This is a genomic window from Rhodanobacter sp. B04 (assembly GCF_002001125.1).
Lineage (GTDB): Bacteria > Pseudomonadota > Gammaproteobacteria > Xanthomonadales > Rhodanobacteraceae > Rhodanobacter.
Window position 1 is genome coordinate 334,274 of record NZ_MUNV01000026.1, and the last position, 113,368, is coordinate 447,641.

Here is a 113,368-nt window from a genome sequence, read left to right on the forward strand (position 1 = left end):
CGTGCTGCGCGATACGCACTGGATCGGTGGCGATCCGGGGCGGCTGAATGTGTACGGCTGGGCCGCATGGTCGCCGGCCAAGGCGATCATCACGCTGCGCAATCCGGATGCGAAGCCGCAGCTGGCGGTGATCGACCTGCAGCGTCAGCTGGAGTTGCCGGCCGATGCGGCACGCCGGTTCAGCGCGCACAGCCCATGGCAGGCCGATGCCGGCAAGCCTGTGCTGGCGCTGGATGCGGACCATCCGCAGACGATCACGCTGGCGCCGTTCGAGGTGCTGACGCTGGAACTGACACCGGCGAAATCCGGTTTCTGAGTGCACTGGAGCTCGCGGCAGGCGGGGCGACTTCCGCCTGCCGCGAGCTTGTTGTTTGATCGACGAGAGTAGCCTCATGCTGCGACGGGATTTTCTGCGCCTGACGGCACTGGCACCGCTGGCTGCGCTGAGCACGCGCGGGCATGCCGTGCCGTTGTCATCCGGCATGCCGGTGGAGCAGTTCCCGGATGGTCGCGCGCACCGACTCGAGCTGAAGGCGCACGGCTTCATGCTGGACGGCAAGCCGCTGCAGATCCGCAGCGGCGAGATGCATCCGGCGCGCATGCCTGCCGAGTACTGGCTGCATCGCATCCGCATGGCGAAGGCGATGGGCCTCAACACGATTTCGATCTACCTGATGTGGAACCACCTGGAGCGCGAGCCTGGGGAGTTCGACCTGCATACGGGCAACCGGGACTTCGTCCAGTTCATCCGCCTGTGCCAGCGCGAAGGCATGTGGGTCTACCTGCGGCCCGGCCCGTATATCTGCGGCGAGTGGGATTACGGCGGCCTGCCGCCTTACCTGCTGCGCAAACCGGATATCCGCGTGCGCCGCAAGGACGATCCCGACTACATGGCCGCCGTGCGGCGCTACATCGACACGATCGCGCCGCTGATCCGCCCGCTGATGGCGTACAACGGCGGCCCCGTACTGATGCTGCAGGTGGAGAACGAGTACGCCTCGTTCGGCCATGATCTGGATTACCTCAAACAGTTGCAGGCGCTGTGGGAGGGGCACGGTATCCGCGGCCCGTTCACGATTTCCGATGACCTCGGGCAGCTCCAGGCGCAGAAGACGTATTTGCCCGGTGCCGCGCTCGGGCTCGACGGAGATGCCGATTTCGCCGCGGCGCAGGCGATCGCCGGCGAGGCGCCGGTGTGGGTGGGCGAAGGCTATCCGGGCTGGCTCACGCACTGGGGCGACCCGGACTTTCAGCGCGGCGATTACGCGGCGACGTTGCGCGAGCTGCTGCAACAGGGACGTTCGTTCAATCTGTATGTCGTGCACGGCGGCAGCAATTTCGGCTTCAGCGCCGGCGCCAACGCGACGGGCGACTATTCGCACTTCGAGCCGGTGATCACCAGCTACGACTACGGTGCGCCGATCAACGAACGCGGCGAAGCCACGCCCGACTATCACGCGTTCCGCGCGCTGCTTGCCGCGCATGCAACGCAACCGCTGCCCGAGGTGCCGGCGGCACCGCCCGCGATCCGCTTCGCGGCGATCGCACCGGTGGCGCATGCCTCGCTATGGGACAACCTGCCGGCACCCAGGGCCGTGAAAAAACCGCAGGCGAACGAGCTGCTGTTCGCGCAGGATCACGGCCTGGTGCTGTATCGCAGGAAGATCCACGCGGCAGCGGCCGCGCTGACGCTCGACAGCGTGCGCGATTACGCCACGGTGTTCCGCGATGGGCACTACGTCGATTGCGTTTCGCGCGTGCAGCACGCCAGGCTGCGCGCGGGCAACCGCGTCGAGCTGCCGGCCATCGTCGATGGCGAGGCTTCGCAGCTCGACATCCTCGTCGACAGTTTCGGTCACGTCGGTTACGGCCAGGCGATGGCGGATCGCAAGGGCATCGTCGGCAGCATCCGTCTCGACCATGACGAGCTCGAAGACTGGGACGCCTACAGCCTGCCGCTGGACGACGGTTATATCCGGCGACTGAAGCCGGTGATCACTGCACCGTCGCGCGCGGGCATCTTCTTCAAGGCGACCCTGCGACTCGACCGGCTCGGCGACAGCTACATCGACATGTCGGGCTGGGCCAAGGGCTATCTGTGGGTCAACGGCCAGCTGCTTGGCCGCTACTGGAACCTCGGCCCGCAGCAACGGCTGTACTGCCCCGCCGCATGGTTCCGCCATGGCCACAACGAGCTGCTGATTCTCGACCTGCACCAGACCGTCGCCGCGCCGATTCATGGCGCGACGACCTTGCATGCCTGACCGCGTCAGGCCTTGCCGTGGAACAGCTCGCGGCCAATCAGCATGCGGCGGATTTCATTGGTGCCGGCGCCGATCTCGTACAGCTTGGCGTCGCGCAGCAGGCGGCCGGCCGGGAACTCGTTGATGTAGCCGTTGCCGCCGAGCGTCTGGATCGCCTCCAGCGCCACCTGCACCGCATTGACCGAGGCATTCAGCAGGCATGCGGCCGGGTCGATGCGCGACTTCACGCCATTGTCGAACTGCTGCGCCACCATGTAGGCGAAGCCGCGCGAGCTCTGCAGCGCGGTATACATGTCGGCGATCTTCGCCTGCATCACGCCGAACGTGCCGATCGGCGCGTTGAACTGCTTGCGCTCGCGCACGTAGGGCAGGGCCAGATCGAGCGCCGCCTGCATCAGCCCGAGCGGGCCGCCGGACAGCACCAGCCGCTCGGTATCGAGGCCGCTCATCAGCACGCGCACGCCTTCGTTGACCTCGCCGACGATGTTCTCGTGCGGGATCTCGCAATCCTCGAACACCAGCTCGCAGGTGTTGGATCCGCGCATGCCGAGCTTGTCCAGCTTCTGTGCGGTCGAGAAACCCTTCATGCCCTTCTCGACGATGAAAGCCGTCATGCAGCGGCTGCCGGCGACGCGCGGCGCCGTGCGCATGTAGACCAGCAGCACGTCGGCGTCGGGGCCGTTGGTGATCCACATCTTCGAGCCGTTGGCGACCCACACGTCGCCATGTCTTTCTGCCTTGCAGGTCATCGAGCCGACCACGTCGGAGCCGGCGCCGGGCTCGCTCATCGCCAGCGCGCCGATGTACTCGCCCGTGCACATCTTCGGGATGTACTTGCGCCGCTGCGCCTCGTTGCCGTTGTGGAAGATGTTCTGCACGGCGAGGTTGGAGTGCGCGCCGTAGGACAGGCCGACCGAACCGGAGGCGCGCGAAATCTCCTCCATCGCCACCATGTGCGCGAGGAAGCCCATGCCGGTGCCGCCGTACTCGGTCGGTATCGTCATGCCGAGCAGGCCCATCTCGCCGAACTTGCGCCACAGGTCGGACGGAAACAGGTTGTCGTGGTCGATCTGGGTGGCGCGCGGGGCGATTTCCTTTTCCGCAAACGCATGCACGGTATCGCGCAGCAGGTCGATGTCTTCTCCGAGCGGAAACGGGCGCATCACGAACTCCTTGGTGTGCAGAGTGACGATTTTAGCCTACGCGCACAGGCCGTGCCGGCAGATGCCGCCGGCCAACAAAAAAGCCGCCAGGCAACTGGCGGCTTCTCTGTGACAGCGCGACTCGCTTACTGACCGCGCATGCGGCCCTGGAAGCGGGTGCCGTTGTTGCCCATGTGCGGCAGCTTGATCTTGCCGATCGCGTTGATGCGCTCCTCGGCCAGGCGGTCGGCGGCCAGGTAGGTCGGCACGTTCTGGGTCTTGCTGATCTCGAAGATGCGGCCCAGGTTGTAGTAGATCGTGCGCATCATGCGCATCGCGCGCTCGCGGTTGTAGCCGTCGATTTCCAGCGACACGTTCATCACGCCGCCGGCGTTGACCGCGTAGTCCGGCGCATACAGCACGCCGCGGCGCTGCAGCTCGTCGCCGATCTCGTCGGTGGCCAGCTGGTTGTTCGCCGCGCCGCAGATGATCTTCGCCTTGATGCGGTCGATCGTCTGCGCGTTGACGGTGCCGCCCAGCGCGCACGGCGAGTACACGTCGGCGTCGACGTCGTAGATCTCGTCCAGGCCCACCGCCTCGCAACCCAGCTCGTCCACGCAGCGCTGCACCGCATCCTTGTTGATGTCGGTGACGAACACCTTGGCGCCCTGTTCGCGCAGCAGCTTGATGAACTCGCTGCCGACGTGGCCGGCACCCTGCACGGCGAAGCTGTACTTGCCCACGTCCTCGTTGCCGTGCTTGAACTGCAACGCGGCCATCAGGCCCTGCAGCGTGCCGTAGGCGGTGAACGGCGACGGATCGCCCGAACCGCCATGCACCTGGTGCACGCCGGTCACGTATTCGGTTTCGCGGAACACGTATTCCATGTCGTTGACGTCGATGCCGACGTCCTCGGCGGTGATGTAGCGGCCGTTCAACGAGTTGACGAAGCGGCCGAACGCGCGGAACAGCGCCTCGGACTTGTCCTTGCTCGGATCGCCGATGATCACCGCCTTGCCGCCGCCCAGGTTCAGGCCGGCCACGGCGTTCTTGAAGGTCATGCCGCGCGACAGCCGCAGCACGTCGTTCACCGCCTCCTGCTCGGTCTTGTACGGCCACATGCGCAAACCGCCGAGCGCGGGGCCCAGCACCGTGTTGTGGATCGCGATGATGGCCTTCAGGCCGGCGTCCTTGTTGTGGCAGAACACGACTTCTTCGTGACCGGTCTTGGCGATGGTTTCAAAGATCATTGGAACGGTGACTCCATGATTTACGGTGCCGGAGGGCATCTACAGATGAGCGGCGGAGGGGATGCAGGGAACCCGCCGGGATATGGAAACAGCGAAAACTGATCGCCCCGACCGAAGCCGGGGCGATGAATCTAAAGCGTCAAGTTTAATACGTCGTGTCGCGAGCGGATGTCGCGACGCAGCAAGTCGGCGGCGTATGGAAAGCACGCATCCGCGAAAAGCTGCGCATGACGGGGTCGAATGAGCGGCGGCTCAGAGCTCCAGCCATCTGCCCGGACGGAAATGCCAGCCGTCGCGATGCTGTTCCCAGCGCGCATCCACATAGCGATAGCCAGGCTTCTCAGGTTCCCAGTGGCCAGGAACCGCGACAAAGTCATGACCGTCCCACCGATAAAAGCTGTGGATCCAGACGTAGCCGCGACGCAGTTGAACCGCCTCGATCACAAACGGTGGAGGTGCCCGCGGTGCCACCACGTCGTTCGCGTAAGTGCGGTACAGCAGGGGATGGTGGACGACGGGTTGTCCCTGCGCGGGCTGCTCGGCGCAGCCGGTGGCGCATGCAGTGACGCCAGCCAGCAAGGCAAGGGCTACGAAGCGGTAAAGCATGAATGCAGTTTCCTGTGCGAGGAATGATCAGGCCGGTGCCGCAAAGTCTAACGCGCAGGAATCGATCCTGGCGTCACGGCAAATCATTACGGCCAATATGGAAACGCCCCGTCAGACGGGGCGTTTCCTGCAGATCGAACGTGGGTATCAGCCGGCAACCCAGACGCCGACGCGCCAGTGCCAGCCATCACGGCGCTGTTCCCAATGCGGGTGCACGTAGTGGTAGCCGGGACGCACTGGTTCCCAATGGCCACGCTCGGCCACATAACGGCGGCCGTCCCAGCGCCAGTAGCCATGCGCCCAGATAAAGCCAGGGCGTCGTTCCACCACGTTTTCGACAAACATCGGCGGTGGTGGCTGCGGCGCCACTACCTCCACATAGGCTGGGGCAGGGCGTGGCCCGTAGACCACGGGGCGCGCCGGTTCCACCACGCAGCCGGCGGCCAGCGCGGTCACGGCAACAAGGGAGGCGAGAGCGACGAGACGAATGGACATGGCAGGTATGTTCCAGATTCGGATTGATGGGAAGTTGCGTCGTTAGTGTGGCTTGCGCGGAAGCTGCTGCGACAGCCGTCGATCATTCGCAGGTTGTTGCGCGTTCAGCGGCCCCAGTAGCCCTGGTGGAAACGCCAGCCGCCGCGGCCGTGCACCCAGTAAGCCGGGCGGTAGTGATAGCCGGGACGCGCACGCACCCAGTAGCCGCCGGCCCACACGTGGCGGTGGCCGTCCCAGCGCCAGTAGCCCGGCGCCCAGACGTAACCGACGCGCGGCGGCGGCACGCGTTCGAAGCGCGGTGCCGGCGGCGCGATGCCGATGCCGACGCCGATCGAAACCTGTGCCGCGGCCGGCGGCGCGTACAGGGCGCCGGCACAAGTCAGGCCGAGTCCGGCAAGCAGGGCCAATTTCAGGGGCAGGCTGTTCATGGTCGATCTCCGTGGTTACCGCTTCGCGCGGCTGTGGTGACGATAACGAGGTGGAGCGGTGCCTGTTGACCGTCTGCCGCGAGCCCGTTCAGGTTCCGGCCGGGAGCGGCGCGGAAGTCGGTGCGCAGGAGGCCGAGAGCCCGCCCCATGGCGGCAAGGCGGTGCCCTTGAAAAGAACGAACGATCGTGCTATTTATTCGCCATGACCACCACCCCGGCTACCGGCAAACGAGCATCCACCCGCGACCTGATCCTCGGTCACGCCTATGCGCTGGCCCGCAACGATGGCGTCGAGGGTTTGTCGATCGGCACGCTGGCGGCCGGCGTGGGCATGTCGAAAAGCGGCGTGTTCGCCCATTTCGGTTCACGCGAGGAGCTGCAATTGGCCGTGCTGGATGCTGCAGCGCAGCGTTTCGCGGCCAGGGTGCTGCTGCCGGCGTTGAAACAGCCGCGCGGCCTGCCGCGCCTGCGCAGCATCGTCGCCAACTGGTTTGCGTGGACGTGCGAACACCAGAGCGGCTGCGTGCTGTCGTCCGCCACCAGCGAATACGATGGACGAAATGGTGCGCTGCACGATAAAGTGGTCCAGCAAGCGGCGGGTTGGCGCGGTGAACTGCGCAAAGCGATCGCGCAGGCCATGGCGGCAGGCCATCTGCGGCCGGATACCGACACCACCCAGCTCGCGTTCGAGATCAACGCCCTGATGCTCGGCCTGCAGCACGATGCCGGGTTGTTCGGGTTCGACGAGGCCCGCCAGCGCGCCGCGCAGGCCTTCGAGCGGCTCTGGCGCAGCTGGCAAGTCTGAGGAACGCGCTGATGTCCTCCAAATCCTCCATCGCGGTCAATCGCCCCGGTTTGGCGGCCCGCTTCAAGCTGGGCACCGTGCGCGCCGGTTTTGCGCTCGGCGGCCACCTGGCCCCGCAGCACACCGTGAACCGTGCCGCGCGCCTGTTCGCCACGCCGTTCGCCAGCAGCCGCACCCGCGCGCAGGCGGTGCAGGGCGACGACGAGATGCAGCGCGGCCAGCTGCACGTCAACGGCGAAACCATCGCCACCTATGTCTGGGGCGATCCGGTGGCACAGCCTTACGCGCTGCTGGCGCACGGCTGGTCCAGCTTCGGCCTGCGTTTCCTGCCGTGGGTGGCGCAGCTGCGCGCGCTCGGCTACGCCGTGGTCACCTTCGACCAGCCCGGCCACGGCTACAGCAGCGGCAAGCTGTGCACCCTGCCGGAATTCACCGACACCGTGCACGCCGTCGGCCAGTACTACGGCGAAGCGGCGCTGGCGATTGGCCACTCGCTCGGCGGCGCCGCGGTCGCCCTGGCGCAGGACGAGGCCTGGCGTGCCCGCAAGCTGATCCTGGTGGCGCCGGCGATCGACATGGCCGCCGCGGCCGGCCGTTTCTTCCGCTTCGTGCATCTGGGCGAAAACCTGCGCGAGGCGTTCTACCTGTGGCTGCTGCGCCGCACCGGCGTCAGCGTCGAGCAGCTGCAGGTGCATCGCCATCTGCCCGCGCTGGGCTCGCCCGGCCTGATCGTGCACGACCTCGACGATGAAGACGTGCCGTGGGGCGAGGGTGAGCGTTACGCCCAGTACTGGCCGGGCGCGCGACTGTTCACCACGCAGGGGCTTGGCCACCGCCGCGTGCTCGATGCGCCCGAGGTGATCGATGCGGCGCTGGCGTTCGTTCGTGGCGAAGAAGTGGGCACGCGGGTGGTCGGCAGCCCGAACCTGTCGCTCTGCGTGTAGGTCTCCCGTCGCACCTTGCCCTATTGCCGTCATCCCGGCGCAGGCCGGAGGAGTTTTTCAACAGCGAAGCTGGTCATCGCTTTTCCTCCTCCACCGTTCAAATGCGATCCCGGCCTGCGCCGGGATGACCTGTCGGCAGGCCCAGAACGGCGCACTCCCCGGCGATCCACTAGAATCGTGCAGTTCAAGCACACGATGTCCGGAGTCGCCATGAGTTCCCCCGCCAAGCACGTCCCCGCCGGCGCCATGCAGGCTGAAGCCACGCCGCTGCGCTTCGTCACCGCCGCCAGCTTGTTCGATGGCCACGATGCGGCGATCAACATCATGCGCCGCATCATCCAGTCGCAGGGCGCGGAGGTGATCCACCTCGGTCACAACCGCTCGGTGGAAGACGTGGTGCGCGCCGCGCTGCAGGAAGATGCCGACGCGATCGCGCTGTCGTCCTACCAGGGTGGCCACGTCGAGTACTTCAAGTACATGGTCGACATGCTGCGCGAGCGCGGCGCCGGCCATATCCGCGTGTTCGGCGGCGGCGGCGGCACCATCACGCCGGAAGAGATCAAGGAGCTGCAGGCCTACGGCGTCGAGCGCATCTACCACCCGAACGACGGCATGAAGCTCGGCCTCACCGAGATGATCGAGGACGTGATGCAGCGCGCCGGTTCCGCCGCGACGAAGCGCGCCGAGTCCGAAACCAGCACCGTGCCGAAAGTCGACATCGACGACGAGATCTCGATTGGCCATATGCTCTCGGCGATCGAGGAAGGCAAGCTCAGCGCCGCCGAGCTCGAACACCAGCGCAAGCAGTGGAAGCTCGCCGGCAAGCACACGCCCGTGCTCGGCCTCACCGGCACCGGCGGCGCCGGCAAGTCGTCGGTGGTGGACGAGCTGCTGCTGCGCTTCCTGCACGCGTTCCCGCAGATGCGCATCGCCGTGCTCGCAGTCGATCCCACGCGTCGCCGTTCGGGTGGCGCGCTGCTCGGCGACCGCATCCGCATGAACTCGTTGCGCAGCCATCGCGTCTACATGCGCTCGATGGCCACGCGTCGCCAGCACGCCGCCACCAGCATCGTGCTGCACGACTGCATCGATTTCCTGAAGAGCCAGCCGTACGACCTCGTCATCGTCGAGACCGCTGGCATCGGCCAGAGCGATTCGGAGATCGTCGACCTGGTCGATTTCCCGGTCTACGTGATGACCAGCGAATACGGCGCGGCCAGCCAGCTCGAAAAGATCGACATGATCGACTTCGCCGAGCTCGTCGTGCTCAACAAGTTCGACAAGCGCGGCGCCGAAGACGCGCTGCGCGACGTGCGCAAGCAGTGGAAGCGCAACCGCACCGCCTTCTCGCTGAAAGACGAAGACGTGCCGGTGTATCCCACCATCGCCAGCCAGTTCAACGATCCGGGCGTCACCTGGATGTTCTCGAACCTGTGCCGCCTGATGCGCGACAAGCTCAAGCTGCCGGAAGAGAAATGGTCGCCGCAGCTCGACACCACGCTGAAGTCGCCGCGCGCCACCGTGCTGATCCCCGGCAGCCGCGTGCGCTACCTCGCCGAGATCGCCGAGCAGGGCCGCAGCATCAACAGCGGTATCGAGCACCAGGCTGAGTACGCCAGCAAGGCGCAGCACTACTACGAGGCGCTGAGGGAACTGGGCGACGACAAGCTGCCACGTCCGCTGGAGCTGTACAGCAGCGCGGATCTGCACGCTACCTCGCTCCACCCTGTGGGAGCGACTTCAGTCGCGACCGGGCAGGGCGAAAGCGTCGCGGCTGAAGCCGCTCCCACAGAAAAGCATATGGTCGATCGCTCCCTGCTGCTCCTCCGCCAACGCTACAACGCCGCCCTGAAAGAACTCAGCCACGAAGCCATCCACCAGCTACGCGAGTGGCCGGCGCTGTACAAGTCGGTTACCGCCGACGTCAACGAATACAAGGTGCGCGACAAGGTCATCCGCGTCGAGAACTACCGCGACTCGCTCAGCCACCAGAAGATTCCGAAGGTGGCGCCGCCGAAGTCGAAGGACTGGGGCGAGCTGGTCAGCTTCCTCGGTCGCGAGAACCTGCCGGGCCATTACCCGTACACCGGTGGCGTGTATCCGTACCGCCGCAGCGGTGAGGATCCCACGCGCATGTTCGCGGGTGAAGGCACGCCCGAGCGCACCAACCGCCGCTTCCATTACCTCAGCCAGGGCGGTGCCGCCACGCGCCTGTCCACCGCGTTCGACTCGGTCACGCTGTATGGCGAGGACCCCGCGCCGCGCCCGGACATCTTCGGCAAGATCGGCAACTCCGGCGTCAACATCGCCACCCTGGACGACATGAAGAAGCTGTACTCCGGCTTCGACCTCAGCGCGCCCAGCACCTCCGTCTCCATGACCATCAATGGCCCCGCGCCGATGATCCTGGCGATGTTCATGAACACCGCGATCGACCAGAACGTCGAGAAGTACCTGCGCGCAGACGAGACCCGCTGGGCCGCCGCCGAAAAGAAGATCGCGGCGATCTACAAAAACGTGCAGCGCCCGCAGTACCACGGCGAACTGCCCAAGGGTAACGAAGGGCTGGGCCTGGGCCTGCTTGGCGTCTCCGGCGACGAGCTGGTGGATGCGGAGACCTACGCGCGCATCAAGACGGAAACCCTGCAGGCGGTGCGCGGCACCGTACAGGCCGACATCTTCAAGGAAGACCAGGCGCAGAACACCTGCATCTTCAGCACCGAATTCGCGCTGCGCATGATGGGCGACATCCAGCAGTACTTCGTCGACAACAAGGTGCGCAACTTCTACTCGGTGTCGATCTCCGGTTATCACATCGCCGAAGCCGGCGCGAACCCGATCAGCCAGCTCGCCTTCACCCTCAGCAACGGCTTCACCATCGTCGAGTACTACCTCGCGCGCGGCATGAGCGTGGACGACTTCGCGCCCAACCTCAGCTTCTTCTTCTCCAACGGCATGGACCCGGAGTACACCGTCATCGGCCGCGTCGCCCGCCGCATCTGGGCGCGCGCCATGCGCGAGCGCTACGGCGCCAGCAGCCGCAGCCAGATGATGAAGTACCACATCCAGACCTCCGGCCGTTCGCTGCACGCGCAGGAGATCCAGTTCAACGACATCCGCACCACGCTGCAGGCGATGTACGCGCTGTTCGACAACTGCAATTCACTGCACACCAACGCTTACGATGAAGCGATCACCACGCCTACCGAGGAGAGCGTGCGCCGCGCGGTGGCGATCCAGATGATCATCAACAAGGAGCTTGGCCTCAACTTCAACGAGAACCCGTGGCAGGGGAGCTACGTGGTCGACACGCTGACTGACCTGGTCGAGGAGGCGGTGTACAAGGAGTTCGAGGCGATCAGTGAGCGGGGCGGGGTGCTTGGGGCGATGGATACGATGTATCAGCGTGGGAAGATTCAGGAAGAGTCGATGTATTACGAGCACAAGAAGCATGATGGGTCGTTGCCGCTGATCGGGGTCAACACGTTCCTGCCGAAGGATCATGGTGGGGAGATTGCTACCGAGATCGAGTTGATTCGCTCCACCGAAGAAGAGAAGGGGCAGCAGATCGCCAATGTGAAGCGCTATGGGGAGGCGCGGAATGCGCTGGCCTCAGACAGCCTCAAGGTGCTGCAGGTGACGGCGCGCGATCGGCGCAATGTGTTCGAGCAGCTGATCGAGGCGGTGAAGTACAACTCGCTGGGGCAGATTTCGCATGCGTTGTATGACGTGGGCGGCGAATACCGTCGCAATATGTAGCCAGGTCCCGCCTGGTCGAGCAGAGACATCCGCGCGCTGTTGCGCGCGCAGCGTGGCCGGCTCAACATGCAGGAAGTGCAGGGCTACTCCGCGCTGTTCGATCGCCAGGGGATGCTGGATGAACTGTTCGCCGAAATCGCCAACTTCAAAGCGTGAAGTTGGCCGCGAGCCGCTGGCCGGTAGCGATGTGCTGGACGCCGTGCAGGCGGGCAGAGGCGATCTGTCGGATTGGGTGGAGTTGATGGAGGCGGTGGAGGCGTTCTGCCCGGTGTGGCCGAAGGGGAAACACCCGATGGCGGAGCAGTTCGAGTTCAAGCTTTGAAGAACACAAAGGGCGGGATTTAACTTCCTCCGTCCCGTTTTTCGGAGTGGTGCGACCGCCCGCACTCGAGCATCTGCGAAAGGTGCGATGGCTTCGTGTTGGACGATATCGCTTAATTTGCCGGTTTATTTGCGGGAATCCAGGGAGAACAGGCATGCAGAGCTACAAAAGTCAGATCCGATCCAGCACCATTAATGGCTTGAAAGACAAGGTTTCCCGGAAAAACTACGGGAAATACCTTTTGAAAGTCAATCTAGCCAATCTCCGTGCACTCAAAGGCCAAATCGTAACTTTTGACTTTCCGGTTACGGCCATCATTGGGCCTAATGGTGGCGGCAAAACGACCATATTGGGGGGCTGCTGCGACCGCATACGCGTCGGTAAAGCCACGCCAGTTCTTCTCCAAGAGCGGCAAGTTTGACGAGAGCATGTCTGACTGGAGAATTGAGTACGAACTAATAGACCGAAACATCAGTCGAAGTGACACAGTTCGGCGCACTGCTGCTTTTCACAAGAGCAAATGGTCGCGCGACGCGGTGGAAAGGACGACAGTTGTACTGGGTGTGTCTCGAACTGTCCCTGCGAACGAGCGAAAGGAACTTCAGAAATGTGCATCCGGAACTTTCACGGTTTCAGCAGATAAAGTGGGTGCAATTCAACAGCCGGTCGCTGATGCGGTGCAAAAAATTCTCGGCAAGAGTATTGCCGAATACTCACAAATCAGGATTGATTTGACAGGTCGCGTATCCCTACTTACAGGGGCAACAGACGATGGAACAAAATACTCTGAATTTCATTTCGGCGCGGGCGAATCAAGCATCATTCGAATGGTGATGGAGATCGAAGTTGCGCCAGAGAACAGTCTTGTTTTGATCGAAGAAATCGAGAATGGTCTGCACCCGGTAGCTACAGTACGGCTCGTTGAGTATTTGATCGAGGTGGCGGATCGGAAAGCGATCCAAACAATTTTTACAACCCATTCTAATGACGCCCTGCTGCCGCTTCCTCCTGAGGCAATATGGGCGTCTATCAATGGCAACGTATTTCAAGGCAAGCTTGACATTTCATCTCTTCGAGCTATTACAGGCCAGATCGAGGCGCAATTAGCGGTGTTTTGTGAAGACGACTTCGCCGCAGCGTGGATCAGGTCGATGCTACGAGCCCGTGCCAACATCCAGATTGAGCAGATCGAAGTGCACGCAATGGCCGGTGACGGGACTGCCGTGACGATCAACCGGCATCACAACCTAAATCCTGCGACGCGCTTTCCTTCTGTCTGCATCATTGATGGTGACTCTCGGCAGGACGAAAGCGGGCCGAACAAGGTATATCGGTTGCCTGGCGAGTGCCCTGAAGCTTACGTCTTCGATCGCGTACTTGAGGCCGAAAGTACGAGCGCTCGACTCGCGATTCGGCTGAGCCAGCCCTTCGCGGAGGCTTCCCTGCTCATTGAACGACTGCGGGAAATCCGCAGGACCAACCGCGATCCGCATGTACTTTTCAGTCAGGTTGGAGAGGTGCTTGGCTTCATACCCATAGAATCTGTCCAAGAGGCTTTCTTTACAACGTGGGGCGAGGCTTATCCTGACGAAGCCAGCGAAGTAACGAACAATATTTGCGCTCTTCTACCAGCTGAGGTTGTCGATTTTCCGGGCGGATTAAAGGAGCACAAATGACTAGTGGACTGGTGCCTATGCCCAACGCCGATTTAGTTCAGGCATCGGATGTTCCTGCCCTTCTAACGCAAATTAGGCCGGCATGGAGAGCGAAGAACCTCATAAGTCGAGTGCATGTACTGCTAAGCGTTGATCCGAGTAGCGCTTGCCAGCGTCTCTTCAACGCCGCAATTCATGACTTGAGAGAGAAGGTCACCGTCATCGGTGTAGATCTAGCAAGCGAAGCAGCGAAGCAAGGCTCGCTACCGCCGATCAGCAAGCCTAATGACATAGAAAACTACTCGACTGCAAAGCTTATTGACTTAGCCTACGGTATTGGCCTTTTGTCGCGACCAGAGTGGCGTCGTCTCCATCGTTGTTACGAAATCCGACGCGATTTGGAGCATGAAGACAATGAATATGAAGCTGGCCTTGAGGACTGCGTATACATATTCAAGACCTGCATTGAGGCTGTCCTCTCACGGGATCCTATCCACGTGCTGCGTGTTACGGAGGTAAAGCAGATAGTTGAAAGCTCTACCGCTGTCGCACCTTCTAATGAGCTTCTTGATGACTACAGAATGGCCCCGCACCCGAGGCAGGAGGAGATTCTTAAGTTCCTCACGTCTGTGGCGCTTGATAGATCACAGTCGGACCTCGTGCAGCAGAATGCTTATGCCATGATCATGGCGTTTGAGGCAGCTACAGCTGATCCCGTTAAACTTAGCATCGCCGGATTTCTTCAATCACGTATTGGGCGCGGTGGCATCGACAAGCGCACCGCTAGAGTGGCTCATGCGCTCGGCGCCTTTCCCTACCTTCGGCAGGCACAGCGCGCTGACTTCTTTAATCTGCAGTTCGCTCAAATGGAGCAGATCGGATATCACTGGACAGAATTCAATCAGCATGGCGAGCTGCTTCGCAGCTTCAAGGAATACGGAGCATTCGCACACTGTCCGCCGGAGCCTAGACAACGTATCCTCAAATGGCTTGTCCTTCTCTATGTCGGGGAGGCTGGCGGAAGAACTAGCTACGGCAATGTGAGGAATGTGTTCTATAGCAACAGCGGGGCACCTATTGCCGCAGAAATCATTAGCGAGCATGCGGTTACCGTTCGCGATGATCTCGTAGCCCTTCGCTCAGATTCTGATGTGGCGCGCCGGCTAAATAACACGCACCTTGCGAGACGTTATGAGTCTTTAATTGATCTTCTCGTCGAGGATTGAACGCAACAAGTAGGTTTTCCGGTCCACCAGTGAGGATTTGTAGCGGCCTCCCCACAATGAAAAACAGAGACGAAACCGGGACGGAGGAAGTTAAATGCTTTCGGGCTTGTCTTGGGAATAAAGGGGACGTGGCTAATTAAGCCTCGTCCTTCGCGCGAGTCAGCCTTGGCCGCCCACGCGGGCGGCACGTGGCAGGGCGTCCCAGGGTAGTTTCCACCATTCGCTGGAAGCGCTCATCGCCGAGCGCACGCTCCTGACGGGCATATGCGCGGAGGTGTTGCAGGTCATCCGGCGCGATGCCTGCGTCCAGCCATTGTCTGTAGGCGTGTGCGCGTTCAGCTTGGTCGTGTCCCATCGCGAGGTAGAGCGGGTGAGGTGTGATGAGCGGATCGCGTGCGCGGGCCAGGTGCGTGTGTACGCTAGGCGGAAACCGGGACGGAGGACGTTAAATGACATGGTTTTCGCGCACCATGGACTTAACGTCCTCCGTGCCGGTTTCCATCCCGGTTTCAAAAATTTCTCTGACTGTTTCGCCGCGTTTCTACAAATTTAGTTGAAGGGGGAGCCATGAAGGGATTGATTAGGATATTTTTGAGACTCTTTCTAGTGCTCGGCTCTACGCAGTGTCTGGCTCAAAAAGCAGATTACGAATTGATGCCCAAGAAGGTGCTCCTTCAGATGACGACTGTTAACGTTCTCATTCCACAAGCGCGTAGCCAGCAAGCGGACTTTCAATCCGCGATTGGCGAAGCTATGGCCAGCCGGGTTGCTAGTTGCGAATTGCGTCATTTGGAGGGCACCACTACTGATAGCGAAGCGAGAGTTCTCTATTTCACTTGGGGTGCTGGTCAAAAGCGGGAGAAGGAAGAAGTGGTCGCCAAGTTTGGCAACGATGATTACACATCGGCAATAGCCAAATATGTCGATGCTGTGTCGGATTGTTTGGAGGAGACGATTCTTCTTAAGAAGAAACTGTTGGAGATTGCGCAAGCTAGTCCGTAACCAACCGAACGGTGTTAAAACCTCAGGGACGGAGGAAGTTAAGTGCTTTCGGGCTTGTCTTCGTCTCGCCTCGGTCGCCCCGGCCGTCGCACGTTCACCGGGCGGCCCAAGGTCTTTTCCGCCATGGTCTGAAAGCGTTTGCTTCCAAAGGCGCGCTCCTGCTGCAGGTGCTGGCGAATGGCGATCAGCTCGTCTTTGCTCACGCCTTGCTCGAGCCACGTTCGATACGCTTCGGCGCGTGCCTGTGGCGTCGTCCCCATCTCGATGAAACAGGGGTGAGGTGTCACCAGTGAGTCTTCGCAAAGTGCCAGGTTGGCGTGCACGCTAGACCAGTGGTGATGTTCGGGTCTCTCGACCATCGCGGCACGCACCGGATTGAGCTCGATATATCGATACGCGGTGAGCAGGTAGCGATCCGAGTCGACCAAGCAGGACTTGAAGCGTCCTTCCCACAGCGTTCCGCTGCGTCGATGGCGACGATTGAAGGCAGTGACGTAAGCCTGACCCAGTTGACGCATGGCCAGCGATACTTTGCCAGAGGTGTCGGAGCTGACGAGCAGATGCACATGATTGCCCATCAGCACATAGGTGTGGATGCACAGGCCGTGTCTTGCTGCACTCTCGCCCAGCAGACGCAGATAGTGGCGGCGATCTTCGTCATCCAGAAAAATGGCGCAGCGATTGACGCCGCGCTGCGTGATGTGGAGCGGTATGCCGGGGATCTCCAGGCGAGCTTGGCGAGGCATGGGCGAACCGAATCGTCGGGGGAACCCAGTGTCCGTGCGGTGAGTCGCGCGCGATATCGGGAATGCAGGGTGGGTCGCGTGGGCAATGGGCCGGTTTTCGTGTCGCTTAACTTCCTCCGTCCCGGGTTCGTAACGTCTTGCGTTATATGACGGTTAGCGTTATGGTTTCTTCGTGATCAGGAACTTTGCCGACAAGGAAGCGGAAAAGATCTGGGGCGGCGTACCTTCCCGGCGACTGCCTGCCGACATCCAGTCCGTGTCCCGTCGCAAGCTACGCATGCTCGGCAATGCTTTCACGCTTGAGGATCTGCGAGTTCCGCCGGCCAACCGTCTTGAAGCGCTCAAGGGCAGTCGAAAAGGCCAGTACAGCATCCGCATCAACGATCAATGGCGTATCTGCTTTCGCTGGGTCGACGGTGATGCTCACGACGTAGAGATCGTCGATTACCACTGACGCAAACGAGTCAACCATGAAGACGTTGCCCAACATCCATCCCGGTGAAATTTTGCTCGAGGAGTTCCTTACTCCCATGGGCATCAGCCAGAACGCGCTGGCGCGTGCCGCCGGCGTGCCGCCTCGTCGTATCAACGAGATCGTGCTCGGCAAGCGTGGCGTCACGGCGGATACAGCCGTGCGCCTCGCCGCTGCATTGGGCACCAGCGAGCGATTCTGGCTCGGCCTGCAGGCGGACTTCGATTTGGAAGAGGCGCATCGGGTGCTAGGCAAGACGGTCGAACAGATCGAGCGTATTGCGGCGTGAGGATTCTGCGAGACCTCTACGGTGAGCAAAACAGGGGTCAGACTCTGAGGTTTCCCCACGTTTTCATGCGGGCACACCCAGTTGATTGAGCAGTTTCGTACTGGGATATCGGAGTGGGTCAATGAGCTCACTCAATCGCGCACAACTCCATTGCCTAACGAGCGCTTCGCGCCCCAAGCGCATAACCGAGTAGAGCCGCCGTTTCGACCGGAACGGTGTCAACCATTGGTCGATGCCACTCGCTTCGCAGGCCATGCCGACCAGCCAAGTGGCAAACGCCGTCAAGGTGCTGAGCAGGAGCAATACCGCGATACGCTCGCCCTTGCGTGTAAGGCTGTCCTCGAAAGCGTGCCCGTATCGAACGTCGGTGGTTGTGGATGACGAAGCCATGAGTGCTTAATTAAGGCGATTATGCACTTCTTGACTTTAAGAAACGACCCCGAGTAGGCTCAAGGCAACAGGCCGGCATTTCTCAAGTTCTACGATTGTTCTTTTTGTTCGTCGTGCTCAGTAGTGTTTCCACCTTCACACATGGCCAAGTTCGAGAAACTATCCAAGGGGGTGACTCCATCATTGGTTCGCTTCAAACGAAATTTAGTGAAGCAGCGCCTGCCGAAAGTATCGGAATAGTCAATTCTTCCCCATATATAGATGGCTTTTTTACTCGCTGCGATCTCGTCGTAAACAGCTTGCGGAAGAACCCCGTTGCTACTAACGGGTACTTTAAAGTCAAATCCTGGGGGCAAAATTCCTCTAGCACTCGTCCCATCATGAATGAGGGTGGAAAGGTTAGGAGTAAGAGATATTTCTTGGGCGCAAATATCCACCCATATACGGACATCATATGCTGGGGTTTGCCCAAAATTTTTAATAGGTATCTGAGCAGTGACTTTTTTTTCAGCGTATATGGAGTTAATGCTTACGTCACTGATGTGTACATACGCTCTAAGCTGCCGTTGAGAAGTCGCTTGGGCATCCGTGGAAAGTTTTCCTGTAATTTTCCAGAGATTGAATGTGTAACGAGCAAGAAACCCTGTTCCTATAACGAGCGCGAGGGTAATGAAAGCCATGGCAAAAGTGGCCCACCCTACAAGACGTTCATAAAACGAGGACTTTTTTTTGTCCTGTCGCTCCTCTGTATGGGCATCTTCATCTGCCTTAGTGCGGACAATTTCTACAAGGGTCGGAACTTTAGCGGCAGCTTGTATCTCGCCGCTGGTGGCCTTATTGGCCTCGCCGGATTGTGTTTGCTTATGTTGAACGCCTTCAGCTGGAGCTGGGACTGGTGGCTGTGAAAACGCCATTTCACACCAGAACAACATCAGTACCGCAATCCATACGCGCATGTTCAGCACCCCTGAATGGCCGCTTGGAAAATATCAGGGTTCTTGCGGTTGTTGTAACGGAACTGGAACTCGGCGACGTACAGCGGAAGATATTTGGTGCTGACCTTGTGATAGGACCCCATGATGCCGCGCTTGAACAACGACCAGAAACCTTCAATGGTGTTGGTGTGAATGGCGCCCACCACGTACTGCCCTGCGGTGTGGTTAACGACGCCGTGCGGATAGTCCAGACCCAACGGCGCATAGCCCCCGTGGGTGTCAGTGCAGAGCAGGCTGACATCAGCCGACACCGTTTCCCGGACAAAGCGCGTCAGGGCTTCACCGTTGGCCTTCTGGATCACGCGAGCAACGACGTTACCTTTACGACGAACGGCGCCGATCACAATGGCTTTGCCTGTACCACCTGTGCCGCCAGCGGAACCCGTACCACCGGGACCGCCACGCTTGTCCTTGTGCCGGTTCTTGGCTTTGCCCCCCACGTAGGTCTCATCCACTTCGACGATGCCCATAAGCTTCTGGAAGTCTTCGTCGGCCATACCGGCGCGGATGCGATGGCACATGCTCCATGCGGTACGGTAGGAGCCAAAGCCGAGCAAGCGATGAATCTGCAAGGCGCTGACGCCTTTCTTGCTGATGAGCATCAGGTGGATGACCTGAAACCACTGGCGCAGACCTTTGTTCGTGTTCTCGAAGATCGTGCCGACCGTTACGGAAAAGCGATAGTTTGTGGCGTCGCCAGCGCAGTCATTGCAAAGCCAGTGATACAGCATCGTGCCGTGTGCCTTGACGCCGAGGCTTCCACACTTAGGGCAGCACACGCCAGTCGGCCAGCGCATCGCCACAAGGTACGCCTTGCAAGCGTCGTCATCGGGGAACATTTCCTCAAACTGGCGCAGCGTCAGCTGATGGATGGGCGGGTTCTTTTGCTTCGTGGCCATGATCTTTCCCCTGAGTGCGAGGCTAGTTTTTCATGAACCAGATCAAAAGTCAAGAAGTGCATAATCGCCTTAATTAACGTGTCCGAAAAATCCGGGCCACCTCAGAGTGCACTTTTTTCTAGGTCGACGCCTTGGAAAGTCGACTCTGATCGCCGGTTTTGGGCGCTCTCTCGGCGAGGCGAGCCGTCTCTCGCGTTGTTTGACCGGATGGCCGCGGCAATATGAAACCGTGGGAAAAGCTCAGCCTCCGTCCCGCTTTTCGAGACGCACCTACTCGGTGGTGGCAGGCAGGATGCCTTCCCGGTGCGCAAGGTGCTCGATGTCGATGTTTTCGAAAGCGCACAATTCCGCCATGGCTGTTTCCATCAATGCGCGAGCGTGCCCGGTCACGCGGGCAAGCATGGCATGGACTTTGGCATCGTCCGCGTTGCGGTTCTTGCAGTCATGGGAGTAGTTCTCGAAGGCGTTGAGGGCCAGCACAAGGTCAGCAACTTGATTGGGGCACTCGCAATCGACGGTGGAAATGATTTCCTGCAAATTGGCCAGTTGTACGTCGTCGAAACGGCGCTGCGGGGCCGGCCCAGCGGGCAGTTTCCCTGCAGGCACAGTGGGTTCGGGTGCTGGTTCCGGCTTGTCCAGCAGGCTGCGCACGATCAGGTGGACCAGGTTAGCGCGCAGGGCGCGCACACTGATTGGTGCCCGCAGCACGTGCCTTCCTTTTCCCCGGAGGGCCTCGATGAGATCCCATTTGGCGAAGGCATACACAATCATCGTCAACTCGGGCTTGACGGCGTCCTCAATCGCCTTCACCTCGCTCTCTGGGGAACTGCCAAGCAAGGCGAGGTCGAGTACCACCACGCGTGGACTTATGTTTTGAAGGCCTTTCCGAAAGGTCTCCAGATCCGATGCCTTGAGCACGACTTCCAGATGACGGCTTTCCTCGGGCGGATCCTGTTCCATGTAGATCGGCAATATCTGATGCAGTATCGCGAGCTTGACCACAAATAGATCCTCGAAGCGGAAGTGGAGCAACGTCGCCCGACCACAAGAAGCTGCAGGACGCCCAACGTGCACTGGAAATTGACCGGAAACTCACAGGAAGCAACCAGCGAGGAAGCCTTGAAAACGGCTTGCACCACAAGGTGCATGCAAATCACCGTCCCTTCATACGGAAAACGCCTCCGTCTGGATCTATCGAAATGGTAGAACTGGCTGTCCGTCGGACTTGGGCCAAAACCTGCAAAACCAGGGGTCACCATTTCGCCGCCGAGGTCAAGAGACACGCAGATGCTCTTCCCCGGCGTTGCCGAAGCGTAAGTGCCCGTCTTGCCGCTGACCACCCGCCGTGGTGTTTCATGCGGTGCCAAGATCGCACCAGTCATCCTTCGGGTTCGGGTCGCGTAGCGACCCGGTTGTTCCCAAACACTCATCGGTCATCGCGGAGCCCGTCCAGGTGCGCGTCGTGCGTCGCACAGAGTCTCGGGCTTGAAGCCCACCCCTGATGGCCCGGTCCAAAGCGGGGCCAGGTTCACTTACGGCGTGGCTTGGTTGCGAAGCCGGATTAGATTCGATTGCTGGCCATAGATAAGTGAACCTGACCCGTTCGATTGGGAAGGCAGGATCGAGCAAATCACCGTTGGATAAGCGGCAGAAGGATTGAACGCGTCCTCTCCCAACTCACTCCGCTGTCACGTGCCGTCGGAGCGCATCACTCCGGCGCGTGCCGCGCCATCTGCATGGCTTGCTCCACCGCTTTGACCACGGCCTCAGGCCGATCGATCTGAATGTCATGCGAGGTATCGGGCACACGCACCAGCCTGCTGTGGGAGGAGGTGGCGACGATCTGCGCCTGCGTATGGGCGCGGGCTTCTTCCAGCCCCTTGCGGTCGCGGGGCTGGGCGTCGGCATAGGTGTTGGCGGCAGACAGCACGATCAGGGGTGTGGGGCCGTGTGTCTCGCCTGCCGGCACCGGCTGCTTGAACACCCGGGCGTTGTCCTGGAGTACCGACAACACGGTGTGCCAGAACGCTGGTCTCGACAGGTGGGCCAGGTTCACCGCGTTGAGCCTGGGGCTGGCGAGCGGGTTCGCTTCGCCTAGGCAGTGGCTCAGTTGCGGATCGTTGGATGGCAGCTGGCGCTTTTCAGCGGCCGCCTCGCAGCGGTGCAGGAACGCGAACCGCTGTACAGAGAGGGTGTCCTCGTCCTTCTGCCAGGCGGGAGCGAACCGGCCGATGTCCTGTGCGGGTGGGTCGAGCAGGACCATCGCGCTCACGTCGATCGGGTACCGGCTCGCGTACCGGCGAACGATGTTGCTGCCCAGCGAATGCCCCACCATCACCAGCGGAGTCGTGAGGCCGGCGCGCTGGATCAGCGCGTGCAGATCCGCCACGTCGGCGTCGAGGTTTCGCGGCAACGGCCCTTCGCTACTGAAGCCGAAGCCGGCCCGGTCATATGCGCAGACTCGTGCGTGGGCGGCCAGCAGCGGCTGCACCTTGTACCAGGTGGAGGAGTCGGCGGTGGCCCCGGCCTCCAGCACCACGGTCTGCGATCCGCGGCCCGAGCAGCGCAGGTTGAGGTGACGGCCGTGGCCGAGGTCGACCAGCTTCGCCGGCTGCGCATAGGCGTCGGGCATGTGCGGCGACGTGGCGACAGCGTTCGTGTCTGCGGCGCGGGCCTGGCCGAGGGCCACGGTGAGCAGCAAGGCGCTGCCCGCTTTCAGGTACATCCTGTTCAAGGCATGTCTCCCGTCGATGGCCTGGACCGGGGTGCCGGGCAGGCCCTTCATTGACTGGAGGGGCACAAGGAAGTTCAAAGCAATAAAGGGGACGTGACCAAATCAAAGGCGGCTGCTGGTCGCCACAAAAAGCCGGCCGGCTTTCGAAGGCGTACGAAGGCCTGTCGGACGGGAGATCGCAGCTGCGGAGTACACTTTCCGCCGTGGCGGCATCGCTGCTCGTGCCGTATCCCGTCCTCCATCGCGTACGGAAATCTCGCCATGTGCAGCTACCTCCTGGACACTCCGGACGAGTCGAGAAAAGTCACCGAACTGCAGCTCGGTCCGTCGGACGTCGATACCTGGTTGAGCCTTATCGATGGCAACCGGCACGGCCAGGTGAACGTGTCGGCGGAGAGCCTGCGGATCGTCGACATGGATTACGGCGGAGAGGCGCCGTCGGGCTATTTGTCCACCTGGGGACAAACCGGTTGCACGGTCATCGTGGCGATCCAGAGGACAGGTTCGAATGGGCATTGGGCCTATTTCAACCACGTCAACAGCGGCATGATCGAGCAGGGTCTCGGACATGCCAGCGACGCCATCAGCAGGCTTGCCACGCAGGACAACATCACGTTCGTGATCATGGGTGGCATGGGCGGAACGCAAACCTACAAGAGTCTGCTGCGTAGCCTGTTCGCCCAGGGCGCCGGCTGGAACTTCATCGTGTTGACCAAGCCGGAAAACGGCATGGAGGAATCCGTGCTCGGCATCGAGAGCTGCATGCTGGCCCTCACCAAAAACCTGGTGAGTCGAGCCAGGCACGAAGGGCGACAGTTCATGGGCTTCCAACCGCAGCGCGTTCCGTACACGTCGCCGAAGCGGACGCCGCGGATCACCGGAAACCGCGCCTTCGACGCACTCCTCGTCGCCGAGTCGCAAACGATTGTCTGGATCAATCTGAGCATTGAATGCGACCGGCCGCCGAAAGGCATGCCGGACGATCACGAGGAGGGCGTGCGCTGGTTGAACAACGCAGGCAACCTGTTCGCCCTGCTCACGTCGCTGGCGACCCAGGAGGATTTCAGTGGATTGAACGTGACGGACGCTGTGGCGCTCGTGCGAGCTCACCTGCTTTCTCTTCCCCCTATCTGAAATGCCCAAGGCTGGTCAGGGGTTCTTGGCATCGAACGGGATGACCGATCCCATGTTGGGCGAGTCCAGTCGACCAAGCCAACAGGGCCAGATTCACTTGCGGGCGCGGCTTGGTTGCGGCATCGGATGGGATTCGGTTGCCGGCCATGGCTAAGTGAACCTGACCCTGTACGGTGGAGCGCGACAACCGTACCGTGCGCTACGCGTGGCTGGCCTGGACCTTATTTGACTCGATCGAACAGGTGCAGGACACGGCCACCCGCTGGCCATGGACTTACAACCATGTGCGCGCGGAGACGGCTCTCGGCGGCATCACCCCGATGCAGAAACTGGCGCCTGCCGCATAGCTCCACTTTTGGAATCAGTGAGAAGCGGAGGGATTGCCCAGCCAGCTCATGGCCTGGTCGCGCTCGTCGTCATCGAATTTGCGGACCTTGGCCAGCATCAACGGATCGAGTACGTGGTCGGCGAACGTACCCATGGGACTGTCGGTCACCAGCGCGATCTTGTCGATCTTGTCGTGCACCGCGTTGACGAATTTCAGGTGGGCGAACAGGGCGCCCACACTCTGCCAGCCGGGAAATTTCCGACTGTGAATCAAGACGCCACGAAGCCGGTCGTGGTCCTTGAGATAGTCGTCGATCACTTTGCCGACGGCTTCGAAATCGTCTTCGCTCAGCGCCTGGTCCGCGGCAGGCTCCAGCACCAGGACGCCGATGTCGGCATCCAGCGCGATGCCGATGCGAGAACGCTCGCGTTCGCAGACCCATGCGCTGGCAGCCGCGTAGTCGTTGCTGGCGAAGTGGCGCAGTTCACCGGGAGAAAACAGCCCGAACAGTTTGATGGCGTTCTCGATCCACTTGACGTCGCTGACGATCGCCATGCGTGCCCAGTGGCCGATCTTGCCCAGCCCCAGCCGCAGGTCCTGCCACACGGCGCCGGCCTCCATGCCCTTCCATTCGCCGTCGATACAACACAGCAAGTCCAGCTTGTGCTGCCTTTCCAGCTTGTCGTTGACCAGCGGGATGAGCTGTATCTCGTAGTCCTCCGCGCGCAGCTTGTCGTTGATCCGGATGCCGATCACGTGGTCTGGAAGCCCCTCGATCATGCTCAACATGTGGATATCTCCGTTGCCGCTCTGGATGGCGCGAACTGCCGGACGGCGAGTGTACTGCGCGAAATCGGAGGTACGCGTGAACTCGGCGGGGCCGGTTTGGGTTTGAGGGGCTTGCGCGGCAAAAGCGCGGTGCGGATTGAACTGATCCGCTTTGCGTGTGCGTGCATGGGATCGAGCGCCCGATCGACGATGACCTGTCAGCCGCCCAGTATGATCGGCGGCGGACCCCTGTCGACCGGTGGAGACCGACCCAAGGCGGACAGGTTGGCCGAGACCCGCCAAGAATGTTTCCAGCGCATTGTCGATTTCCGATGGTCAGCTTCGTCGTCAGTGCAATCCCACCCAAAGGATCTGCCATGAAATACCTGGGCCTGGCCTACTTCACTCCCAAGAAATTCGCCGCGATGGCGCCCGACGACGTCAAGGCATTGGTGAGCCAGTGCCCGGCCCTGGACGAAAAGATGCGTGCTACCGGCAAGGTGCTGGTTTCCGCGTCCCTGGGCGATCTGGACAACTGGAGGACGCTGCGCCCGCGCAGCGGCAAGACGCAGGTCACCGATGGACCTTACACCGAGTCGAAGGAAGTGGTGGGCGGCTTGTTCATCATCGAGGCGGACAGCCGTGACGAGGCGCTGCGCATCGCATCCATGCACCCGGCCGCCACGCTGGGCGAAGAGGGCGGATGGGCGGTCGAGCTGATCCCCATGGATTTCTACCAGGCCCGATGAGGGCTGGGATGCCACTCCCAGGAATGCCTTGGCGCCGCTTTCCGCCCGAATACCCTTGCGGCGTCGGCGACCCGGCCCGGTGGCCTCACGCTGATCAGGAGGCCATCGCGCCGATCATGATCGAGCGATCCCCCGCTTGGGGTGTTGGCCCATGCCGGTCGCGACGGTACACGGGCGCAGCGGGGACAACCGGGCTATCGTGCCGTCCCGATCACGAAGAAACGCCATGACCAAAAGCTACGACCCACCGCTGACCACGAACCCGCACGCTCCGCTCTACCGCGCCGACAAGGCGATCAAGGCAGCCCAGCAACGGCTGGATGCCGCGATCGACGCGAAGCGACATCACACCAGCCAGAATCTGGCCCACGAGGTGATCAAGGAGGCGCGCGAGGGACTCAAGAAGTCCGAACTGTTGCGTGTTCTCAGGATCAGGGAGCTCGCGCAGAACGCGGCGCAGGCCGGGGGAACGGGCTCCGACATGCTTTGATCAAACATGGCATCGACATCTGCAGCCGTCCGGCGGATGGCGGAACATCACATCGCCGAAGCCGCTTGGACAACGCACAGATGATACAGATGATGACGAGCAGGCCCGTGCCCTGTGCTGCATGAAAAGCCCGCCGACAGGCGGGCTTTTCATTGAGGCATCATCACCGTCGAGCTTTGCGTCATCGGCTCAGGTCATGGCCGGCATGGCAGCATCGCCGTCTGCTTGCCGCAAGAACGGTTCGGCGTTGACCGGCTTGCGCACGAGCAGCACAGCCGCCGCGACATTCCAGGCCAGTTGCGCCACCAGCACGCTGAGCAGGGAAGTCATGGTCATGTACGTCGCCGAGCCGGCGATCAGGACGATGACCAGCAGGCTCGACAGCACGCCGACCACACCGGCCGTGCGATGGAACCCGCGCTGCTGCACCAGTGCCGCCGACCAGGCCAGCGTGCCGACGGCCTGCAGCAGCCAGCCCAGCCTCGCCATGTCGTTGAGCGCCACGCCGGCATAGCGGATCAGGTTGTAGGCAAAGGCGACGCGCTCGGGCGTGCCGGTGATCGCATCCATCGCGATATGCGTGGTCACGAAGCCGTCCGTGATCGTCGCGCCGATCATGGCGATGCAGCCGATCAGGTAGGTGGTCAGGCCCGCCAGCACCAGTGGCCGCTGCAGCCCCAGTCGCCGTGCCAGCGTGGCATAGCCGAACGCGAAGGCGCACACGCTGGCGATGGCCACGGCATGCACCAGTTCCTTCAATCCCTGCAGCCGGGCGATGCCCTGCAGAACCTCCAGCTGGCTGTTGCCGCCACCGCTGCGATCGAGCGCGACGAAGATCGTCGAGACGATGGCGGCGGTCGCTATGGCGATACCTGCGCTGCGGGTGCGCTGCATGGTCGGGTCGGTCGGTGTGGCGGCATCGTGGAGCATCGCAGTCATTCCTTTCGGCGGTGCATGGCGGGGATCGCCATGCTGGCCGACACGCTAGCGGCAGCGTTTTTGGGCAATGTCGGGGGCAGGTAAAGATTTGCAAACCGCCCGCGCCAACGGCACGGGTCGCGATGCTGCCGCAGTGCCTCTAAATAAAACTTTACAAGGCGCTTGTCCGGCCTGAACACGCGCCGGCCACGCTGTACCTGTCCGCGGATCCGAGGGTCGCGGCGATTCCACCCCCCACGCCAGGTACAGGTGCCAGCCATGAAAAACACGACAACCACTGCATTGATCCCCATGCCATCCCGCGTCCGCCACTGGAAGGCCACGCTGTTGCGCAGCTTTGTGCTGACGGCTGCACTCGCCGTCGGCTCGACCGCCGTGTACCTGACCGTGGCGAGCTCGGCGCGTGCGGTCGGTGCAACTACCGGCGCTGGCGGCTCGGTCTTCCAGCGGATGCATGGCGGCGCCCAGTCGCACGAGGAACTGCACGCCCATTTCGACAAGGTGTTGACCGAGGCCGGCGCCAGCACTGCGCAGAAGCAGCAGATCCACGCCCTCATGAAGCAGGCGATCACCGCCGAACACGCCGACATGGAGAGCTACCACGCTTCCTTCGGCCACCTGAAGGCGCTGCTCGCGGCCGACCCGATCGACGATGCGGCCATCGCGACGCTGCGCACCGAGCAGGATCGCCTGGCACTGTCGGCCAGCCGCCGCCTGTCGGACACCGCGGTGGCCGTCGCGCACATCCTGACACCGGCGCAACGTGTGAAACTGGGCGCCGAGATCGACCAGATGATGGACTCGCACATGGCGCAGCATCACGCCATGTGATGGTCGCCCCATGCACGCAGCTGCCGCCAAGCACGGCAGCTGCCTCCGCCATCCAGTGAGCCGAGCCGTGTCCCAACGCATCCTGATCATCGACGACGACGAGCGCCTGTGCGGGATGCTGGAGCAATACCTGTCGCAGAGCGGCTACCAGGTAACCTCGCGGCACACCGCCAGCGCCGCGCTGGCCGAGCAGCGGCGCGCGCCGCCCGACGCGATCATCCTCGACCTGATGCTGCCCGATGCGAGCGGCCTGGACGTGTGCACCCGGCTGCGCGAATCCACCGGCGTGCCGATCATCATGCTCACCGCGCGCGGCGAAGCCACCGACCGCGTGGTCGGTCTCGAACTGGGTGCGGACGACTACCTGCCCAAACCGTTCGACCCGCGCGAGCTGCTGGCGCGGCTGCGCACGGTGCTGCGTCGCGGGTCCGCGCTGGTCAATCCGATCCTGCGCTTCGGTCGGCTGGAGATCGACCGCGAAGCGCGCCAGGTACGCCTGGATGGGCAGTGCCGCAACCTCACCAGCTACCAGTTCGACATCCTGCTGGCGCTGGCCGAACGCGCCGGCCGCGTGGTCAGCCGTAACCAGCTGCTCGATTGCGTGGCGGGGCGCGCGATGGATGCGTTCGACCGCACCATCGACGTGCACATCTCCAATATCCGCGCCGCGATCGAGGATCAGCCCAAGCAGCCCAAGCGCATCCTCACCCTGCGTGGGGTCGGCTATTTGTTCACCCGCGTGCAGGACGACGGGGCGCCGCTGTGATCCAGCGCCTGTACGTACGCATCTACCTGACCACGCTGGCCTCGCTGGTGGTGGTCGTCATCCTGTTCGCGGTGTTGTGGCAATTCACCGCCGAGCGCGCGACCAACACGGATCACGACCGCTTCATGGGGGCGCTGGTCAGCCAGGCGTTGCCGCCAGGTGGCGATGCCGTGGAGTTGCATGCCGCGCTGGCCCGGCTGGTGGTGCCGCCGATCGAAGGGTTGGCGCTGTATGACCGGCAGGGCGTCCGCCTGGCGAGCGCAGGCAATCAGGCCGGGATCGGCAGCCCCGCCGTGATCGCGCAGAGCAAGCCGGGTCACGGCATGTTCGTGGCCCAGCTGATCAAGCTGGACGATGGCCGCGTGGTCGTCGCTCGCACCCATACGGACTCGTTGCAAATGCATCTGGGTGGGCTCGCCCTGATCGGCTTGATTGCGCTGGCCGTCGCGCTGGGCACCTACCCGGTGGTGCGCCGACTGACCCGACGGCTCGAGGCGCTCGCCAGCGATGTCGATCGTTTCGGCGGTGGCGACTTGAGCGTGCGCGCCCCGGTATCCGGCCGGGACGAAGTGTCGAGCCTGGCGGCGAGTTTCAACGGCATGGCCGACCGCGTCGCGAAACTGCTTGAGGCGCACAGCCGCATGCTGGCCAACGCCTCGCACGAGCTGCGCTCGCCGCTGGCGCGCGTGCGGCTGGCGCTGGAACTGTACGAGACGGCACCGCGCGCCAAGTTGCTGCATGGCATGCGCCAGGACTGCGCGGAGATCGGCGAGCAGATCGAGGAGATCATGCTGTCCAGCAAACTGGATACCGTCACGAGCGCGCCGCCGCAGGACCCGGTGGATCTGGCCGCGCTGGTGGCGGAAGAGAGCTCGCGGCTCGACATCGCGTTCGAGGTCGTCCCCGCGGAGGTCCGCGGCGACGGACGGCTGTTGCGCCGGCTGATCCGCAACCTGCTCGAAAACGCACTGAAATACGGCGGCCAGGGCGTGGATGCCCACTTGGGCATCGACGATCACGGTCAACGCATCCTGCAAGTCAACGATCGTGGGCCGGGCATCGCCGAAGCCGAGCGCGAACGCATCTTCGAACCGTTCTACCGCCCCGCCAACACCGCGGAAACCGGCAGCGGCTGGGGACTGGGGCTGGCCCTGGTCAGGCAGATCGCCGACCGCCACCACGGCAGCGTGCGTTGCCTGCCGCGGGTGGGCGGTGGCTGCGTATTCGAACTGAGCTTGCCTGCACCGAGCGCGGTGATCTGAACTTATGGCCCTTGCCCTCCCCCCGTCGGGGGAGAGGGAAGGTGAGGGGAAGGTGCTCGCGACAAGTTCCCTTTCAGCGAACTACTTCGAGATCAACAGCAACAGCGATTGCCCGCACTGGCTGTAATTGGTACCCGCACCACCGATATAGGCTTCGTTGCCCGGGGTGACGAAGGTGTTGGCGCCGTCGTTCCAGTTGCAGGTGTCGGTCACGCGGTACCAGTTGGTGCCGGTGGGCGGTGCCGGCAAGGTGAAATTGACGCTGCCGGACCAGCCGTTATAGGCGATGTACATCGAGTTGGCGTCGCCGAACGAAGACCCATTGACGGTATAGGCGAGCGCGTAGTTGCTGGTGTTGTTCCAGTAGCTGCTGGTGGCGACCGCACCACTGGGCTGGTACCACACGACCTGGCTGGCGCTGTACCAGGTGGCGGGGCGCAGCGCCGGATGCGCCTTGCGGAAGGCGATCAACCGCTGGGCGAAGTTGTAGAAGTTCGACTGGTCGGTACTCCAGCTGTAGTTGAGCCAGTTGGCGGTCGAGTCGAGGTTGTAGGCGTTGTTGTTGCATTGAAGCGAGCGCAGGTATTCGTCGCCGCCCTGCATCAGCGGCGTGCCGGCCGACAGCATTTCGAAGGCCATGCCGGTGCGCGCGGCGCGGCGCTGGTCGTAGGCCGTTCCCGTACCGGCCGACATGCCCTGGTCCCAGCTGTAGTTGGTGCTGGTGCCGCCGTCGGACGGTCCGTACGGCCATGCCTGGCTGTTGCTGGAGCCGTTGCAGGAATAGACGTCCTTCAGTGTCATGCCGTCATGCACGTCGATGAAGTTGGTGGAGTTCCACGGCGAACGGCCGCTGGCCTGGAACAGGTTGGAGGAGCCGGAGAAATCGTTCGCATCCTGGGTGATGTAGATGGTCATGTTGCCCAGCTCGTTCTGCGCCTGGCGCAGGCTGTCGCGGAAGGCACCGTTCCATTCGGACCAGCCTTTCGGGAACCCGCCCAGCTGGTACGAATTGCCACCGATCGCCCAGGGTTCGGCAAACAGGTCCAGCCCGCTGCCGCCGGCAGCCGGACGCACGGTGAACTCCTTCAGGATGCGGTTGATCGCCACGTTCGAATCCGCGGCGTCGAAGTTGTATCCGCCGTTCGGGCAGTTTGGCGCGGCCGATTGGTAGCTGCCATTGAGGCAGCTGTTGCCGAGCACCGAGGCGAGGTCGAAGCGGAAGCCGTCGACGCCCATGGTGTTGGTCCAGTAGGCGAGCGAATCGACGATCAGGTTCTGCGCGACCGTGTTGTAGGTGTTGAAGTTGCCGCCGACGCCGGTGTTGTCGTAGTAGTACTGGTTGCCCGAGGTGAGTTCGTAATACGTGGTGTTGTCCAGGCCGCGCCAGGAGTAGATGGTCGCGGTGGTGGGATCGTTGCTGGTCCAGGTGCCGCCTTCGCCGGTGTGGTTGTAGACCACGTCCATGTAGACCTTGATGCCGGCGTTGTGGAACGCCTGCACCATCGCCTGGAACTCGGCGGTCGGGCCGCCGGCGGCCTTGTTGTAGGCGTAGTGGCGATCCGGCGCGAAGTAGTCTTCGGTCATGTAGCCCCAGTAGTTCTGGTTCGCATCCGAATTGGGCACGACGTCGTTCGCGTCGTTCTGGGTTTCCTGCACCGGCAGGAACTCGACCGCGGTAACGCCGAGACTGGCCAGGTAGCTCGCCTTGAGTCCGGCGCCGTAATAGGTGCCCTGGTACTGCGTGGGAATGCTCGGGTCCTGCTTGGTCAGGCCGCGCACATTCACTTCATAGATCACGTCGTCCTTCTGCGCACGCGTCGGCTTGGTGCCGGTGCTTTGCCCGCTGGGCGACAGCACGATGCCCTTCGGTGCGTAGGTGCCGCTGTCGATGGTCCGGTAGCTGGCGCCGGAGGCGAACACATCGGCGTTCTGGTTCGATGCGTTGAGCGGGTCCTGGCTCATCTCCTGCGCGTAGGGGTCCAGCAGCAGCTTGTTCGGGTTGAAGCGGTTGCCGCTGGCATCGACGTCCGAGATGAAGCCCGCCGCCGAGCCTTTGCCCCAGCTCGCGTTGTACGGCCAGTTCGGGCCCCAGGCGCGATAGCCGTAATACACCGCCCCGGTAATGCCGGCGGCCTGGATCGAGGACACCGGCACCGTCACCGCCCAGACGCCGCTGCCTGCCGGGCTCAGCACATAGGTCGCGGAATCCTGCGCGCCGTAACCGCTCGCATACAGGTACAGCACCATGCGGGTGGCCTGGGACGAATACACGCGGAAGGTGATGCTGGTTTTCTGGGCGTTGTAGCTCGCGCCGAGGCTCATGCTGTTGATCGCCGCATGGGCAGGCATGATCGGGGCGACGGCGAGGCTGGCGATCGCCAGCCACACGGCGAGGATCTTCGGACATTTCATTCGGGTCTGCCTCCATCCTGTTTCGTTGATGATCAGGTGCAACAGAGCGACGTGATTGCGTGCGATTCCTGGAACGGTCAGGGGCGCCCTGACGACCTGCGGTTGCCGTGGTGATGTTCGATGCCGCGATGCATGGCGTGTCTCTGAGCGCACTATGGCGATGCGGCGGTGTGTGCATCGCATGGTAGGAAGCATCGCAATGCAGCAACCAGCGGATGCATACGTATTCATTGGAATGCGATGCACGGAATGTGTGGCCGCATGCGCGCGGCATGCGTCGGCAGGGGACATGAATGCCATGGCCTGCAGGCAGCACGAGGCGAGTGATCTGCCCTTTTGCTTGCGGAGGCCTTTGCTCGGACGATGGCATTTGCCGCAGCGCACCTCGCCCCGCGATGATTCCTGCGGCAAGATGTGCCGACTTCAGGGGGAAGTACATGGACACATGGCATAGGGAAGGTGGGCCGGATCGGAAAATTGCCGGCTTCTGGCGCCGCTTGGGCGCTTTCGCGATCGACCTGGTTCTGCTCGGCATCGCCGGCCTGATCCTGGGCACGCTGCTTTTCGATACGTTCGCGCGCATGGGCGTCTATGCGAAGCTGATCGGCTTCGCGATCGCGCTGGCGTATTTCGGCATCTGCAACAGCCGCATCGGCGGCGGACAGACGCTGGGCAAGCGCTGGCTGGGTGTACGTGTCGTCGATGCCCACGACCAGTTGCTGTCATTGCCGCGCTCGCTGCTGCGCTACGTCGTGCTGGGAGTTCCGTTTTTTGCGAATGGTTTGCCGCTTGATCCCAAGCTGGCGATGTCGAGCCCGCTTGGTTACCTGCTAGCCCTGGTCGTATTCGGCGGCATGTTCGCCATCGTCTACCTCTATATCTTCAATCGCCGCACGCGGCAGTCCCTGCACGACCTGGCGGTGGGCTCGTACGTGGAGCGCTTCGATCGTGCGGCGCAGCCGGTGCCGTTCCCGATCATGTGGCGCGGGCATCTCGTCGTGGTGGCCGTGCTCGCGGTGATCGCCCTGAGCGCGCCTGCGGTGGCGAGTCGGTTCGCGCAGACCCGGACTTTCGCGGGCATCCTGCCGCTGTACCAGACGCTGTCGACCCAGCCGCACGTGATGACGGCGCAGGTCGTGCGCGGGTGGTCGTCCATCAATGGCGGCAATACCACGCACTACCTGCAGTCGTCGCTGCGGCTGGATGCCCCGATGACAGAAGACGGTGGCATGGCCAGACACATCGCACAGCTGATGGCGAAAGCCGATCCGGATATCGCCAACGAGGATGTCGTGGTGGTGACTCTGGTCTACGGTTACGACTTGGGCATCGCGTCGGGTTGGAAGAAGCATGGGTATTCGTTCAAGCCGGGTGAGCTGCTGTAAGTCGGCGATCTCTCGGCGAGGCGCAGCCCGGCCATGATCCAGCGCGGCAAGATCCGGCAAGATTCGATGTGCTACGGCGTGCTCGATCGAGGCCGCAAGGGGCACGACGGTCGGCGTCAACACGTTTCAAGGCACGTCGTTGGCCAGTGACCACGATGGCGAGATCGAGCTGAAGGGTCGGCAGGTCGTCCATGTGAAGCGCTGCGGCGAGCTGCGCATAAATTGGTTTGAGCATTTTTGTTCCATTCTTTTCGAGAAATGGATCCATGTATGAGCAATCAAACTGCAGCGGAAAATGCCATGCGGTATGCGCGCGCGAAAACAGGCGCCTACAAGACCGCCAACAAGTTTTTCAACGAGAAAGATGCGCCGGCCAGCTTCAAGCGGCGCTACGAGGCATCGCTTTATAGGGGCTCGATTGAAAGGGAGGCACCCAAGCTTGGAGCCACGGTCGATGACATCGTTCGCTACGCTCAACGTGCCATGGAAGTTCAGGCAGGGAATTGTGGTGAGCTGGCGGCCATCGCTTACGCATACCTGCTCGAGAGCGCCGAGGCGTCCTCGTTCGACTATGTGATTTTCGCTTCGCCGGGGGATCATGCTTTCATTTCAATTGGACAGCCGCTTCCGGTTAATGGGGTATATCCCATCAGTTTCGGCGACTGGCACGATGGCGCCTATATTTGCGATCCGTGGGCCAACCTCGCATGTCCGGCGCAGGAATACCCACAGTATTGGCAGGCAAAGATGCGCAAGTGGGCAATGGCAGGGAAGCGGTTGGGTAAGCCAGGCGACGATGTGGGCAAGTCCACCATCGTCGAGGCCACGGATGCTTATTGGTACGATGCGCCTACCATGTGCAACAAGATTTCATTCATGTACAAGACGGGTGGCAAGGCGGCAAAGACATCAAGATGCAACGGCTGCGTGATTCTTTAGCCTGATTGTAGGCAAAAAGAGGGAATGCCATTTCGCCGCCCGGGTCAATAAAGGCGCAGAAGCCATTCCCCGATTCGTGTCGGAGCAGATGATGTCCTGCTTCAATAGCTGAGGTCGGGTATTCAACAAGCTGGGGGAAGGGATGTATTCGCGACAGGACTTTATCGCTCGCTTCAGGGATGTGGAAACCGCCACATTGCTGGACAGACTTGCGACGCGTGAGCTGGCGGATGAGGCCAAGGATGCGATCCATCAGGTTCTCCACGAGCGTGGTGTACCAGCGGAACCTTTGAATAGGCTACGGCCCGATATTCCGGAACATGAGGTCGCCCAATATGCACAGGCGATCAAGCGCGGCCCATGTCCGCGTTGCCATGGCAGGGAATCCGGCATCGAGGTGCGCGAATCGTATTGGGTCTGGTCGGCGTTGGTCCTCACGAAATGGCAAACCAAGCGTGTAGCCTGCTGCAGGAAGTGTGGCGTGCGTGAGAACTGGAACGCACTTGGATTCTGCATTGGGCTGGGATGGTGGGGGATCCCGGCTGGGATTCTCATCACGCCCTACCAGATCGTGCGGAACCTTCTGGCCATCGCAAGCAGGTCCGAGAGAGCCGCACCGTCGAAGGCGCTGTTGGTGCTTGCGAAGAGGAATCTGCTCGCACAGCGGCAATTTGAGCTCGAACGCATGGCCACGAATAGCTAGTGCAAAACGGCCGAAACCGGAACGAAGGAAGCTAGAGATACAGGGCTCAGTGCAAACTCACACTCGATGAAGCCGCTGGCGCCGACGACTCGGCCGCTGCGCGCTTGGGCGTATCGAGCGGGCACCATGTCTTGAGGCGCTTGCCTGCACGGAACAGATCGATGCATTCGCGCATCTCGGCCTTGAAGGCCAGCTCGGGCGTGTTGACCGGGCAGCCGTCGGACAGCGGCTTGTCTGCCTGGTATTCGGCGATGCAGCTGGACAGCGGCGGCAGCTCGGGCGGATGCGGATCGTCGGCCAGCGGTGGCGGCGGCAGGTTGAGGCGCTCGTCGCGATCCTTGGGCGACGGCGGCAGGGGAGGCGCGCTGCACAGCAAGTTGGTGGCCGTGCTTTTCTTGGTGGGGTCGCAGGCGCTTTTGGCGATCGCCTTGATCGCATCGCCTATATGGCGACCCAGTGCGCCACCGGCCGTCTCGTTCGGTGGCGGGAAATATTTTTCGAAGCGGGTGGCCTTGTACTGCATGCGGTTGCTGTCGTGCTGCATGATCCGACGATCGTCCGCGGGCTTGGCCGGTTGGGCCTTGGCGCTTGTGCTGGCATAGGTCTCCGTCGTGGGCGGCAGCCGCACCGAGAAAGCGGCGGCGGCCAGCGTGGTCGCCGAGGTTGCCGGCGCAGGGGTCGCGGCATGCTCCTGTACGACCATCGCGTCACGCGTTGACTTCTCGTGCGTCGCGGGGCGAGCGCGTGGAGGCGCTGCCTGCCGCGATAGTGCCGGCTCGGGCAGCGCGGGTGCCTCAAGCGGCGGTGCCGCGCGCGGCTTGCTGGAATGATCGATCAGGCGCACGGTCAGCACCTGATCGATGTCGTCATGCGCCACCGCCAGATGCGGCGGCTGGAGCCGCATCTCGTACCACAGCGCCAGCGCGAACAGCGCGTGCAGCACCAGGACCAAGGCCAGCGCGAACGCCTGCGCCGGGCGTGTCAGCGACGGCTGTTGCCAGCGCCTGCGCCGCAAGATCCCGCGCGTTTCGCTGTCGAGTCGTGCCAGGCCGCGCGCACGGTCCCGCCCCTGTGGATGTCGGACTTGCCCGGAACGTTCGATGACACTGCCTTATTCGAGCCAACGACCCACACAAAACCTGCGCATGCCGCCAGCGCGTGTTCCGACCAGTCCCGGTAGACAGGTTCTTTCGTGCAGGGTTCCCTGGATGGAGGGCCCAAGCAGGAAACCGCAAGCCGGACGGAGCAAGTCGAATCGCCTCTGGCTTGGTGTCCGCGTACCTCGGCCGCCCGGTGTGTGGCGGCCGAAGGCCCGGTCGCCGCGCCAGCTCGGCGATGGAGAGTGCGAGCAGCCACATGGCTTCACGAAGTCGCCCTGCCATGGCACTTGACTGTCGATTAACCAAGTGGTTAATTGATGGCATGGCAAATACCGAAGACCCGCTATCGATCACCTTCGCTGCGCTGGCCGATCCCACGCGCCGCGCCATCCTGACCCGTCTGGCCAGGGGCGAGGCCACGGTGGGTGAGTTGGGCGAGCCGTTCGAGATGTCCGCGCCAGCCATCTCCAAGCACCTGCGGGTGCTGGAAGGCGCGGGCTTGATCGCGCGGGAAGTGGATGCCCGCTGGCGTATTTGCCGTCTGCGGCCCGAACCCATGCACGATGCGCACGATTGGCTGGAAGCGTATCGCCGTCACTGGGAGGGCAACCTGGATCGACTGGTCGAATTTGTCGAGCGAACCCATCGCGCCAAGGCAGCGAAGCCTGCCAGAAGCGCACCGCGTGCACCGAGGAAAAAGCCATGAGTACCCAAGCTGCAAGCTTCGAACTGGAAATGACCCGCTTCATCCGCGCACCGCGCGAGAAGGTCTTCGAGGCCTTCACCGACGAGGCCGCCATGGCCGCCTGGCATTGCCCGCGCGGCCTCCATGTCGGCGAGGTCAGTGCCGACGCGCGTGTCGGCGGCCGCTATCGCATCACCATGGTGACCAGGGACGGCACCGTGCACGGCACGAGCGGCATCTACCAGGTGATCGAGCGTCCCGCGTTTCTCGCCTATACCTGGATCTGGGACGGCGAAGGCGACATGGCGGCGCGTACCACGCTCATCGAGATCACGCTGACCGAGAAAGACGGTGGCACGCAACTCCACATGCGCCATACCGGCTTCCCCGATGCGGCGGTGCGCGACGATCACCACCAGGGCTGGAGCTCGGTCTTCAACCGGCTGGTGGACCACCTCGACCCCGACGGCAGTGCAGGGAACGTGGTGCTGGTGGGCAGCCCGATCAGTCCCTATACGCGCGCCATCCGCATGGCGCTGGCGGAGAAGGGCGTGGCGTACACGCTGAAGCCGTTGCCGCCGCACGCACCCGAAGTCGATGCCATCCATCCGTTCGGCCGCATTCCCGCGCTGCACGACGGCCCGCTGCAGTTCTACGAAACGCGCGCGATCCTGCGCTACATCGACGAGGCCTTCGATGGGCCGAGCCTGATCCCCACGGGCGGCGTCACTTCCCGCGCCCGCGCCGAACAGTGGTACAGCGCGATGGACGACTACGGTTACGACGCCATCGTTAGGCGCTGCGCATTGCAATACATGTTCCCGTCGGGAGCGGGCGGGCAGCCGAACCGCGCGATCATCGACGCCGCCTTGCCCGATATCGAGCGTGTACTGGCCACGCTGGACGCCGGCTACGGCCAGCGCGACTTCCTGGTGGGCAACGCGCCGTGCATCGCCGACTACCTCGCCGCGCCGTTGCTTTACACGTTGTCGAAGATGCCGGAAGGCCCGGCGCTGCTCGCCAGGTATCCCAACGTGCAACGTGCGCAGGCGGTGATGCAGGCACGGCCCAGCTTCATTGCCGCCGAGCCGGATCTTGCAGGCAAGGGCCACGCATCCAGCGTGACGCCGCTGCGCAAGGCGAGTGCGGCGTAGGCGAAGCGTCAGCGGTTAATGGCGCTGGCCTGGGCACGGAACCCTGTCCTTGGTCAGCCCTTCGGCTTTCAACAGCCGAAGGCTGGCCAAGCAGGAATCCAGTGACTTCGGTCTTCCGGCGCATGGTCGAGCACCGGGTGCTCAGAACGGGTGCTGCCGGTAAAACTGCTCAAGCTGCCGATAGACGTCCGGCAGATGCTGGCGCAAGCTTGCCGGTGCCTCGAAGAATTGCTCGCTGGCCACCGCAAAGAACTCGGCCGGGCTTTCGAGGGCATACGGGTTGATCGGCAGCTCGACCCCGTTGCGTTGATCCTGCTGCAGGCGATCCCACGCGCTCGAGAAGACCCGCGACCACACGCGGCGGTCCATGCGCCGGTGCAAGGGCGGAAAGCCGTTGGCGTCGCCGTTGAGCATGTCGAGCTTGTGGGCCATTTCATGGATGACCACGTTGTGCCCGGGTTGCTTTCCGCCGTTCAACACCTCCGCCCACGACAGGATCACCGGGCCGCGCCCCCATGCCTCGCCGGCCATCACGGTGCTGGTCTGGTGAACCACGCCTGCGGCGTCGATTTTTGGACGGTGTGGAACGAACGCGTCCGGATAGACGATGACGCTGTGCCAGCCGTCGTACCAGTCGAGGCCGAGTTTCAGGATGGGCAGGCAGGCATGGGCCGCGAGCAGGACACGATCGGCGTCATCGAGATGCAAGCCGTTGGTCGGCTCCAGCGACTTGCTCTCCAGGAACAGCGTGGCCAGCACGCGCAGCGTGGCCTGGTCGGAAGCGCCCAGCCGGCGCGCCGGGGCACAGCGTTGCAGCGCGTCCCGCCAGAGCGGCTCGGCGATCGGGTGCCGGGCGACGATGCGGCGTATGCGCCAGTTTCTTATTTTGTCGAACATGGCCACACGCCGGAGGAAGTCGCAGGCTTGAAAACATCAGGGCGCCGTGCGCTTTCTCAAGAAGGAGGGCACGAGCGCGGCTGCCCGGCCCCGTTTCGGAGCGGGCGTTTTGCGGCTATAAGAGGTTTGTTTTCGATCACCGGCGGCTCGCAACAGCCGTCACCACGCAGGAACGATCCCATGCTCATGACCACCCGACATCGCGCCGCCTTGCTGCTTTGCGGTTTGTTGATGGCCAGCGCGTGCAGTGCGGCGAATGCGCATAAAAAGGCCGCGGCGCCGGCGCCTTATACCGATGGCGATCAGTATGTGACGCTGCCGGCGCCGCACCAGCGGCACAGCGACAAGGGCAGGGTCGAAGTGGTGGAGGTGTTCTCGTACGGCTGCGTCCATTGCGCCGATTTCTCGCCACTGGCCGAACAGCTGGCCGAGTCGCTGCCCGCGGGTGCGGTTTTCAAACTGGTGCCCTCACCCTTCAACGCAGGTTGGGTCAACTATGCGCGCGCGTTCTACGCCGCCAGGATCATGGGTGTCGCCGAGCGCACGCACCTGGCTTTCTTCAAGGCGAAGTTCCAGGACCGGTACCCGATCAACAGCATGGATGAGATCGCGGATTTCTATGCGCGCAACGGCGTCGATCGGAACGAGTTTCTGCGCATCGCCAGCTCGCCGCAGGTGACCGAACAGATCGGGAGCGATGCCGAACTGATCAAGAGATGGGACGTGGAAGGCACGCCGACGATCGTGGTGGATGGCAAGTACCGCAGTAACCATGTGACGAGCTTCCAGCAGCTTGCCGATCTGGCCAGGTGGCTGGCGCAGCGCGAGCTGGATGAGAAATCCAGGGACAGGCACTGACCGGCGGTCACCCGGTGTTCGCGCTGCAGGCGGATATTCAACACGTAGTCCGGTTTGCTTGCGCCCAATGGAAAACAGGCCAGCTCACTCCGGCCCGCTTCGGTGGGATTGCTTAGGCCGACGTGAGGCGATCGTCGGTTGTTGCGCCGTCCGGTCCGCGCACGCGGTTGCGTCCGTCGAGCTTGGCGCGGTACAGCGCCTTGTCCGCCTCGCGCAGCAGGCGGTAGGCATCGTCGACGCTGGCCAGCGGGGCGCTGGCGACGCCGGCGCTGAGGGTCACGCGTTCGATCTGGTCGGTGCCGGGGACGGGGATCTCGCGTTCGGCCATGTCGACGCAGATGCGCGCAGCCAGCCGCATCGCCTGCGCGGTGTCGGTGCCGGGCAGCAGGCAGGCGAATTCCTCGCCGCCGTAGCGTGCCACCAGGGCATCGTCCGGGGCGCACCGCAGCAGCGTCGCCGCCACGCCGCGCAGCGCTTCGTCGCCGGCGGGGTGGCCGAAGCGGTCGTTGTAATCCTTGAAGTAGTCGACGTCCACGAAGATCAGCGCGGTCGAGGTGGTCGGGGCATGGGCATTGCCCGGCTGTTCGAGTTGCTCGAGCAGGCGACGGCGGTTGGCCAGGCCGGTCAGCGCATCGTGGTACGACAGCTCCAGCAGGCGCGCGTTGGCGGCGTGGAGTTCGGCGGTGCGCTCGTCCACGCGCCGTTCCAGTGCGCGCCGCTGCGCGCGCAGCGTGCGGGTGCGCAGCAGGGCGACGCCGTAGCCGAGCACCAGCAGCCCGAGTACGGCCGCGATGCGGACCGACAGGAGCTGCCACCACTGCGCATCGACGGTGATCGGCACCATGATGGCGTCGCTGGCGTTGCCGGCGTGGTCGCGCGCTTCGACGCGCAAGGAGTAGCTGCCCGGCGGCAGCGTGCTGAACGTGCGCGAGTCTTCGGCCGTCCACGGGCTGGGCTTGGCGTCGAAGCCCAGCAACTGGGTGCGGAAGCGCGATTCGCCTTCGCGATACCACGACAGCAGCGCGAAGCCGACCTTCACCGTCTTCGCCCCCGCCGGCAGGTGCACGGCCGGCCCCGGCATCGACTGGCCATCGACCTGCAGGCTGGTGATCCGCAATGGCTTGGGTTGGGTATCGCTGACCTCGCGGTGCGGGTCGTAGACCACCAGCCCGCTCAGCGTGCCGGTCCAGAAGCGATCCTGCGAGTCGATCAACTGCGAATCGGTATTGCACTCGTCGTTGAGCATGCCGTCGCGGCGCGTGAACACCTGCTCGCGATAGCCTGCGGCGGTCGGTGTCAGCTGCTGCACGCCGTTGTTGGTGCATATGTAGATGCGCCCGGTCGAGTCCGCCAGCGCGCTGTAGGCGGTGGGGTCGGGAGCGCGCGGCAGGGTGTCGGGCAGCACCACCGGATGCTGCGGGTCGCGCACGTCCACGCGGGTGATGCCGGCGCTGGACGTGCCCAGCCACAGCACCGGATGGCCCGCCGCGTCGCGGATCAGGTTCAGTCCGATCAGGTTCGTGTCCGGCAATCCTGCTGCGTGGCCGAGCAGCGTCCAGCGTGTGCCATCGAACCGCGCCAAGCCCTCGTTGGTGGTGGCCCACAGCCAGGATCGCCCATCGCCGGTGGTCTGCTCCAGCAGCTTGACCACCCGCCACTGGCCGCGAACGCCGTCGGCACTGAACGCCTTCCACTGCCCGTCGCGAAGCCGGTAGATGCCGGACTGGCGCAAGGCGAACCACTGCTCCTGGTGACCCGCGTCGGCGCGTGCCAGCGTATCGAGTACCGCTTCGCCGTTGCTCTTCGGCCATGGCGTGGGCTGGCGCTGGAAGACCGGTCCGTCGCCGATGCGCAGCAGTTCGCCGCCGCGCAGGCCGGCCCAGCGCGTGCGTGCGCCATCCGCGCCGGTGGTCACCGCGAGCATGCTCACGCTCGGTGCCGGCAGGTCGCCGTGGGCGGCGGTGAACTGGCGCCAGTGCCCGTCTTCGAACAGGCCGATGCCGTCATCGCTCGCGCCCACCCACAGGCGTTCGCCGCCATGGCCATCGGGTTCCATCAGCACGCCGAACACGCCGATCGAACCGCTGCCCAGCAACGACGCCGTGGACCACGCGCTGGCCCCGAGCACCGTGCGCGACACGCCGGATTCGGTGGCCAGCCAGATCACCTCGTTGCCGCCGGGACTGCGCCAGGCATTGAGCCCACGCACCGCGTTCGAGGGCAGCCCGTGGCGGCGGTCGAACACTTGCACATGGCCGTCGTGCACGCGGATCAGGCCGGCGCGCGAGGACACCCAGAGCGCCGCGTCGCCATCGGGCAGTGGCGTCGCCGCGATGTCGTAGATCTCCAGGGTCGGCAGGCCGTCATTTTTCCGGGTCAGGCAGTGCAGCCCGTCGGCATCCAGCCGGCACAGGCCCACGCCGAACACCGACAGCCACAATGCCTCGCGTCCGTGACGCGTGGTGTCCAGCAGGTATTCCACCTGCGCGGTATCCAGCAGCGGGTTCTGCCACTTGTGCCAGCCGTGGGTGCCTTCGTCGCGGTACCAGAGCCCCGAGGTGCCCGTGCCGACCCATTGCCGGCGCCGGCCATCCAGGTTTCCGGTCTGCGCCATGCTCAGGATCGAATCGGGGGGCAGGTCGGCATTGTCCGGATCGGCCTGCCAGCGACCGCCGCGGCGGACCATCAGCCCGCGGTCCCAGGTCAACGCCCACAGCGTCGATGCGCCGCTGCCATCGACGGTTTCGGCGAAGCGCCGCACCTGCTGCGAGGGCAGGCCGGTGCGGCGGTTTTCGACATGCCAGCGCGTGCCGTCGTAGCGGGCCAGTCCGTCGCTGCGGAACGCCGCCCACAGCGTGCCTTGCCGATCCACCCACAGGCTGTCGACCCAATGCGCCATCGCGGGATCGTCGCTGCCCACCCAGTGGCGCCCGTCGTAGCGGAACACGCCGGCAGGCGAGGCGGCCCACACGAAACCGTCGCGGTCGGTGCGGATGGCCACCGTCACCGTGTCGGGCAGGCCATCGCGCGGCGAGAAGTTGGTGAACACCGGTGCGCCGATGTCCTGCAGATCCAGCGGATGCACCAGCACGGCAGACGGGTTCACGCCGGCCATGACCGGCATGGCGACACAGAGCAGCAGGATGAGCGCCTGCATGGCGGGCAGGATGTGGGATTTCATCTGCATCGCAGTATGCCGCATCACGCGAGGCAGTCGAACGCGGGCGGGACGCGGGCTTTCCGGTTTGTCGGCGGGTTTTCGTTGCCGGCCGGAGCCCGGCTCAATCGCCGGCAGTCATGCCCGTCACCACCGGCAGCAGCACGGCGCTGCGCCCGTCCGGCCCATGCTCGATCGTCACCGTCGCCTTGCGGTAATCCGACGGTTTGGCGAACAGGATGTTGGGCACCCAGGTCTGCGGGTTGCGGTCGTAGAGCGGGAACAGGCTGGACTGGATCTGCACCATGATCCGGTGGCCGGGCTTGAACTCGTAGTTCACCGTGGGCAGGCGGAACTTGTATTCCTGCACCTGGTTCGCCGGGATCGGCGAGGGGTCGGCGAAGCTCTTGCGATAGCGCCCGCGGAAGATGTCGAGGGAGACCGGCAGCTCGTAGCCGCCCATCGCGGGATCGGTCGGATCGGTACCGGGATAGACGTCGATCAGCTTGACCACGAAGTCGCCGTCGGTGCCGGTGGTGCTGGCGAAGAGGTCGGCGATCGGTGCGCCTTCGAGCCGCACGGTCTTGCTCAGCACCGGCGTGGTGTAGCTCAGCACGTCGGGGCGGTCCGCCACGAAGCGCTGGTCGTGGACCAGCCAGGTGCGCCAGCGGTCCTCGTTCTGGGTCGGGATCGGCCGCGGCAGGTAGGGCACCGGCTTGGCCGGGTCGGCGACGTAGCTGTCGCTGCCGCCGTTCGGCTGCCCGAAGCCCAGGCCCATGTCGGCCTGCAGGTAGAGCGGGGTGAGCTGCTGAGCGCTGGCCACCTTCCAGTCGGCGAAGCCGTCCCAGTGCTGCTCGACCGGGTTGTAGATCATCGCCTCGGGCAGCGGCTTGGGCAGCGGCGTGCCGCGCAGGTAGTGGTTGAACCACGGGATCATCACGTTCTGGCGGAATTGCGCAGTGGTGTTGCCCGGCCACTTGAGCGGTCCGATGTTCCAGCCGTCGCGGTTGATCTGGCTGTGCCACCAGGGGCCCATCACGAGGTGGTTGTTGGCGCCGTGCCCGGCCTGCTTGAGCGCTTCCCAGGCATGCACGGCGCCGTAGATGTCTTCCTGGTCCCACAGGCCTTGCAGCCACATGGTGGGCACGTCGGAGGGATGCGCGACGAGCAGCTTGTCCAGCGCCTGCAGCTGCCAGAAGGCGTCGTAGGCGGGGTGTGCCGAGAAGCGGTTCCACCAGGGCAGCTGCCTGAAGCCGTTGGCCTCGGCATAGGCGCCGGCCGAACCGGCGTCGAGGAAGTTGGTGTAGTCGTCGTAGTTTTCGCGCGGGATGCTCTCGCCTTCACCCTTCTTGCTCGTCTGGCCGCTGAAGTAGTCGAGGTTCACCTGGCGCAGGGCACCGTAGTGGTACCAGTCGTCACCCATCCAGCCGTCGATCATCGGGCTCTCCGGCGCCGCGGCCTTCAGCGCGGGGTGCGGGTGGAGCAAGGCCATGGCAACCGTCCAGCCGTCGTAGGACGAACCGATCATGCCGACGTTGCCGTTCGATTCCTTGATGTTCTTCACCAGCCAGTCGATGGTGTCCCAGGCATCGGTGGTGTCGTCGGTCGTGGTCGGGTTGAGCGGACCCATCGGCGGGCGCGTCATGATGTACTGGCCTTCCGAGCCGTATTTGCCGCGCACGTCCTGCCAGACCAGGATGGTGCTGCCGTCGGCCCAGTCCTTGTCGCCCGACCACACGGTGTCGGCCATGTGCGGGCTGCTGTTGGGCGTGAAGCTGCCGGCGTTGTAAGGCGTGCGCTCGAGCAGCATCGGCAGGCCGTGCGCAGCCTTCGGGATCAGCAGCACGGTGTGCAGCTTCACGCCGTCGCGCATCGGGATCATGACCTCGCGCTTGACGTAGTCGAAGTTGCCCTGCGGTTGCTTCCAGTCGGCCGGAATGTCCGACGCGCTCTGGATCATGTCGGGCGTGACTTTCGCGGCATCGGAGCCCGGTGCGGGCGCCGCGGGCGAGGCGACTGAAAGGAGGCAGGCGAGCGAAACCAGCGCCGTGGCCAGGACGGTTTTTTTCATGGGCAGAGGGTCCTCTTGGGAGCGTCAGCAGCGCTTGTTGGTTGCCGTTCGCCACTATGCGAAGGTTCGCAGGGATTTTGCAACCGCGCCTGTACGGGAGCATATCCGGGACAAAGAAGTCATCATCTGCGCCAGCAGGCGATACGGGTTTCCTTCCGGCACACTTGAGCGGGTCATCTGGAGCAATGGCGCTTAACATGGCATCCGAGCTGCACACTTTCATCCACTTGCTCTTCATCGGCGTGGTGGCGTTGTTTCCGGTGGTCAATCCGATCGGCACCGCCTTCGTGGTGATGCCTTACTTCGCGCACCTGGATCGGGCCGGCAAAAGGCAGGCGGTGCGCATGATCACGCTGTATGCGTTTTGCGTCTGTACGGTGACGCTGATTGCAGGGCAGTGGATCCTGAAGCTGTTCGGGCTGTCGATTCCGGTGGTGCAGCTGGCGGGCGGCATCATGATTTGCAAGATGGGTTGGGAATTCCTTTCGTCCGACAAGGATGCGGGCGCCGATGGCGGCGGCGACGTGGAGGGGACGAAACCGCGCAGCATCGACGACCAGCTGTTTTACCCGCTGACCTTCCCGCTGACCACGGGGGCGGGAACGATCTCGGTGCTGCTCACCCTGAGCGCGCACGGCGCGGATGCCGATCTGCGCCAGATGCTGTTCAACATGGGAGCGATCCTGCTGGCGATCGTGCTGATGTGCGTGCTGGTGTACGTGTTCTTTCTGAACACCCAGCGCATCGAACGCTACCTGGGCTCCCAGGGCGAGCGGATCTTCAACCGCCTGATCGCCTTCTTCATTTTCTGTGTGGGCCTGCAGATCGCCGTCACGGGCGCCAGGGCGCTGTTTGCCTAGTGGGGGCCGCGCCCTGGCGGCACGCCGGCCACAAGCAACCGAGGCATCAGGGACGCTCCCGACATCGGATGCGTTCAAAGGATGGACAGGGGCTCCGGTTCGCCATGACGCCGTTCCGCTTTGTTGCCGACATCCATGTCTCAGACCGCTTTGATCGTTCGAAAGAGGCGCGCTCATGATTTCCGGAAGAACGCTCGAAAGCTGGTGCGCCAGCCATCCGTTGATTCGCGAGCTGGTCGCGCTGCAGCAGACCACCTGGTTCCATCCCGCGTTGGCTCCGGTCGCGGAGTCGATCGGTGATGTGGGATTGACGGCGGCGGACGTCGCCGATGCCAGTGCGCGGTTAACGCGTTTTGCGTCCTACCTCAGGCGTGCGTTTCCGGAGACGGAAGGCAGTGGCGGCATCATCGAGTCGGACGTGCGCCCTTTGCCGAAGCTGCATGCCTTGCTTGGCGAGCGCTACGGCCGGAGCATGGGCGGATCGCTGTGGCTCAAGCGGGACAGCCACCTGCCTATTTCCGGCTCGATCAAGGCGCGCGGCGGCATCTATGAAGTGCTCAAGCATGCCGAGGATCTGGCGCTGGCCGGAAAGCTGTTGAGGCTCGACGACGACTACGCGGTGCTGGGCAGCGACAAGGCCCGCGCCTTCTTTGGCCAATACAAGATAGCCGTCGGCTCGACCGGCAACCTTGGCCTGTCCATCGGCATCATGGGTGCGGCGCTGGGTTTTCAGGTGACGGTGCACATGTCCGCGGATGCGCGGCAATGGAAGAAGGACATGCTGCGCTCGCGCGGCGTCACGGTCGTCGAGCATGCCTCCGATTACAGCGTGGCCATTGCCCAAGGCCGCAAGCAGGCCGGGCTCGATCCCGCCTGCCACTTCGTCGACGACGAGAACTCGGTCAACCTGTTCCTGGGCTACGCGGTCGCGGCCGAGCGGCTGCAGACGCAATTGGCGCAAGCCGACATCGCCGTGGATGCGCAACATCCACTGTTCGTCTATTTGCCCTGTGGCATCGGCGGCGCGCCCGGTGGCGTGGCCTTCGGCTTGAAGCTGGTCTACGGCGACGCGGTGCACTGCATGTTCGCCGAGCCCACGCACTCGCCGTGCATGCTGCTGGGCGTCTATACCGGGCTGCACGATGCGGTCTGCGTGCAGGACTTCGGCATCGACAACGTCACTGCGGCCGATGGACTGGCGGTCGGACGTGCTTCGGGCTTTGTCGGGAAGGCCATGCAGCGCCTGGTGGATGGCTACTACACCGTCAGCGACGAGGAGATGTACAGCTTGCTGGCGCTGATGGAGCGCAGCGAGGGCGTGCGCCTGGAACCGTCTGCGCTCGCCGGCGTGCCGGGCATCGGCAGAGTCCATGCCGACCAGCAGGGCTACCTGGCGCGTGCGGGCCTGGACAGCCACGCCATGGCGCAGGCCACCCACCTGGTATGGGCCACCGGTGGCAACATGGTGCCGCCGGACGAGATGCAAACCTATCTGGACAAGGGCCGCCGGTTGCTGGCGAAGGATTGGGCCGTGGGGTGAGATGCCTCGATTCCCGGGGCGCGGCTGCCGCAACGCGTGGCGATCGACATGTCGCCACTCACCATGGAACCCGCCGGCCCAGGTAATCAAGATACTGAAGGCCCGCTTTTCCTGCCTGCGCGTCGATGGTGTTGGCGAGGTTCGGGATGCTCTCCTCGATGCTCAAACGCGCCTCGGGACCGCCCAGGTCGGTCCGCACCCAGCCCGGAGCCATCAGCAGCAGTGTTCTCGCCTCGCCGGCGTGGCGCGCGGCGAAGCTGCGCATGAACATGTTGAGCGCCGCCTTGCTGGCGCGATACACCTCGTGGTGCCCGTTCTCGTTGTTGGCAACACTGCCCTGCCCGGAGGACATGATGCCGATCGTGCCATCGGCCAGTACGAGATCCTGCAGGACTTCGATGACGCGCATCGGACTCAAGGCATTCGTGACCATCACGCGCACGAACTCGTCGGTCGACACATCCGCGATCGTTTCATGATCGGCATTCTTGACGCCGGCATTGACGAACAGCATGTCGAACTTTCTCGATGCCAGCCGCGCGCGCAGCGCGGTCACCTGGTCCGGCTGGACGATGTCGACGGTCTCGATCTCAAGCCGCCCATCGCGAGCCTCCATGAGGTTGTGCAGTCTGGATGTGCTTGCGCCACGTTCGGTGGCGACCACATTCCAGCCACGCTTGAGGTACTCCTGCGCCAGGGCGAAGCCCAGGCCGCGGGAGGCGCCAATGAGCAGGAGTTTCTTGTCGGAGGAGAGAGCTGGCATCTGCCATGGCCTTTGTCGACGTATGCAATGAAGGACAGCATGCCGCGGCTGTCCGAAACAGGAAAGACAGTATCCCCGACGGAATGTCGATTTCCCTCCCTCTCGTTCGTCGTTGAGGAGGTTCGCTCACTGGCGCCCTTGGCTTGGGCGCCATCGGGGTTCGATCCGGAAACACTCAGATCTTCATGATGCCTACGCGATCCGATCGGGAGAGTGCGATGAAGCAAGATGCCGGTTGCTTGAAGCTTGGCGTGACGCTAAGCATGCTTTTGGCCATAGCCGTTGCCGAATGTTCGGCAGCTCAAAACCCGCAACATGCGTATCCGGCCATGGCGCCCGTATCCCAATACCTGATGGCGGACCGCGATGCGGAAATCGCGCTGGCACGCAGCGCGGCGCCCAAGGCCATTTCGGGGGAGGCCACGATCCTGGTGCTCGGGCCGCATGGCTACGTCACCGCGGTCGAAGGCAGCAACGGCTTTGTATGCATGGTCGACCGGTCCTGGTCGGCGCAGTTCGATTTCCCGGAATTCTGGAATCCCGGATTGCGCGGGCCCACGTGCTTCAACCCGCAGGCGGCACGCTCGATCCTGCCGATAACCTACAAGAGGACCGAGCTGGCTCTCGCCGGACAATCCAGGGATCAAATCATGGAAGGCATCAAGGCCGCACTCGCCAGCAAACAGTTGCCGCGCCTGGAACCTGGCGCGATGTGCTACATGATGTCGAAACAGGGCTACCTGAATGATTCCGCGGGGCACTGGATGCCGCACCTGATGTTTTACATGCCGCTCGAAGCGGATTGGGGTGCCGACTTGCCGGGCTCTCCGGTCATGCTGAACCCGCAGTTTCAGGTCCCCGAGAACATCAAGGTGTTCATGGTTCCGGCCGGCAAGTGGTCCGATGGAACGCCTGCGCCGGCGATGTAGCAAGCGGAGAAGCAATGGAGCAAAAATGGATGCCGCCAACTGGCCCGGCTGAAGGAGCTGTCGCAGATGAAACAAGGTGGAGCCTCCTGTCGCCGGGTGTTGCATGTGCTGAAGCGACTTGCGCTGGTGCTGCCGGTGGTCTGCCTGCCGGTGGGCACGGTCGACGCGAATGCCGCCCGGTCGGGGACGGATTGGGTAAGCACATGGATCGCTGCCCCGCAGCCGCCCTTGCCGGGTTCGGTCGATCACTACCGCGCCCAAAGCCTGCGCCTGATCGTGCATGTCAGCGCAGGCGGGTCGCAAGTTCGTATCCGCTTGTCGAACCTCTACGGCGATGCGCCGCTGACGATCGGCGCTGCGCACATCGCGCGTCGCGCGAGCGGTGCGGATATCGAGCCGGCCAGCGATCGCGCGCTGACGTTTGGCGGACGCGCATCCATCGTGGTACCGGCGCATGCAACGGTGCTGAGCGATCCCGCACGCCTGGAGATACCTGCTCTGGCAGATCTGTCGGTGAGCCTGTATCTGCCTGGGGGCGTCGCTGCCACGACCGTGCACATTCTCGCTCAGCAGACCAGCTACCTATCGCGTCCAGGTGATGCCACGGCGGCCGTACGCTTTCCGGTCGCTCGACGCATCGATATGTGGCCGTTTGTCTCGGGTGTGGATGTAGCGGCCACGCCGCCCAGCTTCGCCGTGGTCGCCTTCGGCGACTCCACCGTGGACGGCGATGGTTCCACCGCCGATGCCAACCGACGCTGGCCGGATGTCTTGGCCGCGCGCCTGCAGCAAGCCGGTCGGAACGTGGCCGTGCTCAACGCAGGCCTTATCGGCAACCGCCTTTTGCATGGCAGCCCGGGTGGCAGCACGTTCGGTACGGCGCTGGGCGAAGCAGGGCTTGCGCGCTTCACCCGCGATGCGCTCGATCAGGCCGGCGCGAAGGTCGTCATCGTGCGTATCGGCAGCAACGACCTTGGCTTCTTGCACGGGTTGGCGCCGCCAGGCGAGCCCGTGGATGCCCATGATCTGATCACCGGCTATCGGCGGCTTGTCACGCTGGCTCACCGACATGGCCTGGGCATTGTCGGAACCACCATACCGCCCTTTGAAAACGCCGCCATTCCAGGCTATTCAACGCCCGCGAAGGATGTGATTCGCCAACAGGTCAACGCGTGGATACGTCATGGCGGCGAATTCGACGCTGTGCTCGACTTCGATCAGATTTTGCGCGACCCGTCGCATCCCGCACGGCTGCTGCCGGCGTACGACAGCGGCGACCACCTGCACCCCAACGATGCAGGCTATCGCGCCGTGGCCTCGGCACTCTCCCTGGCGACGCTCGATACATTGGCTTCCGGCTCGGCCAGAGCCAAGTCGCACATGTAATCGGCAAACCACGCGGATCTGGCTCGAGCGTGCGATACGGTCATCAATGCCGTGTGCGCTTGCCGCTCGCGCTGGCGGGGTTCATCTCGACGCTCAAGGTGAAGGTGCGTTGTTCGTCAGGTTGCATGGCGCCGACGCCCACCAGCTTGCGCGCGACTTCCTCGCCGTGTTCGTTGCGGATGGTCAGCACCATCGAGTATTCCCACGCACCGCTGTCGATGGGGTTGCGGAAGCTGCCTTCCACGCGCAGTGGTACGGACGCCGGCGCCGCGATCGCGCCGGTTGGCTCACTGAAGCGCAACTTGTGGCGGCAGGCGGGGCACACGGCCGCACTTTCCAGGATGGTTTCCCGGCAGTGCGGACAGGTGCGCGTCGCCCCGGCCGTGCCCGGATATGCGGCGGTCACGAAGCTGTGCCGTTCTGCCCGTGGTTCTTGTGCGTACTGCTGCCGTCCTTGGCATCGTCCCAGCCGAACTCGGCGTGGCCCCGCATGCGCGAACCTGCCGCCACGCTGAGCGAGCCGGCCTTCAGGTCGCCGGTCAGTGCGCCGCTTTGCTGCAAGTCCACGTGTGCCGCCGATTCGATGTTGCCGATCAGTTCGCCCGCGATGGTGACCTTCTCGGCGCGCATGCTGCCGGTCACCTTGGCGCCAGCCTCGATGGTCAGGTCGCCGAGCACGTTGACGTCGCCTTTGAAGCTGCCGGCGATGCGCACATGGCCCGCGCCTTCGATCTTGCCCTCGATGGTGATATCGGGCGCGATCAACGATTCGGCCTTGGGCTTGCCGGGCGTGGGTGCGGGCGTGGGGCGGAATGCGGGTTGCACCGGCGCTTCCGCTGCGGGCTTGCTCTCCGGGATGTTGAGGCGAGCCGGGTCCATGGCTTCGGGCGTGGCGGTGGCGGAGGTCTTGGCGGGTTCTTTCCACAGGGCCATGGCGGGACTCCGGTTCTGTCAGACGGAGGGTCAGCCTACGCCCCCAAACCCGGGTCAGGTTCACTTGCGCGCGCCGAAGCGGGGTTTAGGTTCAGGTTCGCGCTCTAATTGGCTGTTTGCTATGGGCTTGCGCACCCTGACGCCGCGTTCGCGACCGCATCGATCGGGAATGCGCGCAACCGCTAAGCAAAAGGGGACGTTGGTAGCCGAGTCAGGGTATCCGGCTGCGGTTTAACTACCTGCCAACCCAGGACGGGCGCGACGTGTCAGCTGTGCCCACACGTCGTGCCCGTGGCTAATTCAGTGGATAGCCGAACCCTGGAACTGAGGATCTTCCATCAGAGCCTTGCGCAGTTTGCCGAAAGCCTCCGCTGCCGCTTCTTTGGCTGGCGGTACATCCATAAGCGAGCGACTCTTCTCGACATGGCCGTGGCCGGTGAAATCACGATTCCACACCGTTTGCCCGCTGGCATTCAAAGCGGTGACCTTGATCGTGAGATCAAAATCACTCGCCGGCCAGAAGATCGCGCTGTTGCCCGATGAATTGGTCGTCAGGATCGGCTCGAACACGAAGGTCAGGTGGTGATCGGAGATGTAGGCGGCACGACCAGTTTCCGGCACGCTGTAGACCTTGCGGAATACGCTGCCGAGCGTACTGAGAATTGCCGGCTCCATATCGCGGTATGGAAAATACCGCATCTTGTCGCCGCCGCCTGCCGGAGTGGTCACTTCAAGTTTGCGGTTGGCGTCGCTGATGAAATAACCCACCGACGTATCAACGGTCTGATCTGAAGGGTAGTTCACGTCGGCGCGTACTGACACGGGATGTGCGCAGCCAGCCATGACCAATATGGCGCCAATGATGCTCAGCTGTGCCAGTAACCGGGTGGGGAAAGCAGCATTGAGCTTGATCATTTGTGCAGTGCCTTCTGGAAGTCTGGATCAGCGAGTAGTTCATGTACCAGCTTCTGCACGGCCTCCATATAGCCTTGGGCTGCTGCCGGAATAGCCGTCATGCCGGCGAAGGATGATTTCCACTCATAGTGAGTTGTCTTCTGGCTGTGATAGATGCGCTGGCCATCTCGATCCACCCAGAAATCCGCTGCCAGGTCGGCGGTACCGATCGAGAAGCCGGAGCCGTCGAAAGCGTTGTGTGTCATGGTGCCGCCGATAACGTCATGAGACGCCGGGTCCAGCAAGCCCGCCTGGGACAGCTCCGTCTGTATTGCGTCGTGCAGATACGCGTTGAACGATGCCGACGGCGTGGAAAAATTTCCGCCACGCAACGTCACCTTGTTGATGGCCTCCGAACCGGCGCCAATGGTGCCGACGTTCGCGTGGACAAGATCACCATTGCGAAGTGCCAGCTGATTTTCCGCAGAAGGCGTGTACTTCGGTGCGACTGCACCACACGCGCCAAGCAATAGGCAGAGAACTGCCATCCCTATGCGTTGCATCAAGTTTTCCCCTGTTTATTTTCGAAAAGCCGATAAGCCGCGAGCTGCGCACGCGACACCCCAAGATATTTGGCGTGGTGCGGAATGGCAAGCATTCGGAAGCAGACGGGCATGGGTAGTTCAAGTCGAGCTGCCCGGTTGCGATTTAACTATCTCCCGGTTTTCCCCCTGCGGGAAAACAGCAAGGGTGTCAGGGATAATTGCTGGCAAATCGGCACCCATTTGCTCAACGGACTTGAGCGCTCCGGTACCTCGTGGGACGATCGTGCAAATGAACAGTCGACCCGCCGCTGCGCAGCATCTGCGCGACCTCGCACGGTTGCGCCGTGTTCGCGACAGGATCGATCGGGAATACGCGCAACCGCTGGATGTCGATGCGCTCGCCCATGGCGTGTATATGTCGGCCGGGCACCTCAGCCGCCAGTTCAAGCTCGCCTTCGGCGAGTCGCCTTATTCCTATCTGATGACCCGACGCATCGAGCGCGCGATGGCGCTGCTGCGTCGTGGCGACCTCAGCGTCACCGAGGTCTGCTTCGCGGTCGGCTGCGCGTCGCTGGGCACTTTCAGCACACGCTTCACCGAGCTGGCCGGGGTGCCGCCCAGCGTCTATCGACGCGAAGCGGCGCACGCGACGGCGGGCATGCCGTCCTGCGTGGCGAGGCAGGTGACGCGACCGGTCAGGAATCGAGAAGCATCGGCCCATGAGCCAGACTTAGCATGACGACTCCCCCCGCACCGAGCACGACGGCCATGGACATCCATATTCACGCGAGCTTTCTTCCGCAGACCGACCCGGACGCCTCGCTGGCGTTCTATCGCGACACGCTCGGTTTCGAAGTGCGCAACGACGTCGGCTACAACGGGATGCGCTGGATCACGGTCGGGCCGCCGGATCAGCCCGGTACGTCCATCGTGCTGTATCCGCCAGCCGCCAGCCCGGGCGTCACCGACGACGAGAAGCGCACCATCGCCGAGATGATGGCCAAGGGCACCTACGCGATCATGCTGCTGGCCACCAAGGACCTCGACGCCGCCTTCGAGCGGATACAGGCCAGTGGCGCCGAGATCGTCGAGGAGCCGACCCAGCAAGCGTACGGGGTGCGCGACTGTGCCGTGCGCGATCCCGCAGGCAACCTGCTGCGCGTGCAGGAGCGGCGTTGAGGGGTTGGGCGATCGCGGTTCAATTCGCGACAAGGGACATCGAAGATCCATCGTCATCCAAGCAACGGCCGGGATCCTAGCGACTTAAAGTTATTGACGGCCAAGACGCGGGATGACCGGACGCGCCGTTGCAATGCGATTCCTGCCTTCGCAGGAATGACGATCAAAAAACGGCTATTCGAGGCTCCCGATGCCATCGGAACGGTCGGATCGGAACGGTCGGCGATAGTGCCCACATGACGCGCGCGCGATGGCAGCCATGAGGAAACGGACGGCACCATGAAAAACGAGAAGAACAGCGCGAAAGACACAAGCGGCGACACTCCCTCCCAACTTATTGATGGGAGGATCGCGCAGCTGGGCGATTGGCGGGGCGATGCGCTTGCGCGGGTCCGGGCGATCATCAAGCAAGCCGTCCCCGACGTGGTCGAGGAATGGAAGTGGCGAGGGGTCCCGGTGTGGTACCACGATGGAATCATCTGCACCGGCGAGACGTACAAGAACGCCGTGAAGATGACCTTCGCCAAGGGCGCCTCGCTGGCAGATCCCTCGGGCCTCTTCAATTCGAGCCTCGAAGGCAACACCCGGCGTGCCATCGATTTTCATGAAGGCGACAAGATCGATGAGATGGCGTTGAAGGCGCTCATCCGTGCCGCCGTGGCGCTGAACAAGTCCAAGGCAAAATCAAGGCGGCGGCAACTGCCGCCAGAATGATTCACGCCAGGCGGCGAAGCAGCTCCATGCCGGGCGCGCAAGCCGACTCGAGACGTGCCCGCTCGTCGGTGGGCAAGCTCACCCACTTCGGCGGGTTCTTGCGCACGCGCGCGGCCGCCTGCGCCAGCCACGAAGGATCGTCCAGGCTGGGGTCCATGAAGCGAACGATGCGCTGGAGCTCGGCGTGGGGAGCATCAAGCATCGACTCGTAGCGCACATGCAGTACCTGCTCGGCGGGCACGTTCTCGAGGAGCTGCAGGCCCACGGTGATCATCTCGGACCAGGCCAGCCCGATCGGCTCGATCGGAAGCTCGAAGCGGTGGAACACGTCGACGTCGAAGCTCTCGGGTACGAGTCCATGCCACTCCGGCGGCAGATCCGCAGGGATCTGGTACGTCGGCGTGAGATAGGGGGCCGTGCCGAACCGCTGCTTGAACATCGTGCCGATCATGCCCATGCGCATCGGGGCGAACCGGCGCGCCGAGACCGCGAACTCGCGGCCGTCGCGAAAGACGTGGATGAACCTGGCCGCCGGAAAGAAGTGCGACAAAGGATGGACGAGGCCGAGCGACGCGCCCGAACGCTCGCACCAGAACCGGCGGCCGAGGCGCGCGCACAGCCACTGGAAGACCTGCAGGTACTGCCGATGGATCCGGTCTTCCGGCAATGCCTGCACGAAGATGCGCAGTTCCTCGTGCAGTCCGTCAGGGTCTTCGGTGAGCGGCGGGAGCGTCATCGCCAACAGCGGCGGAATGCCCGTCTCGCGAAAGCGCAGCGCGGAGGCCAGCGGGTAGCGAAACTCGTCGATGGCGAGGCCGCGCTCCATGAGGCGAAGCCACGCCGCATGGCGGGGACGCGGCTCGCTCAACACGGACCAGAAGTCCGGGCCGTCGACGGGATCCTTGCGGAAACCGAGCGGGTGGAGCGCGTTGAACAGCTCGGAGAGGCTCAGGACATCCGGGTGCAACGAGAGCAGCTCGGACAGCATCGTCGAGCCGGAGCGGCCCGTGCTGACGATGAAGAGAGGGGTTTGGGGTGATCCGGTCATCACGGGACGTCACTCTTTGCGGCCTGCTCTCGGGCATGGACTCTGGCCAGGCGCGGCTGCGTCTCCGGCATGGTCAGCAAGACGGGCATCACGACCAGGGCGACGGCGGCGATCATGGCGCCGGGCAGGGCGGTCCATCCGGTCAGCCGCACGAGCAGCTCGGCGAGGAAGGGCGTCAGGCCGCCGAAGATGGCTGTGGCGACGGTCACGCCCAGCGCCAGGCCGCTGAGTCGGCCTTCGCCGGGAAACTGTTCGGCGGTCGCCGGGGCGCCTACCGCACTCACGCCGCCGGCGAGGCAGGCCAGCACGATCGCGCCGGCGGCGACGTGCAGCTCGCCGCCACCGGCCATCAGGCCGAACATCGACAGCGGCAGCAGCATGCCGGCGACACCCAGCCAGATCAGTACCGGTTTGCGTCCGACCCGGTCGGAGAGCGCACCCGTCAGCGGCGTGACCAGGATCACTGCCACCGCGGCAACGGTCGACAGCCACAGCGAACGGCCTTCGGCCAGGATGCCCGACGAGTTCAGGAACGCCGGCACATAGGTGATGCCGACGTAGTAAGTGATGGAACCCAGCGCCGAGATGGCGAAGGTGCGCAGCAGCGCGGGCCGGTGACGGGCGACGGTGTGGCGCAGCGGGGACTTGGGCACGGTGCGCTGCCGCACCTGGCGCAGGAAGTCCGGCGACTCCTCCATGCCTGACCGCGCGAACCACACGCCGCCTGCCAGCGCCGCGCCCACGAAGAACGGAATGCGCCAGCCCCAGGCGTCGAGATGGACTGTACTCATCGCCCCCACCGTCAGTGCGGCGACCGCCACGGCCAACAGCGCCCCGACCTCGCTGGCGGCAGAGGCCAGCGAAGTGATCAAGCCGCGCCGGTCCTCGCGCGCACCCTCCAGCAGGTAGGCGACCACGCCCGTATATTCGCCGCCGACCGAGAACGCCATGAAGCAGCGCAGCAGCAACAGCCACGCACCCGCCGCCGGCCCGATCGCGGCATGGTCGGGCAGCAAGGCTGTGGCGAGCATCGCCAGCGTCATCAGCATCATCGACAGCACCAGGGTGCGCTGCCGTCCGATGCGGTCGCCGAGATGGCCGAACACCATCGCGCCCAGCGGCCGCATGCCGTAGGAAATGGCGAACCCGGCGAGGGTTGCCAGCAGCGAGTTGCGCCCGCCGCCGAAGAACACCCGCGACAGCACCGTGGCGAAATACAGGTAGAGCGTAAAGTCGTACCACTCCACCACCGTCGACAGTGCCGCGACCGCCATCGAGGCACGCGAGGCTTCGGGAGCACGGTGGTTTTCGGTCGAGGTCATGCAGACGGGTTGCCGGAAGCGAGAAGACGTCAGGGACAATACCTGACGCAGCCGCGGTGACCCAGGATCAGCGCAGCGGTTCTGTCGCCGTATCGCCCTTGCATGGGATCGGCCCGCCATCCTTGCCGACCGCCTGCGTAAAGCTCGAACCGTTGCGGTTGATCACGATGCCATCGGCGCATTGCTGGTTGTGGTCCAGCCGGTAACTTGCCTGCACGGCAAGCTCTTGCTGCCGTTGCTTTTCCTGAAGTATGGCCTGCTCCGCCTGATATTGCCGAGCCTGCTCGTTCACCTGCTGGTAGGTGCTGGACAAGTCCTCGCGCTGCTGCTTCAGGTCGGCCGCCAACTGCGCCTGGTGTTGCTGGGCCTGAGCTTTGGCCTGCTGCGCCTCCAGTTCGGCGGCGCGGGCGGAATCGCGCGTGACCTCATCGGCGTGGCGCGCCTCGAGATACTGGGAAAGTCCATTCCAGGCGAGCACGGCGACGATCAAGCCCGCGGCGGCGGCGCCGATTTTCCACGACAACGGCATGGCCATACATTCCCCTAGCAAGATCATGAAAAATCCCGCACCCTCCGTACCCCGACGCAGCCTCGTCGGGAGCCGGTTGATGGAGTCTAGCAGGCCGAAAAAAGTGTCAGGGGCGATTCCCGACGGCTCCGTCGAAACTGTCCCTGACGCCATTCTTCCCTTGCCGGCACGCCGGCTGGGGCCCGGCCGGGGGCGCCGGGATATGCGATAGTTCATGCATCGGTGTTCCGGGCCGACGGTCGCATGGCACGTTATCGGAGTGGGAGCCGGGTCGCAGGGGAGCGGTTGGATTGCGCATGAATCGTTGGGTCAGGGGATGGGGGGCGCTCGTCCTGGTGGTGTGCGGCTTGCTGGCGGTGTCGCCGGCCCGTGCGCTCGACCCCGATCGGGCGATCGGGCAGCTGACCCACGTCTGGTACGAGAACCAGCTGCCGCAAGGCACGGTGTTGTCCATCGCCCAGGGCAAGGGCGGTTCGATCTGGCTGGCGACGTACGGCGGCCTGGTTCACTACAGCGGCGCGGAGTTCGACACCATCGACCCGCGCGTGGCGCCGGTGCTCAAGAGCACGGCGATCACCGCAGTCTATGTCGATCGCGCGGGCACGCTGTGGGTGGGCACGCTGAACGACGGGTTGTACCGCCGCCATGGGCGCGTGCTGGAGCCGGTGGTGTTGCCGGCGGACATCAAGAGCGTGTTTGGCATTGCGCAGGACCGTGGCGGCGCGCTCTGGCTGACCACCAATGCCGGCGTCGCGCGGATGGGCGCGAAGGGCATCCGTCTGCTCGGCCAGGAAAGCGGGTTTCCGCCACGCGGGTTCTATCACGCGATCGTGGCCGATGCGGCGGGCGGGGTGTGGATCGCCGCGGATGATTTCGGTGTGGTGCACTGGCTCAACGGCCAGGTCGAGACGTTCGATACCCGGCGCGGCCTGCCGACCAATGCCGTGCACAGTTTGGCGATCGACCATGCCGGCACCGTGTGGGTCGGTACGCAGGGTGGCCCCGTGCGTTACCGCGATGGGCATTTCGAGCGTGACCCGCGCCTGGCGGCGCTCGATGGGAAGCCCATCTATACCCTGCATGGCGACCGCGACGGCAGCATGTGGTTTGCGCCGCTCGGCGGCATGGGCATCTGCCGTCTGACCCGCGCACGCTTCGACTGCGACAATACGCTGAGCGGCCTGGTCGGCGAGACCGTACGCTCGATGTTCGAGGATCACGAAGGCAACCTCTGGATGGGGACCACCTCCAGCGGCATCCACCGGTTCAGCGATTCGAAGCTGGTCACCGTCACCGGGAAAATGGATTCCAACGCGGTGCGCGCCGTCTACCAGGATCGCGCGGGTACGCTCTGGATCGGCACCGACGGCTCGGGACTGTCGCGTTACGAGAACCAGGCGCTGATGCCGGCGACGGCGATCAACGCGAAGCTGTCCAGCCTGTTGCTGCGGGCGATCGAATCCGATGCGGCCGGCAACCTGTGGGTGGGATCGACCGACGGGGTGAGCCGGATCGCGCCCGATGGCACGGTGCGCAACTTCGGCGTCGGCGATGGGCTGCCCGGCACGATCGTGTTCGCGTTCGCGCCCAGCCGCGATGGCGGTATGTGGGTGGCGACCCTGCAGGGCGTGGCGAAGATCAGCGGCGACAAGATCAGCGTGCTGCAGGGCACGCGCGGCGACGACGTTCGCGCGTTGTACGAGGATCCGGCCGGGCGTCTGTGGATCGGCGAGCGCAGCGGCTTGCGTTGCCTGCACGATGGTGTGGTCGACCGCTGCGGTACCGATGGCCTGCCGGGCACGAGCGTGTTCGCGTTTCATGTCGAAGCCAATGGCGACCTGTGGCTCGGCACCAGCGTGGGCCTGATGCGCGTGCGCGGGCGGGCAGTGCAGGCCTTCGCCGAGCGGGCGGGCTTCTATGGCGACGCGGTGTTCGCGATGCTCGACGATGACGATGGCCACTTCTGGGTGAGTTCGAACCGCGGCATCGCGCGGTTTGCGTGGGCCGGCATCGATGCGCTCGACCGCGGCGCGGCCAGGCAGATAGAGCCGCGCTGGTACGGCAAGAACGACGGCATGCTTTCGCAGCAGGGCAACGGCGCCTCGCAGACGCCGGCATGGCGCACGAACGACGGGCGGATGTGGTTCGGCACGGCCAACGGCGTGGTCATCGTGGATCCGAAGCACGAGCGGGTGAACCGGATGCGTCCGCCGGTCGCGGTCGAGCGCGTGCTGGTGGACGGCAAGGAGGTTGATCCGGATCACGTCGGACGGATCGGTCCCGGCGTGGAACGCATCGAACTGCACTACGCCGCGATGAGCTATGTGGCGCCCGCCGCGGTGCAGTACCGCTATCGCATCGAGGGCTTCGACCATGGCTGGATCGACGCCGGCAACAGCCGCGTCGCCTACTACACCAATCTTCCGCCCGGCGACTACGTGTTCCGCGTGATCGCCAGCAACAACGACGGCGTGTGGAACGCCGACGGCGCCAGCGTGGCTTTCACGATCGTGCCGAGCTGGTATGCCACCTGGTGGTTCCGCGCCCTCGTCGCGGTGATCGTGATCGGCCTGCTCGCCATGGCCTACCGGCTTCGCGTGTGGCGCCTGCACGAGCGCGAGCGCGAGCTGACGCACGAGGTCGCGCAGCGCACCGAGGCGTTGCGCAACGCGAACGCCGAGCTGAAGCGCATCGCTGCGCTCGATGGCCTCACCCGCATTGCCAATCGCGGGGCGTTCGACCAACGGCTGCGCGAGGTCCTGAGCGAGCATGTGGCGCGTGGCACGTCGCTGGCCGTGCTGATGTGCGACGTCGATGCGTTCAAGGACTACAACGATACCTACGGCCATCTTGCCGGCGACGTCGCATTGACTGCAGTGGCGGGCGCGCTGACCAAGGTGCTGCGTCCGGCCGCGGATCTCGCCGCGCGCTATGGTGGCGAGGAGTTCGCGGTGCTGCTCACCCAGTGCGACGCCCACGCAGCTGCTGCGGTGGCGCAACGCATTCTCGAGGCGGTGCGCACGCTGGCGATCGAACATCGTTGCTCCGATGTCGCGCCGCACGTGACCATCAGCATAGGCATTGCCGCCATCGTGCCCACGGTCACGGACTCGCCGGAGCAACTGCTTCGCTGCGCGGACGAGGCGCTGTATCGCGCCAAGGCAGCGGGGCGTGACCGCATGGCTGGTGGCCCTGAACACGCCGGATGATGGCTCCGACCAGGAGTGGGAGGCCGCGGGCTCCGGCCCTGGCTTGATCAGGCTCCGGAAGGCTTCAGGCCGCCGTGGTGCGGCGTCAGGCGCAGGCCGCTGCTTCGGCAGACGTCGATGCGCGCAAAGAACTGCGTGCGTCCACCGTGGAAAGTGACGCGGAGGTCGCGCAGGCATCCGCCGGGTGGAACATCGAAGGTCATCGAGGTCAGGCCGCCCTGCAGCGGTTGACCCAGGGCGATGTCCTGGAAGGCATCGTGGTCGGCAGGTGCGATGGCGAGCGCGATGACACTGTCGAACGTGGCATTCACCAGATCGAAGTGCCGCGCGGGTCTGCGCACCGCGTCGGCGCTGGCGGCCGATGCAACGACGAGCTGGCTGCCAAGCGCGATGGCAAGCATGGCGACGAGGGCGGTGGCGCGGGTCGGATTCATGGGAGTGCTCCGGCTGGGGTGGCTTGCCGCCGGTGGCTCGTGCGCACGCGGTCGGCACCGTGATATGGCCGGATGGAGGCCTCCTGTGGAACCGGTTCGGGACGAATCGTCGTGGCGCGGTGGTGAATCGTAGTGGTGTGGTGTTTTGCTTTTCAGCGCTGCATGGCGCGCCTAGGATGTTCTCCAACTCCGCAGGATGCCGACGATGAAGATCCGTCTGGGCAACATGAAAATCGGCCTGTGGCCCTATCTCGGCCTGTGGACGGCGGTAGTCGTGTTGTTCGCGATGCAGAATTTTGTGGCGGATGCCTTGAATGGGCGCACGTGGTCGGCGTGGGATTATCTGCGTTGGTCGGGTATCCGCTGGTACACCTGGGCAGCGCTGGCGCCACTGGTGTTCCGGCTTGCCGAACGTCATCCCATCCAAGCGCCGCTGCGCCTGCGCGGCCTTGGCACCCAATGTGTCGCGAGCGTGGCGGTTACCTTGCTGGCGTTGGTGATCGGGGCGTTTGTTTCGACCGCGTTTGAGCCCAGCGGCTTCGACACGCAACTGCGCTATTTCCTGGGCTTCTATGTCGCTACAGGATTGCTGACTTATTGGGCCTTGTACGCAGTGCAGCGAGCCGTGCAGTTCTACGAAGAGAAAACGCACCGCGAAGTGGAAGCGAGCCGGCTGGCCTCGGAACTGGCGCAATCGCGCCTGCGTGCGTTGAAGTCGCAGCTGCAGCCGCATTTCCTGTTCAACACCTTGCATGCGATCGCGACGTTGCTGGACGAGGACGCATTGTCGGCCGAAGACATGCTGCTGCGCCTGAGCGATTTGCTGCGTGCATTCCTCGAGGATTACGACGGCCAGGAAGTGAGCTTGCGGCGGGAACTGATCCTGCTGGATCTCTACCTCGGCATCCAGCGCTTCCGCTTCAAGGATCGTCTCACCACGCAGATCTACATTGCCCCGGACACGCTGGATTGCGCCGTGCCCAGCCTGATCCTGCAGCCGATCGTGGAGAACGCCATCACCCATGGAATCGGCAAGCGGATCGGGGTGGACTGCATCGAGATCGAAAGCCGGCGCGAGGGCGACACGCTGTGCATCGACGTGCGCAACCGCAACAGTACGTTGGAGGTCGGGGTTGCATCTGCGGCGGGGCACGGTATCGGCCTGTCGAACACCGAACTGCGCCTGCGCGAGCTGTATGGCGATATTGCGCAGGTGCGCCTGGAGATGATCTGGCCCGAGGGCGTGGTCTGCCGGCTGCGCCTGCCGTTCCGCGCGATCGAGGAAGCTGACGATGCGCCGGAGGTCGAGCTTACGTGAGCATCGTCACCCTGGTCGTGGACGACGAGCCGATCGCGCGCCATGCCATCGTGCGGCTGCTGCGCGACGATCCCGAGATCGAGCTGCTGGCCGAGTGCGGTGACGGCGTGTCGGCGGTCGCGGCGATACGCAGCCAGTCACCGGACCTGGTCTTTCTCGACATCCAGATGCCTGCGATGAGCGGTATCGACGTGGTGGCGACGATTGGCGCGGAGCGCATGCCGGCGACGGTGTTTGTCACCGCCTTCGAGCAATACGCGGTGCGGGCGTTCGAGGCGAACGCGGTGGATTACCTGGTGAAGCCGTTCAGCCGGGAGCGATTCGCGAACACGCTGCGGCGCGTGAAGGCGCGGCTGTCCACCGGCGATGGCACGGGCGGGGCCGCTTCCGTGCAGATCCTGCAGGCGCTCGATGCCCTGCGCCAGCGCGACGACTACATCCAGCGCCTCCCCGTGCGCATCGACGAGCACATCAGCTTCATCGACGTCGACCAGATCGTGTGGATCAAGGCCAGCGGCAACACCGTGCAGATCCACCTGGCCGACGGCGTCCATGAAATGCGCGAGACCATGGGCACGCTCGCCGCGCGACTCGATCCGCGGCATTTCGCGCGGGTCCACCGCTCGGCCATCATCAACGTGCGCCGGATCCAGGCCATCCATCCGTGGTTCAACGGCCACCATGTCGTCACGATGGATACCGGCCAGAAACTGCGCATGAGCCGCTACCAGCACGAAACCTTTCTGCGCCTGGTCTCGGCCAGCAGTGGGAAGCGGGTGGAATAGGGATGCTGGCTAAACAGCAAGACGAAGCCATCCCTCGCCGTGGCCGGATTCTCTCTCGACGATCGGAGCCAGAAGCAAATCGGGCTACACAGTTTGCGCAGCGATGTTAACTTGTGCGAATCCCCTGGGTCTGCCTGTCGGAGTTCATGATGTTCGTTGCCTCTTCCTCCCGGTCGCCGTCTGGCGCGCACCGCACGTTTGCTCGTCTTGCCGTGGTCATTTCGATGACCTTCGCGACCGCCGCCGTCCATGCGCAGGATCCGCGAACCGACCAGGTGCCCCCGCCGCAGGACACGCCCTATGCCGGCACGATCACGCTTCATGTCGATGCCAGCGACACCGTGCAGGGGATTTTTCGCGTCCATGAAACGATTCCGGTGCAGGCAGGCGCATTGACGCTGCTGTACCCGCAGTGGATTCCCGGCGACCACTCGCCGACCGGCCCGATCGCCATGCTCGCTGGCCTCGAACTTCGCGGCAACGGCAAGCGGCTGATGTGGAAGCGCGACAAGTACAACGTGTACGCGTTCCATCTCGACGTGCCCGCAGGCGTCTCCACTGTCGATGCGACCTTCCAGTACATGTCCGGCCGCACCGACGGCGAGGGGTTCGAGATCACCGATCGCATGATGGACATGGAATGGAGCAAGGTGGCGCTGTATCCGGCCGGCTATTTTTCACGCGGGATCACCTTCGCGCCCAGCGTGACGCTGGCGCATGGCTGGCAGCTCGGCACCGCGCTGGAGACGGCCTCGCAGTCGGGCGACACGACCATCTTCAAGCCGGCGACGTTCAACAACCTGGTCGATTCGCCGGTCTACGCGGGCCAGTACTTCAAGCGGGTCGACCTCAACCCGGGCGGCGACGCGCCGGTGCACCTGGACATCGTCGCCGATGCGCCGAAGTACCTGGAGATGACGCCCGAGCAGTTGCAGGTGCATCGCGCGCTGGTGACGCAGGCGGTGAAGCTGTTCGGCTCGCACCACTACGACCACTACGACTTCCTGTTCTCGCTGTCGGATGTGCTGGACGGCAACGGCACCGAGCACCACCAGTCCAGCGAGAACGGCCTGGGCGCCGACTACTTCACGGCCTGGAGCGACAACTCGCCCGGCCGCGACCTGCTGGCGCACGAGTACACGCATTCCTGGAACGGCAAGTTCCGCCGTCCGGCCGACCTGTGGACGCCCAATTTCAACGTGCCGATGGGCGATTCTCTGCTGTGGGTGTACGAAGGGCAGACGCAGTACTGGGGTTACATACTCACCGCGCGCGCCGGCATGTGGACGCCGCAAGAGTTCCGCGATGCGCTGGCGATGGAGGCGGCCAATTACGAGCGCAACCGCGAAGGCTTTCAGTGGCGCACGCTGGAAGACACCACCAACGATGCGACCGTGGCGCGCCGTTCGAGCCTGCCGTACCGCAGCTGGCAGATGAGCGAGGAGTACTACAGCGGGGGCCAGATGATGTGGCTGGAAGTGGACGCCAAGCTGCGCGCGCTGACGAATGACCGCAAGTCGCTGGACGATTTCGCGCGCGCGTTCTTCGGCGTCGACAACGGCAGCTACGTGACCAAGACCTACACCTTCGACGACGTGGTGGCGACCTTGAACGGCGTGGCCCCGTACGACTGGGCGGGCTTCCTGCATGCGCGCGTGCAGACGTTCGATCCGCCGCTGGAGAACGGCATCGCCGCGACCGGCTGGAAGCTGGTCTACACCGATCAGGAAAGCGGCTACGAAAAGCAGTACAACAGCCGGCCGGAACCATCCCGCCATCTGTACAACTTCGCCTGGTCGATCGGCCTGACCATGAACGACAAGGGCGAGGTCAACGACGTGCGTTGGGACGGCCCGGCATTCAAGGCTGGCGTCAGCACCGGTGCCACCCTGGTCGCGGTGAACGGGCAGGACTATTCGAGCGATGTGCTGAAGAGCGCGATCGCGGCAGCCAAGGACAGCAAGGCGCCGATCCAGCTGCTGCTGAAGTACCAGGGCGGCTATCGCACGGTGCCGGTGGATTACCACGGCGGCCTGCAGTACCCGCATCTGGTGCGCATCGAGGGCACGCCGGATTACCTGAGCCAGATCATCGCGCCGCGCAAGTAGGGCGAGGTCAACAGCGCATTCGTGACAGCGCAAAAGTCACTTTCGAAGAACGTGGTCTCCACGCCATCCAGGGGCGGCCTGAATAACCCGTCATCCCGGCTTCCGCTGGAATGACGGGCAAAGGCTCATGCAGACCATCCCTGATTGACGGCGACTACTTCGCGGTGCCGTCCGCTTGCTCCAGCGCCTTCACCGCATTCAGCGTCTCTTGGACATGCTTGGTGGGGCTGAGGCTGGAATAGACGTAGGTGATTTTCCCCGACGGCGCGATCACGTACGAGGTGCGGTCCGACCAGCCCGGCTTCAGCAGCAGCAGCGCGTCGTATTGCTTGGCGATCTTCGCGCCCTCGTCGGCAGCGACCGGGAACTTGCCGCTGCAGTGGTCGGCTTCCTTCGAGAAAGCCGCCAGCTGGTCGAGGTTGCCCGCGGTGACGCCGATCACGGTGGCATGCGCCGCCGTGAATTGGGGAATGGCCTGCGAGAACAGGTGCGCTTCGACGTTGCAGCCCGAGGTGTGCGGGGCAGGGAAGAAATAGACCACCACCGGGCCTTTCTTCAACGCGTCGGCGAGCTTGAACGTGAAGGGCTGCCCGGCCAGATAAGCCGGCGCGGTGAAATCGGGTGCCTGGGTGCCCTCCTTCAGTGCGGCAAACGCGGGCGACGCGAGCGTGGCGGTACCGACGAGGGCGAGGGCTGCAAATTTCAGCAATGACTTCATGGGTGTGACTCCTGGGGAGACGGACGGGTCAGCCTGTTTATACGCCAGATGTGCGTGGGTGGATGCTGTCTGAACGAGGTCACATCACGACGAGGACTCCCGCTCATGCCGGGGGCGAGGCGTTGCGGAGCCGTGGAGCGTCTGGGGATGACGAGTTATTCAGGCCATCCCTAGCTCGCGTCGGAGTTTGGGGTTTTCGTTTCTTGATCCCCGCCTGGCTGCCAATGGAACACTTCGTCGACCCGTTTGCCGAAGAGATGGGCGATGCGGAAGGCGACGTCCAGCGAGGGCGAATAACGCCCCTGTTCGATCGCGGCGATGGTTTGCCGCGTCAGCCCCACGCGTCGACCCAGCTCGGCCTGCGTCATGTCCTGCGCCAGGAAGCGCAGCAGGCGGACCTCGTTGGTCATCGACTCAGCGGGCAAGGCGCGGCTGCCGGTAGCCGAGCAGGATCAGCGCATAGCGCGCCGTCTCGGTCAGCACGATGAAGAACAGGGCCGCGTTGACGAGCTCCCACCCACCGTTGTTGAACGGCATGACCATGCCGACCACGATCATGCCCGTCAGCAGGATGAAATACGCGGTGCGGGTCGCGCGCCCGTCGATGGCACGGTCGCGCTCGTCCTGGAGGAGCGGATCGCCAGCTTCGTGCCGCTTGATCACGAGCAGGCCACAGATATAAGCCACGGCATGGAAACTGGCCACCACGGCTAGGCAGCCGATGCGCTCCAGCATGGTCGGCTGCAGGTACGGAAGCCCGATCTGGGCCACGAAGTAGATGCAGTAGGCGGGGCACATGCTCCACAAGGCGAGCCAGGCCCGTTTTTGAAGTGATGACATGATTCGATCTTCAGGTCAGCTACGGTGTACATAATGTCAAACATACATAACATCATGTCAAGCATTTTAACCAGGTGGTCCGTGCGGAGCCGCCTCGGTTCGCAGGCCCTTGCCTAGCGCCGTGTCGCCAGTACGCCGTCCAGCGCCAGTTGCGCCTTGAAGCCGGCTTTCTCCAGCCGCTTTTCCACCTCGCGCGGGACATCGCGTCCACTGGTGAGCTTGTTCGGGCTGCCGGTGTAGTGGAACAGGCGCCCACCCCGGCGCAGCACGCGTGCAAGCTGGTCGTAGAACGCCTGCGAGTACAGCTCGCCGGCGATGCCGAAGCGTGGCGGATCGTGCAGCAACGCGTCCACCGAGGCGTCGGCGATCTGCGCGACCGCCTGCGACACGTCGGCGTGGGTGAGCTGAAGCCGGCCACCGCTGGCGGGCGCGTCCGGATCGGGCGACCACGGGTTGAGCGTGCGCAGCCACAGCACATCGGCGTTCTTCTCGAACGAGTGGATGCGAGCGGCACCGGCCTCCAGGCAGCAGGCCGCGAAATAACCGAGGCCGCCGCAGGTATCGAGTACCGTCTTTCCGCGCGGCTCGATCAGCGCCACCTTGCGGCGCGCATCTCCGAACGGCGATTCCTTCGACGTCGGCAGCATCTTGATGCCGTCGATCTCGAAGGTGGGTGCGCCCCATTCGGTAGGTACCAGCTTGATCAGCGCGCCGGAATATCGCGCCACCGGCATGAACTCGTCGCCGTCCCAGACATGGATCGTGCGGTCTTTCAGCGCGTGCGGATACGGATAGCGCTGACCCCGCCATTGCCAGGAGTCTGCTTCCAGCAGCACGTTGCCGATCGAGCGACCCAGGTCCAACGAGCCGGTCCATTCGCCTGCACCGGTATCGCGGGCGGCCAGCAGTGCCTCGGCGATCGGGTGCGTGAGCAGGGGGCCGGAATAGTGCGACACGATGGGCAATCTCCTTGAAATGGCCGCAAAGAACCGGCGACAGTTGGCCACGATGCGACGAGGGGCGGCATCGTAACCCGCCGCGCGGCTGGAGTCGTTGCATGGGCACGTTTCCAACGTGAGATCAAAGCCGTCAGCGGTCGTTGCAGGAACGTATGTGCGGCTGATCGGCCCGGCCCAGGGAGGGCATGGCAGGAGGTAACTCAGGCCCGCTTTCACCGCAGCGCCCGGCATCGGAACAAACGCCGAGGGGCGCACGCGCCCCTCGGCTTCCACGCTTGTCAGCTGGATTTCAGCATGCCGCGATCGGGCGTGCTCAGTTCGACTCGGTGAACTTGATCGACGGCGACGATCCACCGGTGGCAGTGCAGCTGCCCAGGTTCAGGTTGTTGCTCTCGCCGGTCGAGCCGGCGTTCGAGGCGCACGTCGGCGTGGCGGTGCTCCCATCGCTTACTGCGAGATTCACCGTGATCGACGAGCCGGAGTTGAACACCGCTTCCGATCCGCCGGCGTTGCCGACGACGTTGAATTCCGTCTGGTCCCAGGCGCTCGCGATATCCAGCACGCTGTCCTTCGCACTGAGCGTATAGGCGGTGGTGCCGTTGGTGAACACCACCGTGTCATTGCCGCCGGTTTTGGCCGTACCGGAAATCTTGAGGTTGGCCAGCTGGGTGGCCGGCACATCCGGTGCCGTTACGGCAGAGCTGTTCTTGTAGCAATCACCGGAGCCGTCGCTGCCGAATCCGCTCGGGCAGCTGGTGCCGCCGTAGCCGAGCAGCCAATACTGGATGAAAACGGCTGCCTTGCCCTTGGTGCTGTAATCCGGGGAATAGATGAATTGCTGCCAGACCGTGCAACCCGAATGGCTTTTGCACGCGCTGGTGGTCTTGTTGTAATTCGAATTCACCTGCAGCGTGTATTCGTTCGGGCCCAGAATGCCGCCGCCACCGAATGCAGCGACGCCAACGCCTTTTTCAGAAGTCACGCCCGTGACCGAAGGAAAGGTTCCGGTGGCGCTGCTGATCAGTCCCGAAACCTCGATGGCATAGTCATTGCCATTGCCCGTGGTCTGCGTGCCACCAGCCGCGCTCTCCGAAAGCCTGGTCAAGGCGTTCGGGCGCCGCGGCAGGGGGTGGGAAAATGGTTGTACCTGGGTGCATGCCACCTGCTTCCAGAGAATGCTGGGAAATGTGGCCTGGAAGCAGCCTTCCGACGGCGCCGCCATGCGGACCATGTCCTCGTGCCAGCTTTGAATGGCCTGGGCCTGCACCATCGAAGGGACTTGAGCTTGATCAACGCCGTTCTCGACGGCAGGAGCGGCAAATGCCGATGGAAGCCAGGCCGCACCAACGAGACTTGCAACAATCGCGATCTTGATCATTCGGCGTGCGCCGAAAGTCTTTGTGGAATGCATGTGTTTTTCCCCATTGGAAGCAAAGTGTAGTGGTCGTCGGACTTGGATTATCCAAGTCCACCGGTATTCCCAAAACAAAATACAACCCGGAGCCCCTAACTCCGTATCGCCATGCGATGGCGACCGCCGTACGCTAGCGGCTATCGCGGCTATTTGGTAGCTGCAAGTTATTGCGTGCCGTTTCAATAAGAAGCTAAGGAGTTAATGAGGATGGCGGCGATTAACTGAATGGCCGGTTCGGCGGTATCCGGCGGCTGCTTTCGATCTGCTACATCCGGAATGGAGACGGTGGTCGGCATCCACTTTTCCGGGATGGATCTGCACGACAATGCTGTGGCCACGCACTCTTCTCGGCGCTGCATGCAACGTCGGCCAGGGCCGCCGCTTTTTCGCTGAAGGGCATGGGCCTATGCTGTGGTGACTGCGGCACATGCCGCGTTGCTCCGGAGTTGTGCCATGACGAAGAAATTCATTCGGTGGTTTCCGGTGCTCCTGCTGGCTGCAGCGCTGCCCATGCTCGCGCAGGCGATGGATACCGACGCGGTATCGAAGCAGGTCGGCACGGCCAGTGCACATGCCGGGATGGCGCTCGGCGCAGCGGATCTGAAGACGGCGCATGCGCATCTGCACCATGTGATCAACTGTCTGGTCGGACCGTCCGGCAAGGAATTCGACGCCCAGGAGGCAAACCCGTGCAAGGGTCAGGGGCAGGGTGCGATCGTCGATGCCAAAGGCGATGCGGCCAGCGAATCCAGGTTGCACGCTGCGTTGACCGAGGCCGAACATGGCTTGAAGAGCACGACGCTGGACGGTGCGCATGCGGACGCGCAGCAGGTCTTGACTACCCTGCAGGCCAAATAAAGTTCAGCCTCGCCAAAACAGGATCAGGCCAGCACCAGGCGCGTTGGGTTTTGTCGGGCGCCGCGGGCCTTGCAGTTGCGCGATACTTCGGCGATGAACAGATTCTTGTTGGGCTGCTGCTTGCTGCTGCTGATCAACCAGGCGTTTGGCGCCGACACGCCGATGCCCTCGGCGCGAACCATCGTGCTGGTGCGGCACGGCTATTACGTGCCGGACCCTGCCCTGGGCGACCCGCCGGGGCCGCATCTGGCGCCGATCGGCGTGGCGCAGGCGCAGCTGGTGGGCGCGCGCCTGGCCGGCCTGCCGATACGTTTCGATGCGATGTATGTCAGCCCGCTGCAACGTGCGCGCGACACGGCGGCGATCATTGCCGGCGATTTCCCGGGACGTCATTTCGAGGTGGTCGACGATCTTGCCGAATGCACGCCGCCGACCCGGCGTACTGAGATCATGGCGCGCGAAAAGCCGAAGGATCTGGCGGCCTGCACAGCCCGGCTCGACCGGGTCTTCGACCGCTACTTCAAACCTGCCATGGGCGGTGAACGCACCGAGCTGTTCGTGTGCCACGGCAACGTGATCCGCTATCTGGTCACGCGTGCGTTGGGCGTGGATACCAAGGCGTGGCTGGAAATGTCGGTGGGAAATGCCAGCATCACCAGAATCCGCATCGAGGCGGACGGTCGCTTCAAGGTCATCGCGGTAGGCGATGTCGGTCATCTGCCACCGAGCATGCTCACCGGGGCGACCGGTGACGGCGAACGTAGCCTGGCGATCCCGCCGTTGCCCGTTCATTGATCTGCCTGCGGCGAGAGCTGGGGCCCGTGCTTCCAGGTATTCCTGGGTTAGACCATGGGACACTTCAATGGAAGACGGTTCCCGGCCAGCGGTCTCCGACAGGCACAGGCCAGCGCGACATGGACTCATGGCGTCGCCACGCTTCAAGCCGTGCGTTCATCAACGATGCCGGGCAACAAGTAGAATGATCGAGCCAGAGTGATTTTTCCTGTCAGGAAATGTCTCTGTTCCCTTTTCCCGTGACAAGGAAAAAAGTTGATGGAAAATTCTCGCCCGATACGGCGGATGCTTTGGCATCCGCATCAGAAGTTGTGGAACTGGGACCTGGTCGACAAACTGAAGGCTTCAGGGCACACGCGTTTGGCGGGCGCGCTCATTCCGCTGGATTCAATGCTGCTTGCTGCGAAAGCCATCATCCGCCGGATATCCCGGCTGGGCCCTTTTGCGTGGCGCAAGTTGGGCAGCAGCGACATGTCCGTGCTGTACGTGGATTGCGGTGTTCACACCGAGGGCAAACAGATTCGCCTCGTCCATCAATGGTTTTCGTCCAGCGTCGAACTGCGTATTCTCGGATTCGAGGCGAGTCCGCGACACTTCCCGGATGCCGCGGCCAATCTGGCCGATATCCCACGTCTGGATCTTCGAAATGTCGCCTTGGTCGGCCCCGATTTCAAGGAGGCCACCATCAGGCTCTATCGCACAGCCGGTGACGGAAAGGGCGATTCGTTATTCCAGGAGCGGGGGGAGGAATACGACGAAGTACCCACCGCGCGGCTGTCACGAATCCTCCGCGAGCTGCCTGCCGACCTGGTCGTCGTGCGCATGAATATCGAGGGCGCGGAGCAATTCGTTGTCGAGGATCTGATTGAGGCGGACATGGTGGACCGTGTGGCCGCGTTCTACGGGATGTGGGACGACCTGTCGAAGATCGACCGGGCCAGGGACGAAGCGTTCAGGAAGCTGTTACGCCACCACGCGATCCATACGCTGACTTTCAACGATCGGGATGCGTGGCACCCGCTACGCCACTGGGCGATACACCTGGATATCGATACTGTTCTGCAGGAGGGCAAACGTCGGCGCAGCCGAACGATGGCGGGCGAATTGAATTCTGCAGTGCGTCGCCCAAAGCAGTAGGGCGGTGCAGGCACTGCACACCTGTCACGGGTGGTGGCTGACGCCGTGGCAGCGGACAGCGAAAGGGCATGTTCGGTGTTATCGCCGTGCTTGGTGTCTGCGCCATGGTGCGGTGTTCGCCACAGATCCGCATTGCTATGTCAGGCACGCATTCATTTTGCCCGCGCGGCTTGCAGCGGCTGGCCCGAATCATCAACGCCGGCATGGATTCTGAACCGCGTTTGTCTTTTGCCCCTTTAACCTACGGACTCGTCGTAGACTCGGCCAAACAGGGGGCCAGCTGCTGCAGCCATGACACATCCCGGGGCATGTGACGAACACGCGCAGGAGCAGCGCCCTCCGTGGAGCGAGCATGGTGCGTCCGATCGGCGTGCGATGCTCACCGAGATCCTGGCCCAGGTCTCGATCGAGGCGCTGCAGGGCGATACGCTCGAAGCCATGCTCCAGCGGATTGTCGATTGCGTGGCACGACGGTTGCCCGTGGCGATTGCCAGCATCATCCTGCTCAACGACGCGGGGACGCATTTCGTGCAGGAGGTCTGGTCGGGCATCGAGCTTGACCTGCCCGGTGAGCTGCCGTGGCCGGTGACGGTCGGTGCCTCCGGCCGCTGCGTGCGCAGCGGCGAGGCCCAGTTGATCGCCGACGTGGAGGCGGATGCGGATTACGTGCCCGGCAACTGCCGGGTGAAATCCGAGTATCTCGTGCCGATCCGGCATCGCGCGCACCTGCATGGCGTGCTCAATCTCGAAAGCATCTCCGCGGACTTCTTCACGCCGGAGGTGTGTGCGATGTTCGATGCCGTCGCGCTGCAGATCGCCGGTGCCGTCCACCTTGCGCGCGTGGTGCGCGAGCTGGAACTGGCCAACCTCAAGCTGGAGCAATTGTCGATGAGCGACGGCCTCACCGGTATCGCCAACCGGCGCAGCTTCGACCAGCGTCTTGCGCAGGAGTGGCTGCGGCATGCGCGGGCGGGAGAATCCCTGGCCTTGCTGCTGGTCGATGTCGATTGCTTCAAGGCACTCAACGACGCGTGCGGCCATGTGTTCGGCGACGAATGCCTGCGCGTGCTGGCGCGCCTGTGCGCCGAGATCGCGGATGGCACGCAGGCACATGTCTCACGCTATGGCGGTGAGGAGTTCGTGCTGTTGTTGCCGGGCTGCGATCTGCACGAGGCCCGGCGGCTTGGTATAGACCTGTGCCGCCGTATCGAGGCCTTGGCCATCGACCATCCCGCCTCGGTCGTGGCAGACCACGTCACCGTCAGCATCGGCGCGAGTGCTGCCCGTCCGGACCCGAGGCAGCCGCCGGAATCCCTGATCGTGGTCGCTGACCGTGCGCTTTACGAAGCCAAGGCCAAGGGCCGTAATGGCGTCGTTGCGATGCTTTGCGCGTAACCGTGGGCCGTTTCGATTCGTAATGCATCGGTGTGCAGGTTGGAGTTTGCGTTGCCGACCCAATCTATGCGCCATCCCATCCACCGGACAATGTTGTCGGCTTCGATCAGGGTGTCGGTTCAAGCCGGGGCGGCGTCTCAAACAGGTGAAGCTCATGAACAAGTACAGCAAGCATCCCGATGCCATCGCGAAGCTCACGCCGGAGCAGTATCGCGTTACCCAGCAAAGCGGCACCGAGCGGCCCGGGACCGGCGAATACCTGGACAACAAGCAGCCGGGCATCTACGTCGACATCGTCTCGGGCGAGCCGCTGTTCGCCTCGTCCGACAAATTCGAATCGGGCTGCGGCTGGCCGAGCTTCACCCGGCCGATCGAGCCCGCCAATGTCAACGAACTGCGCGACGGCAGTCATGGCATGATCCGCACCGAGGTGCGCTCGGCGCACGGCGACAGCCATCTCGGGCATGTGTTTCCCGATGGTCCAAGGGATCGTGGTGGCCTGCGTTACTGCATCAATTCGGCCTCGCTGCGCTTTATTCGTCGCGACGACATGCTGGCCGAGGGCTACGGCGATTACCTGGATCAGGTGGAGGACGTGCGATGAGCACCGAACGTGCCGTGTTGGCAGGCGGCTGCTTCTGGGGCGTGCAGGATCTGCTGCGCCGCTATCCCGGTGTGATCTCCACCCGCGTCGGCTACACCGGCGGCGACGTGCCGAACGCGACGTATCGCCATCACGGCAGCCATGCGGAAGGCGTCGAGATCGTCTTCGATCCGTCCACGCTGAGCTATCGCGCGCTGCTGGAATTCTTCTTCCAGATCCACGATCCGTCCACGCCGAACCGGCAGGGCAATGACCGCGGCAGCTCCTACCGTTCGGCGATCTTCTACACCTCGCAGGAGCAGAAGAGGGTGGCCGAAGACACCATCGCCGACGTGGATGCCTCCGGCCTGTGGCCCGGCAAGGTGGTGACGGAGCTGGCGCCCGCGGGCGACTTCTGGGAGGCCGAGCCCGAACACCAGGATTATCTCGAGCATTATCCCAATGGCTATACCTGCCACTTCGTGCGGCCTGGCTGGAAACTGCCTCGGCGCGAAGCGGCCGGCTGACGTTGCAAACAGGTGGCCGTGGAGGCGCTGCCCATGCTGCGGCCGGAGTCGGGCCGCCATGCTTGCGATCAGCGCAGCGTGATGTTCCCCTGTGGCTTGCTGCCGCATGTCGATTTCTGACGTGCCCGTTCGACGCAAGAGTGAGGCTGCCGACCAGGCGGCACAAACCCGCCATCAGCGAGGTCCACGCATGAACAAGGCGTCCATCGAGCATCCGATCGTGGCGCCGTCAGGTCGGCATGCGCACCGCGAGCGGCGCTGGCTGGCCTTGCTGGTGCTGTGCCTGGGCGTCCTGATGATCGTGCTCGACACGACGATCGTGAATGTCGCGTTGCCATCGATCAAGGCGGACTTGAAATTCTCCGAGACGACGCTGGCCTGGGTGGTGAATGCGTACATGTTGACCTATGGCGGCTTCCTGCTGCTTGGCGGCCGGCTCGGTGATCTTTACGGGCATCGGCGCGTGTTCCTGATCGGCATCGTGGTGTTCACGCTGGCATCGCTGGCCTGCGGGGTGTCCACCACGCAGGCCGCGCTGGTGGTTGCGCGCTGCGTGCAGGGGCTCGGCGGCGCCGTGGTAACGGCGGTGGCGCTGTCGCTGATCATGGATTTGTTTACCGAAGCGGCAGATCGCGCCAGGGCGATGGGTGTCTACGGTTTCGTCTGCGCCGGCGGTGGCAGCCTCGGTGCGATGCTGGGCGGCGTGCTGACCAGCAGCCTGAGCTGGCATTGGGTGTTCCTGGTCAACCTGCCGATCGGCATCGGCGTGGTCGTGCTTTCCCTGCGGCTGTTGCCGGCGGTGTTGGGCGAGGCGGCATCACGGCATCTGGATGTGCTCGGTGCGGTGAGCGTGACCGCCGCGCTGATGCTTGCCGTCTATGCCATCGTCAACGGCAACGAATTGGGTTGGACATCGCGGCGTACGCTCGGGCAACTGCTGGTCGCGGTCGTCTTGCTGGCGCTGTTCCTGCTGGTTGAAGCGCGCGTGCGCGTGCCATTGATGCCGCTTCGGCTTTTCAGGCTGCGCAATCTTGTGTTGTCCAATATCGTCGGCGTGCTGTGGGCGGCAGCGATGTTTGCGTGGTTCTTCTTGTCCGCGCTCTACATGCAGCTGGTGCTCGGCTATGACCCGATGCAGGTGGGGCTGGCCTTCCTGCCAGCCAATCTGATCATGGCGGCATTCTCGCTGGGGATCTCGGCGAAGCTGGTGATGCGCTTCGGTATCCGTCGCCCGCTGGCGCTTGGCCTCCTGCTGGCTGCGGCGGGCTTGCTGCTGTTCGCGCGGGCGCCGGCCGCAGGCCGCTTCGTGATCGATATCCTGCCCGGCATGGTGCTGCTTGGCCTGGGTGCCGGCATCGCACTCAACCCCGTGCTGCTGGCCGCCATGAACGATGTGTCGCCCGCGGAGTCCGGTCTGGCTTCCGGCGTGGTCAACACGGCTTTCATGATGGGCGGCGCACTGGGCCTGGCCATTCTTGCCAGCCTGGCGGCTTCCCGCAGCGGAGTCCTGCTGGCGAGCGGCCTTGCGGCGCCCGCTGCGCTTGCTGGCGGCTACCAGGCCGCTTTCCTGGCGGGGGCCTGTTTCGCCGTGCTTGGCGCGTCGCTTGCCGCTGCGCTGTTGCGCACGAACGCGGGTGTGAGGGAACGCGACCAGCCCGTATCGATGCCTTGAATGCCAGCCGTCGCCCGGGCGCATTCCGATGCCGGAATGCGCCCCTTTGAAGTGTCGCTTAACGCACACCACCGCCGGCAAGCAGCTGCTCGCCGGTCAGCCAATACGAATCATCCGAAGCCAGGAACACGGCGATCGAGGCGATGTCGTTCGGTTGGCCGAGTCGACCCAGCGGGGTTTGCGCGACGGTGCCCGCTTCGAAATCCGAACCGATGAAACCGGCAGCATGAGTGCCTTCGGTTTCGATCATGCCCGGGTTCAGCGCGTTGACACGGATTTTGCGCGGGCCCAGTTCACGCGAAAGCACACCGGTGATGGCGTCCACTGCACCCTTGGTGCCGGTGTAGATCGCGCTACCCGGTGGAGTGATGCGGGTGACGACCGAGCCGATGTTGATGATGCTGGAGCCCTCGCCGAGATGCTTGCTGGCGGCCTGGGTCGTCAGCAGCAAGCCGAGCACGTTGATGTTGAAGTGCCGGTGGAAGTCTTCCTCGGTGATGCTCTCGAGCGGGGAGAACCCGTAGACGCCGGAATTGTTGACGAGGATGTCCAGCCGGCCGAACTGCGCGATGGCCGCGTCGACGATGGCTTGCGCATCGGCGGCCTTGGAGACGTCGCCGCGCACGGCAACCGCCTTGCCGCCGGCTGCGCCGATCTCGGCGACGACGCTTTCGGCGCCGGTCTTGCTGGAAGCGTAATTGACGACGACGGACGCGCCGGCGGCGGCCAGTGATTTGGCAATGGCCGCGCCAATGCCTTTGGATGCGCCAGTGACGATGGCGACTTTACCGGTGAGCTTGCTCATGACGTTTCCTGCGGTGGGTGGTGGTAATGTTCTGTACTCCATTAGTTCGTAACTTATGAACTATGGAACTAGATGTCAAGGGCTGCTACCATCAAAACCATGAGGCCGCTGATTCACCCAACGATCGAAGACATCACCGTCGAGGGCATCCTGCATGCCTTGTCCGATCCTGTGCGGGTGGCGATCTACGCGGAACTGGCGGGTGCGACGTGCACCAACATCTGCTCGAACTTCCTGCAGATCAGCGACCGCAACATCCCCAAGTCCACGCTTTCACAGCACTTCCGCGCGCTCAGGGAGGCTGGGCTGGTGCGTAGCGAACGGCATGGCGTGGAAATGCACAACACCAGCCGTTGCCATGAAATCGAGCAGCGCTTCCCTGGATTGCTTCCCGCGATCTTGAACGCACATCGCGTCCAGGCTGCGGGCCGTACCCGCGCCGTCAAGCGCAAGCAGGCCACCGCCAGGAAGCAGGGCGGCTGAGACGGGCGGCGAAGGAGCGGTGTGCGCTTTTCGGCGGCGGCACTCCGGATCAGGTGCCGGTCCTGGGTGCAGCAAACATCAAGATGGTGATTTCCTTGCCCTCGGGGATTTCCAGGGCAGGTGTGCCCAGCGCGGCGACGCGCGTTTTGAACGCGTCGAGTTCCTCGCGCTGGCCCATCGCCGAACGACCGTTCACCGCCCAGACGCGGCTGCCTTGTTTCCAGCGCGCCAACGCCACGTCGAATCGAGGCGTTACCAGTGCGGTGCTGCCGATCGGCGTGGCGTCCTTTGGCTGCAGCACGGCGAGCATGGTGGGCGCATTCGGATCGCCGGTGAATACCGTATCGCCAGGGCGGACGTTGGCGGCCAGCGTGGCGGCGGCCTTGTCCCAGCGCGGTTTCGTCTCGGTCCTGTAGACCGGTGCAAGATTGACCGCGCACAACAGCAGGAGTGCCGCAACCGCTGCCGGTACGATTCGGCGTGGCAGCGCGGTGGCGCCGATCCCGGCCAGGATGAAAAACGGTGCCGCGCTCCACAGGATATAGCGCGGCAACACCATGGACTTGACCAGCGAAATGGCCAGCAGCAACAGCGGCAATGCCGCGAAGCCCAGCAGCAGGACGCGGCCTTCCAGTCGTCCGCGCATGCGGAACAACCCGATACCGCCTAGTACGGCCACCAGCAGCCCGAGCAAGGGCACGGCCGTGGGCAGCACGCTGAAACGCACTACGGCAGCGATACGCATCAGGTAAGCACTCTTGGCGGCGACCTGGAGATTTCGCCAGCTCAAGGGAGGGATCCAGTCGAATTTCTGCAGCATCTGGCCATCGCTGGCCGCCAGTATCGCGCCGTAAAAGGGCACGCAGCACGCGAGGATGACTGCCAGGCTCAGCAGCCAGTTGTGCCAAAAGCCCGTGCTCTGCGCTGGCGGTTGGGTGCCGCGCAGGCTGCGCCAGATCAGCAACATCGAGATGTTGGCGGCAATCAGCCAGGGAGCCGCATCGCCGAGCACATCCAGTGCGGCGATCGTGCCGACCACGTAGGAAACCCAGCCGCAGCGGTCGAATCCGGCGTGGCGGATGCCCAGCGAAGCCCGCACGGGATTTTGCGCAAGGCGCACCAGGCCCCACAGGGCGACGGTGATCAGCAAGGTGACGAGCGTATACGAGCGTGCCTCCTGGCCGTATTGCACCTGCAGCGGCGACAACGCCATCAACAGGCCAGCGACGATCGCGGCACTGCGGCCGCCGATGCGTCGCGCAATGACGAACACCATGCCTGCCGACAAGGCGCCGAACAACGCCGACGGTATCCGCAACCATGCGTTGGCTGAATCCAATTGCGAGAACAGCTGCAGCATCAGGAAATAACTCGGCATGTGCCGGTTGCTGAAGCTGTCGGCGATCAGGCCACCGAGGTCGAGATGAATACGCTGATAGGTCAGTGCCTCGTCGAGCCAGAACGGCTGGCTTTCGATGTGCAGCAGCCGCGCCGTCAGGCCGATGAGCAGGATCGACAGCACCCACGCGATGTCGCCCGTCGACCATGCTCCGACGGCGCCGGCTTGCTGCGGATCGCTGGCCTTGAGTGTGTTCACGTCGAAGCAGCCATGGTGATTGCAGTGGTGATACGAACAGCCATGGCACGGCGCGGCATGGATGGGTAGTGTTTCACGGGCGTGACAGTTCGGCGGTCTATCCAGGCAGGAATGTGGAATCTAACGCGGCTGGAATGAATCGGTTGTCTGCAAGGTGCGGTGGGTTGGGACGCGTTCAGTGCGGGGCTGGCGATGGCGGAGCAAGGATGTGTAAAGCGCACGGTCCGACTTCGACCCGGAATGATTCCGCACGGCGGATCTGCGCGGGTGGATCGGTGTCGCACGACAGGCAAGCGCGCATATTCACCTGGCGTATCGAGCCGGTTCGCTGATTCGATGCATGGATGATTGCGGGGTTTGATGGACGCGCCATCGTCCGGCGCGCGGCTCAAACAGCCAGCGCCAGGAGCATGCGCCTCCTTTGCATGATCAGGATCAGTGAAAACAGCGTGCTCCGGCCCAGCCGCGCCCTCCGGCTGGCGTGATCGTCCGGCACGGACGCAGGTCGTCAGGCTGATGCTGTCGACCTGACCGGCGGGTGCATCAGGTCGGGTAGTCGAGCCTTGGATACCAGTTGGTGCCGCGCCCTTCGGGTGTGACGTCGAGGATGGTCCAGAGCGGCATCAGGTCGGGTGCGCCGCGTGCATCCTGGCCGGGATCGGCGCTTTCCGAACCCATCTCGCCGCTCCAGAAGTGGCGGATCGTGCCGTCGCGGCGGGTGAACACAGTGAAGGCTGCGTCGTCGCCGCCGTTCTTGTCGATGCCGTGATAATCGCGGCTGAAGTTGCCGTTGCTGTCGGAATACAGCCTGAGGTCGCGCCAGCCACGCTCCTGCTTGAAGGCGGCGAGGCGTTCGATCGGCGAGCGTGCGACCACGGCCAGCGCGATGCGTTGGTGGATGTCGCGGGCCTCGCCGTCCCACGCGCTCAGCAGCGACGTGCACATCGGGCAGGGCCGCTCGCGCTGCGGGCCGAACATGTAGCTGTAGACGACCAGGGTCTGCTTGTCGCCGAACAGGCCGGCGAGGTCGAGCGGCCCGTGTTCGCCTTCGAAGCGGTAGTCGCCGGTCACCTCGCCGCCGGGCGGAAGTGCGCGGCGTTGTTCGGCGACGCGTTCGATGTGCCGGCGCAGTTCGATTTCCTCGATGAACAGCGCATTGCGCGCGCGACGGTACTCCGCGCTTTCGTTAGGGAAGCGCATGCCGTTGCGTTTGGCCAGTTCGGCAGCGGGAACAAGTGCGGATGTGTCGGTCATGCTCAGTCTCCGGTTGGGGCAGGCATCCATCGTTTTGATTGATGCGCAACGGATCAATCGCGATCGGGTGCGCCGAGCGGGAACAGCGGGCGATACGGGCGTGCTTCGTCGACGGCACGCGCGAACGACGGTCGCGCCAGCAGTCGCTTCCGGTAGGCGATCACGTTGGCGAATGAGGCGTCGATGCGATGCGTCCAGTCGGCATAGAACAGGAACGGCGCGGCGCCGCAATCGGCGAGGCTGAAGCGGTCACCAGCGGCCCATTCACGGTCGGCCATGACCTTGTCGAGCCAGCCGTAAGCGGTGTCGAGCGTGTGGCGTGCTTCGGCCACACCGCAAGGGTCGCGATCGGCTGCGGAGCGCAGGCTGTCGGCCACGATTTTCTGCTGCGGGGTCGAGATGTAGTTGTCGAAGAAGCGATCCATGCTGCGAACCTCGACCGCGGCGCGGGCATCCGCAGGAAGCAGCGACACGGGGCCTGGGTGATGCAGGCCGAGGTGCTCGATGATGATGCTCGCCTCGGCGACCACGCGGCCCTCGTCCACCAGCACGGGAAAGCGCCTCAGTGGCCAGAGCGTCGCGAATTCCTCGAACAGCTGCGGGTCGTCTTGTGACAGCCGGCGCCATTCGAACGGCGTGTCGTTCTCGTACAACGCAACCAGCGCTTTCTGGCAGTAAGAGGAAAAGGGGTGGGCGTAGAGCTTGAGCGTCATAGTGGATGGCCTCGCGCGCGTGGTTCTTCCCGTACGACGAATGGGCATTCGCGATATCGACACGGTGCGGCTGAATCGGGCTGGTTTCTGTTGTCGCTGCTCTGGTCCAGCGGACATGTCGAGCAAGAGTATGGAGCTGCCCACGGCTACGATGCACGATGGCAGGTGGAATTCCGGGCGATTGAGCGATTGCTCAAAGAGCATCGCTATGTCGTGACGAGCAACGGTTGCTCAACCAGCGCGCGATGCAGATTTTGCAACGCGGTCAGAAGTTCACCCGGCTCGCGCATCGACTTGCGCGCTGCACCGACGGCCCGGCGCACTGCGCCAGGTGTTTCGCTTTTGTGGATCAGGGCGATCGCGGGATCGCGGCAAGCCACCAGCGCATCCACCCAGTCGGCTGGCTGCAATGCCTGGAAGCTTCTTGTCGCCAGACGGCTTGCCCGAAACGCTGGGGCCAGCTGTTCGACGGCGGCAACCGCGGCGACAAAGCCGGCGGGCGTTCGCACGGGCTGCGCGGGATCCAGCGCATCGGCGAGGGCCGCCAGTGCATCGGCCAGGCGTCGGCGCAGCACGGCGGTCGAGCGCACGGGCAGCACGAACCAGGCGGAGAGGATGCCGATCACGGCACCGATCACGATTTCCTCCAGCCGGGGCCACAGGACGAGCGGTGCCGACGTACCGGAGAAACCTTGCAGCAGGGCCAGCGCAAGGGTGACGAACAACGCCCACCATGCGTAACCCAGCGGGCGCAGCCACACGCCGAGAAAAATGGCGACCAGGATCAGCGCGACGGTGCTCGAGTCGTGGGATCCGAGATGGACGGTGAACACCAGGGCGATGACCGTGCCGGCCGCCGCACCCAGCACGCGCAGCATGCTTTTGTACACCACATCCAGCCGGCCACGATTGCCGCTGATGACGATGAACGCAGTGAGCACGATCCATGCCCACCGCTCGGCGAAAAAGACGTAGCCGACGATGAAGGACACGGTGAGCGCAACGGCCATCTGGATGGCCATCCGGGTGCTCGCCACCGGGCGCATCGAACTTTCACGTTCCGATATGACCGGTGGACGTTCCGCGACACGCGCCGGTGGCAGAAAGCGCAGGCGACGAGCGAGCGCATGCAGTGCACTTACCCACAGCAAGGCCAGCAGTGCGATGAGCACGGGCACGATCGGCGCCGGGATGGCGCCGATGGACGCCGCCCGGACATGCGGCGTGGTGAGCAGCACCACGAACGGCAACGCGATGAGCGAGCCGGCGCGCCGTGCCATGGGACCGAACCGGCGCAGCCAGATCGACACGAACATGCCGGCGACGAAGACGAAGGCACCGAGCCACGGCACGCGATGCAACAAAATGCCGACACCGACCGCGACCAGGCCGACGACGGGAAGCGCGATGGCCGCCTCGATGCGGCCTCGCAGATCGCGGTCGAGGTGGCTGCGCGAGAGCGAGAGACACAACACCACGGCAAGTACCGCTGGGCCCGGCCCGGGTGCGATTGCCAGCGCGCACAACAAGGTGGCGATGGCAGCCAGCATGGTCACACTGGCTTCCCGCAGCGCATGGAGGAGCCTGGCGATGTTCGCCGTCATGCGCGGTAGAGGTAGCGTCAGGAGCGCAGGAATCATTCGCGCAGTCTACCGTCGACGCCAGCCATGGAATGCGGCAGGTGGGGAATCAGGACGCGGCAAGGGCGGCCCACGCCTGGCCGCCCTTGCCGATGTCAAGCAGGCCGCTTATGACTGTTTGTTCAACAACGCCGTCAGCTGGTCGAGTTGTGCGCGGTAGCCGTCGAGCACTTTCGCGGTGACCGTGGCATAGCGATTGGCCTCGTCCCAGCGGCGCGCTTCAATGGACTCGCGCACGCCGGGCACGGTCTTGACGCCGTAGCCGGTGAGCATGCCGGGCGCGTAGATCATGTGCTTGAACCAGCTGCGCCCTGGCAGCCCATCGGGGTCGGTCAGGGCTTGTTCCATGCGGCCCATCAGCTGGTTCAGCTGCTGCTGTTGCGCGGCCGTCAGGTCGAAGCCGCTGGCGGCGCGCCTGGCATAGGCTGTCTGATAGGCCTGCGCACTCCGTTGCAGCTGCTTGGCCGCCTGATCCAGCGGAGCCAGGTCGATCGCGGGCACGTCGGATTCGCGTTCGGGCGGTGCGATCGGACGGGTCGGATCGGCGGTGAGCGCAAAGGCGTGCAGGTCCAGCAACCGGTGCTGTTCCGCCGTGGCCTTGCGGGTATCGTCGACCAGCTTGTGCAATTCGCCCACATAGCGGTCGAGCGTGCCGCTGAAGTCACCAAAGCGCAGCGGCAGCACGTTCGCATCGGCGGTACGCAGCACGATGTGGCCGGCCACCTTGGCCAGCGCCACGCCGTACTCGAACGTCGGATCGCCGAAGCGCACGTAGTGGTCGAACGAGTCGTAGCGCGAGTGGTAGATGCCGCCGTCGTCGTCCTCGCCGCTGAAGCCGAGGTCGAGCGAGGCGATGCCGAGATGTTCCAGGAAGGCGCTGTAGTCGGAACCGGAGCCGAGCGCCTGGATCGGCACGTCGCCACCCTCCGCCGCCAGCTTGGCCACTTCCTTGGCCTCGGGCTTGGCATCCTTGGCGTAGCCCTCCACCAGCATGTGCGCACGCATGCGTTCCCGCACGCTGGTGTGGGTTTCCGGATCGGTCACGCCGTCGGCGACCTGGTTGACCAGATGCTGCAGCGAGTGGCTGCCGCCGGCATCGAGGAAGCCGCGGCCGTTGGTATCCGAGTTGAGGTACAGCACGGCCTTCTTCTGCAGTTCGGCGGCGTGCGTCTCGGCCCATTCGGTCGAGCCGAGCAGGCCGGGCTCCTCGCCGTCCCAGCTGGCATAGACCAGGGTGCGCTGCGGCCGCCAGCCCTGCTTGAGCAGGCCACCGATGGCCTTGGCTTCGGCCATCAACGCCACGTTGCCGGCGAGCGGATCCCAGGCGCCGAACACCCAACCGTCGTGGTGGTTGCCACGCACGATCCACTGGTCCGGCTCGGTGGAACCCTTGAGCACGGCGATCACGTCATAGACCGGCTTCTGGCCCCAGTCAGACAGCACGATGAGGTGCGCCTTGGCCGTGCTCGGGCCAACGTGATAGGTGAGCGGCAACGAACCACGCCAGCCGGACGGTGCCACCGGCCCGGTCAGCGACTGCAGCAAGGGCGTGGCGTCGGCATAGGAAATCGGCAGCACCGGAATCTTCAGGATGGTCTTGGCGTCCTTGATCGCCAGGCGCTTGGCACCTGGCGTGGAACCGATGCCAGGAGTCAGCGGATCGCCCGGGTACACCTGCATGTCGGCCACCGAGCCGCGCTGCACGCCTTGTGCCGGACGCCAGCCGCCTTGCGGATAGGCATCGCCTTGGGCGTAACCGTCTTCATGCGGGTCGGAATAGATCAGGCAGCCGACTGCACCGTGCTCCTGCGCGAGCTTGGGCTTCAACCCGCGCCAGCCGCCGCCATAGCGGGTGATCACGATCTTGCCGCGCACGTCGATGCCGCGACGAGCCAGTTCCTTGTAGTCGTCCGGCATGCCGTAATTGGCGTAGACCAGTTCGGCGGTGACATCACCATCGCCGCCATAGACGTTGTAGGGCGGCAACGCACCCCCGGCATTCGAGGTGGCATCGCCGGCGATGGCCGGCTCCTTCAGGCTGGCGGTGTAAGGGTTCGGCCCCAGCAGCTCCAGCGCCACTTTCTTCGGCGTGGGGTAGAGCACGCTGAAAGTCTCGATGTGCGCATCCCAGCCCCATTCGCGGAACTTCGCCAGCATGAACTCGGCGTTGGCCTTGTCGTGCGGCGACCCCACCTGGTTGGGCTCGGACGACATCTGCTTGAGCCAGCTGCGCTGGTCGGCGGGATCGAGCTGGGCGTCGAAGCGTTGTTCCAGGCTTTGCTGGACGGTGGCATTGGCGGGAGTGAAGCCGAGCATGGCGCCATCGTCGTGACGGGCATAGTCGGTTGCGCCGACGGCAATGCAGGATGCCAGTACACCGGCCAGCCCCACTAGCGGGCGGATTTTCCATTGAGTCATCTGTTATCACTCCCCATCGGTTGATCGTCGCGCAAGTGACGATGCCAGATCGGGGTGAGCATCAATCCGGCCTGACAGCTTCAGGTCTTATACGCGCATGCGCCGAAACTTGCCTAGGACATCAGTCATGCCTGCCTCATGCATGACTGCTGCGGAACAGGCAGCAACAGGCTGCGGAAGGCTGTTGTCGTGATGCGATCCACCAACAGCCATGACACGGTAACCGGCACGAAACGAGCCAAGCATGGATCCGGCCGGTACTCATGGACCTCTCGGGCTGGCAGCACTTCCACTTTTCCGCGATGGCGGGTTCGGGTGATCCGAAGGCTGATCGGTTTCCATGCCTCCGTCCGGGATAGTCATATCCTGCGAAAACAGCAAGTGCGAGTCGGCGTCCGTATAAGTCAGCTTGTATTTGCCCGGTCGCAGGTAAAGCTCGCTGGAAGGCCCGAGCAAGCCGTTGCTTATGCGGTCGATGGTTACCGCATTCAGCGGCACCGGATCGAGTACCAGACGGTCGGCGGGGATGGCATCCTCACCCTCGTCGGCATAGCGCGCCTCGACCAAGCAGGGGAAGGTGTGGTTGCATCGCTCGCTGTTGACGAAATATGGCTTGCGCTCGCCACCGAGGCTCAGCCAGGTGGGGCGATTGCGAAGGGTTTTCTGCGGCGGGAAGATCACGCTGACGTCATAGCCCTGCCGCAGTGACCACGGCTTGCCGGCCTTGTCCAGGAACACGATCGGCTCTTGCGGCTGCAACTGCTTCACGATCGGGGCGTAGTAGGGGTGATCGTCGCTGGCGGATGGATGCGGGTACAACATGGTCTGCTCCACGGAGAGCGGATCGATGCCGGTGAGCTTGTGCAGGTGCTCGGCCATGCTGGAGCCGCCCAGGTAGACGCCGGACTTCTGGATGTGTGCATAGCCTGCGTCGAGCACCAGCCGCGCGTTCGGATCATCCTTGAATACCTGCCGGTAGATGTTGCGTGCCTGCTCGGCTTCTCGGATATCGCCGCTGGCATCGGAGAGCGTCTCGTAGGCGATCACCTTGAAGCCGAGTTTCAGGGCGGTGCGAACCATCTCGGCATAGATCGGCTCTTCGGTGTAGAAACCGCTTTCCAGGGTCGGATAGCCGCGTTTCTGTAGTCCGGTATCGGTCTGGTAAAGCGTTTCGGCGGCGAAATAATTGAAGCCCTCCGCACGAAGCTTGCCGAGCAACTGCACTGTCAGCGTGCGCGTGAGCGGTATGTTGTGTGCCTCGTTGAAGAACACGGCACGGTAGTTCCTGGCCAGTTCCGGGATCGCTTCTAGTGCTGGACGGGCGGTATAGTTGGGGTCGTTCAATGGCGACGGGCGGTCGTCCCGTTCGGCGGTTTGCCGGATCGAAAAGCTGACCGCAGCATCCGGATAATCGCCGATGAAGGTCTGGTACCAGCTCAGGTACTGGCCAAAGATGACGTGGAAGGCGGGATCCGGATTGGTAGCATACGGATAGCGCATGATCTGGTACTGGGCCAGCAGGCTCTTATGTTTGTTGGCCTCCTGCATGATCTGTTCGGATTTGTCGGAGGCCGCCACCTGGCGTGCCTGCCACTGCGAGGCCGATTGTGCGTGACCTTGCATGGCGGCACAGGACAGCAACAAGGCACAACCCAGCGGAATTCCTTGACGAAGCGACGGCATGGATGCTCCTGTCTTCATTGGGTAGGCACGATTGGGTAGGCACGGTGATGGCGCCAGTTTTACCAGTGTCCGCACGCGCTGTCGCGTGACGGCCGACATGGGTGTTTTGCTCCAAGACGAATCGTTCGGGCCGCATATGCCAAGCGGCACAGGGCCGGCAGGGCTGTTCGGGAGCACAATCCGGTTTCCTTGCCGATGGAGGAGTACGTGATGCGTCCGACTGCCCTGGCCTTGCTGCTTGCCCTTTCGTTTATTGCAACGCCCCTGATTCAGGCTGCGCCTGCGAGTGATGGGCCCATATCCTCCGCGATTACCAAGGCGCTTGCCGATCCGGCGCGGCAGGCCGATGCCGCCGACGATGCGCGCCGCAAGATTGCCGAGGTGATGACGTTCGCCGAGGTCAAGCCTGGTCAGAGCGTGCTGGAGCTGGCGCCCGGCAGCGGCTACTGGACGCGCGTGTTCAGCGCCATCGTGGGTGAGCAGGGGCATGTCTACACGGTATGGCCGAACGAGATGGGAAAATATTCCGCCAAAAGCTTGGCCAACTGGCAGAAGCTGGTCGCCACACCGCACTACGCCAACGTCAGTCTGCTGCAGCAGCCGGCAGCACAGTTGAGCGCGCCGAAACCGGTGGATCTGGTGTTCACCTCGCAGAACTACCACGACTACCATGATTCGTTCATGGGGCCGGTCGACATGGCGAAGTTCGACAAGGAGGTCTACGCGGCGCTCAAGCCGGGTGGCCTGTTCGTGATCATCGATCACGTGGCGCCGGCCGGCTCGGGCATTGCCGACACCGACACCTTGCACCGCATCGATCCGGCGGTGGTGAAGCAGGAAGTCGCGGCGGCCGGTTTCGTCTTCGACGGCGAGAGCCAGGCGCTGCACAACCCCGCCGATACCCATGGCGACAAGGTGTTCGATCCGTCGATACGCGGCCATACCGACCAGTTCATCTACCGCTTCCGCAAGCCTGCGAAATAGGCCGGATGGCATCGATGCAGTTGCCGTGCGGCATGGTGCAACTGCCCGTACCGCAACGGCTGGTGCCGACAGGCGAGGAGGCCGGCGACCCGCCACCGCAGCGCCCGCCCGAACCTGACGCCGCCGACTGTTGCGGCGAAGGCTGCGCGCGCTGCGTGTTCGATGTCTACGAAGAGGCACTGCTGCATTACGAGGCCGAGCTGGCCGCGTGGCGCGCCCGCCAGTCATGAACCCGCGACGATGTCGTCGCAGCCCAACGCCAAGGGGGAAAGCCATGTGGCTTGCCGTTACCCGTGAGGTCAGTCCGGCGCTGGGTGGCTGCGAGCTGTCCTTCGTGCCGCGCGTCGCGATCGACGTGGCGCGTGCAGGTGCGCAGCACCGCGATTATCAGCAGGTGCTGGAGTCGCTCGGTTGCCGGTTGTTGACCCTGCCGGCCATAGTCGATCTCCCCGATGCGGTCTTCGTCGAGGACGTGGCGATCGTGCTGGACGAGGTCGCGATCCTGACCCGTCCAGGCGCTTTGTCACGTCGCGCCGAGGTGGCGAGTGTGGCCGCTGTGCTGCGTCGCTACCGGGCGGTTTCGGCCATCGAGGCCCCCGCTACGCTGGATGGCGGTGACGTGCTGCGACTTGGCCGCACGCTTTACGTCGGCGAATCCGCGCGCAGCAATGCCGCCGGTATCGCGCAACTTCGTGGACTGCTGGCGGATCATGGTTATGCCGTGCAAGGCGTGCCGACCCGCGGTTGCCTGCATCTGAAATCGGCGGTGACCCAGCTTGCGGACGATACCTTGCTGATGCAGCCGGAGTGGGTGGATCCCGGGCGCTTCCCCGGTTTTCGCATCATCGAGGTCGACCCCGCCGAACCCCACGCCGCCAACGTGCTGCGCATCGGCGATGCGCTGGTGATGCCGGCCAGTTTCCCGCGCACGCGGCAGCGGCTGCTCGAGGCAGGCTTCCGCGCCACCGCAGTCGATGTATCCGAGTTGCAGAAGGCCGAGGGCGCCGTGACCTGCTGCAGCCTGCTGTTGCGTGTGGCGGATTGAGCGGAATCGGGCAGGTCGGCGGCGATTGGGCCGCATCCTGGGACTACACTGTGCCGATAACTTGCCGACACTCAAAAAGGAAACGCCCGTGACCGATGCCATCTACGCCAGCTCCATCCCCGTCTTCAAGCAGATGCTCGGCAGCCTCGATGCGATCCTGGCCAAGGCCGCGGCGCATGCATCGGACAAGAACATCGAGCCATCGGCGCTGACCCGGGCGCGGCTGTTCCCGGACATGTTTCCGCTGGGCAAGCAGGTGCAGATCGCCTGCGATTTCGCGCGCGGCGTCTCGGCCCGGCTGGCCGGTGCCGAGGTACCGAAGTACGACGACAACGAGCAGACCTTCGAGGAATTGCGTGACTTGATCGCGCGCAGCCTCGCCTTCATCGACGGTTTCAGCGTGGCGCAGTTCGAGGGCGCCGCGCAGCGCGAGATCGTGATACGTCCGGGGACGCCGAAGGAGCGCCGCTTCAGCGGCCAGGCCTATCTGTTGAGCTACGGCCTGCCGCAGTTCTTTTTCCACGTCACCACCGCATATGCGCTGCTGCGCCACAACGGCATCGAGATCGGCAAGCGCGATTACATGGGCAATTACTGACTGCCAAGACCGGATCAGGCATGGATTCGCCGGGCGCTGGATCAGGCGCTCGCCAAGGCCATGTACTTTTCATCGACGGGAAACTGGTCTCGCAGATCCTGCTGGCAGCGCGCCAGCAAGGCTGGCGGGTAGACCTCAGGCCAGCCGAGGCCCAGGTTGCGAAAGAGGCGCCGCCGCATGCTCCGCATATTGCTTGCCCCTCATTCCCGCGTGCGAGTTCCGTGTTCCTGGTATCGGCACGGGGCGGGGATAATTTAGGGGGTGGACGGAGGCCGCGGAACGCGGCCCCCGGTCGTGCCGAGTCGCTGCAAGTCAGCCAGTGGATGGCTGCACCGCAACGGTCTGTGTCCCGGGTGTCGGGCGCATCAGGCGATTATTTGTTTTTCTTCTTTTCCTGCTTGGCCGCCTTCTTTTCCTTCATGGTCTTGGCCGGTTTTTTCTTCTCGCTTTTCTTTGAATCCATGCCCTTGCTCATGGTGTTCTCCCTTGCTGTGGTCAGGTGATGTGTTGCGTGTGATGTGGCGGGAAGTCTAAGCCGATCCACAGCCTGTTGCGCAAGGCTGCTGTCGTTGGCAGCGCTTCAGATGCGGTCGCCGGGGGCCAGGTAGCGCCATTGCCCGGGTGCCAGTTTGGACAACGGGATCCGTCCCACGCGCAGGCGTTTCATCGCCAGCACCTTCAGGCCGACCGCCTCGCACATCGGCTCGATCTGGGTCGGCTGCAACACCTTGAATGCGAAACGCAGGCGCTGCTCGCTTTGCCAGCTGACCTTGATCGGCGGCATCGCGTAATTGTTGAAGCGCAGGCCGTGGTTGAGCAGGGCCAATCCGTTCGGGATCAGCGTGCCCTCGACGTCGACCACGAATTCCTGTTCGACCCGGTCGATGTCCTCGGTGAGCTTGCGGGTGACGCGCCAGTCCTGGGTGAAGATCAGCAGGCCGCTGGCATGGGTCGGCAACGGCAGCGGTGAGTTCAGTCGCTGCAGGTGCCGTTTCAACGGGCGTACACCGGAGGCATCGTCGGGAGATCGGGTGTCCGGCGTGACCAAGGCGCTGGCCGGGTTCGGCCCGCTGCCGGCGTCGTAGCCGACCGGCTTGTGCAGCACCAGGGTGGCAGGCTCGGTCGGGGTCAGTTCGGCATGCGGGTCGAGTTCGACACTTTGCATGTCCACCATGAACTGCGGCTCTTCCACCACCACGCCGTCCACGCGCACCCAGCCACCTTCGATGTATTGCTCGGCTTCGCGGCGCGAGCACTGGGCCAGCGCGACGACACGTTTGGCGAGGCGAACCGGTTCAGTCATCGAGATGCCATGGGGTGACGGGCGACCATTGTATGCGTCTCGGGCGGACGCAACCGGTGGCAATCGGCGCGACCGCCCCCAGATCGGGAACTTCCGAGATGCCGAGGCTGCGACATGATTCCGTTTTCCGTCCTTGACCTGGCCCCAGTCACCGAGGGCAGCGATGCCGCCCAGGCATTCCGCCATACGCTTGATCTGGCGCAACTGGCCGAACGACTGGGCTACCGGCGTTACTGGCTGGCCGAGCATCACAACATGCCGGGTATCGCCAGTGCGGCGACGGCGGTGCTGATCGGTCATGTGGCCGGCGGCACGTCGACGATACGCGTGGGTGCCGGCGGCATCATGCTGCCGAACCATGCGCCGCTGCAGGTCGCCGAACAGTTCGGCACGCTGGCATCGCTGTATCCGGGCCGCATCGACCTGGGACTGGGGCGCGCGCCGGGCACCGACCAGCCCACGGCCAAGGCATTGCGCCGCTACTTCGACAGCGCCGATGCGTTCCCGCATGACGTGGTCGAACTGCTCGGCTATTTCGAACCGGCGGTGCCGGGTCAGCAGGTACGTGCCGTCCCTGGCGCAGGCATCGAGGTGCCGGTGTGGCTGCTCGGTTCCAGCCTGTTCGGCGCGCAGCTGTCGGCACGACTCGGGTTGCCGTTCGCGTTCGCCTCGCACTTCGCGCCGGATGCGATGGACGAGGCGCTGGCGCTGTACCGGCGCGATTTCCGCCCGTCGGCACGGCTGGCACAGCCGTACGCGATGCTTGGCATCAACGTGGTCGCGGCCGACAGCGATGCCGAGGCACGCCGGTTGTTCACCACCCAGCAGCAGAGTTTCATCAACCTGCGCCGTGGCCGGCCCGGCTTGATCCCGCCGCCGATCGACGATATCGACGCGTACTGGACGCCAGCGGAGAAGCAGATGGTGGAGCGTGCCCTGGCCTGTGCGGTGGTTGGTGCGGCCGACACCGTGCAGGACGGCATCGAGGCCTTCGTCGCAAGGCATCGTCCGGATGAACTGCTGATCACCGCCAATGTGTTCGAGCACGCGGCGCGGCGTCATTCGTTCGAAATCGCGGCGGCCGTGCGGGAGCGGTTGCTGGCTGCGGACTGACCGCGGCCGAGGCGAAAGACCGGCTCGGGGCCACCGATCGGCCATAATGGGCGTTATTCCACGAACCGCAGAAGCTCTCCCACGCATGAAAACCCCCAAGGGCCTGCAGGACCTGATCGACGAAGGTGTGATCGACCAGGTGCTGCGACCGCTGAAGAGCGGCAAGGAAGCCTCCGTCTATGTCGTCCGCTCGGGCGAGGACATCCGTTGCGCCAAGGTCTACAAGGACATGGCGCAGCGCAGTTTCCAGGCGCGGGTGCAGTACCAGGAAGGACGCAAGGTGCGCGGCAGCCGGCAGGCGCGCGCGATGGGCAAGGCGACCAAGTTCGGCCGCAAGGAGGCCGAGGCCGCCTGGAAGAATGCCGAGGTCGACGCGCTGTACCAGCTCACCGCCGCTGGCGTGCGGGTGCCGAAACCGTATGGCTATTTCAGCGGCGTGTTGGTGATGGAGCTGGTCACCGATGCGGACGGCCATTCCGCACCGCGGTTGGGCGAGGTGGAACTGTCGGCGGAAACCGCGCGCGAATACCACCGTTTCCTGATGCAGCAGGTGGCGCGGATGCTCTGCGTCGGACTGATCCACGGCGACCTGTCCGAATACAACGTGCTGGTGGGTCCGCACGGCCCGGTGATCATCGACCTGCCGCAGGCGGTCAGCGCTTCCGGCAACAACTCCGCGCGGGCGATGCTGCGGCGGGACGTGGGCAATATCACGATCAGCCTGTCGCGTTTCGCGCCGGAACTGCTCGATACGCATTACGGCGAGGAGATGTGGGCGCTGTTCGAACTGGGTGAACTGCACCCGGACAGCGAGCTCACCGGCCACTTCGAGTTCGACGAGAGCATCGCCGATGTCGACAGCGTGATGCAGTCGATCATCGACGCGCGGGAAGAGGCGATCATCCGCCAGCAGGGCCGCGAGGCGGCCGCGCAGGACGATTGATCGCGGCGAGCGTCCCGGGTGGTTGTCGAGTCTTATTCGAAGTCGTTTGCCCAGCGCCTCGAAAACTCCTCGTATCGTGATTCCGGCGCAACCCCTCCGTAGGGTTAGCCGGAATGACGATGCGGGGAAAATGGCAGGAAGGGAATGACGTTGGGGCAGTCGAGGCTTTGCAGCCTCAGTTATCGACTTTCAACAGCTCCACCTCGAACACCAGCGAGGCATTCGGCGGGATATCGTCGCCGGCGCCGCTGGCGCCGTAGCCGAGCGCAGCCGGAATCAGCAGGATGCGCTTGCCGCCGACACGCATGCCGGCCACGCCCTGGTCCCAGCCGGCGATCACGCTGCCCTGGCCGAGCATGAAGGAAAACGGCTCGCCGTGATCGCGCGAGCTGTCGAACTTCTTGCCGTGCTTGTCCTTGGCGCTGTCGTCGTACAGCCAGCCGGTGTAATGCACCAGCACCTTCATGCCGTCTTTCGCCTCGGCACCGGTGCCGACCTTCTGGTCGATCACGGTGAGCTTGTCCACACTGCCTGTGGCGTGTGCCGACGGGGCGGCGGTACAGGCGGCGAGCGCGAATACGGTGAGCAGGGACAGCAACCAGCGCATGGGTGACTCCGGAAAGAGGATGGGACCTGAGGATCGGACCGGGATTATCCGGCAAACGGCGACTGCCTGGCAGCCATCGCCTTGTTCACGATGAAACCTGATCAGCTCACCGCTTCGGCAGGTGCCATGCGGCGCAGCGGATCCACCGCCACCGAATCAGCGTCGTTCATCAGCTGCAGCTGGCCGTCCTGGATCAGGCATTGCAGGCGCATGCCACGCTGCAGCAGGGCAACCAGTCCGGCGACGGTGGCCGCCGGGATGTCGAGCACGGTGAGGTTCTTGTTACGCCCCAGCGATGCGCCGACCTTGTTCCACCAGATTTCCGCGAGATTGCCGCCGTAGCTGATCACCACCACCTGGCGCGCACGGCCGCAGGCCTTGCGGATGCGCGTCTCGTCCGGCTGGCCGACCTCGATCCACAGCTCGATCTCGTCGGTGTACGCCTTGCGCCACAGCGCCGGCTCGTCCTCGTCGCTGATGCCCTTGCCGAACTCCAGCCGCTCGTCCGCGTACAGTGCGAACGCGAGCAGCCGCACCATCAGGCGTTCCTCGGTTTCCGACGGATGCCGCGCCAGGGTCAGCGCATGGGTGGCGTAATAATGCCGATCCATGTCGCTGACCTGCAGTTCGACCTTGTAGATGGTGGAGTTGAGGGCCATGGGGGTGCCTTGAGACAACAGCCCACCATTGTACGCGCTCCCGCCAACAGCCCGCCCGGTGGCGCGCATTAGACTGGCGGAAGCCATGAGCCCACCGATACCGCCTTTCACGCGCGATACCCACGCCAGCACCGTGCACCTGCCGCCAGGCGAATGGCCGACCGTGCTCGACGGTTTGTGCGCAAAATTCGCCGCCGTCAGCCGCGACCAATGGCTGGAGCGCATCGCGCGTGGGCGGGTGCTGGACGGGCAGGGTGCCGCGATCACGCCGGACACGCCGTATCGGAATGGGCTGCGCATCCACTACTACCGCGAGGTGGCGGACGAGACGCCGATTCCGTTCGCGGAAACGGTGCTGCATGCGGACGAGCATCTGGTGGTGGCGGACAAGCCGCATTTCCTGCCGGTGACGCCGGCCGGCGGGTTTGTCGAGCAGACCTTGCTGCGGCGGTTGATTCGCCGGCTGGACAATCCCGACCTGGTGCCGCTGCACCGGATCGATCGGCTGACGGCCGGGCTGGTGCTGTTCTCGGCGAGCCGGCACAGCCGTGCCGCCTATCAGGCATTGTTCCGCGAACGCCGCATCGACAAGCGCTACGAGGCGCTGGCGCCGGCACTGCCCGGCCTGTCGTTTCCGCTGTGGCGTCGCTCGCGCATGCTCGCGGGCGAGCCGTTCTTCCGCATGCAGGAAGCCGATGGCGAGCCGAACAGCGAGACGCGAGTCGAGCCGATCGAGTGCGGCGGCGAGCATTGGCGTTATGCGCTGCATCCGATCACCGGCAGGAAGCACCAGCTGCGGGTGCACATGGCAGCACTGGGTGCGCCGATCATGGGCGACACGCTGTATCCGCTGCTGGCCGAAGAGTCCGCCGACGATTACCGGCATCCGCTGAAGCTGCTGGCGCACAGCCTGGCGTTTGTCGATCCGCTGTGCGGCAAGTCCCGCCGATTCGAGAGCCTGTTCGCTTTGTGAGGGTCAGGCGCGGGGTTGAGCGAGGCTCGCTGCTGCTTGTCAAGGGTAACCATCGGCAGCCATTCCACGCTATCTTCCGCAGGAGAATTCAGCCGGGGGAGAACCATTCGTGAGTGCACAGCTATCGTCCAGCGCATCGCCGCGCGCCGAGTTGACCCTGCGCGGCGTGATCATCGGCGTCGTGATCACCGTGGTGTTCACCGCGGCCAACGTGTTCTTCGGCCTCAAGGCCGGCCTGACCTTCGCCACGTCGATTCCGGCGGCGGTGATCTCGATGGCGGTGCTGCGCTACTTCAAGGGCGCCACGATGCAGGAGAACAACATCGTGCAGACGGTCGCCTCGGCGGCCGGCACCTTGTCCTCGATCATCTTCGTGTTGCCCGGCCTGATCCTGATCGGCTGGTGGACCGGCTTCAACTACTGGACCTCGTTCGCGATCTGCGCGCTGGGCGGCATCCTCGGCGTGATGTATTCGATCCCGCTGCGCCGCGCGCTGGTGACCAATTCCGACCTGCCGTATCCGGAGGGCGTGGCCTGCGCCGAAGTGCTGAAGGTCGGTGCCGGTGGCGGCGAGGGCGTCAGCGCCGAGGCGGCGGCCGAGTCCAATCGCGCCGGCCTGCTCGCCGTGCTGTGGGGCTCGATCGTTTCGGCGGTGTTTGCGGTGGTGGTCGCGACGCGGGTGTTCGCCGGCGACGTGGTGCACTACTTCCGCGTCGGTGGCGACAAGGGTGGCGTGACGGGGTTCGATTTCTTCCTCTCGTTCGCGCTGTTCGGCATCGGTCATCTGGTCGGGTTGTGGGTCGGCATCGCGATGCTGGTCGGTGCGCTGATCGGCTGGGGCTGGGGCGTGCCGCATTTCTCCGCGCTGGTGCCGCTGACCGGTTCGATGGCGGACCTGGCGGGTGCGACCTGGAGCCACAAGGTGCGCTTCGTCGGTGCCGGCACCATCGGCGTGGCCGCGATCTGGACCCTGGCCAAGCTGGTCAAGCCGGTGATCACGGGCTTGACCTCCGCGATGGCCGCGTCGCGCGTGCGTGGCGCCGGCAATGCCGCCTTGCTGCCGCGCACCGAGCATGACATCCCGATCGGGCAGGTCGGCCTGATCTCGCTGGTGTGCCTGCTGCCGATCGGCTGGCTGATCGCGAACTTCGCGACGACCGCCGGCAATGGACTGGGCGATCACGTGATGGCGCTGGTGGTGGCCGGGCTGATCTTCGTGGTGCTGATGAGCTTCTTCGTATCCGCGGTATGCGGCTACATGGCGGGTCTGATCGGCTCCTCGAACAGCCCGTTGTCGGGCATCGGCATCATCGTGGTGATCAGCGCGGCGCTGCTGCTGGTGTTCGGCATCCGTTCGGCCTTGCCTGCCGGCAGCGAGAACGCGCTGGTGGCATTCGCCCTGTTCATCACCTCGATCGTGTTTGCCGCGGCGGCGATCGCCAACAACAACCTGCAGGATCTGAAAACCGGGCAGCTGGTCGATGCGACACCGTCGAAGCAGCAATGGGCGCTCGTGATCGGCGTGATCGCCGGCGCCGCAATCATTCCGCCGATCCTCGACCTGCTCAATCATGCCTACGGCTTCGTCGGCGCGCCGGGTCCGCAGCGCGCCAATGCGCTGCCCGCGCCGCAGGCCGGGTTGATCTCCGCGCTGGCGCAGGGCGTGATCAAGAACAACATCGACTGGAGCCTGATCGAGATCGGCGCTGGGATCGGCGTGGTGATGATCATCCTCGACGAGGTACTGCGCCGCACGACGAAATCCGCGCACCTGTCGCCGCTGGCGGTGGGCCTGGGCATCTACCTGCCGACCCAGAGCACGCTGATGGTGGTGGTCGGTGCGGTCGCCGGCTGGTGGTTCGACCGCCGCGCCGATCGCGCATCGAAGAATCCCGAGGCGACCAAGCAGCTCGGCGTGCTGTTGGCTTCCGGCATGATCGTGGGCGAGGGCCTGCTGGGTGTGGTGATCGCCGCCTTTGTCGCGTTTTCCGGCAAGGATTACCCGCTCGACCTGGTCGGCGATGCGTTTGCGAGCGGCCCCGCGCTGTGGGTCGGCGGCGTCGCATTCGCTGTCGTGATGGTGTTGCTGTACCGCTGGGTAGGTCGGTTGGCGCAGACGTCAACGAACGCGTAACAGAGTGATGGGATGCTCGGTGGACGGCGGCTCCGGATGGGCCGCCGTGCCGGATGATCCCGGGTGCAGCCATGGCCTCGGCGATCATCCGAACTGAAATCATTCGATCCGCAGGATCGCAATAGATTGCCAGTCAGCTTCAATGTGGCAACCTACAAGGTCATTGCAAGGGGTAGTTGTCGCGTGGAGCAGGAAAAGGTCGAGCAGGTTCAAGACGTCAGGGCAGTCCTGACGCCGCCGAGCCAGCGTACGGTGTGGCTGCGCCGGATGGCCGGACCGCTGCTGTCGGTGGGCATGCTGTGCCTGGCGCTGTGGGCGCTGCACCTGCTTTCCCGCGAGGTGGACTATCACCAGATCCGCCGTTACGTGCAGAGCATCTCGCGCAGCCGGCTGCTGCTGGCGGCGCTGTTCACCCTGCTCGGTTATGCGGTGATGACCTTGTACGACCACTATGCGCTGGCCTCGATCGGCCGGCGCCTGTCGTGGCGCCGGGTCACCCTGATTTCCTTCATCAGCTATGCCTTCAGCAATGCGGTGGGCATGTCGTTGCTGGTGTCCGGTTCGATCCGCTACCGCTTCTATGTGCAGAACGGCCTGTCCACCGGCGAAGTGGCCAGGGTGGTGTTGTTCTGCACCACCAGTTTCTGGCTGGGCCTGCTGGCGCTCACCGGCGTGACCCTGCTGCTGGTGCCGTTGCCGCCGGGCATGCCGATGGCGACCTTCAGCCGGCCGCTGGGCATCCTGCTGACCCTGGTTCCGCTGCTGTGGCTGGCAGGGGGCTGGATACGTCGCCGTCCGCTGCGTTTGTGGCGCTTGCGCATCAGCCTGCCGTCACCGGCGACGGCCTTGCGGCAGATTCTGGTGGGGGCGGTGGACTGGGGATTGGCGGCAGCGGTGCTCTACATCCTGATGCCGGATGAGTTGAACAACGGCTTCGGCCATTTCCTGGCGATCTTCGTGATCGCGCAGATCATCGGCTTGATCAGCCATGTGCCCGGTGGGCTTGGTGTGTTCGAGGCGGTGATGCTGGCCGGCTTCGGCGCCACCGGCAACGAGACGCTGGCTGCGCCGATCCTCGGCGCGCTGGCCGCCTTCCGTGTCATCTACTACCTGTTGCCGCTGTGCACGGCCACCGTGCTGGTGCTGCAGCGCGAGGCGCGCGGCCTGCGCGAGAAATCCCTGCTGGCGCCGTGGTTCACCGGCCTGCTGCCGTCGTTCTTCGCCGGGCTGACCCTGGTTTCGGGCGCGGTGCTGCTGTTTTCCGGCGCGACCCGTGCGCTGCCGCTGCGCATGGCGGTGCTGGGTGCCGTGTTGCCGCTGTCGGTGCTGGAGGTGTCGCACCTGCTGGCCAGCGTGATCGGGATGCTGCTGCTGATCCTCGCCCGTGGCCTGCAGCGCCGGCTGGATGCGGCCTACTGGCTGACCCTGGTGCTGCTGCTGGCCGGTGCGGTGTTCTCCCTGCTGAAAGGCATCGACTACGAAGAAGCCACCTTGCTGACCCTGCTGGCGATGGCGCTGGCACCGGCGCACCGTTTGTTCTACCGGCGCGCCTCGCTGTTCACGACGAGCTTCTCGGTCGGCTGGATCGCGGCGATCGTGGCGATCCTCGGCTGTGCCGCGTGGCTGGTGTTTTTCAGCTACAAGCACGTCGAATACAGCAGCGATCTGTGGTGGGAATTCAGCCTTCATCAGGGCGGTGCGCCACGGGCGCTGCGTGCGCTGGTGGCGGCGGCGGCGGCGGGCATGCTGTTTGCGCTGGCCAGCCTGATCCGCCCGCACAAGCTGAGGCACGAGCCGCCCAGCGAGGCGGAGCTGGCGCAGGCGTTGCCGTTGATCAAGCAGTGCTCCACCGCGCAGGCGCATCTCGCGCTGATGGGCGACAAGACCTTGCTGTTCGGCCAGGATCACAAGGCTTTCGTGATGTTCGACACCGAAGGCCGCAGCTGGGTGGCGATGGGTGATCCGGTCGGCACCGACGAGGACGCGCGGCGCGAACTGGTGTGGTCGTTCCTCGAACAGTGCGAACGTGCCGGCGGCTGGCCGGTGTTCTACCAGGTGAACCCGGCCGACCTGGACCTGTACCTGGAGGTGGGCCTGAACCTGCTGAAGATCGGCGAGGAGGCGCGCGTGCGGCTGGACAGCTTCAATCTCGACGGCAAATCCAGGAAGGTGCTGCGCAACACGGTGAACAAGCTGACCCGCGATGGCCTGCGCCTGGAGATCGTGCCGGCCGAGGCGGTGGCGCCATTGCTGCCGCGACTGAAGGAAGTCTCCGACGCATGGCTGCGCGACAAGAATGTGCGCGAAAAACGCTTCTCGCTGGGCGCGTTCGATCCACGCTACCTGGTGCGCACGCCGATGGCGGTGGTATGGCAGAACGACCGGTTGGTGGCGTTCGCGAATATGTTCCTCAACGACACCAAACAGGAGGCCTCGGTGGACCTGATGCGGCATGTGCCCGATGGCCCGGCCGGGATCATGGACTACCTGTTCGTCGAGCTGATGCAGTGGGCGCGGGACGAGGGCTACACCTGGTTCAATCTCGGCATGGCGCCGCTGGCCGGCCTGCACAACCGGCGCCAGGCGCCGTTGTGGAACCGCTTCGGCGCACTGGTGTTCGGCCGCGGCGAGCGCTTCTACAATTTCCGCGGGCTGCAGCGCTACAAGGACAAGTTCGATCCGGAATGGGAGCCGCGCTATATAGCGGTGCCTGGCGGCATAGCCTTGCCGATGATCCTGACCAATGTGGCCAGCCTGATCTCCGGTGGACTTTCAGGAGTGGTGCGTCGATGAAACGCAGGAGCGGAATCATCCTGGCGGCAACCGGCGCATGCCTGCTGGGCATCGTGCTGGTCTGGAGCCCGTGGTCGCGGATCAGCCTGGAGGACGCCACCGTGGTGCTGCCGGTCAGCGCCATCAGCGTGGCGCCGCCGGCCGGCAAGGGCGATGTGATGGCGATCATCTACTCCGGCGACGGCGGCTGGGCCGATCTGGACCGGCGCCTGGGCATCGCCTTCATCGATCGCGGCATTCCGGTGCTCGGGGTCAACACTTTCAAGTACTACTGGCGCGAGCGCACGCCGGAGGAGTCGGCGCGGCAGCTCGATGCGCTGATGACGAAATACGCCGGCGTGTGGGGCAAGCAGCGCATCTGGCTGGTGGGCTTTTCGTTCGGCGCGGATGTGCTGCCGACCATCATCGACAAGCTCAGCGCGGCCAACCGCGCGCGGATCACCCAGCTGGTGCTGCTGTCGCCCAGCCGGGATACGACCTTCGAGATCGAGCTCGAGGGCTACATGATCAAGCAGGGCTGGTTCAAGGAACACGTCAAGACGCTGCTGCAGCACGTCAACCCGATCCGGCACTACGACACCATGCCGCCGTTGCAGGCCCTGCGGAACCAGCCGCCGACGGTCTGCTATTACGGCCTGGACGACAGCGACGACAGCATCTGCAGCGAACCGAACCTGCCGGCCTGGGTGAAGGTGCATGCCAAGAAGGGCAACCATCATTTCGACGGCGGCTACCAGCCGCTGGCCGCGCAGATGCTGCAGGAGTTGCCGGCCGCCGCCTCGACGGCCGGCAGCGCGCGCTGAGCGGATATCCAACGTCGATCCACAGGCGCACTATGGGCAACCACGGTCGGGCGCGGTGCCCGGCCGCCATGTCAGCGAGGAGACGTCCATGTTGGATTGGCTGGGTTACCGCAAGGAATTGATCGGGCGCATCGGCGAGATCGGCAAGCTGAGCCCGGATACGTTGAGGGGTTACCAGACCCTGTCCGGCGCCGGCGAGAAGACCGGCCACCTGGACGCCAAGACGCGCGAGCTGATTTCGCTGGCGGTGGCCGTCACCACCCGCTGCGATGGCTGCATCACCGTGCATACCGGCGAGGCGCTGAAGCACGGCGCCACCCGCGAGGAAATCGCCGAGGCACTCGGTGTGGCCGTGGCGATGAATGCCGGTGCCGCGATGGTGTATTCGGCGCGCGTGATGGATGCGGTCAACGCGCACGGCGGCAGTTGAGCCGGCGAGGCGGGCGGTGGCCGATCCGACCGCGCGCCGGTGGACAGGGCTGCAGCCACGTACAATGCGTCTCCGTTTCACCGTTGAAGACATGACGTGACTGCTGCCGGTTTCTCCGCGGCCGCGCCGGATACGGCGCTGGCGGCCCTGTTCGTCCCTTTCGAATCCTCGCAGCTGCAGCTGCCGGCGGACGGCCGCGTGCTGTTCCTGCGCGCGCGTGCCGGCGTGCGGTTGCGCGAGATGGCGCAACCGGACTGGTTGTGCGAGCAGAGCTTCATGCCGTTTGCCGACGAGCTGGACCGCAACGGCCTGCACGTGGGCGAGCCGGCGGCCGATGACGTGTTTCCGCTGGTGCTGGTGCTGCCGCCGCGGCAGCGCGACGAGGCGCGTGCGCTGTTTGCGCGCGCACTGCGGCATGCGACGCCGGGCGGCACGGTGCTGGCGTCGATGCCGAATGCCGAAGGCGCAAGGTCGGGCGAGGCGGATCTGGCGAAGCTGGCCGGCGCCGTGCAGCATCTGTCCAAGCACAAGTGCCGGGTGTTCTGGAGCACGCCCAACGCGGCCGGCATCGACCAGTCCTTGCTGGCCGAATGGCTGGCACGGGATGCGCCGCGCGCGGTCGTCGATGGCTACGTCAGCCGCCCCGGCCTGTTTGCGTGGGATCGCATCGACCGTGCCTCGGCATTGCTGGCTGCGCATTTGCCGGGCGACCTGCGCGGCCGCGTGGCGGATCTCGGTGCCGGTTACGGCTATCTCGCCAGCCAGGTCATCGCGCGTTGCCCGCAGGTCGACGCGATCGACCTGTACGAAGCCGAGGCACGTGCGCTGGAGCCGGCGCGGCTCAACCTGGCCAGGGCGCAACGTGAGTGCGGACGCGAGTTGGCGGTGTCGGTGCAGTGGAGCGATGTCACCCGCGGCCTGCCGCGGCGTTACGACGCGATCGTCAGCAATCCGCCGTTCCACCAGGGACGCGCCGATCTGCCCGAGCTGGGGCAGGCGTTCATCGTCAGCGCCGCCGATGCGCTGCAGCCGGCAGGGCGGTTGTTGATCGTGGCGAACCGGCACCTGCCGTACGAGGCGGTGCTGGCCTCGCGTTTCAGTGACGTACGCACGCTGGTCGTGCAGGAAGGTTTCAAGGTGATCGAGGCAACAGGGGTACGCGGATGAAACGGATCAAGTCATGAAACTGGTGAAGCTGATTGCAAACCTGGGCTACGGCAGCCGCAAGGACGTGACGCAGTTGTTCCGCTCCGGCCGCATCACCGATGCCGATGGCGAGGTGCTGTACGCCGACGACGTGGTGGCGCACGAGCACATCCGCGTCGACGACGAACCGCTCGATCCGCCGCCGGGGCTGGTGCTGATGCTGAACAAGCCGCTCGGCGTCACCTGCTCGCGCAAGGATCCCGGCCGGGTGGTGTATGACCTGCTGCCGCCGCGCTACAACGTGCGCACGCCGGCCTTGTCCAGCGTGGGCCGGCTCGATCGTGACACGTCCGGCCTGCTGCTGTTCACCGACGATGGGGCGCTGCTGCACCGGATCATTTCGCCGAAGGCGCAGGTGACCAAGGTGTACGAGGCCACGCTGGCGCAGGACCTGCGCGGTGACGAAGGCGTGCTGTTCGCCAGCGGCAGCCTGATGCTGGAATCGGAAAAGGAGCCGCTGGCACCGGCCGTGCTCGATGTGCTGGGGCCTCGGCATGCGCGGCTCACCGTGACCGAAGGCCGCTATCACCAGGTGCGTCGCATGTTCGCTGCCGCCGGCAATCACGTCGAGACGCTGCAGCGCATCTCGGTCGGCGGACTCGTCCTGGGCGAGTTGCCGCTGGGCGAGTGGCGTGCGCTTGATGCTGGCGAGGTCGCGTCGATCTTCGCAGCGTAAGGGCAGATGCCGCCAACCAGTCCAGCTAGAGCATGTGCACGGCAGTGGGAATCGCATCACCGAACCACTTGTGCCGTTCGTCGCGGCAGCTGGGGCTGCCCATCGCGAATTTGCGGCAGATCATCGGACGATCCGCGTAAATCGTGCAGCCCGACGTATGGGGATTGACCGCGGCGCACCAGCCGTCCTCCCCCTTGGCCAGGGTTTCCAGGCCATGCTCATCGCGGTGGATCAGCCAGGTCGGCACGCGGTCTTCCGGCATCAGCACCACGGTCAGGCGGCAGCACACGGCCTCGCAGGTCGTGCACTGCACGCTCGGGTCGACGCTTTCCGCGTAGGGATCGGGGAGGCTGTTCACTCGTCAGCATGACAGCTTCATCCGGTGCGAATGTGAACTGCACGTTGCGAGCGACGCGCTCAATCCTTCGTATCGCGCCACAGCGCCTGCCAGCCATCGACGCCGAGCTTTTGCAGCGTCTCGATATTGCGCCGGTAGATGCTGTCGGTATCGCCCATCGCATCCATCGCGCGCTCGATGCTCGATTCGCGCAGCAGGTGCAGCGTCGGGTAGGGCGAGCGGTTGCTGAAGTTCTCGATGTCGTCCTTCGCGCTGTCGGCAAACTGGTAGTGGGGATGGAAGCTGGCGACCTGCCATTCGCCTTCCAGCCCCAGCGTCTGCACCGCCGCATCGGCCACGTCGAGGAAGTCGTTGTAGTCGAAGAAGTCGGTCAGCACGAACGGGTGGATCAGCAGGCCGGTTTCGCATTCGTCCGGCGTCAGCGCATTGAGCGACTGCAGCTCGCCGCACAGGTCGTCCAGCAGCGCGTCGGTATCGCGGGCGTGGCTGACCCGCATGCGCAGCTTGCCCTGCACATGCGGCGCGCGGGCGAACGGGCACAGGTTGAGGCCGATCACCGCCCGCTCCAGCCAGCGCGTGGTGGCGGCGATGTACGGCGCATCCGCAGGCAGCGCATCCGCGTTGATCTCGGTGCCGGAGGGCGGCGGTATGTCGTTCATGCGTCTCTCGCGGGGCAGCGTCGGCGACGACTATAGCGGCTGCGGCACCAGCCCGTTCCTGCTGCCCAGGCATCCAGCACACCGGGCCTGCGACTTGCGCCGTGGCCGCACGCAGGAACTTGCATGGCGAAAAACTGCTTTAATGGACGACCCGGATGCGGTCGTGTCACCTGCTGCAGCACCGCTTTTGACCAGGATGCCCTAGTGGATGGTTTGACCCCAACGACCGCAGATACCTTGCACGAAGAGAGCCGCGAGCATTCCCGGGCCGGCGGCTTCCCGGTCGCGTTTCCCGGGGCGGATCGGGCGCACGAGTGGCGGCCTGTCGCGGTCAGGTGCGAGTGTGCCCATCCGCGTCAGCTGGCCAGGCCCGACAGCTTGGGCGACATGCCGGTGCGAGGGCAGGGAAGCGTGTCGATCGCGTGCACCGCACATCATCCATCGGCGGGTGCATGCCGCCAGATGGGCGCAGGCCTGCGTACCTGCGCCGATCCCAACGATGCACGAGATGTCCCGCGAAAACCGGCCCGCGTGCACCTGGTGGCGCCGGCGCGCTGGAAATCCGCCGACGCCTCGGCACGCCGTCGCATCGATCGGACGGTTCTGATGCCGGCACCCACCCACTGGGTGCGTTCGCGGGTCGTGTCCGGTCGAACGACTTCGAGCGCACCGTCGAGTTCGGCGGAAGGCTGGCTGTTGCCACCCACATGGCCACTGGATCGATGGCACGTCACGGCAGCGGCTGGTTTGCGCCGGGTCGCCGGCATCCGGATCACGCTGTGGGCGCAGGCGCGAAGGATGTCGTGGCCGGGCTGGGCAGGTGCATACCGGCACCGGCTCGCGGCTGGCATCGCCATCGGCGCCGTCGCGGGTCTTGCCTGCCTGTCGCTGCAACTGCGCATGTCACCCCCCGGCATGCGCCCAACTCCGGCCGGGACGCCGGCCCTCACGCCGGCAACGCCTGCGCATGCCGCATCCCCGCGGTCTTTGCCGGCCATGCCGATTCCCGCACCGGTGGTTGCTGCGCCGGTCGCGGCAAGCGAACCGGCGACCCCGGCGGCGCTTCGTCCCGGATCGGCCGAAACCGGTCGCAGCCTGATATCCGACGTCAGCACGATGGACCTGATGATGCCGATCGAGGAGCCCGACCTGGACATCGCCTCCCGGCAGAGCCTGTGGTCGGAAGTGGGCAAGGCTTACGGCGTCGATCCGCTGCTGCTCTACAGCGTCGCCCTGGTGGAGTCGAAGGCGTTGTATCCGGATGGCAAGGTCGCGCCCACGCCGTGGCTGTTCCGCGTCAACGATCATCTGGTGCGTGGCCAGCGCCATGACGTGCAACTGGCGATGGCGGCGGCAAGCCAGTTCAATTCGGCGGTGCAGGATGTCGGCATCATGCAGGTCTACTACCCGATGCATCGGGACGCCGTGCGCGACCCGCTGGCTCTGCTGAACCCGCGCACCAACATCAGCGTGGCCGCGAAGATCCTGCGCGATGGCATGCACGAGACCCGCGACCAGGTGCTGGGCGTGGGCTACTACCACAGCCACACGCCGGCGCTGGCCAGGGATTACGGCACCGCCGTGCTGACCGTTTACCAGCGGCTGAAAGCGATCCACCGTCCGCTGGCGCACGGGCAGCTCGTGGCGCGCTAGCCGTCTGAAGCCAAGGCTGCCTTGCTCCTTCAAGACATCAGATCCGGCGCATGTTCGTCCCAGGCTAGGGACACGCCCATATCGGGCGTGGCTGGCGTGCGCTTCCCGCGCTGCATGCATGGCCTTGCATCGGCGCCGTAGCGCCCGGATATAAGCGGCATTGTTCCTGCTGGCACGGCTCCATGCTCACCTTGCTGTTCGACAACGCGTTCGTGCGCGAGCTGCCCGGCGATCCGGAGCAGGGTGCGCGTCTGCGCCAGGTCGACGGTGCGCTGTATTCACGCGTCGAGCCCACGCCGGTGGCCGCGCCGCATTTGCTGGCGCATTCGGTGGAGATGGCGGCGACACTCGGTTTCAGCGAGGCGGATGTGGCCACGCCCGAATTCGCCCGGCTGTTCGGCGGCAATGCCCTGCTCGAGGGCATGCAGCCGTATGCGGCCAACTATGGCGGACACCAGTTCGGCCATTGGGCCGGACAGCTCGGCGACGGGCGAGCCATTTCGCTGGGCGAGGCGATCAATCCGGCCGGCGAGCGCTGGGAGCTGCAGCTGAAAGGCGCCGGATTGACGCCGTATTCGCGCGGCGCGGACGGTCGCGCGGTGCTGCGTTCGTCGGTGCGCGAATTCCTGTGCAGCGAGGCGATGCACCACCTTGGCGTGCCGACCACGCGCGCCTTGAGCCTGGTCGACAGCGGCGAGCCGGTGCTGCGCGACATGTTCTATGACGGCAACGCTGCGCCGGAGCCTGGCGCCGTCGTGTGCCGCGTCGCGCCCTCGTTCATCCGTTTCGGCAATTTCGAATTGCCTGCCTCGCGCGGTGACACGGCGCTGTTGCGGCAACTGGTCGATTTCACCATCCGGCGTGACTTCCCGGAACTCGGCGGGCAGGGCGAGGCGCTGTATGCGGAGTGGTTCGCGCAGGTGTGCGAGCGCACCGCGCGGATGATCGGGCACTGGATGCGCGTGGGCTTCGTGCATGGCGTGATGAACACCGACAACATGTCGATCCTCGGCCTCACCATCGACTACGGTCCGTATGGCTGGATCGACAATTACGATCCGGAATGGACGCCGAACACCACCGACGCGCAGCGCCGCCGCTACCGCTTCGGCCAGCAGCCGAACGTGGCGTGGTGGAACCTGAGCCGCCTGGCCGGTGCGCTGGCGCCGCTGTTTGCCGGCGTGGAAGCGCTGCAGGCCGGACTGGATCGCTACGCAGCGGCTTATGCCGCTGCCGATCGCGCCAACATCGCCGCCAAACTCGGTCTGGCCGAATGCCGCGATGACGACGTGGCGCTGATGCAGTCGCTGCAGTCGCTGATGCAGCAGGCCGAGATCGACATGACGCTGTGGTTCCGTGCGCTGGCCGACGTCGACGTGCGGAGACCGACGCTCGATCCGTTCAACGACGCGTTCTATGACGCAGCGAAACGAAGCGCGGCGGAGCCGGCACTCCACGACTGGCTGGTGCGCTACGCGGCGCGGCTTGCCGAGGATCCGTTGCCGGCTTCGCAACGTCGCGAAAAGATGCATGCGGTGAATCCGCGCTACGTGCTGCGCAATTACCTGGCCCAGCAGGCGATCGACCGTGCCGAGCAGGGCGATCCCGGCGGCATCGCCGAACTGCTCGAGGTGATGCGCCGTCCCTATGACGACCAGCCCGGTCGTGAAGCATTCGCGCAGAAACGCCCCGACTGGGCGCGGCACAAGGCCGGTTGCTCGATGCTGTCGTGCAGTTCGTGAGCCCTGCGGAACCTCGAAACCCCTCAAAAGTCCGTCATCCCAGCGAAAGCTGGGATCCAGCGCCTCCAGTCCGTCGAATAACCAAGGCTCTGGATTCCAGCTTTCGCTGGAACGACGAGCTTGCAGCAGAGTTCATTCGTGGTCATAAAAATGGTGCCCTCGAGACGATTCGAACGTCCGACCTGCCCCTTAGGAGGGGGCCGCTCTATCCAACTGAGCTACGAGGGCAGCGGCGGGATTTTCGCATGGATCCCCGAAAGGTGCGATCCGGCAGGAACGGGCAGCCTGCTAGAATTGGCATTTTGCACGTATTCAATTCACGGCGCCGGCAGGCGCCACACCAGCTCAGGAGACATCCATGTCCCACGCAATCCTCACCGCACTTGGCCTGCACGGCGAGCAGTCCGGCACGTACCTCGGCCAGGGCGAGTGGTCGAAGACCACCGATGCCGGCGCGCTGCAGCCGGTGAACCCGGCGACCGGCGAGGTGCTCGGTACCGTGCATGCTTCCAGCGCCGCCGACTACGAGGTGATCGTCAAGCGTGCGCAGGCCGCCTTCAAGGTATGGCGCACCACGCCGGCACCGCAGCGCGGTGAGGCGGTGCGCCTGTGCGGCGAGGCGCTGCGCAAGCACAAGGATGCGCTCGGTTCGCTGGTGGCGCTGGAGATGGGCAAGATCAAGCCCGAGGGCGACGGCGAAGTGCAGGAGATGATCGACATCGCCGATTTCGCGGTGGGCCAGAGCCGCATGATGTACGGCGCCACCATGCACTCGGAGCGCCCGGGCCATCGCATGTACGACCAGTACCACCCGCTGGGTCTGGTCGGCATCATCAGCGCGTTCAACTTTCCGGTCGCGGTGTGGGCATGGAACTCGTTCCTCGCCACCATCGCCGGCGACATCTGCATCTGGAAGCCGTCGCCGAAGACGCCGCTGTCGGCGATCGCCACCCTCCGCATCTGCAACGAGGCGCTGAAGGCCGGCGGTTTCCCCGACCTGTTCTTCCTGTTCAACGATGCCGGCACCGAGCTGTCGCAGGCCTTCGTCGACGACAAGCGCATCCCGCTGATCAGCTTCACCGGCTCGACCAAGGTCGGCCGCATGGTCGGCGAGCGCGTGGCGCAGCGCATGGGCCGCTCGCTGCTGGAGCTGGGCGGCAACAACGCGATCATCCTGGACGAAAGCGCCGACCTGAAGCTGGCGATCCCGGGCATCGTGTTCGGCGCCGTCGGCACCGCCGGCCAGCGCTGCACCACCACGCGGCGCCTGTTCGTGCACGAGTCGATCTACCAGAACGTGCTGGAGACCCTGGTCAAGGCGTACAAGCAGGTCGAGGGCAAGATCGGCGATCCGAACCTGTCGACCACACTGATGGGGCCGCTCAACAGCCCGGAAGCCGTGCAGGGTTACCTCGCCGCGGTCGAGAAGGCCAAGGCCGCGGGCGGCACGATCGCCACCGGCGGTGCGGCGCTGACCGACCGCAAGGGCAACTTCGTGTTGCCGACGATCGTCACCGGCATCGCCAACTCGCATGACGTCGTGCAGACCGAGACGTTCGCGCCGATCCTGTACGTGATGCCGTTCAAGACGCTGGACGAGGCGATCGAGATGCAGAACGACGTGCCGCAGGGCCTGTCCTCGTCGATCTTCACCAACAACCTGCGCGCGGGCGAGCAGTTCCTGTCGGCGGCCGGTTCGGACTGCGGCATCGCCAACGTCAACATCGGCACCTCCGGTGCCGAGATCGGCGGCGCGTTCGGCGGCGAGAAGGAGACCGGCGGCGGTCGCGAGTCGGGTTCCGACGCATGGAAGGTCTACATGCGCCGCCAGACCAACACGATCAACTACTCGACCTCGCTGCCGCTGGCCCAGGGCATCAAGTTCGACCTGTAAGAGAGGTGATCCGGTCACTGACGGTTCGCCGTCCGCGACCGTTGGCAACGCGTATCGGCACCCTCCGTCATCCACAGCGAGTGCAGCGGCGATGAGTTATCAACCTGCGTACCAGCCCGTTTCGCGTACCAGTTCGCTGGCGATCGTGAGCCTGGTGTTCGGCATCCTCAGCTGGTGCCTGTTGCCGTTCATCGGGGCGATCGTGGCGATCGTCTGTGGCCACCTGGCGCGCAGCGAAATCCGCCATGCTGCGGTCGGCAACGTCATCGAGGGTGATGGCATGGCGATCGCCGGGCTGGTGCTCGGTTATGTGCATCTGGCCGTCTGGTTGCTCGTGCTGCTGGTGGTGCTGGGCATATTGTTTCTGGGCGCCGGCCTGCACTGGCATTGACTGCATGGTCAAGTCGGCACCGTTTGATTTTGGCGACTGGCGTGTCGTCGTGGCCGGCGGCAGCCGCGGCATCGGTCGCAGCATCGCCTTGGCGTTTGCTCAGGCCGGCGCCGCAGTTTCGATCTGCGCACGTGGCGAAGTCGCGCTGGAGGAAACCCGGCAGATGATCGCTGGCTGCGGTGTGGCCGCACACGCGCAGTCATGTGATCTGGCCGATGCGAAGGCCATCGAGGACTATGTCGCGAGTGCCGCCAGCGCGCTCGGCGGTATCGACGTACTGGTGAACAACGCCAGCGGCTACGGTTTCGGCGACAACGACGAAGCGTGGCTGGCCGATTTCAACGTCGACCTGATGGCCGCGGTGCGCGCCTCGCGGGTCGCGCTGCCGCATCTGGCGAAATCGGCACATGCCAGCATCCTGCATACCAGTTCGATCGCGGCATTGCGCCCGCGACCGGGTGGCCCGTCGTATGCCGCGATGAAGGGTGCGCTGAGCCACTACACGACGTCACAGGCATTGGTACTGGCCGAACAGCGTATCCGGGTCAACGCCATCGCGCCCGGCTCGATCGAGTTTGCCGGCGGCATGTGGGATCGCTGCAGGCATGAGGATCCGGCGCGCTACGCCGCCGTGCTGGCCAAGATCCCGTTCGGCCGCTACGGCACGCCGGAGGAGGTTGCCCATGCGGCGTTGTTCCTCGCCTCGCCGTGGGCTGGTTGGATCACCGGGCAGACCCTGGTCGTCGATGGCGGCCAGATGCTGCATGGCTGAGCGAAGCGGAGTCGATCAGATGAGCGACCTGCAGTCCACCGCGCGTTTCAGCGATCGCGTCGACGACTACGTGCGCTACCGGCCCGACTATCCGCCGGCCTTGCTCGATTGGCTGCAGCGCGAGCAGGGTGTCGATACCCGCTGGCGGGTGGCCGACATCGGCGCCGGCACCGGCATCTCGTCGAAGATGTTTCTCGACGCCGGTTATCGCGTGACTGCGGTGGAGCCAAATGCGCCGATGCGTGCGGCAGCCCAGCACTCGCTGGGTGCGTACGATGGCTTTCATGCTGTCGACGGCGCCGCCGATGCGACGGGACTTGCCGACGCCAGCGTGGACCTGGTCGCCGTGGCGCAGGCGTTCCACTGGTTCGATGAGGAAGCGACGCGGCGTGAGTTCGCGCGCATCCTGCGCCCGCGCGGGCTGGCGGCGATCTGGTGGAATTCGCGCCGGCTGACCGGCACGCGCTTCCTCGAAGGCTACGAGGCGTTGCTGCAGGCTTATGGTACCGATTACACCAGCGTGGCCGAACGCTACGCCGACGATGCGCGCATGCGTGCCTGGTTTGGTGACGGCTGGCGTGGCAGCGCCAGCTTCGAGCATGGCCAGCGGCTGGACTTCGAGGCACTGCGCGGCAGGCTGATGTCCTCCTCCTATGCGCCGCAGGCCGGCCATCCCATGCACGGGCCGATGCTGCACGCACTGCGCGAACTGTTCGACGCCTGCTCGGAGCACGGCACGGTAAGCTTCGATTACGTCACCCGCATCTTTGCCGGACACCTGGCCTGACCCATGTACGACTACCTGCGCCCGCTGCTGTTCAAGCTCGATCCCGAGACCGCACATCACCTCACCCTGTACGGCCTGGGCGTGGCCCAGCGCAGCAACTTCGCGCACTGGATCGCGAAGCCACCGGCCGATCTGCCGACCACGGTGTTCGGCATCACATTCCCGAATCCGGTCGGTCTGGCCGCCGGGTTGGACAAGAACGCCGAGCATCTCGATGCGCTCGACACGCTCGGTTTCGGCTTCATCGAGGTGGGTACCGTCACGCCGCTGCCGCAGCCCGGCAACGACAAGCCGCGCATGTTCCGACTGGCGCAGCACGAGGCGATCATCAACCGGCTCGGCTTCAACAACGGCGGCGTCGAGGCGCTGGTGCGCAACGTGCAGCAATCCAGCTACCACGGCGTGCTCGGCATCAACATCGGCAAGAACAAGGACACGCCGAACGAGAAGGCGGTCAACGATTACCTGACCTGCCTGCACAAGGTCTACGAGCACGCCAGCTACGTCACGGTGAACATCTCCTCACCGAACACGCAGGGGCTGCGCGACCTGCAGCAGGAAGCCACGTTGTACAAGTTCATCTCGCTGTTGCGCGCGGCGCAGGAGCGGCTGGGCTCGCAGGCTGGCCGGCGCAAGCCGATGCTGCTGAAGATCGCACCGGATTTGAGCGAGGCCGAGCTGGACTCGATTGCCGAGGTCTTGCTGCGCACCGGCATCGACGGCGTGATCTGCAGCAACACCACGATCGACCACGCTGCCGTGGCCGACGATCCGCATGGCGGCGAAACCGGCGGCCTGTCCGGCAAGCCCTTGTTCGAACGCGCCACCGCGGTGCTGGCCGGCATGCACCGGCGCCTGCAGGGGCGCATCCCGCTGGTTGGCGTGGGCGGTATCCTCGACGGCAGCGACGCGGCCGAGAAGATGGATGCCGGTGCCTCGCTGGTGCAGGTCTATTCGGGCCTGATTTATCGCGGTCCGCAACTCGTTGGCGAATGCGTCAACGAAATCCGTCGCCAGCGCGAGGCTGCCCATGCTGCCTGAACGCACGGACATGGGGGGTTACACGCTCATCGAAAACGCCTCGCTGGCGAACCGCAATACGCTGCGCGTGGCCGCACGGGCGAAGCTGCTGGCCGAGATGCGCGACGCCAGCAAATTGCCTGAACTGCTTGGTTTTCCGGCTATCGGCAACGACCGGTTGCTGGTATTGGGCGAGGGCAGCAACGTACTTTTCACCGGCGATTTCGACGGTACCGTGCTGGCGATGGAAACCCGAGGCGTGCAGGTGGAAAGTGATGGCGACAGCGCACGCATCGCGGTCGCCGCTGGCGAACGCTGGGACGATTTCGTGCGCTGGACCCTGGGCCAGGGCTACGCGGGCCTGGAGAACCTGATCCTGATCCCAGGCACCGTCGGCGCCGCGCCGATCCAGAACATCGGCGCCTACGGCTGCGAAGTGGCCGAGTTCATCGAGAGTGTGGAAGCGTGGGACATCCGCGAACGCGGCGTGGTGACGCTCGATCATGCGACCTGCGCGTTCGGTTATCGCGACTCGCTGTTCAAGCACGAACCGGGCCGTTACATCGTCACCGCCGTGCGCTTCGTGTTGCCGCGCAGCCGTCCGCTGCGCACCGACTACGCCGGCATCAACGAGCAACTGGCACGGATGGGCGTCGACAAGCCCGCGCCGTTCCACGTGGCCGAAGCCGTGGTGCACCTGCGCACGAGCAAGTTGCCCGATCCGATGGTGATCGGCAACGCCGGCAGCTTCTTCAAGAACCCGATCATCGACGCGGCGCCGGCGGAT

Annotated in this window: 107 protein-coding genes, 1 tRNA gene and 2 pseudogenes (2 of these 110 cut by a window edge); 65 read left to right on the forward strand and 45 right to left on the reverse strand. The window is 64.3% G+C overall.

Annotated features, from left to right (window positions below; translation table 11 throughout):
* A protein-coding gene (locus tag B0E46_RS16290; protein ID WP_254425187.1) for an enterotoxin crosses the window boundary here: on the forward strand, positions 1-316 show its 3' portion. The gene continues 1,685 nt to the left of window position 1, outside the view; 316 of the gene's 2,001 nt are visible here — the last part of the coding sequence; its start codon lies beyond the left edge, outside the window; its stop codon occupies positions 314-316.
* 76 nt (positions 317-392) lie between these two features.
* Positions 393-2,264, forward strand: coding sequence for a beta-galactosidase (locus B0E46_RS16295; protein ID WP_077556774.1), 1,872 nt, complete (start codon positions 393-395; stop codon positions 2,262-2,264).
* 5 nt (positions 2,265-2,269) lie between these two features.
* Here the strand turns inward: B0E46_RS16295 and B0E46_RS16300 are convergent, their stop codons facing one another.
* From B0E46_RS16300 to B0E46_RS16320, 5 genes are all read right to left on the reverse strand, one after another.
* Positions 2,270-3,427, reverse strand: coding sequence for an isovaleryl-CoA dehydrogenase (locus tag B0E46_RS16300; protein ID WP_077556775.1), 1,158 nt, complete (start codon positions 3,425-3,427; stop codon positions 2,270-2,272).
* A 125-nt stretch (positions 3,428-3,552) separates the two neighbouring features.
* The gene (locus B0E46_RS16305) at positions 3,553-4,656 is read right to left on the reverse strand and encodes a Glu/Leu/Phe/Val dehydrogenase dimerization domain-containing protein (protein ID WP_077556776.1); all 1,104 of its coding nucleotides are present in this window, start codon (positions 4,654-4,656) and stop codon (positions 3,553-3,555) included.
* Between the two features lie 252 nt (positions 4,657-4,908).
* Entirely contained in the window at positions 4,909-5,262 is a 354-nt protein-coding gene (locus B0E46_RS16310) for a YXWGXW repeat-containing protein (RefSeq protein WP_077556777.1), read from the reverse strand.
* Between the two features lie 147 nt (positions 5,263-5,409).
* Positions 5,410-5,757 carry a YXWGXW repeat-containing protein gene (locus B0E46_RS16315; RefSeq protein WP_077556778.1) on the reverse strand — a complete coding sequence of 116 codons (348 nt, stop codon included), beginning with the start codon at positions 5,755-5,757 and terminating at the stop codon, positions 5,410-5,412.
* A gap of 104 nt (positions 5,758-5,861) precedes the next feature.
* Positions 5,862-6,185 (reverse strand): YXWGXW repeat-containing protein, encoded by a 324-nt coding sequence (locus B0E46_RS16320; RefSeq protein ID WP_077556779.1) that lies wholly within the window; start codon positions 6,183-6,185, stop codon positions 5,862-5,864.
* A 202-nt stretch (positions 6,186-6,387) separates the two neighbouring features.
* On the opposite strand from B0E46_RS16320, the gene B0E46_RS16325 reads away from it, so the two are divergent.
* The 8 genes from B0E46_RS16325 to B0E46_RS16360 all read left to right on the forward strand — a co-directional run bounded on the left by B0E46_RS16325 (position 6,388) and on the right by B0E46_RS16360 (position 15,898).
* Positions 6,388-6,990: a TetR/AcrR family transcriptional regulator gene (locus tag B0E46_RS16325; protein WP_077556780.1), complete on the forward strand. Its 603-nt coding sequence runs from the start codon at positions 6,388-6,390 to the stop codon at positions 6,988-6,990.
* An 11-nt stretch (positions 6,991-7,001) separates the two neighbouring features.
* Positions 7,002-7,934: an alpha/beta hydrolase gene (locus B0E46_RS16330; protein ID WP_077556781.1), complete on the forward strand. Its 933-nt coding sequence runs from the start codon at positions 7,002-7,004 to the stop codon at positions 7,932-7,934.
* A gap of 210 nt (positions 7,935-8,144) precedes the next feature.
* The gene (locus B0E46_RS16335; protein WP_077556782.1) at positions 8,145-11,693 is read left to right on the forward strand and encodes a methylmalonyl-CoA mutase family protein; all 3,549 of its coding nucleotides are present in this window, start codon (positions 8,145-8,147) and stop codon (positions 11,691-11,693) included.
* A gap of 118 nt (positions 11,694-11,811) precedes the next feature.
* Positions 11,812-12,015: a hypothetical protein gene (locus B0E46_RS16340; RefSeq protein WP_077556783.1), complete on the forward strand. Its 204-nt coding sequence runs from the start codon at positions 11,812-11,814 to the stop codon at positions 12,013-12,015.
* 154 nt (positions 12,016-12,169) lie between these two features.
* Positions 12,170-12,436 carry an ATP-binding protein gene (locus B0E46_RS17920; RefSeq protein ID WP_217316363.1) on the forward strand — a complete coding sequence of 89 codons (267 nt, stop codon included), beginning with the start codon at positions 12,170-12,172 and terminating at the stop codon, positions 12,434-12,436.
* 223 nt (positions 12,437-12,659) lie between these two features.
* A complete protein-coding gene (locus B0E46_RS16345; protein WP_217316364.1) occupies positions 12,660-13,691 on the forward strand; it encodes an AAA family ATPase in 1,032 nt (343 codons plus the stop codon).
* Positions 13,688-14,896, forward strand: coding sequence for a hypothetical protein (locus tag B0E46_RS16350; RefSeq protein WP_077556784.1), 1,209 nt, complete (start codon positions 13,688-13,690; stop codon positions 14,894-14,896). Before B0E46_RS16345 ends, B0E46_RS16350 begins: the two co-directional genes overlap by 4 nt.
* Positions 14,897-15,463: 567 nt before the next feature.
* Positions 15,464-15,898, forward strand: a complete 435-nt coding sequence (locus tag B0E46_RS16360; protein WP_077556785.1) for a hypothetical protein — start codon at positions 15,464-15,466, stop codon at positions 15,896-15,898.
* Between the two features lie 38 nt (positions 15,899-15,936).
* On the opposite strand, the gene B0E46_RS16365 is transcribed toward B0E46_RS16360, so the two are convergent.
* The gene (locus B0E46_RS16365; RefSeq protein WP_077556786.1) at positions 15,937-16,644 is read right to left on the reverse strand and encodes a transposase; all 708 of its coding nucleotides are present in this window, start codon (positions 16,642-16,644) and stop codon (positions 15,937-15,939) included.
* A 172-nt stretch (positions 16,645-16,816) separates the two neighbouring features.
* Here B0E46_RS16365 and B0E46_RS16370 point away from each other — a divergent pair, with 172 nt between their 5' ends.
* Together B0E46_RS16370 and B0E46_RS16375 are read left to right on the forward strand one after the other, a co-directional pair.
* Complete coding sequence (locus B0E46_RS16370) at positions 16,817-17,098, forward strand: type II toxin-antitoxin system RelE/ParE family toxin (protein ID WP_077556787.1); 282 nt, start codon at positions 16,817-16,819, stop codon at positions 17,096-17,098.
* A gap of 16 nt (positions 17,099-17,114) precedes the next feature.
* Positions 17,115-17,405 (forward strand): HigA family addiction module antitoxin, encoded by a 291-nt coding sequence (locus B0E46_RS16375; protein ID WP_077556788.1) that lies wholly within the window; start codon positions 17,115-17,117, stop codon positions 17,403-17,405.
* Positions 17,406-17,468: 63 nt separating this feature from the next.
* Here B0E46_RS16375 and B0E46_RS18020 read toward each other — a convergent pair.
* From B0E46_RS18020 to B0E46_RS16395, 5 genes and pseudogenes are all read right to left on the reverse strand, one after another.
* Positions 17,469-17,765: pseudogene (locus B0E46_RS18020) on the reverse strand (IS4 family transposase); the annotation flags it as partial.
* Positions 17,766-17,884: 119 nt separating this feature from the next.
* Positions 17,885-18,751 (reverse strand): hypothetical protein, encoded by an 867-nt coding sequence (locus B0E46_RS17530; RefSeq protein ID WP_139350590.1) that lies wholly within the window; start codon positions 18,749-18,751, stop codon positions 17,885-17,887.
* A gap of 2 nt (positions 18,752-18,753) precedes the next feature.
* Positions 18,754-19,689, reverse strand: coding sequence for an IS1595 family transposase (locus B0E46_RS16385; RefSeq protein ID WP_077556789.1), 936 nt, complete (start codon positions 19,687-19,689; stop codon positions 18,754-18,756).
* Positions 19,690-19,959: 270 nt separating this feature from the next.
* Positions 19,960-20,691, reverse strand: a complete 732-nt coding sequence (locus tag B0E46_RS16390; RefSeq protein ID WP_139350591.1) for a hypothetical protein — start codon at positions 20,689-20,691, stop codon at positions 19,960-19,962.
* Between the two features lie 706 nt (positions 20,692-21,397).
* Complete coding sequence (locus B0E46_RS16395) at positions 21,398-22,414, reverse strand: alpha/beta hydrolase (RefSeq protein WP_254425200.1); 1,017 nt, start codon at positions 22,412-22,414, stop codon at positions 21,398-21,400.
* A gap of 270 nt (positions 22,415-22,684) precedes the next feature.
* Between B0E46_RS16395 and B0E46_RS16400 the strand changes: the two genes are divergently transcribed.
* Both B0E46_RS16400 and B0E46_RS16405 read left to right on the forward strand, forming a co-directional pair.
* Positions 22,685-23,557, forward strand: a complete 873-nt coding sequence (locus tag B0E46_RS16400) for a hypothetical protein (RefSeq protein WP_077556791.1) — start codon at positions 22,685-22,687, stop codon at positions 23,555-23,557.
* A 173-nt stretch (positions 23,558-23,730) separates the two neighbouring features.
* A pseudogene (locus tag B0E46_RS16405) lies at positions 23,731-23,904 on the forward strand (integrase core domain-containing protein); the annotation flags it as partial.
* Between the two features lie 14 nt (positions 23,905-23,918).
* Here B0E46_RS16405 and B0E46_RS16410 read toward each other — a convergent pair.
* Positions 23,919-24,956 (reverse strand): STAS/SEC14 domain-containing protein, encoded by a 1,038-nt coding sequence (locus tag B0E46_RS16410; RefSeq protein ID WP_139350592.1) that lies wholly within the window; start codon positions 24,954-24,956, stop codon positions 23,919-23,921.
* 74 nt (positions 24,957-25,030) lie between these two features.
* On the opposite strand from B0E46_RS16410, the gene B0E46_RS16415 reads away from it, so the two are divergent.
* Positions 25,031-25,402, forward strand: a complete 372-nt coding sequence (locus B0E46_RS16415) for a YciI family protein (RefSeq protein ID WP_077556793.1) — start codon at positions 25,031-25,033, stop codon at positions 25,400-25,402.
* 226 nt (positions 25,403-25,628) lie between these two features.
* Positions 25,629-25,892 carry a hypothetical protein gene (locus B0E46_RS16420; RefSeq protein ID WP_077556794.1) on the forward strand — a complete coding sequence of 88 codons (264 nt, stop codon included), beginning with the start codon at positions 25,629-25,631 and terminating at the stop codon, positions 25,890-25,892.
* 189 nt (positions 25,893-26,081) lie between these two features.
* Here B0E46_RS16420 and B0E46_RS16425 read toward each other — a convergent pair whose 3' ends face one another.
* Entirely contained in the window at positions 26,082-26,822 is a 741-nt protein-coding gene (locus tag B0E46_RS16425; protein ID WP_139350593.1) for a hypothetical protein, read from the reverse strand.
* Positions 26,823-27,089: 267 nt separating this feature from the next.
* Here B0E46_RS16425 and B0E46_RS16430 point away from each other — a divergent pair, with 267 nt between their 5' ends.
* The 3 genes from B0E46_RS16430 to B0E46_RS16440 all read left to right on the forward strand — a co-directional run bounded on the left by B0E46_RS16430 (position 27,090) and on the right by B0E46_RS16440 (position 29,690).
* Positions 27,090-27,662, forward strand: a complete 573-nt coding sequence (locus tag B0E46_RS16430; RefSeq protein ID WP_077556796.1) for a periplasmic heavy metal sensor — start codon at positions 27,090-27,092, stop codon at positions 27,660-27,662.
* Positions 27,663-27,729: 67 nt separating this feature from the next.
* Positions 27,730-28,428 (forward strand): response regulator transcription factor, encoded by a 699-nt coding sequence (locus B0E46_RS16435; RefSeq protein ID WP_077556944.1) that lies wholly within the window; start codon positions 27,730-27,732, stop codon positions 28,426-28,428.
* Positions 28,425-29,690 (forward strand): HAMP domain-containing histidine kinase, encoded by a 1,266-nt coding sequence (locus tag B0E46_RS16440; protein ID WP_077556797.1) that lies wholly within the window; start codon positions 28,425-28,427, stop codon positions 29,688-29,690. The genes B0E46_RS16435 and B0E46_RS16440 overlap by 4 nt, the downstream gene beginning before the upstream one ends.
* An 81-nt stretch (positions 29,691-29,771) precedes the next feature.
* Here the strand turns inward: B0E46_RS16440 and B0E46_RS16445 are convergent, their stop codons facing one another.
* Positions 29,772-32,102, reverse strand: a complete 2,331-nt coding sequence (locus B0E46_RS16445; protein ID WP_077556798.1) for an isoamylase — start codon at positions 32,100-32,102, stop codon at positions 29,772-29,774.
* Positions 32,103-32,539: 437 nt separating this feature from the next.
* Here B0E46_RS16445 and B0E46_RS16450 point away from each other — a divergent pair, with 437 nt between their 5' ends.
* From B0E46_RS16450 to B0E46_RS16460, 3 genes are all read left to right on the forward strand, one after another.
* Positions 32,540-33,487 (forward strand): RDD family protein, encoded by a 948-nt coding sequence (locus tag B0E46_RS16450; RefSeq protein WP_168171236.1) that lies wholly within the window; start codon positions 32,540-32,542, stop codon positions 33,485-33,487.
* Positions 33,488-33,757: 270 nt separating this feature from the next.
* Positions 33,758-34,426 (forward strand): hypothetical protein, encoded by a 669-nt coding sequence (locus B0E46_RS16455; protein ID WP_139350594.1) that lies wholly within the window; start codon positions 33,758-33,760, stop codon positions 34,424-34,426.
* Positions 34,427-34,568: 142 nt separating this feature from the next.
* The gene (locus tag B0E46_RS16460; RefSeq protein ID WP_077556801.1) at positions 34,569-35,129 is read left to right on the forward strand and encodes a hypothetical protein; all 561 of its coding nucleotides are present in this window, start codon (positions 34,569-34,571) and stop codon (positions 35,127-35,129) included.
* 46 nt (positions 35,130-35,175) lie between these two features.
* Here B0E46_RS16460 and B0E46_RS16465 read toward each other — a convergent pair whose 3' ends face one another.
* Positions 35,176-36,144: a hypothetical protein gene (locus B0E46_RS16465; RefSeq protein ID WP_254425188.1), complete on the reverse strand. Its 969-nt coding sequence runs from the start codon at positions 36,142-36,144 to the stop codon at positions 35,176-35,178.
* 365 nt (positions 36,145-36,509) lie between these two features.
* Between B0E46_RS16465 and B0E46_RS16470 the strand changes: the two genes are divergently transcribed.
* Both B0E46_RS16470 and B0E46_RS16475 read left to right on the forward strand, forming a co-directional pair.
* Positions 36,510-36,935 carry a metalloregulator ArsR/SmtB family transcription factor gene (locus B0E46_RS16470; protein ID WP_254425189.1) on the forward strand — a complete coding sequence of 142 codons (426 nt, stop codon included), beginning with the start codon at positions 36,510-36,512 and terminating at the stop codon, positions 36,933-36,935.
* Positions 36,932-38,068 carry an SRPBCC domain-containing protein gene (locus B0E46_RS16475; protein ID WP_077556803.1) on the forward strand — a complete coding sequence of 379 codons (1,137 nt, stop codon included), beginning with the start codon at positions 36,932-36,934 and terminating at the stop codon, positions 38,066-38,068. Before B0E46_RS16470 ends, B0E46_RS16475 begins: the two co-directional genes overlap by 4 nt.
* A 141-nt stretch (positions 38,069-38,209) precedes the next feature.
* Here the strand turns inward: B0E46_RS16475 and B0E46_RS16480 are convergent, their stop codons facing one another.
* Positions 38,210-38,965 carry a M90 family metallopeptidase gene (locus B0E46_RS16480; RefSeq protein ID WP_077556804.1) on the reverse strand — a complete coding sequence of 252 codons (756 nt, stop codon included), beginning with the start codon at positions 38,963-38,965 and terminating at the stop codon, positions 38,210-38,212.
* Between B0E46_RS16480 and B0E46_RS16485 the strand changes: the two genes are divergently transcribed.
* Positions 38,915-39,823: a thiol:disulfide interchange protein DsbA/DsbL gene (locus B0E46_RS16485; protein ID WP_343124475.1), complete on the forward strand. Its 909-nt coding sequence runs from the start codon at positions 38,915-38,917 to the stop codon at positions 39,821-39,823. The genes B0E46_RS16480 and B0E46_RS16485 overlap by 51 nt on opposite strands.
* A gap of 112 nt (positions 39,824-39,935) precedes the next feature.
* On the opposite strand, the gene B0E46_RS16490 is transcribed toward B0E46_RS16485, so the two are convergent.
* Positions 39,936-43,004: a diguanylate cyclase gene (locus B0E46_RS16490; protein WP_077556806.1), complete on the reverse strand. Its 3,069-nt coding sequence runs from the start codon at positions 43,002-43,004 to the stop codon at positions 39,936-39,938.
* Positions 43,005-43,104: 100 nt separating this feature from the next.
* A complete protein-coding gene (locus B0E46_RS16495; RefSeq protein WP_077556807.1) occupies positions 43,105-45,051 on the reverse strand; it encodes a CocE/NonD family hydrolase in 1,947 nt (648 codons plus the stop codon).
* A gap of 41 nt (positions 45,052-45,092) precedes the next feature.
* Between B0E46_RS16495 and B0E46_RS16500 the strand changes: the two genes are divergently transcribed.
* The gene (locus B0E46_RS16500; RefSeq protein ID WP_217316365.1) at positions 45,093-45,911 is read left to right on the forward strand and encodes a MarC family protein; all 819 of its coding nucleotides are present in this window, start codon (positions 45,093-45,095) and stop codon (positions 45,909-45,911) included.
* A gap of 175 nt (positions 45,912-46,086) precedes the next feature.
* Positions 46,087-47,451: a D-serine ammonia-lyase gene (locus B0E46_RS16505; protein WP_077556809.1), complete on the forward strand. Its 1,365-nt coding sequence runs from the start codon at positions 46,087-46,089 to the stop codon at positions 47,449-47,451.
* A gap of 58 nt (positions 47,452-47,509) precedes the next feature.
* Here the strand turns inward: B0E46_RS16505 and B0E46_RS16510 are convergent, their stop codons facing one another.
* The gene (locus tag B0E46_RS16510) at positions 47,510-48,214 is read right to left on the reverse strand and encodes an SDR family NAD(P)-dependent oxidoreductase (protein WP_077556810.1); all 705 of its coding nucleotides are present in this window, start codon (positions 48,212-48,214) and stop codon (positions 47,510-47,512) included.
* Between the two features lie 218 nt (positions 48,215-48,432).
* On the opposite strand from B0E46_RS16510, the gene B0E46_RS16515 reads away from it, so the two are divergent.
* Positions 48,433-49,143, forward strand: coding sequence for a hypothetical protein (locus B0E46_RS16515; RefSeq protein WP_077556811.1), 711 nt, complete (start codon positions 48,433-48,435; stop codon positions 49,141-49,143).
* Positions 49,144-49,269: 126 nt separating this feature from the next.
* Positions 49,270-50,529, forward strand: a complete 1,260-nt coding sequence (locus B0E46_RS16520) for an SGNH/GDSL hydrolase family protein (protein ID WP_217316366.1) — start codon at positions 49,270-49,272, stop codon at positions 50,527-50,529.
* Positions 50,530-50,572: 43 nt separating this feature from the next.
* Here the strand turns inward: B0E46_RS16520 and B0E46_RS16525 are convergent, their stop codons facing one another.
* The 4 genes from B0E46_RS16525 to B0E46_RS16540 all read right to left on the reverse strand — a co-directional run bounded on the left by B0E46_RS16525 (position 50,573) and on the right by B0E46_RS16540 (position 52,919).
* On the reverse strand, positions 50,573-50,935 hold the full coding sequence (locus B0E46_RS16525; protein WP_077556813.1) for a hypothetical protein: 363 nt from the start codon (positions 50,933-50,935) through the stop codon (positions 50,573-50,575).
* Complete coding sequence (locus tag B0E46_RS16530; protein WP_077556814.1) at positions 50,932-51,462, reverse strand: polymer-forming cytoskeletal protein; 531 nt, start codon at positions 51,460-51,462, stop codon at positions 50,932-50,934. Before B0E46_RS16530 ends, B0E46_RS16525 begins: the two co-directional genes overlap by 4 nt.
* 300 nt (positions 51,463-51,762) lie before the next feature.
* A complete protein-coding gene (locus B0E46_RS16535) occupies positions 51,763-52,377 on the reverse strand; it encodes a hypothetical protein (RefSeq protein WP_077556815.1) in 615 nt (204 codons plus the stop codon).
* Positions 52,374-52,919: a hypothetical protein gene (locus B0E46_RS16540; protein WP_139350596.1), complete on the reverse strand. Its 546-nt coding sequence runs from the start codon at positions 52,917-52,919 to the stop codon at positions 52,374-52,376. The genes B0E46_RS16535 and B0E46_RS16540 overlap by 4 nt, the downstream gene beginning before the upstream one ends.
* A gap of 271 nt (positions 52,920-53,190) precedes the next feature.
* On the opposite strand from B0E46_RS16540, the gene B0E46_RS16545 reads away from it, so the two are divergent.
* The 3 genes from B0E46_RS16545 (at position 53,191) to B0E46_RS16555 (ending at position 54,794) form a co-directional block, all read left to right on the forward strand.
* On the forward strand, positions 53,191-53,640 hold the full coding sequence (locus B0E46_RS16545; protein ID WP_077556817.1) for a helix-turn-helix transcriptional regulator: 450 nt from the start codon (positions 53,191-53,193) through the stop codon (positions 53,638-53,640).
* Positions 53,637-54,080 (forward strand): VOC family protein, encoded by a 444-nt coding sequence (locus B0E46_RS16550; RefSeq protein ID WP_254425190.1) that lies wholly within the window; start codon positions 53,637-53,639, stop codon positions 54,078-54,080. The genes B0E46_RS16545 and B0E46_RS16550 overlap by 4 nt, the downstream gene beginning before the upstream one ends.
* Positions 54,081-54,359: 279 nt before the next feature.
* Positions 54,360-54,794: a DUF1801 domain-containing protein gene (locus B0E46_RS16555; protein WP_077556819.1), complete on the forward strand. Its 435-nt coding sequence runs from the start codon at positions 54,360-54,362 to the stop codon at positions 54,792-54,794.
* A gap of 1 nt (position 54,795) precedes the next feature.
* Here the strand turns inward: B0E46_RS16555 and B0E46_RS16560 are convergent, their stop codons facing one another.
* From B0E46_RS16560 to B0E46_RS16570, 3 genes are all read right to left on the reverse strand, one after another.
* On the reverse strand, positions 54,796-55,842 hold the full coding sequence (locus B0E46_RS16560; RefSeq protein ID WP_077556820.1) for a sulfotransferase: 1,047 nt from the start codon (positions 55,840-55,842) through the stop codon (positions 54,796-54,798).
* Complete coding sequence (locus tag B0E46_RS16565; protein WP_077556821.1) at positions 55,842-57,164, reverse strand: MFS transporter; 1,323 nt, start codon at positions 57,162-57,164, stop codon at positions 55,842-55,844. The genes B0E46_RS16560 and B0E46_RS16565 overlap by 1 nt, the downstream gene beginning before the upstream one ends.
* Positions 57,165-57,231: 67 nt before the next feature.
* Complete coding sequence (locus tag B0E46_RS16570) at positions 57,232-57,699, reverse strand: hypothetical protein (RefSeq protein WP_077556822.1); 468 nt, start codon at positions 57,697-57,699, stop codon at positions 57,232-57,234.
* 290 nt (positions 57,700-57,989) lie between these two features.
* Here B0E46_RS16570 and B0E46_RS16575 point away from each other — a divergent pair, with 290 nt between their 5' ends.
* Positions 57,990-60,902, forward strand: coding sequence for a two-component regulator propeller domain-containing protein (locus B0E46_RS16575; protein WP_077556823.1), 2,913 nt, complete (start codon positions 57,990-57,992; stop codon positions 60,900-60,902).
* A gap of 47 nt (positions 60,903-60,949) precedes the next feature.
* On the opposite strand, the gene B0E46_RS16580 is transcribed toward B0E46_RS16575, so the two are convergent.
* Positions 60,950-61,336, reverse strand: coding sequence for a hypothetical protein (locus tag B0E46_RS16580; RefSeq protein WP_077556824.1), 387 nt, complete (start codon positions 61,334-61,336; stop codon positions 60,950-60,952).
* A gap of 205 nt (positions 61,337-61,541) precedes the next feature.
* Here B0E46_RS16580 and B0E46_RS16585 point away from each other — a divergent pair, with 205 nt between their 5' ends.
* From B0E46_RS16585 to B0E46_RS16595, 3 genes are all read left to right on the forward strand, one after another.
* A complete protein-coding gene (locus tag B0E46_RS16585) occupies positions 61,542-62,654 on the forward strand; it encodes a histidine kinase (RefSeq protein WP_168171237.1) in 1,113 nt (370 codons plus the stop codon).
* Positions 62,651-63,439 (forward strand): LytTR family DNA-binding domain-containing protein, encoded by a 789-nt coding sequence (locus B0E46_RS16590; protein WP_077556826.1) that lies wholly within the window; start codon positions 62,651-62,653, stop codon positions 63,437-63,439. The genes B0E46_RS16585 and B0E46_RS16590 overlap by 4 nt, the downstream gene beginning before the upstream one ends.
* A 149-nt stretch (positions 63,440-63,588) precedes the next feature.
* A complete protein-coding gene (locus B0E46_RS16595; RefSeq protein WP_077556946.1) occupies positions 63,589-65,547 on the forward strand; it encodes a M61 family metallopeptidase in 1,959 nt (652 codons plus the stop codon).
* 154 nt (positions 65,548-65,701) lie between these two features.
* Here B0E46_RS16595 and B0E46_RS16600 read toward each other — a convergent pair whose 3' ends face one another.
* The 5 genes from B0E46_RS16600 to B0E46_RS16620 form a co-directional block, all read right to left on the reverse strand.
* On the reverse strand, positions 65,702-66,265 hold the full coding sequence (locus B0E46_RS16600) for a peroxiredoxin (RefSeq protein WP_077556827.1): 564 nt from the start codon (positions 66,263-66,265) through the stop codon (positions 65,702-65,704).
* A gap of 170 nt (positions 66,266-66,435) precedes the next feature.
* The gene (locus B0E46_RS16605) at positions 66,436-66,675 is read right to left on the reverse strand and encodes a helix-turn-helix transcriptional regulator (RefSeq protein WP_077556828.1); all 240 of its coding nucleotides are present in this window, start codon (positions 66,673-66,675) and stop codon (positions 66,436-66,438) included.
* A 4-nt stretch (positions 66,676-66,679) separates the two neighbouring features.
* Positions 66,680-67,036 (reverse strand): hypothetical protein, encoded by a 357-nt coding sequence (locus B0E46_RS16610; protein ID WP_139350597.1) that lies wholly within the window; start codon positions 67,034-67,036, stop codon positions 66,680-66,682.
* A 182-nt stretch (positions 67,037-67,218) separates the two neighbouring features.
* A complete protein-coding gene (locus B0E46_RS16615) occupies positions 67,219-68,061 on the reverse strand; it encodes an MnmC family methyltransferase (protein ID WP_077556947.1) in 843 nt (280 codons plus the stop codon).
* A gap of 316 nt (positions 68,062-68,377) precedes the next feature.
* Entirely contained in the window at positions 68,378-69,475 is a 1,098-nt protein-coding gene (locus B0E46_RS16620; protein ID WP_254425191.1) for a hypothetical protein, read from the reverse strand.
* A 456-nt stretch (positions 69,476-69,931) separates the two neighbouring features.
* Between B0E46_RS16620 and B0E46_RS16625 the strand changes: the two genes are divergently transcribed.
* The 7 genes from B0E46_RS16625 (at position 69,932) to B0E46_RS16655 (ending at position 76,445) form a co-directional block, all read left to right on the forward strand.
* Positions 69,932-70,336 carry a hypothetical protein gene (locus B0E46_RS16625; RefSeq protein WP_077556831.1) on the forward strand — a complete coding sequence of 135 codons (405 nt, stop codon included), beginning with the start codon at positions 69,932-69,934 and terminating at the stop codon, positions 70,334-70,336.
* A 93-nt stretch (positions 70,337-70,429) separates the two neighbouring features.
* Positions 70,430-71,131 (forward strand): histidine phosphatase family protein, encoded by a 702-nt coding sequence (locus B0E46_RS16630; protein ID WP_077556832.1) that lies wholly within the window; start codon positions 70,430-70,432, stop codon positions 71,129-71,131.
* 258 nt (positions 71,132-71,389) lie between these two features.
* Positions 71,390-72,268 (forward strand): hypothetical protein, encoded by an 879-nt coding sequence (locus B0E46_RS17820; protein WP_168171238.1) that lies wholly within the window; start codon positions 71,390-71,392, stop codon positions 72,266-72,268.
* A gap of 291 nt (positions 72,269-72,559) precedes the next feature.
* Positions 72,560-73,663 carry a diguanylate cyclase gene (locus B0E46_RS16640; RefSeq protein ID WP_077556834.1) on the forward strand — a complete coding sequence of 368 codons (1,104 nt, stop codon included), beginning with the start codon at positions 72,560-72,562 and terminating at the stop codon, positions 73,661-73,663.
* 154 nt (positions 73,664-73,817) lie between these two features.
* Entirely contained in the window at positions 73,818-74,267 is a 450-nt protein-coding gene (msrB, locus tag B0E46_RS16645) for a peptide-methionine (R)-S-oxide reductase MsrB (protein WP_077556835.1), read from the forward strand.
* Positions 74,264-74,773 carry a peptide-methionine (S)-S-oxide reductase MsrA gene (msrA, locus tag B0E46_RS16650; protein ID WP_077556836.1) on the forward strand — a complete coding sequence of 170 codons (510 nt, stop codon included), beginning with the start codon at positions 74,264-74,266 and terminating at the stop codon, positions 74,771-74,773. The genes msrB and msrA overlap by 4 nt, the downstream gene beginning before the upstream one ends.
* A 190-nt stretch (positions 74,774-74,963) precedes the next feature.
* Positions 74,964-76,445 (forward strand): DHA2 family efflux MFS transporter permease subunit, encoded by a 1,482-nt coding sequence (locus B0E46_RS16655; RefSeq protein WP_077556837.1) that lies wholly within the window; start codon positions 74,964-74,966, stop codon positions 76,443-76,445.
* Between the two features lie 58 nt (positions 76,446-76,503).
* On the opposite strand, the gene B0E46_RS16660 is transcribed toward B0E46_RS16655, so the two are convergent.
* Complete coding sequence (locus B0E46_RS16660) at positions 76,504-77,250, reverse strand: glucose 1-dehydrogenase (RefSeq protein WP_077556838.1); 747 nt, start codon at positions 77,248-77,250, stop codon at positions 76,504-76,506.
* A gap of 99 nt (positions 77,251-77,349) precedes the next feature.
* Between B0E46_RS16660 and B0E46_RS16665 the strand changes: the two genes are divergently transcribed.
* The gene (locus B0E46_RS16665; protein ID WP_077556839.1) at positions 77,350-77,733 is read left to right on the forward strand and encodes a helix-turn-helix domain-containing protein; all 384 of its coding nucleotides are present in this window, start codon (positions 77,350-77,352) and stop codon (positions 77,731-77,733) included.
* A 49-nt stretch (positions 77,734-77,782) separates the two neighbouring features.
* Here the strand turns inward: B0E46_RS16665 and B0E46_RS16670 are convergent, their stop codons facing one another.
* From B0E46_RS16670 to B0E46_RS16695, 6 genes are all read right to left on the reverse strand, one after another.
* A complete protein-coding gene (locus B0E46_RS16670; protein WP_077556840.1) occupies positions 77,783-79,330 on the reverse strand; it encodes a glycosyltransferase family 39 protein in 1,548 nt (515 codons plus the stop codon).
* Positions 79,331-79,873: 543 nt separating this feature from the next.
* Positions 79,874-80,584: a DUF899 family protein gene (locus tag B0E46_RS16675; RefSeq protein ID WP_077556841.1), complete on the reverse strand. Its 711-nt coding sequence runs from the start codon at positions 80,582-80,584 to the stop codon at positions 79,874-79,876.
* Between the two features lie 53 nt (positions 80,585-80,637).
* Positions 80,638-81,297: a glutathione S-transferase family protein gene (locus B0E46_RS16680; protein WP_077556842.1), complete on the reverse strand. Its 660-nt coding sequence runs from the start codon at positions 81,295-81,297 to the stop codon at positions 80,638-80,640.
* Positions 81,298-81,503: 206 nt separating this feature from the next.
* Positions 81,504-82,847: an FUSC family protein gene (locus tag B0E46_RS16685; RefSeq protein ID WP_254425201.1), complete on the reverse strand. Its 1,344-nt coding sequence runs from the start codon at positions 82,845-82,847 to the stop codon at positions 81,504-81,506.
* A gap of 198 nt (positions 82,848-83,045) precedes the next feature.
* The gene (locus tag B0E46_RS16690; protein WP_077556844.1) at positions 83,046-85,355 is read right to left on the reverse strand and encodes a transferrin receptor-like dimerization domain-containing protein; all 2,310 of its coding nucleotides are present in this window, start codon (positions 85,353-85,355) and stop codon (positions 83,046-83,048) included.
* 261 nt (positions 85,356-85,616) lie between these two features.
* A complete protein-coding gene (locus B0E46_RS16695; RefSeq protein WP_077556845.1) occupies positions 85,617-87,038 on the reverse strand; it encodes a hypothetical protein in 1,422 nt (473 codons plus the stop codon).
* Between the two features lie 210 nt (positions 87,039-87,248).
* Between B0E46_RS16695 and B0E46_RS16700 the strand changes: the two genes are divergently transcribed.
* The 4 genes from B0E46_RS16700 (at position 87,249) to B0E46_RS16715 (ending at position 89,665) form a co-directional block, all read left to right on the forward strand.
* The gene (locus B0E46_RS16700) at positions 87,249-88,022 is read left to right on the forward strand and encodes a class I SAM-dependent methyltransferase (protein ID WP_077556948.1); all 774 of its coding nucleotides are present in this window, start codon (positions 87,249-87,251) and stop codon (positions 88,020-88,022) included.
* A 32-nt stretch (positions 88,023-88,054) separates the two neighbouring features.
* On the forward strand, positions 88,055-88,252 hold the full coding sequence (locus B0E46_RS16705) for an oxidoreductase-like domain-containing protein (RefSeq protein ID WP_077556949.1): 198 nt from the start codon (positions 88,055-88,057) through the stop codon (positions 88,250-88,252).
* Positions 88,253-88,296: 44 nt separating this feature from the next.
* Positions 88,297-89,067, forward strand: coding sequence for an arginine deiminase family protein (locus tag B0E46_RS16710; protein ID WP_077556846.1), 771 nt, complete (start codon positions 88,297-88,299; stop codon positions 89,065-89,067).
* A gap of 88 nt (positions 89,068-89,155) precedes the next feature.
* Entirely contained in the window at positions 89,156-89,665 is a 510-nt protein-coding gene (locus B0E46_RS16715) for a DUF1993 domain-containing protein (RefSeq protein WP_077556847.1), read from the forward strand.
* Positions 89,666-90,245: 580 nt separating this feature from the next.
* On the opposite strand, the gene B0E46_RS16720 is transcribed toward B0E46_RS16715, so the two are convergent.
* Positions 90,246-90,968: an rRNA pseudouridine synthase gene (locus B0E46_RS16720; RefSeq protein WP_077556848.1), complete on the reverse strand. Its 723-nt coding sequence runs from the start codon at positions 90,966-90,968 to the stop codon at positions 90,246-90,248.
* A 114-nt stretch (positions 90,969-91,082) separates the two neighbouring features.
* Between B0E46_RS16720 and B0E46_RS16725 the strand changes: the two genes are divergently transcribed.
* Positions 91,083-92,081: an LLM class flavin-dependent oxidoreductase gene (locus B0E46_RS16725; protein WP_077556849.1), complete on the forward strand. Its 999-nt coding sequence runs from the start codon at positions 91,083-91,085 to the stop codon at positions 92,079-92,081.
* Positions 92,082-92,166: 85 nt separating this feature from the next.
* Positions 92,167-93,024 carry a PA4780 family RIO1-like protein kinase gene (locus B0E46_RS16730; protein WP_077556850.1) on the forward strand — a complete coding sequence of 286 codons (858 nt, stop codon included), beginning with the start codon at positions 92,167-92,169 and terminating at the stop codon, positions 93,022-93,024.
* Positions 93,025-93,199: 175 nt separating this feature from the next.
* Here the strand turns inward: B0E46_RS16730 and B0E46_RS16735 are convergent, their stop codons facing one another.
* Together B0E46_RS16735 and B0E46_RS16740 are read right to left on the reverse strand one after the other, a co-directional pair.
* A complete protein-coding gene (locus B0E46_RS16735) occupies positions 93,200-93,631 on the reverse strand; it encodes an FKBP-type peptidyl-prolyl cis-trans isomerase (RefSeq protein WP_077556851.1) in 432 nt (143 codons plus the stop codon).
* A 101-nt stretch (positions 93,632-93,732) separates the two neighbouring features.
* Positions 93,733-94,290 carry a YaeQ family protein gene (locus B0E46_RS16740; RefSeq protein WP_077556852.1) on the reverse strand — a complete coding sequence of 186 codons (558 nt, stop codon included), beginning with the start codon at positions 94,288-94,290 and terminating at the stop codon, positions 93,733-93,735.
* An 85-nt stretch (positions 94,291-94,375) separates the two neighbouring features.
* On the opposite strand from B0E46_RS16740, the gene B0E46_RS16745 reads away from it, so the two are divergent.
* The 7 genes from B0E46_RS16745 (at position 94,376) to B0E46_RS16775 (ending at position 103,305) form a co-directional block, all read left to right on the forward strand.
* The gene (locus B0E46_RS16745; protein WP_077556853.1) at positions 94,376-95,263 is read left to right on the forward strand and encodes a pseudouridine synthase; all 888 of its coding nucleotides are present in this window, start codon (positions 94,376-94,378) and stop codon (positions 95,261-95,263) included.
* A 109-nt stretch (positions 95,264-95,372) separates the two neighbouring features.
* On the forward strand, positions 95,373-97,397 hold the full coding sequence (locus tag B0E46_RS16750; RefSeq protein WP_077556854.1) for an oligopeptide transporter, OPT family: 2,025 nt from the start codon (positions 95,373-95,375) through the stop codon (positions 97,395-97,397).
* 183 nt (positions 97,398-97,580) lie between these two features.
* The gene (gene mprF, locus B0E46_RS16755; protein WP_254425192.1) at positions 97,581-100,190 is read left to right on the forward strand and encodes a bifunctional lysylphosphatidylglycerol flippase/synthetase MprF; all 2,610 of its coding nucleotides are present in this window, start codon (positions 97,581-97,583) and stop codon (positions 100,188-100,190) included.
* Positions 100,187-100,993 carry an AcvB/VirJ family lysyl-phosphatidylglycerol hydrolase gene (locus tag B0E46_RS16760; RefSeq protein ID WP_077556855.1) on the forward strand — a complete coding sequence of 269 codons (807 nt, stop codon included), beginning with the start codon at positions 100,187-100,189 and terminating at the stop codon, positions 100,991-100,993. The genes mprF and B0E46_RS16760 overlap by 4 nt, the downstream gene beginning before the upstream one ends.
* 88 nt (positions 100,994-101,081) lie before the next feature.
* A complete protein-coding gene (locus B0E46_RS16765; protein WP_077556856.1) occupies positions 101,082-101,423 on the forward strand; it encodes a carboxymuconolactone decarboxylase family protein in 342 nt (113 codons plus the stop codon).
* A gap of 96 nt (positions 101,424-101,519) precedes the next feature.
* Positions 101,520-102,590 (forward strand): class I SAM-dependent methyltransferase, encoded by a 1,071-nt coding sequence (locus tag B0E46_RS16770; RefSeq protein WP_077556857.1) that lies wholly within the window; start codon positions 101,520-101,522, stop codon positions 102,588-102,590.
* Between the two features lie 13 nt (positions 102,591-102,603).
* Positions 102,604-103,305 carry a pseudouridine synthase gene (locus B0E46_RS16775; RefSeq protein WP_077556858.1) on the forward strand — a complete coding sequence of 234 codons (702 nt, stop codon included), beginning with the start codon at positions 102,604-102,606 and terminating at the stop codon, positions 103,303-103,305.
* A 25-nt stretch (positions 103,306-103,330) separates the two neighbouring features.
* Here the strand turns inward: B0E46_RS16775 and B0E46_RS16780 are convergent, their stop codons facing one another.
* Together B0E46_RS16780 and B0E46_RS16785 are read right to left on the reverse strand one after the other, a co-directional pair.
* The gene (locus B0E46_RS16780; protein WP_077556859.1) at positions 103,331-103,663 is read right to left on the reverse strand and encodes a YkgJ family cysteine cluster protein; all 333 of its coding nucleotides are present in this window, start codon (positions 103,661-103,663) and stop codon (positions 103,331-103,333) included.
* A gap of 59 nt (positions 103,664-103,722) precedes the next feature.
* Entirely contained in the window at positions 103,723-104,322 is a 600-nt protein-coding gene (locus tag B0E46_RS16785; protein WP_077556860.1) for a DUF1415 domain-containing protein, read from the reverse strand.
* A gap of 462 nt (positions 104,323-104,784) precedes the next feature.
* On the opposite strand from B0E46_RS16785, the gene B0E46_RS18025 reads away from it, so the two are divergent.
* Positions 104,785-105,975 (forward strand): transglycosylase SLT domain-containing protein, encoded by a 1,191-nt coding sequence (locus tag B0E46_RS18025; protein WP_254425193.1) that lies wholly within the window; start codon positions 104,785-104,787, stop codon positions 105,973-105,975.
* Positions 105,976-106,157: 182 nt separating this feature from the next.
* A complete protein-coding gene (locus B0E46_RS16795; RefSeq protein ID WP_077556861.1) occupies positions 106,158-107,717 on the forward strand; it encodes a YdiU family protein in 1,560 nt (519 codons plus the stop codon).
* 151 nt (positions 107,718-107,868) lie between these two features.
* Here the strand turns inward: B0E46_RS16795 and B0E46_RS16800 are convergent.
* Positions 107,869-107,945: transfer RNA gene (locus tag B0E46_RS16800), tRNA-Arg, on the reverse strand.
* 130 nt (positions 107,946-108,075) lie between these two features.
* Between B0E46_RS16800 and B0E46_RS16805 the strand changes: the two genes are divergently transcribed.
* The 6 genes from B0E46_RS16805 to murB all read left to right on the forward strand — a co-directional run.
* A complete protein-coding gene (locus tag B0E46_RS16805) occupies positions 108,076-109,611 on the forward strand; it encodes an aldehyde dehydrogenase family protein (RefSeq protein ID WP_077556862.1) in 1,536 nt (511 codons plus the stop codon).
* A gap of 91 nt (positions 109,612-109,702) precedes the next feature.
* Positions 109,703-110,002, forward strand: a complete 300-nt coding sequence (locus B0E46_RS16810) for a DUF4190 domain-containing protein (RefSeq protein ID WP_077556863.1) — start codon at positions 109,703-109,705, stop codon at positions 110,000-110,002.
* A gap of 4 nt (positions 110,003-110,006) precedes the next feature.
* Positions 110,007-110,774 (forward strand): SDR family oxidoreductase, encoded by a 768-nt coding sequence (locus B0E46_RS16815; RefSeq protein ID WP_077556864.1) that lies wholly within the window; start codon positions 110,007-110,009, stop codon positions 110,772-110,774.
* 19 nt (positions 110,775-110,793) lie between these two features.
* Complete coding sequence (locus B0E46_RS16820) at positions 110,794-111,561, forward strand: class I SAM-dependent methyltransferase (RefSeq protein WP_077556865.1); 768 nt, start codon at positions 110,794-110,796, stop codon at positions 111,559-111,561.
* 3 nt (positions 111,562-111,564) lie between these two features.
* Positions 111,565-112,602, forward strand: a complete 1,038-nt coding sequence (locus B0E46_RS16825) for a quinone-dependent dihydroorotate dehydrogenase (RefSeq protein ID WP_077556866.1) — start codon at positions 111,565-111,567, stop codon at positions 112,600-112,602.
* 10 nt (positions 112,603-112,612) lie between these two features.
* Positions 112,613-113,368 carry the 5' portion of a UDP-N-acetylmuramate dehydrogenase gene (gene murB, locus B0E46_RS16830; RefSeq protein ID WP_077556952.1) on the forward strand. The gene runs 273 nt beyond the window's last position, so the window shows 756 of its 1,029 coding nt (coding positions 1-756); the start codon lies at positions 112,613-112,615; its stop codon lies off the right edge, out of view.

Excerpts from the sequence above, each read along its gene's own strand:
- B0E46_RS16295 (WP_077556774.1), top strand. The coding sequence starts at position 393 with ATGCTGCGACGGGATTTTCTGCGCCTGACGGCACTGGCACCGCTGGCT.
- B0E46_RS16300 (WP_077556775.1), bottom strand. The coding sequence starts at position 3,427 with ATGCGCCCGTTTCCGCTCGGAGAAGACATCGACCTGCTGCGCGATACC.
- B0E46_RS16305 (WP_077556776.1), bottom strand. The coding sequence starts at position 4,656 with ATGATCTTTGAAACCATCGCCAAGACCGGTCACGAAGAAGTCGTGTTC.
- B0E46_RS16310 (WP_077556777.1), bottom strand. The coding sequence starts at position 5,262 with ATGCTTTACCGCTTCGTAGCCCTTGCCTTGCTGGCTGGCGTCACTGCA.
- B0E46_RS16315 (WP_077556778.1), bottom strand. The coding sequence starts at position 5,757 with ATGTCCATTCGTCTCGTCGCTCTCGCCTCCCTTGTTGCCGTGACCGCG.
- B0E46_RS16320 (WP_077556779.1), bottom strand. The coding sequence starts at position 6,185 with ATGAACAGCCTGCCCCTGAAATTGGCCCTGCTTGCCGGACTCGGCCTG.
- B0E46_RS16325 (WP_077556780.1), top strand. The coding sequence starts at position 6,388 with ATGACCACCACCCCGGCTACCGGCAAACGAGCATCCACCCGCGACCTG.
- B0E46_RS16330 (WP_077556781.1), top strand. The coding sequence starts at position 7,002 with ATGTCCTCCAAATCCTCCATCGCGGTCAATCGCCCCGGTTTGGCGGCC.
- B0E46_RS16335 (WP_077556782.1), top strand. The coding sequence starts at position 8,145 with ATGAGTTCCCCCGCCAAGCACGTCCCCGCCGGCGCCATGCAGGCTGAA.
- B0E46_RS16340 (WP_077556783.1), top strand. The coding sequence starts at position 11,812 with ATGAACTGTTCGCCGAAATCGCCAACTTCAAAGCGTGAAGTTGGCCGC.
- B0E46_RS17920 (WP_217316363.1), top strand. The coding sequence starts at position 12,170 with ATGCAGAGCTACAAAAGTCAGATCCGATCCAGCACCATTAATGGCTTG.
- B0E46_RS16350 (WP_077556784.1), top strand. The coding sequence starts at position 13,688 with ATGACTAGTGGACTGGTGCCTATGCCCAACGCCGATTTAGTTCAGGCA.
- B0E46_RS16360 (WP_077556785.1), top strand. The coding sequence starts at position 15,464 with ATGAAGGGATTGATTAGGATATTTTTGAGACTCTTTCTAGTGCTCGGC.
- B0E46_RS16365 (WP_077556786.1), bottom strand. The coding sequence starts at position 16,644 with ATGCCTCGCCAAGCTCGCCTGGAGATCCCCGGCATACCGCTCCACATC.
- B0E46_RS16375 (WP_077556788.1), top strand. The coding sequence starts at position 17,115 with ATGAAGACGTTGCCCAACATCCATCCCGGTGAAATTTTGCTCGAGGAG.
- B0E46_RS17530 (WP_139350590.1), bottom strand. The coding sequence starts at position 18,751 with ATGCGCGTATGGATTGCGGTACTGATGTTGTTCTGGTGTGAAATGGCG.
- B0E46_RS16385 (WP_077556789.1), bottom strand. The coding sequence starts at position 19,689 with ATGGCCACGAAGCAAAAGAACCCGCCCATCCATCAGCTGACGCTGCGC.
- B0E46_RS16395 (WP_254425200.1), bottom strand. The coding sequence starts at position 22,414 with ATGTACCTGAAAGCGGGCAGCGCCTTGCTGCTCACCGTGGCCCTCGGC.
- B0E46_RS16400 (WP_077556791.1), top strand. The coding sequence starts at position 22,685 with ATGTGCAGCTACCTCCTGGACACTCCGGACGAGTCGAGAAAAGTCACC.
- B0E46_RS16415 (WP_077556793.1), top strand. The coding sequence starts at position 25,031 with ATGAAATACCTGGGCCTGGCCTACTTCACTCCCAAGAAATTCGCCGCG.
- B0E46_RS16420 (WP_077556794.1), top strand. The coding sequence starts at position 25,629 with ATGACCAAAAGCTACGACCCACCGCTGACCACGAACCCGCACGCTCCG.
- B0E46_RS16425 (WP_139350593.1), bottom strand. The coding sequence starts at position 26,822 with ATGCTCCACGATGCCGCCACACCGACCGACCCGACCATGCAGCGCACC.
- B0E46_RS16430 (WP_077556796.1), top strand. The coding sequence starts at position 27,090 with ATGAAAAACACGACAACCACTGCATTGATCCCCATGCCATCCCGCGTC.
- B0E46_RS16445 (WP_077556798.1), bottom strand. The coding sequence starts at position 32,102 with ATGAAATGTCCGAAGATCCTCGCCGTGTGGCTGGCGATCGCCAGCCTC.
- B0E46_RS16450 (WP_168171236.1), top strand. The coding sequence starts at position 32,540 with ATGGACACATGGCATAGGGAAGGTGGGCCGGATCGGAAAATTGCCGGC.
- B0E46_RS16455 (WP_139350594.1), top strand. The coding sequence starts at position 33,758 with ATGAGCAATCAAACTGCAGCGGAAAATGCCATGCGGTATGCGCGCGCG.
- B0E46_RS16460 (WP_077556801.1), top strand. The coding sequence starts at position 34,569 with ATGTATTCGCGACAGGACTTTATCGCTCGCTTCAGGGATGTGGAAACC.
- B0E46_RS16470 (WP_254425189.1), top strand. The coding sequence starts at position 36,510 with ATGGCACTTGACTGTCGATTAACCAAGTGGTTAATTGATGGCATGGCA.
- B0E46_RS16475 (WP_077556803.1), top strand. The coding sequence starts at position 36,932 with ATGAGTACCCAAGCTGCAAGCTTCGAACTGGAAATGACCCGCTTCATC.
- B0E46_RS16480 (WP_077556804.1), bottom strand. The coding sequence starts at position 38,965 with ATGTTCGACAAAATAAGAAACTGGCGCATACGCCGCATCGTCGCCCGG.
- B0E46_RS16490 (WP_077556806.1), bottom strand. The coding sequence starts at position 43,004 with ATGAAATCCCACATCCTGCCCGCCATGCAGGCGCTCATCCTGCTGCTC.
- B0E46_RS16495 (WP_077556807.1), bottom strand. The coding sequence starts at position 45,051 with ATGAAAAAAACCGTCCTGGCCACGGCGCTGGTTTCGCTCGCCTGCCTC.
- B0E46_RS16505 (WP_077556809.1), top strand. The coding sequence starts at position 46,087 with ATGATTTCCGGAAGAACGCTCGAAAGCTGGTGCGCCAGCCATCCGTTG.
- B0E46_RS16510 (WP_077556810.1), bottom strand. The coding sequence starts at position 48,214 with ATGCCAGCTCTCTCCTCCGACAAGAAACTCCTGCTCATTGGCGCCTCC.
- B0E46_RS16515 (WP_077556811.1), top strand. The coding sequence starts at position 48,433 with ATGAAGCAAGATGCCGGTTGCTTGAAGCTTGGCGTGACGCTAAGCATG.
- B0E46_RS16530 (WP_077556814.1), bottom strand. The coding sequence starts at position 51,462 with ATGGCCCTGTGGAAAGAACCCGCCAAGACCTCCGCCACCGCCACGCCC.
- B0E46_RS16535 (WP_077556815.1), bottom strand. The coding sequence starts at position 52,377 with ATGATCAAGCTCAATGCTGCTTTCCCCACCCGGTTACTGGCACAGCTG.
- B0E46_RS16540 (WP_139350596.1), bottom strand. The coding sequence starts at position 52,919 with ATGCAACGCATAGGGATGGCAGTTCTCTGCCTATTGCTTGGCGCGTGT.
- B0E46_RS16545 (WP_077556817.1), top strand. The coding sequence starts at position 53,191 with ATGAACAGTCGACCCGCCGCTGCGCAGCATCTGCGCGACCTCGCACGG.
- B0E46_RS16550 (WP_254425190.1), top strand. The coding sequence starts at position 53,637 with ATGACGACTCCCCCCGCACCGAGCACGACGGCCATGGACATCCATATT.
- B0E46_RS16555 (WP_077556819.1), top strand. The coding sequence starts at position 54,360 with ATGAAAAACGAGAAGAACAGCGCGAAAGACACAAGCGGCGACACTCCC.
- B0E46_RS16560 (WP_077556820.1), bottom strand. The coding sequence starts at position 55,842 with ATGACCGGATCACCCCAAACCCCTCTCTTCATCGTCAGCACGGGCCGC.
- B0E46_RS16565 (WP_077556821.1), bottom strand. The coding sequence starts at position 57,164 with ATGACCTCGACCGAAAACCACCGTGCTCCCGAAGCCTCGCGTGCCTCG.
- B0E46_RS16570 (WP_077556822.1), bottom strand. The coding sequence starts at position 57,699 with ATGGCCATGCCGTTGTCGTGGAAAATCGGCGCCGCCGCCGCGGGCTTG.
- B0E46_RS16575 (WP_077556823.1), top strand. The coding sequence starts at position 57,990 with ATGAATCGTTGGGTCAGGGGATGGGGGGCGCTCGTCCTGGTGGTGTGC.
- B0E46_RS16580 (WP_077556824.1), bottom strand. The coding sequence starts at position 61,336 with ATGAATCCGACCCGCGCCACCGCCCTCGTCGCCATGCTTGCCATCGCG.
- B0E46_RS16585 (WP_168171237.1), top strand. The coding sequence starts at position 61,542 with ATGAAGATCCGTCTGGGCAACATGAAAATCGGCCTGTGGCCCTATCTC.
- B0E46_RS16595 (WP_077556946.1), top strand. The coding sequence starts at position 63,589 with ATGTTCGTTGCCTCTTCCTCCCGGTCGCCGTCTGGCGCGCACCGCACG.
- B0E46_RS16600 (WP_077556827.1), bottom strand. The coding sequence starts at position 66,265 with ATGAAGTCATTGCTGAAATTTGCAGCCCTCGCCCTCGTCGGTACCGCC.
- B0E46_RS16605 (WP_077556828.1), bottom strand. The coding sequence starts at position 66,675 with ATGACCAACGAGGTCCGCCTGCTGCGCTTCCTGGCGCAGGACATGACG.
- B0E46_RS16620 (WP_254425191.1), bottom strand. The coding sequence starts at position 69,475 with ATGCATTCCACAAAGACTTTCGGCGCACGCCGAATGATCAAGATCGCG.
- B0E46_RS16625 (WP_077556831.1), top strand. The coding sequence starts at position 69,932 with ATGACGAAGAAATTCATTCGGTGGTTTCCGGTGCTCCTGCTGGCTGCA.
- B0E46_RS16630 (WP_077556832.1), top strand. The coding sequence starts at position 70,430 with ATGAACAGATTCTTGTTGGGCTGCTGCTTGCTGCTGCTGATCAACCAG.
- B0E46_RS17820 (WP_168171238.1), top strand. The coding sequence starts at position 71,390 with ATGGAAAATTCTCGCCCGATACGGCGGATGCTTTGGCATCCGCATCAG.
- B0E46_RS16640 (WP_077556834.1), top strand. The coding sequence starts at position 72,560 with ATGACACATCCCGGGGCATGTGACGAACACGCGCAGGAGCAGCGCCCT.
- msrB (WP_077556835.1), top strand. The coding sequence starts at position 73,818 with ATGAACAAGTACAGCAAGCATCCCGATGCCATCGCGAAGCTCACGCCG.
- msrA (WP_077556836.1), top strand. The coding sequence starts at position 74,264 with ATGAGCACCGAACGTGCCGTGTTGGCAGGCGGCTGCTTCTGGGGCGTG.
- B0E46_RS16655 (WP_077556837.1), top strand. The coding sequence starts at position 74,964 with ATGAACAAGGCGTCCATCGAGCATCCGATCGTGGCGCCGTCAGGTCGG.
- B0E46_RS16660 (WP_077556838.1), bottom strand. The coding sequence starts at position 77,250 with ATGAGCAAGCTCACCGGTAAAGTCGCCATCGTCACTGGCGCATCCAAA.
- B0E46_RS16665 (WP_077556839.1), top strand. The coding sequence starts at position 77,350 with ATGAGGCCGCTGATTCACCCAACGATCGAAGACATCACCGTCGAGGGC.
- B0E46_RS16675 (WP_077556841.1), bottom strand. The coding sequence starts at position 80,584 with ATGACCGACACATCCGCACTTGTTCCCGCTGCCGAACTGGCCAAACGC.
- B0E46_RS16680 (WP_077556842.1), bottom strand. The coding sequence starts at position 81,297 with ATGACGCTCAAGCTCTACGCCCACCCCTTTTCCTCTTACTGCCAGAAA.
- B0E46_RS16685 (WP_254425201.1), bottom strand. The coding sequence starts at position 82,847 with ATGCTGGCTGCCATCGCCACCTTGTTGTGCGCGCTGGCAATCGCACCC.
- B0E46_RS16690 (WP_077556844.1), bottom strand. The coding sequence starts at position 85,355 with ATGACTCAATGGAAAATCCGCCCGCTAGTGGGGCTGGCCGGTGTACTG.
- B0E46_RS16695 (WP_077556845.1), bottom strand. The coding sequence starts at position 87,038 with ATGCCGTCGCTTCGTCAAGGAATTCCGCTGGGTTGTGCCTTGTTGCTG.
- B0E46_RS16700 (WP_077556948.1), top strand. The coding sequence starts at position 87,249 with ATGCGTCCGACTGCCCTGGCCTTGCTGCTTGCCCTTTCGTTTATTGCA.
- B0E46_RS16705 (WP_077556949.1), top strand. The coding sequence starts at position 88,055 with ATGGTGCAACTGCCCGTACCGCAACGGCTGGTGCCGACAGGCGAGGAG.
- B0E46_RS16710 (WP_077556846.1), top strand. The coding sequence starts at position 88,297 with ATGTGGCTTGCCGTTACCCGTGAGGTCAGTCCGGCGCTGGGTGGCTGC.
- B0E46_RS16720 (WP_077556848.1), bottom strand. The coding sequence starts at position 90,968 with ATGACTGAACCGGTTCGCCTCGCCAAACGTGTCGTCGCGCTGGCCCAG.
- B0E46_RS16725 (WP_077556849.1), top strand. The coding sequence starts at position 91,083 with ATGATTCCGTTTTCCGTCCTTGACCTGGCCCCAGTCACCGAGGGCAGC.
- B0E46_RS16730 (WP_077556850.1), top strand. The coding sequence starts at position 92,167 with ATGAAAACCCCCAAGGGCCTGCAGGACCTGATCGACGAAGGTGTGATC.
- B0E46_RS16735 (WP_077556851.1), bottom strand. The coding sequence starts at position 93,631 with ATGCGCTGGTTGCTGTCCCTGCTCACCGTATTCGCGCTCGCCGCCTGT.
- B0E46_RS16740 (WP_077556852.1), bottom strand. The coding sequence starts at position 94,290 with ATGGCCCTCAACTCCACCATCTACAAGGTCGAACTGCAGGTCAGCGAC.
- B0E46_RS16745 (WP_077556853.1), top strand. The coding sequence starts at position 94,376 with ATGAGCCCACCGATACCGCCTTTCACGCGCGATACCCACGCCAGCACC.
- B0E46_RS16760 (WP_077556855.1), top strand. The coding sequence starts at position 100,187 with ATGAAACGCAGGAGCGGAATCATCCTGGCGGCAACCGGCGCATGCCTG.
- B0E46_RS16765 (WP_077556856.1), top strand. The coding sequence starts at position 101,082 with ATGTTGGATTGGCTGGGTTACCGCAAGGAATTGATCGGGCGCATCGGC.
- B0E46_RS16775 (WP_077556858.1), top strand. The coding sequence starts at position 102,604 with ATGAAACTGGTGAAGCTGATTGCAAACCTGGGCTACGGCAGCCGCAAG.
- B0E46_RS16785 (WP_077556860.1), bottom strand. The coding sequence starts at position 104,322 with ATGAACGACATACCGCCGCCCTCCGGCACCGAGATCAACGCGGATGCG.
- B0E46_RS18025 (WP_254425193.1), top strand. The coding sequence starts at position 104,785 with ATGGGCGCAGGCCTGCGTACCTGCGCCGATCCCAACGATGCACGAGAT.
- B0E46_RS16795 (WP_077556861.1), top strand. The coding sequence starts at position 106,158 with ATGCTCACCTTGCTGTTCGACAACGCGTTCGTGCGCGAGCTGCCCGGC.
- B0E46_RS16805 (WP_077556862.1), top strand. The coding sequence starts at position 108,076 with ATGTCCCACGCAATCCTCACCGCACTTGGCCTGCACGGCGAGCAGTCC.
- B0E46_RS16810 (WP_077556863.1), top strand. The coding sequence starts at position 109,703 with ATGAGTTATCAACCTGCGTACCAGCCCGTTTCGCGTACCAGTTCGCTG.
- B0E46_RS16815 (WP_077556864.1), top strand. The coding sequence starts at position 110,007 with ATGGTCAAGTCGGCACCGTTTGATTTTGGCGACTGGCGTGTCGTCGTG.
- B0E46_RS16820 (WP_077556865.1), top strand. The coding sequence starts at position 110,794 with ATGAGCGACCTGCAGTCCACCGCGCGTTTCAGCGATCGCGTCGACGAC.
- B0E46_RS16825 (WP_077556866.1), top strand. The coding sequence starts at position 111,565 with ATGTACGACTACCTGCGCCCGCTGCTGTTCAAGCTCGATCCCGAGACC.